Annotated in this window: 93 protein-coding genes, 1 tRNA gene and 18 pseudogenes (2 of these 112 running past the window's edge); 57 read left to right on the forward strand and 55 right to left on the reverse strand. The window is 64.1% G+C overall.

All coding sequences use genetic code 11. The features are described 5' to 3' along the window. The 5 genes in view from ACVWYI_RS35030 to ACVWYI_RS35050 are tightly spaced (at most 60 nt apart) and all read right to left on the reverse strand, a layout consistent with a single transcriptional unit that may run on beyond the window. On the reverse strand, positions 1–544 hold the 5' end (the start) of the coding sequence (locus ACVWYI_RS35030) for a 3-deoxy-D-manno-octulosonic acid transferase (RefSeq protein WP_247343587.1). Its footprint begins 803 nt before the window's first position; 544 of the gene's 1,347 nt are visible here — the first part of the coding sequence; it begins with the start codon at positions 542–544; its stop codon lies off the left edge, out of view. Beyond that, complete coding sequence (locus ACVWYI_RS35035) at positions 507–1,220, reverse strand: lysophospholipid acyltransferase family protein (RefSeq protein WP_247343590.1); 714 nt, start codon at positions 1,218–1,220, stop codon at positions 507–509. Before ACVWYI_RS35035 ends, ACVWYI_RS35030 begins: the two co-directional genes overlap by 38 nt. Continuing rightward, positions 1,217–1,459, reverse strand: a complete 243-nt coding sequence (locus ACVWYI_RS35040) for a DUF4170 domain-containing protein (protein ID WP_247343592.1) — start codon at positions 1,457–1,459, stop codon at positions 1,217–1,219. Before ACVWYI_RS35040 ends, ACVWYI_RS35035 begins: the two co-directional genes overlap by 4 nt. Positions 1,460–1,519: 60 nt before the next feature. Beyond that, entirely contained in the window at positions 1,520–2,338 is an 819-nt protein-coding gene (locus ACVWYI_RS35045; protein ID WP_247343595.1) for a 3'(2'),5'-bisphosphate nucleotidase CysQ, read from the reverse strand. Continuing rightward, positions 2,325–3,728: a TldD/PmbA family protein gene (locus ACVWYI_RS35050; RefSeq protein ID WP_247442238.1), complete on the reverse strand. Its 1,404-nt coding sequence runs from the start codon at positions 3,726–3,728 to the stop codon at positions 2,325–2,327. The genes ACVWYI_RS35045 and ACVWYI_RS35050 overlap by 14 nt, the downstream gene beginning before the upstream one ends. A 264-nt stretch (positions 3,729–3,992) precedes the next feature. Between ACVWYI_RS35050 and ACVWYI_RS35055 the strand changes: the two genes are divergently transcribed. After that, positions 3,993–4,511 carry a DUF6101 family protein gene (locus ACVWYI_RS35055; protein ID WP_247343600.1) on the forward strand — a complete coding sequence of 173 codons (519 nt, stop codon included), beginning with the start codon at positions 3,993–3,995 and terminating at the stop codon, positions 4,509–4,511. Here ACVWYI_RS35055 and ubiA read toward each other — a convergent pair. After that, positions 4,508–5,441 (reverse strand): annotated as a pseudogene (gene ubiA / locus ACVWYI_RS35060) (4-hydroxybenzoate octaprenyltransferase). The gene ACVWYI_RS35055 and the pseudogene ubiA sit on opposite strands and share 4 nt — an antisense overlap. Continuing rightward, the gene (locus ACVWYI_RS35065) at positions 5,438–6,103 is read right to left on the reverse strand and encodes a hypothetical protein (protein ID WP_247442234.1); all 666 of its coding nucleotides are present in this window, start codon (positions 6,101–6,103) and stop codon (positions 5,438–5,440) included. The pseudogene ubiA and the gene ACVWYI_RS35065 overlap by 4 nt, the downstream one beginning before the upstream one ends. Positions 6,104–6,313: 210 nt before the next feature. On the opposite strand from ACVWYI_RS35065, the gene ACVWYI_RS35070 reads away from it, so the two are divergent. The 6 genes and pseudogenes from ACVWYI_RS35070 (at position 6,314) to ACVWYI_RS35095 (ending at position 12,297) form a co-directional block, all read left to right on the forward strand. Beyond that, on the forward strand, positions 6,314–7,084 hold the full coding sequence (locus ACVWYI_RS35070; RefSeq protein WP_247343610.1) for a 16S rRNA (uracil(1498)-N(3))-methyltransferase: 771 nt from the start codon (positions 6,314–6,316) through the stop codon (positions 7,082–7,084). Between the two features lie 132 nt (positions 7,085–7,216). Then, on the forward strand, positions 7,217–8,368 hold the full coding sequence (locus ACVWYI_RS35075; RefSeq protein ID WP_456664336.1) for an ATP phosphoribosyltransferase regulatory subunit: 1,152 nt from the start codon (positions 7,217–7,219) through the stop codon (positions 8,366–8,368). A gap of 3 nt (positions 8,369–8,371) precedes the next feature. Next, positions 8,372–9,349 (forward strand): ATP phosphoribosyltransferase, encoded by a 978-nt coding sequence (gene hisG, locus ACVWYI_RS35080; protein ID WP_247343616.1) that lies wholly within the window; start codon positions 8,372–8,374, stop codon positions 9,347–9,349. A gap of 87 nt (positions 9,350–9,436) precedes the next feature. After that, positions 9,437–10,483 carry a glycosyltransferase family 2 protein gene (locus ACVWYI_RS35085; protein ID WP_247343619.1) on the forward strand — a complete coding sequence of 349 codons (1,047 nt, stop codon included), beginning with the start codon at positions 9,437–9,439 and terminating at the stop codon, positions 10,481–10,483. After that, positions 10,480–11,326 (forward strand): annotated as a pseudogene (locus ACVWYI_RS35090) (ChbG/HpnK family deacetylase). The gene ACVWYI_RS35085 and the pseudogene ACVWYI_RS35090 overlap by 4 nt, the downstream one beginning before the upstream one ends. A 128-nt stretch (positions 11,327–11,454) precedes the next feature. Then, on the forward strand, positions 11,455–12,297 hold the full coding sequence (locus ACVWYI_RS35095; RefSeq protein WP_247343624.1) for a DUF2076 domain-containing protein: 843 nt from the start codon (positions 11,455–11,457) through the stop codon (positions 12,295–12,297). A gap of 100 nt (positions 12,298–12,397) precedes the next feature. Here the strand turns inward: ACVWYI_RS35095 and ACVWYI_RS35100 are convergent, their stop codons facing one another. The 3 genes and pseudogenes from ACVWYI_RS35100 to ACVWYI_RS35110 form a co-directional block, all read right to left on the reverse strand. After that, positions 12,398–12,868, reverse strand: a complete 471-nt coding sequence (locus ACVWYI_RS35100) for a group II intron maturase-specific domain-containing protein (RefSeq protein ID WP_247343680.1) — start codon at positions 12,866–12,868, stop codon at positions 12,398–12,400. A gap of 4 nt (positions 12,869–12,872) precedes the next feature. Next, positions 12,873–13,775, reverse strand: a pseudogene (gene ltrA, locus ACVWYI_RS35105) (group II intron reverse transcriptase/maturase); the annotation flags it as partial. Between the two features lie 471 nt (positions 13,776–14,246). After that, positions 14,247–15,047 carry a L,D-transpeptidase gene (locus ACVWYI_RS35110; protein ID WP_247343628.1) on the reverse strand — a complete coding sequence of 267 codons (801 nt, stop codon included), beginning with the start codon at positions 15,045–15,047 and terminating at the stop codon, positions 14,247–14,249. Between the two features lie 313 nt (positions 15,048–15,360). Here ACVWYI_RS35110 and ACVWYI_RS35115 point away from each other — a divergent pair, with 313 nt between their 5' ends. After that, positions 15,361–16,143 carry a protein phosphatase CheZ gene (locus ACVWYI_RS35115; protein WP_247343631.1) on the forward strand — a complete coding sequence of 261 codons (783 nt, stop codon included), beginning with the start codon at positions 15,361–15,363 and terminating at the stop codon, positions 16,141–16,143. Positions 16,144–16,303: 160 nt separating this feature from the next. Here the strand turns inward: ACVWYI_RS35115 and ACVWYI_RS35120 are convergent. Next, a pseudogene (locus ACVWYI_RS35120) lies at positions 16,304–16,827 on the reverse strand (hypothetical protein). Positions 16,828–17,158: 331 nt separating this feature from the next. On the opposite strand from ACVWYI_RS35120, the gene ACVWYI_RS35125 reads away from it, so the two are divergent. The 3 genes from ACVWYI_RS35125 to ACVWYI_RS35135 all read left to right on the forward strand — a co-directional run bounded on the left by ACVWYI_RS35125 (position 17,159) and on the right by ACVWYI_RS35135 (position 20,645). Beyond that, positions 17,159–17,455, forward strand: a complete 297-nt coding sequence (locus ACVWYI_RS35125; RefSeq protein ID WP_247343636.1) for a co-chaperone GroES — start codon at positions 17,159–17,161, stop codon at positions 17,453–17,455. Between the two features lie 150 nt (positions 17,456–17,605). Continuing rightward, positions 17,606–19,231, forward strand: coding sequence for a chaperonin GroEL (gene groL, locus ACVWYI_RS35130; RefSeq protein WP_247343639.1), 1,626 nt, complete (start codon positions 17,606–17,608; stop codon positions 19,229–19,231). 202 nt (positions 19,232–19,433) lie between these two features. Next, the gene (locus tag ACVWYI_RS35135; protein WP_247343642.1) at positions 19,434–20,645 is read left to right on the forward strand and encodes a hypothetical protein; all 1,212 of its coding nucleotides are present in this window, start codon (positions 19,434–19,436) and stop codon (positions 20,643–20,645) included. Between the two features lie 58 nt (positions 20,646–20,703). On the opposite strand, the pseudogene ACVWYI_RS35140 reads toward ACVWYI_RS35135, so the two are convergent. Together ACVWYI_RS35140 and ACVWYI_RS35145 are read right to left on the reverse strand one after the other, a co-directional pair. Continuing rightward, a pseudogene (locus ACVWYI_RS35140) lies at positions 20,704–21,103 on the reverse strand (META domain-containing protein). A gap of 131 nt (positions 21,104–21,234) precedes the next feature. Then, positions 21,235–22,900, reverse strand: a pseudogene (locus ACVWYI_RS35145) (L-lactate permease). 316 nt (positions 22,901–23,216) lie between these two features. On the opposite strand from ACVWYI_RS35145, the gene ACVWYI_RS35150 reads away from it, so the two are divergent. Continuing rightward, positions 23,217–24,980 carry an ABC transporter ATP-binding protein/permease gene (locus ACVWYI_RS35150; RefSeq protein ID WP_247343652.1) on the forward strand — a complete coding sequence of 588 codons (1,764 nt, stop codon included), beginning with the start codon at positions 23,217–23,219 and terminating at the stop codon, positions 24,978–24,980. 264 nt (positions 24,981–25,244) lie between these two features. Here the strand turns inward: ACVWYI_RS35150 and ACVWYI_RS35155 are convergent, their stop codons facing one another. From ACVWYI_RS35155 to ACVWYI_RS35175, 5 genes are all read right to left on the reverse strand, one after another. After that, positions 25,245–26,249 carry a TorF family putative porin gene (locus tag ACVWYI_RS35155; protein ID WP_247343657.1) on the reverse strand — a complete coding sequence of 335 codons (1,005 nt, stop codon included), beginning with the start codon at positions 26,247–26,249 and terminating at the stop codon, positions 25,245–25,247. A gap of 403 nt (positions 26,250–26,652) precedes the next feature. Beyond that, the gene (locus ACVWYI_RS35160) at positions 26,653–27,024 is read right to left on the reverse strand and encodes a histone (protein ID WP_456664337.1); all 372 of its coding nucleotides are present in this window, start codon (positions 27,022–27,024) and stop codon (positions 26,653–26,655) included. An 85-nt stretch (positions 27,025–27,109) separates the two neighbouring features. Beyond that, entirely contained in the window at positions 27,110–28,432 is a 1,323-nt protein-coding gene (gene glcF, locus ACVWYI_RS35165; protein WP_456664338.1) for a glycolate oxidase subunit GlcF, read from the reverse strand. Continuing rightward, entirely contained in the window at positions 28,429–29,667 is a 1,239-nt protein-coding gene (locus tag ACVWYI_RS35170) for an FAD-binding protein (protein WP_456664339.1), read from the reverse strand. Before ACVWYI_RS35170 ends, glcF begins: the two co-directional genes overlap by 4 nt. A 62-nt stretch (positions 29,668–29,729) precedes the next feature. Then, positions 29,730–31,223, reverse strand: coding sequence for an FAD-linked oxidase C-terminal domain-containing protein (locus ACVWYI_RS35175; protein WP_354052235.1), 1,494 nt, complete (start codon positions 31,221–31,223; stop codon positions 29,730–29,732). A 274-nt stretch (positions 31,224–31,497) separates the two neighbouring features. Between ACVWYI_RS35175 and cycA the strand changes: the two genes are divergently transcribed. Next, positions 31,498–31,893 carry a cytochrome c-550 CycA gene (gene cycA / locus ACVWYI_RS35180; protein ID WP_247343671.1) on the forward strand — a complete coding sequence of 132 codons (396 nt, stop codon included), beginning with the start codon at positions 31,498–31,500 and terminating at the stop codon, positions 31,891–31,893. Between the two features lie 118 nt (positions 31,894–32,011). Here cycA and ACVWYI_RS35185 read toward each other — a convergent pair whose 3' ends face one another. Next, positions 32,012–32,968 (reverse strand): alpha/beta fold hydrolase, encoded by a 957-nt coding sequence (locus ACVWYI_RS35185; RefSeq protein ID WP_456664340.1) that lies wholly within the window; start codon positions 32,966–32,968, stop codon positions 32,012–32,014. 326 nt (positions 32,969–33,294) lie between these two features. On the opposite strand from ACVWYI_RS35185, the gene ACVWYI_RS35190 reads away from it, so the two are divergent. Continuing rightward, positions 33,295–33,477 (forward strand): hypothetical protein, encoded by a 183-nt coding sequence (locus ACVWYI_RS35190; RefSeq protein ID WP_247343677.1) that lies wholly within the window; start codon positions 33,295–33,297, stop codon positions 33,475–33,477. Positions 33,478–33,548: 71 nt separating this feature from the next. Further along, positions 33,549–34,296 (forward strand): annotated as a pseudogene (locus tag ACVWYI_RS35195) (IS5 family transposase). Between the two features lie 13 nt (positions 34,297–34,309). On the opposite strand, the gene ACVWYI_RS35200 reads toward ACVWYI_RS35195, so the two are convergent. The 3 genes from ACVWYI_RS35200 to ykgO form a co-directional block, all read right to left on the reverse strand. Next, positions 34,310–34,570, reverse strand: coding sequence for a hypothetical protein (locus ACVWYI_RS35200; RefSeq protein WP_247339810.1), 261 nt, complete (start codon positions 34,568–34,570; stop codon positions 34,310–34,312). 124 nt (positions 34,571–34,694) lie between these two features. Further along, positions 34,695–35,336, reverse strand: a complete 642-nt coding sequence (locus ACVWYI_RS35205; RefSeq protein ID WP_247339809.1) for a tetratricopeptide repeat protein — start codon at positions 35,334–35,336, stop codon at positions 34,695–34,697. A 122-nt stretch (positions 35,337–35,458) separates the two neighbouring features. Further along, a complete protein-coding gene (gene ykgO / locus ACVWYI_RS35210) occupies positions 35,459–35,584 on the reverse strand; it encodes a type B 50S ribosomal protein L36 (protein WP_006611362.1) in 126 nt (41 codons plus the stop codon). 310 nt (positions 35,585–35,894) lie between these two features. Here ykgO and ACVWYI_RS35215 point away from each other — a divergent pair, with 310 nt between their 5' ends. From ACVWYI_RS35215 to ACVWYI_RS35230, 4 genes and pseudogenes are all read left to right on the forward strand, one after another. Continuing rightward, complete coding sequence (locus ACVWYI_RS35215) at positions 35,895–36,779, forward strand: amidohydrolase family protein (RefSeq protein WP_247339808.1); 885 nt, start codon at positions 35,895–35,897, stop codon at positions 36,777–36,779. Positions 36,780–37,082: 303 nt separating this feature from the next. Continuing rightward, positions 37,083–37,808: pseudogene (locus ACVWYI_RS35220) on the forward strand (haloacid dehalogenase type II); the annotation flags it as partial. Positions 37,809–37,853: 45 nt separating this feature from the next. Continuing rightward, on the forward strand, positions 37,854–38,321 hold the full coding sequence (locus ACVWYI_RS35225) for a YbaK/EbsC family protein (protein WP_247339806.1): 468 nt from the start codon (positions 37,854–37,856) through the stop codon (positions 38,319–38,321). Between the two features lie 56 nt (positions 38,322–38,377). After that, positions 38,378–39,216, forward strand: a pseudogene (locus ACVWYI_RS35230) (adenylate/guanylate cyclase domain-containing protein). Between the two features lie 57 nt (positions 39,217–39,273). Here the strand turns inward: ACVWYI_RS35230 and ACVWYI_RS35235 are convergent. Beyond that, a pseudogene (locus tag ACVWYI_RS35235) lies at positions 39,274–39,640 on the reverse strand (hypothetical protein). 292 nt (positions 39,641–39,932) lie between these two features. Between ACVWYI_RS35235 and ACVWYI_RS35240 the strand changes: the two are divergent. Then, entirely contained in the window at positions 39,933–40,190 is a 258-nt protein-coding gene (locus ACVWYI_RS35240; RefSeq protein WP_247339802.1) for a hypothetical protein, read from the forward strand. Positions 40,191–40,314: 124 nt separating this feature from the next. Here ACVWYI_RS35240 and ACVWYI_RS35245 read toward each other — a convergent pair whose 3' ends face one another. Beyond that, positions 40,315–41,253: a LysR family transcriptional regulator gene (locus tag ACVWYI_RS35245; RefSeq protein WP_456664341.1), complete on the reverse strand. Its 939-nt coding sequence runs from the start codon at positions 41,251–41,253 to the stop codon at positions 40,315–40,317. Between the two features lie 116 nt (positions 41,254–41,369). Here ACVWYI_RS35245 and ACVWYI_RS35250 point away from each other — a divergent pair, with 116 nt between their 5' ends. Genes ACVWYI_RS35250 through wrbA form a run of 3 tightly spaced genes read left to right on the forward strand, consistent with a single transcriptional unit; the run spans position 41,370 to position 43,503 of the window. Further along, positions 41,370–42,122 carry an SDR family NAD(P)-dependent oxidoreductase gene (locus tag ACVWYI_RS35250; protein ID WP_247339799.1) on the forward strand — a complete coding sequence of 251 codons (753 nt, stop codon included), beginning with the start codon at positions 41,370–41,372 and terminating at the stop codon, positions 42,120–42,122. Positions 42,123–42,156: 34 nt separating this feature from the next. After that, positions 42,157–42,855: a pirin family protein gene (locus ACVWYI_RS35255; protein ID WP_456664342.1), complete on the forward strand. Its 699-nt coding sequence runs from the start codon at positions 42,157–42,159 to the stop codon at positions 42,853–42,855. 48 nt (positions 42,856–42,903) lie between these two features. Continuing rightward, positions 42,904–43,503 (forward strand): NAD(P)H:quinone oxidoreductase, encoded by a 600-nt coding sequence (gene wrbA, locus ACVWYI_RS35260; protein WP_247339793.1) that lies wholly within the window; start codon positions 42,904–42,906, stop codon positions 43,501–43,503. Between the two features lie 28 nt (positions 43,504–43,531). Here wrbA and ACVWYI_RS35265 read toward each other — a convergent pair. The 4 genes and pseudogenes from ACVWYI_RS35265 to ACVWYI_RS35280 form a co-directional block, all read right to left on the reverse strand. Next, positions 43,532–44,678, reverse strand: a pseudogene (locus tag ACVWYI_RS35265) (GNAT family N-acetyltransferase). Between the two features lie 117 nt (positions 44,679–44,795). Next, positions 44,796–46,148 (reverse strand): O-antigen ligase family protein, encoded by a 1,353-nt coding sequence (locus ACVWYI_RS35270; RefSeq protein WP_456664343.1) that lies wholly within the window; start codon positions 46,146–46,148, stop codon positions 44,796–44,798. Between the two features lie 39 nt (positions 46,149–46,187). Further along, complete coding sequence (locus tag ACVWYI_RS35275; RefSeq protein ID WP_456664344.1) at positions 46,188–47,255, reverse strand: glycosyltransferase; 1,068 nt, start codon at positions 47,253–47,255, stop codon at positions 46,188–46,190. A 159-nt stretch (positions 47,256–47,414) separates the two neighbouring features. Further along, positions 47,415–47,609, reverse strand: coding sequence for a hypothetical protein (locus ACVWYI_RS35280; RefSeq protein ID WP_456664345.1), 195 nt, complete (start codon positions 47,607–47,609; stop codon positions 47,415–47,417). On the opposite strand from ACVWYI_RS35280, the gene ACVWYI_RS35285 reads away from it, so the two are divergent. After that, positions 47,596–48,489, forward strand: a complete 894-nt coding sequence (locus tag ACVWYI_RS35285) for a glycosyltransferase (protein ID WP_456664346.1) — start codon at positions 47,596–47,598, stop codon at positions 48,487–48,489. The genes ACVWYI_RS35280 and ACVWYI_RS35285 overlap by 14 nt on opposite strands. Before the next feature lie 15 nt (positions 48,490–48,504). Here the strand turns inward: ACVWYI_RS35285 and ACVWYI_RS35290 are convergent, their stop codons facing one another. Continuing rightward, positions 48,505–49,533: a glycosyltransferase family 2 protein gene (locus ACVWYI_RS35290; protein WP_456664347.1), complete on the reverse strand. Its 1,029-nt coding sequence runs from the start codon at positions 49,531–49,533 to the stop codon at positions 48,505–48,507. Positions 49,534–49,931: 398 nt separating this feature from the next. Here ACVWYI_RS35290 and ACVWYI_RS35295 point away from each other — a divergent pair, with 398 nt between their 5' ends. The 4 genes from ACVWYI_RS35295 to ACVWYI_RS35310 all read left to right on the forward strand — a co-directional run bounded on the left by ACVWYI_RS35295 (position 49,932) and on the right by ACVWYI_RS35310 (position 54,615). Then, on the forward strand, positions 49,932–50,732 hold the full coding sequence (locus tag ACVWYI_RS35295) for a class I SAM-dependent methyltransferase (RefSeq protein WP_247446226.1): 801 nt from the start codon (positions 49,932–49,934) through the stop codon (positions 50,730–50,732). A 291-nt stretch (positions 50,733–51,023) separates the two neighbouring features. Continuing rightward, positions 51,024–53,399 (forward strand): exopolysaccharide transport family protein, encoded by a 2,376-nt coding sequence (locus ACVWYI_RS35300; RefSeq protein ID WP_456664348.1) that lies wholly within the window; start codon positions 51,024–51,026, stop codon positions 53,397–53,399. Beyond that, positions 53,392–54,198, forward strand: coding sequence for a WecB/TagA/CpsF family glycosyltransferase (locus ACVWYI_RS35305; RefSeq protein ID WP_247339774.1), 807 nt, complete (start codon positions 53,392–53,394; stop codon positions 54,196–54,198). Before ACVWYI_RS35300 ends, ACVWYI_RS35305 begins: the two co-directional genes overlap by 8 nt. 75 nt (positions 54,199–54,273) lie before the next feature. Further along, positions 54,274–54,615 (forward strand): hypothetical protein, encoded by a 342-nt coding sequence (locus tag ACVWYI_RS35310; protein WP_456664349.1) that lies wholly within the window; start codon positions 54,274–54,276, stop codon positions 54,613–54,615. Here the strand turns inward: ACVWYI_RS35310 and ACVWYI_RS35315 are convergent. Then, positions 54,589–58,703, reverse strand: a pseudogene (locus ACVWYI_RS35315) (bifunctional diguanylate cyclase/phosphodiesterase). The gene ACVWYI_RS35310 and the pseudogene ACVWYI_RS35315 sit on opposite strands and share 27 nt — an antisense overlap. A gap of 295 nt (positions 58,704–58,998) precedes the next feature. On the opposite strand from ACVWYI_RS35315, the pseudogene ACVWYI_RS35320 reads away from it, so the two are divergent. The 4 genes and pseudogenes from ACVWYI_RS35320 to ACVWYI_RS35335 form a co-directional block, all read left to right on the forward strand. Next, positions 58,999–59,289: pseudogene (locus ACVWYI_RS35320) on the forward strand (Ldh family oxidoreductase); the annotation flags it as partial. 58 nt (positions 59,290–59,347) lie between these two features. Further along, positions 59,348–60,052 carry an Ldh family oxidoreductase gene (locus tag ACVWYI_RS35325; protein ID WP_456664350.1) on the forward strand — a complete coding sequence of 235 codons (705 nt, stop codon included), beginning with the start codon at positions 59,348–59,350 and terminating at the stop codon, positions 60,050–60,052. Between the two features lie 22 nt (positions 60,053–60,074). After that, positions 60,075–61,444 (forward strand): annotated as a pseudogene (locus ACVWYI_RS35330) (LLM class flavin-dependent oxidoreductase). A 15-nt stretch (positions 61,445–61,459) separates the two neighbouring features. Then, a complete protein-coding gene (locus ACVWYI_RS35335) occupies positions 61,460–62,245 on the forward strand; it encodes a fumarylacetoacetate hydrolase family protein (protein ID WP_247446233.1) in 786 nt (261 codons plus the stop codon). Positions 62,246–62,342: 97 nt separating this feature from the next. Here the strand turns inward: ACVWYI_RS35335 and ACVWYI_RS35340 are convergent, their stop codons facing one another. Further along, complete coding sequence (locus tag ACVWYI_RS35340; RefSeq protein ID WP_247339766.1) at positions 62,343–63,263, reverse strand: LysR family transcriptional regulator; 921 nt, start codon at positions 63,261–63,263, stop codon at positions 62,343–62,345. A gap of 129 nt (positions 63,264–63,392) precedes the next feature. On the opposite strand from ACVWYI_RS35340, the gene ACVWYI_RS35345 reads away from it, so the two are divergent. From ACVWYI_RS35345 to ACVWYI_RS35360, 4 genes are all read left to right on the forward strand, one after another. After that, the gene (locus tag ACVWYI_RS35345; RefSeq protein WP_456664351.1) at positions 63,393–63,791 is read left to right on the forward strand and encodes a hypothetical protein; all 399 of its coding nucleotides are present in this window, start codon (positions 63,393–63,395) and stop codon (positions 63,789–63,791) included. Between the two features lie 76 nt (positions 63,792–63,867). Next, a complete protein-coding gene (locus tag ACVWYI_RS35350) occupies positions 63,868–64,395 on the forward strand; it encodes a hypothetical protein (RefSeq protein WP_456664352.1) in 528 nt (175 codons plus the stop codon). Beyond that, entirely contained in the window at positions 64,392–65,036 is a 645-nt protein-coding gene (locus tag ACVWYI_RS35355; protein ID WP_456664353.1) for a hypothetical protein, read from the forward strand. Before ACVWYI_RS35350 ends, ACVWYI_RS35355 begins: the two co-directional genes overlap by 4 nt. Continuing rightward, positions 65,008–65,214, forward strand: coding sequence for a hypothetical protein (locus ACVWYI_RS35360; RefSeq protein WP_456664354.1), 207 nt, complete (start codon positions 65,008–65,010; stop codon positions 65,212–65,214). Before ACVWYI_RS35355 ends, ACVWYI_RS35360 begins: the two co-directional genes overlap by 29 nt. 7 nt (positions 65,215–65,221) lie before the next feature. On the opposite strand, the gene ACVWYI_RS35365 is transcribed toward ACVWYI_RS35360, so the two are convergent. After that, complete coding sequence (locus tag ACVWYI_RS35365) at positions 65,222–65,677, reverse strand: Lrp/AsnC family transcriptional regulator (protein ID WP_247339761.1); 456 nt, start codon at positions 65,675–65,677, stop codon at positions 65,222–65,224. A 153-nt stretch (positions 65,678–65,830) separates the two neighbouring features. Here ACVWYI_RS35365 and ACVWYI_RS35370 point away from each other — a divergent pair, with 153 nt between their 5' ends. Continuing rightward, complete coding sequence (locus ACVWYI_RS35370) at positions 65,831–69,280, forward strand: indolepyruvate ferredoxin oxidoreductase family protein (RefSeq protein ID WP_456664355.1); 3,450 nt, start codon at positions 65,831–65,833, stop codon at positions 69,278–69,280. A 75-nt stretch (positions 69,281–69,355) separates the two neighbouring features. Next, a complete protein-coding gene (iaaH, locus tag ACVWYI_RS35375) occupies positions 69,356–70,777 on the forward strand; it encodes an indoleacetamide hydrolase (protein ID WP_456664356.1) in 1,422 nt (473 codons plus the stop codon). Here the strand turns inward: iaaH and ACVWYI_RS35380 are convergent. Further along, a complete protein-coding gene (locus tag ACVWYI_RS35380; RefSeq protein ID WP_247339755.1) occupies positions 70,772–71,683 on the reverse strand; it encodes a LysR family transcriptional regulator in 912 nt (303 codons plus the stop codon). The two genes, iaaH and ACVWYI_RS35380, sit on opposite strands and share 6 nt — an antisense overlap. Before the next feature lie 270 nt (positions 71,684–71,953). On the opposite strand from ACVWYI_RS35380, the gene ACVWYI_RS35385 reads away from it, so the two are divergent. The 3 genes from ACVWYI_RS35385 (at position 71,954) to ACVWYI_RS35395 (ending at position 75,358) form a co-directional block, all read left to right on the forward strand. Then, positions 71,954–73,135, forward strand: coding sequence for an HlyD family secretion protein (locus ACVWYI_RS35385; protein ID WP_456664357.1), 1,182 nt, complete (start codon positions 71,954–71,956; stop codon positions 73,133–73,135). A gap of 115 nt (positions 73,136–73,250) precedes the next feature. Next, positions 73,251–74,867, forward strand: coding sequence for an MDR family MFS transporter (locus tag ACVWYI_RS35390; RefSeq protein ID WP_247339751.1), 1,617 nt, complete (start codon positions 73,251–73,253; stop codon positions 74,865–74,867). Between the two features lie 29 nt (positions 74,868–74,896). After that, complete coding sequence (locus tag ACVWYI_RS35395; protein ID WP_247339750.1) at positions 74,897–75,358, forward strand: carboxymuconolactone decarboxylase family protein; 462 nt, start codon at positions 74,897–74,899, stop codon at positions 75,356–75,358. Positions 75,359–75,476: 118 nt separating this feature from the next. Here the strand turns inward: ACVWYI_RS35395 and ACVWYI_RS35400 are convergent, their stop codons facing one another. From ACVWYI_RS35400 to ACVWYI_RS35425, 6 genes and pseudogenes are all read right to left on the reverse strand, one after another. Continuing rightward, positions 75,477–76,337, reverse strand: a complete 861-nt coding sequence (locus tag ACVWYI_RS35400) for a D-amino-acid transaminase (protein ID WP_247339747.1) — start codon at positions 76,335–76,337, stop codon at positions 75,477–75,479. 86 nt (positions 76,338–76,423) lie between these two features. Further along, positions 76,424–77,155 (reverse strand): amino acid ABC transporter ATP-binding protein, encoded by a 732-nt coding sequence (locus tag ACVWYI_RS35405; RefSeq protein WP_247339745.1) that lies wholly within the window; start codon positions 77,153–77,155, stop codon positions 76,424–76,426. A 12-nt stretch (positions 77,156–77,167) separates the two neighbouring features. After that, entirely contained in the window at positions 77,168–77,860 is a 693-nt protein-coding gene (locus ACVWYI_RS35410) for an amino acid ABC transporter permease (protein ID WP_247339744.1), read from the reverse strand. Positions 77,861–77,864: 4 nt separating this feature from the next. Beyond that, positions 77,865–78,596 carry an amino acid ABC transporter permease gene (locus tag ACVWYI_RS35415; protein WP_247339743.1) on the reverse strand — a complete coding sequence of 244 codons (732 nt, stop codon included), beginning with the start codon at positions 78,594–78,596 and terminating at the stop codon, positions 77,865–77,867. A gap of 129 nt (positions 78,597–78,725) precedes the next feature. Beyond that, positions 78,726–79,637 carry an amino acid ABC transporter substrate-binding protein gene (locus ACVWYI_RS35420; RefSeq protein WP_247339742.1) on the reverse strand — a complete coding sequence of 304 codons (912 nt, stop codon included), beginning with the start codon at positions 79,635–79,637 and terminating at the stop codon, positions 78,726–78,728. Positions 79,638–79,735: 98 nt separating this feature from the next. After that, positions 79,736–81,146, reverse strand: a pseudogene (locus tag ACVWYI_RS35425) (M20 family metallopeptidase). A 241-nt stretch (positions 81,147–81,387) separates the two neighbouring features. On the opposite strand from ACVWYI_RS35425, the gene ACVWYI_RS35430 reads away from it, so the two are divergent. After that, on the forward strand, positions 81,388–82,767 hold the full coding sequence (locus ACVWYI_RS35430; RefSeq protein ID WP_247339740.1) for an LLM class flavin-dependent oxidoreductase: 1,380 nt from the start codon (positions 81,388–81,390) through the stop codon (positions 82,765–82,767). 116 nt (positions 82,768–82,883) lie between these two features. Here ACVWYI_RS35430 and ACVWYI_RS35435 read toward each other — a convergent pair whose 3' ends face one another. From ACVWYI_RS35435 to ACVWYI_RS35450, 4 genes are all read right to left on the reverse strand, one after another. Then, positions 82,884–84,545 (reverse strand): thiamine pyrophosphate-binding protein, encoded by a 1,662-nt coding sequence (locus tag ACVWYI_RS35435; RefSeq protein WP_247339739.1) that lies wholly within the window; start codon positions 84,543–84,545, stop codon positions 82,884–82,886. Between the two features lie 240 nt (positions 84,546–84,785). Beyond that, positions 84,786–85,289: a GFA family protein gene (locus ACVWYI_RS35440; RefSeq protein ID WP_247339737.1), complete on the reverse strand. Its 504-nt coding sequence runs from the start codon at positions 85,287–85,289 to the stop codon at positions 84,786–84,788. 955 nt (positions 85,290–86,244) lie between these two features. Beyond that, positions 86,245–87,372, reverse strand: coding sequence for an alkene reductase (locus ACVWYI_RS35445; protein ID WP_247339734.1), 1,128 nt, complete (start codon positions 87,370–87,372; stop codon positions 86,245–86,247). 118 nt (positions 87,373–87,490) lie between these two features. Then, positions 87,491–88,987, reverse strand: coding sequence for an aldehyde dehydrogenase family protein (locus ACVWYI_RS35450; protein ID WP_247339732.1), 1,497 nt, complete (start codon positions 88,985–88,987; stop codon positions 87,491–87,493). Positions 88,988–89,170: 183 nt separating this feature from the next. Between ACVWYI_RS35450 and ACVWYI_RS35455 the strand changes: the two genes are divergently transcribed. Beyond that, entirely contained in the window at positions 89,171–90,016 is an 846-nt protein-coding gene (locus ACVWYI_RS35455; RefSeq protein ID WP_247339730.1) for an SDR family NAD(P)-dependent oxidoreductase, read from the forward strand. 118 nt (positions 90,017–90,134) lie between these two features. Here the strand turns inward: ACVWYI_RS35455 and ACVWYI_RS35460 are convergent, their stop codons facing one another. From ACVWYI_RS35460 to ACVWYI_RS35480, 5 genes are all read right to left on the reverse strand, one after another. After that, complete coding sequence (locus ACVWYI_RS35460) at positions 90,135–90,341, reverse strand: zinc ribbon domain-containing protein (RefSeq protein WP_247339728.1); 207 nt, start codon at positions 90,339–90,341, stop codon at positions 90,135–90,137. A gap of 71 nt (positions 90,342–90,412) precedes the next feature. Continuing rightward, entirely contained in the window at positions 90,413–90,826 is a 414-nt protein-coding gene (locus ACVWYI_RS35465) for a Rieske (2Fe-2S) protein (RefSeq protein ID WP_247339726.1), read from the reverse strand. Positions 90,827–90,843: 17 nt separating this feature from the next. After that, the gene (locus ACVWYI_RS35470; protein ID WP_247339725.1) at positions 90,844–91,956 is read right to left on the reverse strand and encodes an amidohydrolase family protein; all 1,113 of its coding nucleotides are present in this window, start codon (positions 91,954–91,956) and stop codon (positions 90,844–90,846) included. Between the two features lie 14 nt (positions 91,957–91,970). Then, complete coding sequence (locus tag ACVWYI_RS35475) at positions 91,971–93,035, reverse strand: amidohydrolase family protein (RefSeq protein WP_247339724.1); 1,065 nt, start codon at positions 93,033–93,035, stop codon at positions 91,971–91,973. Positions 93,036–93,373: 338 nt separating this feature from the next. Further along, complete coding sequence (locus ACVWYI_RS35480) at positions 93,374–93,514, reverse strand: hypothetical protein (protein WP_164718835.1); 141 nt, start codon at positions 93,512–93,514, stop codon at positions 93,374–93,376. Between the two features lie 79 nt (positions 93,515–93,593). Here ACVWYI_RS35480 and ACVWYI_RS35485 point away from each other — a divergent pair, with 79 nt between their 5' ends. The 5 genes and pseudogenes from ACVWYI_RS35485 to ACVWYI_RS35505 all read left to right on the forward strand — a co-directional run bounded on the left by ACVWYI_RS35485 (position 93,594) and on the right by ACVWYI_RS35505 (position 98,535). Continuing rightward, entirely contained in the window at positions 93,594–94,163 is a 570-nt protein-coding gene (locus ACVWYI_RS35485; protein WP_247339723.1) for an alpha-ketoglutarate-dependent dioxygenase AlkB, read from the forward strand. Positions 94,164–94,395: 232 nt separating this feature from the next. After that, positions 94,396–94,891: pseudogene (locus ACVWYI_RS35490) on the forward strand (hypothetical protein). Between the two features lie 125 nt (positions 94,892–95,016). Next, a complete protein-coding gene (locus ACVWYI_RS35495) occupies positions 95,017–95,946 on the forward strand; it encodes an alpha/beta hydrolase (RefSeq protein WP_247339720.1) in 930 nt (309 codons plus the stop codon). 168 nt (positions 95,947–96,114) lie between these two features. Next, positions 96,115–97,339: pseudogene (locus ACVWYI_RS35500) on the forward strand (ABC transporter substrate-binding protein). A gap of 104 nt (positions 97,340–97,443) precedes the next feature. Beyond that, entirely contained in the window at positions 97,444–98,535 is a 1,092-nt protein-coding gene (locus ACVWYI_RS35505) for an enolase C-terminal domain-like protein (protein WP_456648163.1), read from the forward strand. A 220-nt stretch (positions 98,536–98,755) separates the two neighbouring features. On the opposite strand, the gene ACVWYI_RS35510 is transcribed toward ACVWYI_RS35505, so the two are convergent. Next, positions 98,756–100,183, reverse strand: a complete 1,428-nt coding sequence (locus ACVWYI_RS35510) for a sulfatase family protein (RefSeq protein WP_247339718.1) — start codon at positions 100,181–100,183, stop codon at positions 98,756–98,758. A gap of 168 nt (positions 100,184–100,351) precedes the next feature. Between ACVWYI_RS35510 and ACVWYI_RS35515 the strand changes: the two genes are divergently transcribed. From ACVWYI_RS35515 to ACVWYI_RS35530, 4 genes are read left to right on the forward strand one after another with little or no spacing between them, the layout of a single operon-like run. Next, positions 100,352–101,116, forward strand: coding sequence for a FadR/GntR family transcriptional regulator (locus tag ACVWYI_RS35515; protein WP_247339715.1), 765 nt, complete (start codon positions 100,352–100,354; stop codon positions 101,114–101,116). Positions 101,117–101,146: 30 nt separating this feature from the next. Then, the gene (locus tag ACVWYI_RS35520) at positions 101,147–103,393 is read left to right on the forward strand and encodes an extracellular solute-binding protein (RefSeq protein WP_456664358.1); all 2,247 of its coding nucleotides are present in this window, start codon (positions 101,147–101,149) and stop codon (positions 103,391–103,393) included. Continuing rightward, on the forward strand, positions 103,390–104,217 hold the full coding sequence (locus tag ACVWYI_RS35525) for a carbohydrate ABC transporter permease (RefSeq protein WP_247339693.1): 828 nt from the start codon (positions 103,390–103,392) through the stop codon (positions 104,215–104,217). The genes ACVWYI_RS35520 and ACVWYI_RS35525 overlap by 4 nt, the downstream gene beginning before the upstream one ends. Before the next feature lie 4 nt (positions 104,218–104,221). After that, the gene (locus ACVWYI_RS35530) at positions 104,222–105,034 is read left to right on the forward strand and encodes a shikimate dehydrogenase family protein (protein ID WP_456664359.1); all 813 of its coding nucleotides are present in this window, start codon (positions 104,222–104,224) and stop codon (positions 105,032–105,034) included. 35 nt (positions 105,035–105,069) lie between these two features. On the opposite strand, the gene ACVWYI_RS35535 is transcribed toward ACVWYI_RS35530, so the two are convergent. From ACVWYI_RS35535 to cpdR, 4 genes are all read right to left on the reverse strand, one after another. After that, positions 105,070–105,312, reverse strand: a complete 243-nt coding sequence (locus ACVWYI_RS35535) for a hypothetical protein (RefSeq protein WP_247339815.1) — start codon at positions 105,310–105,312, stop codon at positions 105,070–105,072. A 14-nt stretch (positions 105,313–105,326) separates the two neighbouring features. Then, positions 105,327–105,800: an L-2-amino-thiazoline-4-carboxylic acid hydrolase gene (locus tag ACVWYI_RS35540; protein WP_456664360.1), complete on the reverse strand. Its 474-nt coding sequence runs from the start codon at positions 105,798–105,800 to the stop codon at positions 105,327–105,329. 200 nt (positions 105,801–106,000) lie between these two features. Next, positions 106,001–106,075, reverse strand: a tRNA-Val gene (locus ACVWYI_RS35545). Between the two features lie 74 nt (positions 106,076–106,149). Next, on the reverse strand, positions 106,150–106,509 hold the full coding sequence (gene cpdR / locus ACVWYI_RS35550) for a cell cycle two-component system response regulator CpdR (protein ID WP_007597092.1): 360 nt from the start codon (positions 106,507–106,509) through the stop codon (positions 106,150–106,152). A 359-nt stretch (positions 106,510–106,868) separates the two neighbouring features. Between cpdR and ACVWYI_RS35555 the strand changes: the two genes are divergently transcribed. From ACVWYI_RS35555 to ACVWYI_RS35565, 3 genes and pseudogenes are all read left to right on the forward strand, one after another. Next, positions 106,869–107,759 (forward strand): N-formylglutamate amidohydrolase, encoded by an 891-nt coding sequence (locus tag ACVWYI_RS35555; protein ID WP_247339689.1) that lies wholly within the window; start codon positions 106,869–106,871, stop codon positions 107,757–107,759. Positions 107,760–108,297: 538 nt separating this feature from the next. Next, positions 108,298–109,080, forward strand: a complete 783-nt coding sequence (gene hisN, locus ACVWYI_RS35560) for a histidinol-phosphatase (RefSeq protein ID WP_247339684.1) — start codon at positions 108,298–108,300, stop codon at positions 109,078–109,080. A gap of 18 nt (positions 109,081–109,098) precedes the next feature. Further along, positions 109,099–110,065 (forward strand): annotated as a pseudogene (locus tag ACVWYI_RS35565) (Bug family tripartite tricarboxylate transporter substrate binding protein). Between the two features lie 8 nt (positions 110,066–110,073). On the opposite strand, the gene ACVWYI_RS35570 reads toward ACVWYI_RS35565, so the two are convergent. Next, entirely contained in the window at positions 110,074–110,967 is an 894-nt protein-coding gene (locus ACVWYI_RS35570) for a LysR substrate-binding domain-containing protein (protein WP_354050762.1), read from the reverse strand. Positions 110,968–111,060: 93 nt separating this feature from the next. Between ACVWYI_RS35570 and ACVWYI_RS35575 the strand changes: the two genes are divergently transcribed. After that, positions 111,061–111,813 (forward strand): sulfite exporter TauE/SafE family protein, encoded by a 753-nt coding sequence (locus ACVWYI_RS35575; protein WP_456664361.1) that lies wholly within the window; start codon positions 111,061–111,063, stop codon positions 111,811–111,813. 5 nt (positions 111,814–111,818) lie between these two features. On the opposite strand, the gene ACVWYI_RS35580 is transcribed toward ACVWYI_RS35575, so the two are convergent. Next, entirely contained in the window at positions 111,819–112,451 is a 633-nt protein-coding gene (locus ACVWYI_RS35580) for a LysE family translocator (protein ID WP_456664362.1), read from the reverse strand. Positions 112,452–112,695: 244 nt separating this feature from the next. Between ACVWYI_RS35580 and ACVWYI_RS35585 the strand changes: the two genes are divergently transcribed. Further along, positions 112,696–113,710 carry the 5' portion of an adenylate/guanylate cyclase domain-containing protein gene (locus tag ACVWYI_RS35585; RefSeq protein ID WP_456664363.1) on the forward strand. The gene runs 782 nt beyond the window's last position, so the window shows 1,015 of its 1,797 coding nt (coding positions 1–1,015); it begins with the start codon at positions 112,696–112,698; the stop codon falls past the right edge of the window.

Consider the following 113,710-nt stretch of genomic DNA (forward strand, 5'->3'; position numbering starts at 1 on the left):
AGCGCGGGAAGGAACGCGGCGACATCCGCCCGTTGATCAGCACCATCGGCACGCGTCGCGCAGCGCCCGCCAGGATCAGGTTCGGCCACAAATCGGATTCGATGAACAGCGCCAGCGACGGCTTCCAATGGTCGAGGAAGCGCGCGACATAACGCGGGGAATCATACGGCACGTATTGATGGATGACGTCCGGCGGAAAGCGTTTTGCCACCACCGCGGCCGAGGTGACGGTGCCGGAGGTGAGCAGAATGCGCAAATTGAGATCGCGCAAGCGCTCGATCAGCGCGGCAGCGGCCAGGACCTCGCCGACGCTGGCGCCGTGAATCCAGACCAGCGGGCCGTGCGGCCGCACGTCCCGGGACAGGCCCCGCCGCTCGCCGACGCGCGCGGGATCTTCCTTGCCCTGTTTCAGGCGCCGCTTGATCAGCGCAGGCGCGAGCGGCACCAGGCCGCGAGCCAGCCGCCGATACATCCGCAGCGTCATCGGCAGCGAGCCGGGCAGCGATTTAGGCATCTGCAGGTCCCGGGCGGCCGAGTTGCGCATAGGCGCGCCGGGTCGCCTCGTTCAAGGTCTCTTCCAGCTCGAGCCGCAGCGCTTCCATGGTGGCGGCGTCCGCATCCGGCGGAACGTGGATTTCCTTGATGCCGACCAATGCGCCCCGCCCGAACGGCAGGTTGATGGTGGTGCGGTCCCAGTTCTCGAGCCGGACGAAGCGGCTGGTCGCCATCGCAAAAGGCATGATCGGCCGCCCCGATTCCCGTGCGAGCATGATGATGCCGAGCCCGGCCACGCGCGAGCGTTTGGGGACATCGGCGGTCAGCGCGACATTACAACCGTCCTGGAGCGTCCGCACCATTTCCTTGAAGGCGCCGACCCCACCCTTGCGGTGAAACGCGCCGCCATGATCGCCGGACCCGCGGATGGTGCCGATGCCGAGCCGCTCGGCGGCGATCGCGTTGAACTCGCCGTCGCGGTGACGGGAGATCAGGACCCTGGCCTTGTACCAGTCCTTGTTCTTGATGAAGGGGGTGAGGAAATGCTGGCCGTGCCAGAACGCGAAGATCGCCGGGATCTGCGGCTCGACGCGGTCATAGACGTCAGGCGGATCGAACGTGAATGTGTTGGTCCGCCAGACCAGACGCAGATATTCGGCCGCCAGGATTCCCACGGCACGCTGAACGAAGCTGCTCCGTAGCGCATTGCGAAGCAGCTTTTTCAACGCGCCGGTTCTTGATTCGGGTCGAGCAGCCGATGGAGATGGACGATGAAATAGCGCATCTGCGCGTTGTCGACCGTGCTCTGCGCCTTGGCCCGCCAGGCGGCGTGGGCCGTCGCATAGTTCGGATAGAGGCCGACGACCTCGACCTCGTCGAGGTTCTTGAAGGTGTTGTGCTCGAGATCGACGAGCTCGCCGCCGACGACGAGGTGGAGCAGTTGTTGCGGGGCACTATCTGGCATCGGTTCTGTTCCTAACGGGCTGCCCGGCAAAGCAGTGTTCGACAAGCACGAGAAAGCGCTTCACGGCAAGGGGCGGTTTCGAAAATGCGCGACAATGTTCGCATGACGATCGCGACCCGCTGCCACCAGCACCCCGTGCGTGACTTCCCGGCGGTTATAGAGGATGGGATCTCCGAAGAGGTCGCTCATCCTACCATCCGCTTCCTGCACGATCAAATCGGCCGCCGCAAGGTCCCAATCATGACTGTTGCCGCCCGCAAAAGCCGCATCCAGCGCGCCATGGGCGACCCGGCAGAGCCGCAGCGCGAGCGAACCGATTCGCGGATGCAGCTTGATCTCGCCCAGTGACGGCTTCAGGCGCTCGACCAAGGGCTTCGGGCCCGCGACACGCGAGAAGTCGAGATCGGATCCGGACGTCGCCCGCACGGCCTTGCCGTTGAGCGTCGTGCCCTGCCCGCGCGCCGCGAAGAAGAACTCGTCGCTGGTCGGCGCGAACACCGCACCCAGCACCGGCAAGGCATCCTCGACCAGCGCGACGCTGACGCACCATTCGTCATGGCCGTTGAGGTAGTTGCGGGTGCCGTCGATGGGATCGACGATCCAGGTCAGCCGCCGCGACAGCCGCACCTCGTCGTCGGCGCTCTCCTCCGACAGCCAGCCATAGTCGGGCGTCGCTGCGCGCAGGCGCGCTTCCAGGAGATCGTTGACGGCAATGTCGGCCTCCGAGACCGGCGAGGACGCGCCCTTGGTCCACTTCTTCAGCTCGGTGCGGAACATCGACCGCGCGAGTGCGCCCGCCTCTCGCACCGTGTCTCTCAGCAGCGCGGCGTCGCGCGTCAGGACGGTTTCGCTTGTTGAGTTCGCGTCAGCGTCCGCCAAGCGTCAAACTTTCGATGCGCACCGTCGGCGCATTGACGCCGTAGCGGAACTCGAGATTGTTCGCCGGCTGCATCGACTTGAAGATCTCGAACAGATGGCCGGCGATCGTCACCTCGCTAACGGCATAGGTGAGCTCGCCGTTCTCGATCCAGAAGCCGGAGGCGCCGCGGCTGTAATCGCCGGTGACGCCGTTGACGCCCGAGCCGATCAAATCGGTGACGTAGAAGCCCTGCTTGATATCGGCGATCAGCTCGGCCGGCGTCGGCGTGCCGGGTTCGAGATGCAGATTGTACGGCCCGGGTGACGGCGAGGAGGACACGCCGCGATGGGCGTGGCCGGTGGTGGTGAGGCCGAGCTCGCGCGCGGTGGCGCAGTCGAGCAGCCAAGTCGTCAGCACGCCTTCGTCGATCAGCGCGATCTTCTTCACCGCAACGCCTTCGGCGTCAAACGTCTGCGAGCGCAGGCCGCGTTTGCGCAGGGGGTCGTCGATGATGCGGATGTTCCTGGCGAACAGCTGCTGGCCGAGCTTGTCCTTCAGAAAGCTGGTCTTGCGCGCGATCGAAGCGCCATTGATGGCACCGACGACGTGACCGACCAGCGAGCCCGAGACGCGCGGATCGAACACCACAGGCACCTTGCAGGTCTCGACCTTGCGCGGATTGGCGCGGGCCACGGTGCGCTCGCCCGCGGAACGGCCGATGATCTCCGGTGACAAGAGGTCCGCACCATGCGGCGCCGAGGTGAAATCGTAGTCGCGCTCCATGCCGGTGCCTTCGCCGACGATGGCGGTGGCGGAGATGCCCTGGCTGGAACGCAGATAAGAGCCGTGGAAGCCGGTGCTGGTGACGAGCACCATGCCGCCCATGCCGGCGGAGGCCGAGGCGCCGCCGGATTTGGCCACGCCCTTCACGCTGAGCGCCGCGGCTTCGGCTTCGAGCGCGCGGCGCTCCAGCTCCGAGGTTGCGGGTACGTCGGGGTCGAGCAGATCGAGATCGGGGAAGTCGCGCGCGAGCAGCGCGGGATCGGCAAGACCGACATATTTATCGTCTGGCGCAACGCGCGCCATCGCAACGGCGCGTTCGGCAAGCGTGGTCACGGCATCGCCGCTGGCGTCGTTGGTCGAGACCACCGCCTGGCGCCGGCCGACCAGCACGCGCAGGCCGACATCGTCGCCCTCGGACCGCTCGGATTCCTCGACGCGGCCGTCGCGCACCTCGACGCCTTGCGAGACGCCACGTACCGCGACCGCATCGGCCGCATCTGCGCCGGCGCGTTTGGCAGCCTCCACCAGCCGCTGCGCGAGATCGGAGAGCGCAGACTGGTCAAACAGGTCGCGGCCGGATGTGGACGAATCCTTGGGCGAAAGCGTCGAGCTTGGTGAAGGGTTCACAAACGAAATCCTGTTGGGGTGGGGTTCGGGACCGGAACCCACAGATGTGCCCTGATAGCGCGGACTTCAAGCATTTTCAGCCCGCCGAAAGTTCAGATTCGCACAGTTGGCGCAACGTCTCGTCAATCATGCGCGCCAAGGTCTTGTCAATCATGCTCGGCGGTGAGGTTGGATTAACCAGCCTTTTTAAGCGGTTTCGGAAACGCCCGCGCTAAGGTCCTCACATCGACCGGGAACATAATCCTGGCGGGGAGAACTAAAGCCGTGAGGCGTCAAACAGCAACAAGCGGGACCGCTCCCGCCGGGTCGAGCCGCTCCCTGCGGCTCGACCCCCTTTCCCTTCCGGTCCGCTTCGATGCGCATGATCCGCGCGCCGACGGATATGTCCGGCAGATCGAGCTTCATCGCGAACGCGTCGTGCTGCGCCGTGCCGTCCGCGGCATGCGGATGGCAATCAACGTCCGCGTCAGCGACTTCACCGGCGTCGCGCTACGCGGCAATGACGAGGCGCAGTCCCTCGTCCTCGTGCACCGCGATCCCTCGCTCTCCGTTCCGCTGCTGGTCAGCGCCGATGGCGACGAGCTCAGCGAAGCATGGGCGATCTGGAGCGAGCTGTTCGCGCTTCCGCAGCTCGACGAAGGCGCACGCAAGCCGTCACCGCGCCGTCGCCGCGCCAACGCGATCCGCGACCGCCGTCCGAAATTCTTGATGCGCCGGCGCACCGGTGTCGCACGGGAGTTGTCGGTGCATCGCGATGAGCGCGAGATTATCGCGCGGACTTAAGCCGCCCGCATCACCGCGTCGGCCAGCAAACCCGCAAACAGCAGAAGTCCCGCGTCGCGGTTCGAATAGAACAGGCGCTTGCAGAGTTCGCCGTCGCTGATATCCAGCCGCGCGATCTGCCACGACAGATGCATGGCGAAGGCCATCAGTCCGAGCCACGCCGGCCAGCGCGCATCGCCTGACGCCAGTGCCACGCCGATCAGCATCACCGCAAGGCCGTAGAACAAGATCAGCGCCTGGTGCGTATGGGCGCCGAACAGACGCGCGGTGGACTTGATGCCGATCAGCGCATCGTCCTCGGCGTCCTGGTGCGCGTAGATCGTGTCGTAGCCGATCACCCAGGGAAATCGCGCCGGCATAGAGCACGAGCGCGGTGACGTCGATGCGTCCGAAGGTGACGGCAAATCCCATCAGGGCGCCCCAGGAGAAGGCGAGCCCGAGCACGGTCTGCGGCCACCAGGTGATGCGCTTCATGAACGGGTAGATCGCGACGATCAGCAGCGAGGCAACGCCGGTCAGGATCGCGAAGCGGTTGAACTGCAGCAACACCACGAGCCCGATCAGCGCCTGCGCGACCATGAAGGCCAGCGCCTGTTTCGCGCTCACCTGGCCCGACGGCAGCGGCCGCGAGCGGGTGCGCTCGACCTTGTCGTCGAGATCGCGGTCGGTAATGTCGTTCCAGGTACAGCCGGCGCCCCGCATCACGAAGGCGCCGACGAAGAACAGGACGATGGTGAGCGGCAGGCGGCCGACGTCATGCGCCATGCCGGCGGCGAGCGCCGCCGACCACCAGCACGGCATCAACAGAAGCCAGGAGCCGATCGGACGATCGAAGCGGGACAAGCGCAGATAAGGCCGCGCCCATTGCGGCGCGCGCGTATCGACCCAGTTGCCGGTGGAATCGGCAACGCGGGCGGATGTATCGTTCATCGGGTGAGGACGTTGCCGTTGAGTGTGTCGAAGGTGCTGCCGCCCTTCTTGCCGGCATTGGCCTCGGGCGCCGAGGCCGACGAGCCCAGCACTTCGCTCAATGACGGGCCGGCCGGACCGCGCGGCTGGTTCTGCATCTGCTGCGCGACGTTGCAGACCTTCGCCTGCATGGCCTCAGTGTTCTTGTGGCCATCCTTCATCTGCCCGCCGACCTGCGGCGGGATCCCGCATTTGGCGGCGTTGGCCTCGATGTATTTGACCATCTTGGATTCGGCCTGGCTGAAGTTGCGGATCAGCTTGCAGGCCTCGTCCGGCGGCGCGTGACGGTCGCTTGCGACCTTGATCAGCTTGCCGCGCTTTTCGGCTTCCTCACGCAGAGGCATGAACGCCTTCATGCAATCCTCGGCGGGACCACCTTGTGTCGGCGGAGCCGCGCTGAAAGCGCCGGTGCCGCCACCGACGGGCGCAGCGCCGTTCACGGGGAAGGACGATTGCGGCGCGCCGCCGACGGAGGCGACGGGCGCGGAGCCATTCACGGGCGGGAACGCGGAACTGGTTGGGGCCTGACCGGGCAACGGCGCCGGGAAACCCTGCGCATAGGCACAAGCGGCACCCATCGTGACCATGGCGGCAGTGATTGGAACCATCAAATGACGGATCATCAAGGCAGTCTCTCCGGCAGGAGCTTGCGGGATTCGGCGTCTTCCCAATTGAAGCGCAACCAGCGCGCTCGCGATTTTACGATTCCCGCCGGCCCTTAACAACCCGCCGAATAGGGCAAGAGCGCGGCGCGCCGACGCACCAATTTGGCAATATTTACCCCGAAAGTACTGCTTTCGGTTAAGAACCGCCACAAATTGGACCTTTGAACGATGCCCTCCCACGATTTCCGCGGCCCCCGCCTATTCGTCGACGCCCCCCTTGCCCAGGACGGCAGGGTCGAGCTCGACCGAGATCAGGCCAATTATCTCGGCAATGTGCTGCGGCTTGCCGCCGGGGCCGAGGTCTTGGCGTTCAACGGCCGCGACGGCGAGTGGCAGGCCGCCATTGAAGGCCGCAAGCGACCGGACGGCCTCGTCATCCTCCAGCAGACCCGGCCCCAGGACCGGCTGCCCGACCTCACTTACGTCTTCGCCCCGCTCAAGCATGCCCGGCTCGACTACATGGTGCAGAAGGCCATCGAGATGGGCGCCGCCACGCTTCAGCCGGTCCTGACCCGGTTCACCCAGGCCTCCCGGGTCAATACCGAACGGATGCGCGCCAATGTCGTCGAGGCAGCCGAGCAATGCGGCATCCTCAGCATCGCCACTGTCGCCGAGCCGGCGCCGCTGGAGCGCTTCCTCAGCCAGCGCGCCGCCGGCAGGCTGCTGATCTTCTGCGACGAGGCGGCGGAGCTCGAAAACCCCATTCAGAGCCTGCAAGGCGCACGCGAGGCGGGACACGACCAAGGAAGAGTTGGCATCGACGTGCTGATCGGCCCCGAGGGCGGCTTTGCCGAAGAAGAGCGGGCGCTGCTGCTGCGGCAGCCGAAAATCCTGCGGCTGGCGCTGGGACCCCGGATCATGCGGGCCGACACGGCCGCGGTGGCGGCGCTGGCGCTGGTGCAGGCGGTGCTGGGCGATTGGGGCGGTGGGACTGCCTGATCCCGGCATTGGCCGACCGTTAAGCGATTGATCCTTTGGAGGTCGAAACCGCTTTCGGGCCATGCTAAGGCCTGCCGCAATTCGCTTCCCTTGCTTGCCCTGCCCGGTTCCACCGGAACGATGGACCCCGAGATGACCGCGACTGCCACCTCAAATGTTGCCGGCTCCGCCGCCTGGGCGGACACGCTGCTGTTGTCATTCGCACAGGCCGGCTATGTCAGGGCCGAGCCCGCGATCCTGCAGCCGGCCGAACCGTTCCTGGACCTCTCCGGCGAAGACATCCGCAAAAGCCTGTACCTGACCACGGACCTGTCCGGTGAGGAGCTCTGCCTGCGCCCGGACCTGACCATTCCGGTGGCGCGCGATTACCTCGCCTCCAGCTGCGCCGGCCAGCCGGCCGGGTTCAGCTATCTCGGTCCGGTGTTCCGCTACCGCAGCGGCCAGGCCAGTGAATTCCTGCAGGCGGGCATCGAATCGTTCGGCCGCCAGGACCGTGCCGCCGCCGATGCCGAGATGCTGGCGTTGGCGCTGGAGGCAACCGCGGCCTTCGGCGTCCGCGACGTCGAGATCCGCACCGGCGACGTGGCGCTGTTCAACGCGCTGCTCGACGCGCTCGATCTCTATCCGGTCTGGCGCCGCCGCCTGGTCAAGGATTTCAACCGCAAGATCAGCCTGGAGCAGGATCTGGAGCGGCTGGCGGCCGCAACCCCTGCGACCCGCAGCGAATATGAGGGCGTGCTGGCAGCCCTGGCCGGCTCCGACCGCAAGGCCGCGCTGGCCTTCGTCACCGATCTGATGTCGATCGCCGGCACCACCAATGTCGGCGGCCGCACCACGGCCGAGATCGCCGACCGCTTCCTGGAGCAGTCGACGCTGAAGGGCGGCGCGCTGCCGCGCGAGGCCATCGCCGTGCTCAAGCGCTTCCTCGGAATCACCGGTAATCCCGACGACGCTGTCGCCGAACTGCGCGCGCTCACCACTGACGCGAAGCTGGACCTCGCTGCCGCTATCGACCAGTTCGAAAGCCGGGTCGGCTTCATGGCGGCGCGCGGTATCGACGTGAAGCAGACCCGCTTCTCGACTGCGTTCGGACGCGGTCTCGACTATTACACCGGCTTCGAATTCGAGCTGCATCACCGCGGCAACGGCGCCGAGCCGCTGGTTGCCGGCGGCCGCTACGACGGGCTCATGACCCAACTCGGTTCAATCGAGCCGATCCCTGCGGTCGGCTTCTCGGTCTGGGTGGACGCGCTGACCAGGATCGGCCGCAAGGTGGGAGCTTAAGTCATGAGCGCGCCATTCGTTCTGGCCGTTCCCTCCAAGGGCCGCCTTCAGGAAAACACCGAAGCCTTCTTCGCCCGTGCAGGGCTCAAGCTGTCGAAGGCCGGCGGCGCACGCGATTATCGCGGCACGATTGCGGGCCTCGACCATGTCGAGGTCGCCTACCTCTCGGCGAGTGAGATCGCCTCACAATTGTCCCGCGGCGTGGCGCATCTCGGCGTTACCGGGGAAGATCTGGTGCGCGAGAACATTGCGGACGCCGACGAGCGCGTCGCACTGATCGAGGGGCTCGGCTTCGGTTATGCCGACGTCGTCGTGGCGGTGCCGCAGGCGTGGATCGATGTCCGCACCATGGCCGACCTCGACGACGTCACCACCGGCTTTCGTGAGCAGCATCACATGCGGATGCGGGTCGCGACCAAGTTCATCAATCTCACCCGCACCTACTTCCAGAGCCAGGGCATCACGGATTACCGCATCGTCGAAAGCACCGGCGCGACCGAGGGCGCGCCCGCGGCCGGCAGCGCCGAGCTGATCGTCGACATCACCACGACCGGCGCGACACTGGCCGCGAACGGGCTCAGGGTGCTCGACGACGGCATCATCCTGCGCAGCCAGGCCAATCTGGTGGCGTCGAAAGATGCCGACTGGTCACCGCAGGCGCGGGAGACCGCGCGCGTCATCCTGGATCACATCGCGGCGCGGGCGCGGGCCAACAAATACCGCGAGGTCCGCACCCGCTTCCGGCAGTGCGACGCCGCCATGCTCACCGAGGCCCACGAGCGCTTCGGCGTCGAAGCCCCTTTCGGCGGGCCGACCTCGTCAGGCATGCTCACGCTGCACTGCCCGCCGGGCCAACTCTATGCACTCGCGAGCTTCCTGCGCGCGCATGGCGCCGAGACCGTCTCGGTGGTTTCGCTGGATTACGTGTTCGACCGGGAGAACCCGCTGTTCGCCAAGCTCGAGGCATTCCTGCGGCAGTGAGCCTCAGGTCCGTTCAGCGTAGCGACAGCAAACGGCAGCTACCATATGCTGTTGAGATGACCTTGAACGCCTCTGGAACCTTGATCGATGACGCTGGGCTCTGACGTTTCCGGCATGACGACCACCGCGGCGAGCGCCGCCGCGAAGGGACTGTCGATTGTCGTCCCCCTCTACAACGAGGCGGCCGGCCTCGCCGCCTTGCACCAGCGCATCTGCGAACTCGCCAAGACCCTGCGGCAACGCTATCGGCTCGGCTGCGAAATCGTCTATGTCGACGACGGCAGCGCGGATGCGACGCTGGCGATCGCCCACTCGCTGCCTGCCGACGCGGTCGACGTCCAGGTGGTCTCGCTGTCGCGCAATTTCGGCAAGGAGGCGGCGCTGATGGCCGGCCTCGACCATGCCCGCCTCGGCGCGGTGCTGTTCATGGATGGCGACGGCCAGCATCCGCCGGCGCTGGTCGAGCAGCTGGTGCGGCACTGGATCGAGGACGGCTATGACGTTGTCTATACCGCCAAGGCGCATCGCGACAACGAGCCCTTCCTGCGGCGGCTCGCCGGGCGCGGCTTCTACGCGCTGATCAATTGGGGTGCCCGCCAAAAGATCCCGGAGGACGCCGGGGACTTCCGCTTGCTGTCGCCGCGGGCGGTCGCGGCTCTCAGGCAGCTGCCGGAACGCAACCGCTTCTTCAAGGGTCTCGCGAGCTGGATCGGCTTCCGCCAGATCCGCGTCGATTACGAGCCCGCGCCGCGCACCCATGGCGTGACGACCTTCAGCGCCGCGCACCTGCTGGGTCTTTCGATCGAAGGGGTGACCTCGTTCTCGGTGGCGCCGCTGCGCTTTGCCAGCCTGCTCGGCGTGATCCTCGCCGGCGGCGCCTTCCTGTTCGGCATCTCGATCCTTTGGGAGGTCTTGACCACCGGCAAGCAGGTGCCCGGCTATCCCTCGCTCGTGATCGGCCTGATGACAATCGGCGGCGTGCAGCTCATCATGATCGGCATCGTCGGCGAATATATCGGCAAGATCCTGTCCGAGCTGAAGGCGCGCCCGATCTACTTCGTTGCCGAGCACAGCGAAAAGCATTTCGAGACCGACAAGGCCGACGACGCCTCGAAGAGGACGGCGGCCGAATGAGCGCGGCCGCGAGTCCGCGGCGGATCTGGCTCTGCGCCGACGATTACGGCATCAGCCCGGGCGTCAATCGCGCCATCCGCGACCTGATCGAGCGCGGCCGTCTCAACGCCACGTCGGTGATGATGGTGGGACCTGCGATCGAACGCAGCGAGATCGAGGCGCTCCAGGCCGCGGCGAAGGCGAGCCCACGCTGCGCGATCGGATTGCACGTGACATTGTCCGCGCCGTTCCGGCCGCTCACCATGCATTTCCGCCCGCTCGACGGCGACATGTTTCTGCCGTTTCCAAAGCTGCTGCGCGCGGGCCTTGCGCGAAGGCTCGACCGTGAATTCTTTCGCAACGAGGTCAAGGCGCAGCTGGCAGCCTTCGCGAAAAGCGTTCGGGCGCGCGCCTGACTTCGTCGACGGCCATCAGCATGTGCAGCTCTATCCGCAGGTGCGCGACGGCTTTGTCGACGCGGTCGCCGAAGCCGCGCCAAAAGCCTGGGTGCGCCAGGGCGGCCGGGACCTGCCGCTTATGCAGCGGCTGGCTTCACCAAAAGCCATGGTGCTCGATATCCTCAGCGCGCAATTCCGCCGCCGCGCCGGCAGTGCGGGCCTCAGCTTCAATCCCGGCTTCGCCGGCGCCTATGATTTCACGCAGGCGGCCGATTTCGGTGCATTGATGCGGCAATTTCTCGAAGGCCTGCCCGATGGCGGCCTCATCATGTGTCATCCCGGCTTCGTCGACGAAGTCCTTACCGGCCTCGACCCGATGACGGATGTCCGCGAGCGCGAACACGGTTATCTCGCCAGTGAAGCCTTTGCGCGCCTGCTAACGGACAGCGGCGTCACGCTGGGATGAAATCGGCGAAAAGGCCGACCCCGCGAGGCAGCTTGTCGCATACCGAAATTTAATCCGGCCGGCACTGTTGGGGCCACAATGGAACCCTACATCTGCCTCGTGCTTGTTTTGCGCGAGGGAGACTGACCATGACGCCGCAGGAACGCCAGCTCGTCGACGAGCTTTTTGACCGGCTTTCGAAACTGGAAAACGCACCGCGCGACCCCGACGCGATCGCCGCAATCTCCGACGGCCTGCGCAAGGCCCCCGGCGCCATCTATGCGCTGGTGCAGACCGTGCTGTTGCAGGACGAAGCCCTGAAGCGGGCCCATGCCCGCATCCAGGAACTGGAGGCGGGGCAGGCGCCCGAGCAGGCGCAGTCCGGCGGCTTCCTGGATACCATGCGCGACACGCTGTTCGGCGGGGGCCCGTCGCGCGGCTCGGTTCCGAACGTGCCGCAGCGCGACTCGCGCCCTGTCTGGAACAGCGGCCAGGCGACGCAGCCGGGTCAACCGGGATATGGCCAGCCGCCTTATGGGCAGGCTTCTGGCCAAGGTCCAGGTCAACAAGGTCCGGGTCAAGGTCAGGGCTATGGTGCCCCACCAGTCGGCGGTGGCGGCGGCTCGTTTCTCGGCACGGCGGCGGCAGCCGCAGCCGGCGTCGTCGGCGGCTCGCTGCTGCTCTCCAGCATTCGCGGCATGATGGGCGGATCGCACCAGCAGGCCTTCGGCGACACCAATGTCACGGGCGACCGCAGCCCCTGGAGCGGTAGCGACCAGTCCGGCGGCTCGCTCGCGCGCGACGCCGGTCTCAACGACATCGGCTCGGGCAATCGCGAGGATTCGCGTCAAAACTTCGCAGATCAGGCGTCGAATAACGATCACAACGACAACGATCAGAATAACGATCAGAATTACGACGACGACAATGTGGACGTTGCCGACGACAGCGACTTTGGCGACGGAGACGACGGCGGCAGCGATTACGCCTGACACTGTTCTGCCCGGCCTCAATCGGGATAGGGGGACGCCTCGCGGCGTCGCCCCTCCCACACCACCGTACGTACGGGTCCGTATACGGCGGTTCGGTGGATTATGCGGGTCTCGGAGCCGCGATGGAAGCCAGGCCGAGTGACCTGAAGAAGACAGTTTGCAAGGCAATGTTAAGCGCAGGGCTCGCCGCCAACCGCCAAGGGCCATGTGGGCTGCCGGCAGTTTGAGCCGCCAGATCCCGGCCGACACCACGGCGCCGCAGTTCGGCAAAGCGAGTGCGACCACGCTTCCACTGCTTCCAGGCGATGGCGCGCAACCGCCGCCTGATCCACTGATCGAGTGCGCTCAACACCGACGGGGTTTGGCAGAAGCCGAAGTATCCGCGCCAGCCGACAAGGTAAGTGGACAGCTCCTTGGCGATCTGTTCGAGGCTTCGTCCGCACGTGCGTCGCGTCAGCTCCCGGACTCTCGCTTTGAAGCGGGGTAATCGCCTGCGGTGCGATACGCCGCCGCGGCTCCTTCCCGCCTGTGAAGCTGAAGCCCAGGAACTTGCGGACGCTCGGCTTGGCAACCGCGCTCTTGGCCTTGTTGACCTTCAGCTTGAGGCGCTTTTCGAGGAACTTCTCGATGCCGGCCATCACCCGCTCGCCGGCCTTTCGACTGCGCACATAGATGTTGCAGTCATCGGCGTAGCGCACGAAGCGGTGGCCGCGCTTCTCCAGCTCCTTGTCCAGCACATCCAGCATCAGGTTCGACAACAGCGGCGAGAGCGGGCCGCCTTGCGGCGTACCTTCCTCCGTCGCGCTGACCAGTCCCCCTTCCAGCACGCCCGCGGTCAGAAAGCCGCGGATCAGCTTCAGGAGGCGCTTGTCAGCAACCCGCTTGGCAACCAGCCCCATCAGGATGTCGTGGTTGACCCGGTCGAAGAACTTCTCCAGGTCGATGTCCACGACAAAGCCGTGCCCGGACGCGATGTACGCCTGCGCCTGTTCCACAGCCTGATGCGCCGAGTGCTTCGGCCGGAAGCCGAAGCTCGTTCCGGAGAACGTTCCGTCCCAATCCGCCTGCAGCACCTGCAGTACCGCCTGTTGGATGAAGCGATCGAGCACCGTGGGGATGCCGAGCGGCCGAGTGCCGCCCGATGCCTTCGGTATCTCGACGCGTCGTACCGGTTGCGGCTTGTAGGTGCCCTCCAGCAACTGGGCTCGGATCGTGGGCCAGTGCTCCTTCAGGTAGGTCGGCAGCTCATCAACGGACATGCCGTCGATGCCTGCCGCACCTTTATTGCGCTTCACTCGCGCCAACGCTTCCTTCAGATTCTCACGCTCGACCACTGCTTCCATCAACGGCCCTGCGACCGCCGGGCGTTCGAGACTGGCTTTCGCCGCACGTGCTTCGGCCTCTTGGGCGGCGGCCTTCGGGGCTTCACCCCTCGCTCCGGTGCCCAAGTTCAGTTCGATCTGTTTCTTCTGCCGCATGGCTCGCACGAGATTACCGCTCTACTGGCCTCTTCCACCGTTCAGGCCTTCGGCAGCGCGCCGCCGCCTACTATGCCCTCGGCTGACTTCTGCACTGCGGTCAGGCCGCCTTGCGACGGCCTCAGTCCCGTTGCCGGGACACAGCACAGACCTCCCGAGGTAAGACCGACCGCCTTCACCGCACCCCCGCCGGATTTACCACCCCGGTCCTTGATGACTGCGGACTTCGCGATCAGTTGCTCGCTCGTCCGGCCGGGTAGGCCTCGTTATCCGGTGCTTGTCCATCGGGCCGCGGCTTTGCTCCACGCTGTCTTCAGACCCCACCTCACGATGACGCCCTTGCGCTTCGCTAATCCTTCGCCGCCATCAGGCTGGATAGAGGACTTCCACCTCCAAGCTGTCGTTCATACTCGGCACACAACAGAAACGGCCGCCCACGAGGCGGCCGTTTTAGTTTCGAGCGCGATGCGCCTACATCACCACGACCCGGGTGCCGACATTGACGCGGCCGTAGAGGTCGATGACGTCCTCGTTGCGCATGCGGATGCAGCCGGAAGAGACGTTGGTGCCGATGGTCCAGGGCTCGTTGGAGCCGTGGATACGGTAGAGCGTGGAGCCGAGATACATCGCGCGGGCGCCGAGTGGATTTTCCGGGCCGCCTTCCATGTGCCTGGGCAGGTCGGGGCGACGAGCGATCATTTCCGCCGGCGGCGTCCAGGCCGGCCATTCGCGCTTGGCCGTGATCGACTTCACACCGGACCAGGTGAAGCCGGGACGTCCGACGCCAATGCCGTAGCGCATGGCCTTGCCGTTGCCCTCGACGAGATAGAGGAACTTGTTCGGCGTATCGACCACCAGGGTGCCGACACTTTCGTTGCCGCTATAGTCAACAAGTTGCTTCTCGAATCTCGGATCGAACTGACGCTGCCGCGGGTCGACTGCCTCCGGCTGCACGCCTGCGCCTTGCATCTGCGGCTCGCCCATCGGCGGCAGGCGGCGCTGGTCGTAATAGCCCGGCTGCTGCTGATACATCGGCTGCTGCGGAGCATAGGCCGGACCGCGGCCGGGCCCGTCACCGAACATGAACTCGATGAAGCCGCCGCCCATGTTCGCGTTGGAGGCGACGCGCACCGGCGCCGGCGGCACCTGCGGCTGGTAAAATACCGCCGGCGGATCGTTCGGCACGCTATTATCGAAGGCGCTGGCGCTGTTGGCGCCGGCCATGAAGGTGCAAGCGCTGCCGAGCAGCGCGACAGACATTTTTTTGAACATCGACGTACTCTGTACTGTTTCGTCTAGTTACATTCGCCGTCGAACGCATCTGGCTGATCCGCGCCCTCGACGTGGTCAATAAAGAGCAAAAGCCGTTTCGTTTGGTAAACGGAGCCGGCGTTTCGATTCACCACGTCGCGAGCGGCGGGGCAATTTGGCGATCAGCGTTTATTTTCGGTGAACGGCGCGCACGGATGGTTAATTGCAGGTTTTCACGCCGTCGCACGCGACCGCACGACAGTTCCGGCTGTGAACTTCGTGTTAAATCGCTTCTGCCTAAAACGACGCGTGAGTGAGGTGGGGGGAGTTCTTGATGGCTATTCACCGCAAACGTTTTCGTGTCGAAGAGGCTGTTGTCGGCGAGATGCCAAGCCCCGAAATGATTGAGGAGGCTCCGCCGATGCATAGCGAGATCATGTCCGAGTTGCGTGCGATCCGTGCACAGATGGCGAAGGGCACTCCGCCCTTGTCCGGCAGCGCGGCCATGGCGGCGATCGACGCCTCCACCGCTCACGAGCTCTCCGAAGCTCGTACCATGCTCGATACTTACCGGGCGCAGATCGAGCAGTGCGAGAAGCTGAAGGTCGAGCTCGACCTCATCCACGACGCCATCGACCGTACCAAACGCGAGATCGCGACGCTGCACGGCAAGAGCTTCGACGGCGGCGAAATGGCCAAGGTCAATGGCGAGCTCGGCGCGGTCGTCGGCGGCACCGAACAGGCGACCCAGCAGATCCTCGAAGCCGCCGAGTCGATCGACCAAGCGGCCAGCGCGATGTCCAAGGTGCAATCGGCCGATCAGCAGAAGCGGCTCGCCGACGATATCCAGGAACGCGTCATCTCGATCTTCGAAGCCTGTAACTTCCAGGACCTGACCGGCCAGCGCATCAGCAAGGTCATGAGCACGATGAAGTTCATCGAGCAGCACATCAACTCCATGATGGAGATCTGGGGCGGCGTCGACGCGATCAAGTCCCACGTGCCCGCGCCGGCCGCCGACACCCGCAGCGAGGACGAAAAACTCCTCAACGGCCCGAAGCTCGCCGGCGATGTCGGCCACGCCTCGCAGGACGACATCGACGCGCTGTTCGACTGAGCAGACGCGACACTCTGAAAAACAAAACGCCGGCGCAAGCCGGCGTTTTTTTCGTCATTGCGAGCGAAGCGAAGCGATCCAGACTGTGTCCGCGGAAGGAGCCTGGATTGCTTCGTCGCTTCGCTCCTCGCAATGACGAGTGGCTAGGCCGGCGCCCCGATCACGCCCTTGGCGCGCAGCGGACGTAGACCATGTTGCCGTAGCGGGTGGCGGGGCATCCTTGTCGATGAAGCGGGTGATGAGGACGCGGCCGTCGAAGGAGACGATCTCGCGGTCCTGCTCGCCCGGTGTCGGACCCGCCGGCCCGATATAGTTCTTGCCGCTGGGCGAGCCCTTCAGCCGCAGCTCCTGCGGCGTCGCCTGGTCGGCGAGATGCATGATGACGCCGCCGGAGGAGCCGGCGGTGATCACGTAAGGATTTTTGCACTGGGCCCGGGCGGCAGCCTCGGTGCGGGCGCGGTCGGCCGGGTTCTGGAACGAGGCGAGACCCCAGCGGCCGACGATCTCGTCGGCGCGGATCGACGCCGGCATTTCCGGGCCGGCCCCGGGCTCGGCCTCAGGCGGCGGTGAGGACGACGAGAACGACGGCAGGCTCATGCCGCCGCCGCAGGCGCCAAGCAGCAGCGCCAGGCAAGAGGCGGCCGCCAGATTGGCAACCGTGCGTGCGTGAGCTGAACTGATCATGACATTCCCCCGAGCAAACTGCCCCCCAAACAAGACGTCGACCGCATCCCGCCTGCAGCCAAGCGCAAAACCGCTGTCGGAGCAATGACGTCCTTTATACGCCAGCGCGACCAATAGGTTTCTGTAGACACAATCCTATATCCGCCTCACCAATCGCTTAACCACCTTTGCTTGACAGGATCGCGGCCAAGCCATATTTCCGGGCGCACTATTAGCACTCGGAAAGCCCGATTGCTAAGCGCACCGTCCGATCCTCGGCAAGAGGGTGGACGGGAAGCGCCGCCCCATCCACTTCCGCTACATCCGAAGCGAGCCTCCAAAGGGAAACGTCATGGCTAAATCCAAATTTCGTCCGCTGCATGACCGTGTCGTGGTCAAACGTATCGACGCCGAGGAAAAGACCAAGGGCGGCATCATCATTCCGGACAGCGCCAAGGAAAAGCCGTCCCAGGGCGAAATCGTCGCCGTCGGCCCCGGCGGCCGCGACGAGGCCGGCAAGCTGACCCCGATCGACCTCAAGGTCGGCGACCTCGTGCTGTTCGGCAAGTGGTCGGGCACCGAGGTCAAGATCGACAACGAAGATCTCCTGATCATGAAGGAATCGGACATCATGGGCGTCATGGCCTAAGGCCATCAGCCTGAACAGCCGCTGAATGTCATGCCCGGGTCCCTGAGATCCGGGCATCCATCATTCCGCCGGGTTCGATTCCGGACTCCGGACTCCGGACTTGCGACGCCGAGCGGCAGACACATCACGAAACAAGAGGGATTACAGACCATGGCTGCCAAAGACGTCAAGTTTTCCGGAGACGCGCGCGATCGCATGCTGCGCGGCGTCGACATTCTCGCCAACGCCGTCAAGGTGACGCTCGGCCCGAAGGGCCGCAACGTCCTCATCGAGAAGTCGTTCGGCGCGCCCCGCATCACCAAGGACGGCGTCACCGTCGCCAAGGAGATCGAGCTCGAGGACAAGTTCGAGAACATGGGCGCCCAGATGGTCCGTGAGGTTGCCTCCAAGACCAACGATCTCGCCGGTGACGGCACCACCACCGCGACCGTGCTGGCCCAGGCCATCGTGCGCGAAGGCGCCAAGTCGGTTGCTGCCGGCATGAACCCGATGGATCTCAAGCGCGGCATCGACATCGCGGTTGCCGCTGTCGTCAAGGACATCCAGAAGCGCGCCAAGCCGGTCGCAGCCTCCTCCGAGGTCGCCCAGGTCGGCACCATCTCGTCCAATGGCGACACCGCCATCGGCAAGATGATCGCCCAGGCGATGCAGAAGGTCGGCAACGAGGGTGTCATCACCGTCGAGGAAAACAAGTCGATCGAGACCGAAGTCGAGATCGTCGAGGGCATGAAGTTCGACCGCGGCTATCTGTCGCCCTACTTCGTCACCAACCCCGAGAAAATGACCGCCGAGCTCGAGGACGCCTACATCCTCCTGCACGAGAAGAAGCTGTCCGGCCTGCAGGCCATGCTGCCGGTGCTGGAAGCTGTGATGCAGTCGGGCAAGCCGCTCGTCATCATCGCCGAGGACGTCGAGGGCGAGGCGCTGGCCACCCTGGTCGTCAACCGCCTCCGTGGCGGCCTGAAGGTCGCCGCCGTCAAGGCGCCGGGCTTCGGTGATCGCCGCAAGGCCATGCTGGAGGACCTCGCGATCCTCACCGGCGGTCAGCTCATCTCCGAAGACCTCGGCATCAAGCTCGAGAACGTCACGGTGAAGATGCTGGGTCGGGCAGGCAAGGTGGTGATCGACAAGGAGAACACCACCATCGTCAAGGGCGGCGGCAAGAAGCCCGAGATCGAGGCCCGCGTCGGCCAGATCAAGGCCCAGATCGAGGAGACCACCTCGGACTACGACCGTGAGAAGCTCCAGGAGCGCCTCGCCAAGCTCGCCGGCGGCGTCGCGGTGATCCGCGTCGGCGGCGCCACCGAGATCGAGGTCAAGGAGAAGAAGGACCGCGTCGAGGACGCGCTCAACGCCACCCGCGCCGCGGTGCAGGAAGGCATCGTCCCCGGCGGCGGCGTCGCGCTGCTCCGTGCCAAGAAAGCCGTCGGCCGTCTCACCAACGCCAATGCGGACGTGCAGGCCGGCATCAACATCGTGTTGAAGGCGCTGGAAGCTCCGCTTCGCCAGATCGCCGAGAACGCGGGCGTGGAAGGCTCGATCGTCGTCGGCAAGATCCTGGAGAACAAGTCCGAGACCTTCGGCTTCGACGCCCAGAACGAGGACTATGTCGACATGGTCGACAAGGGCATCATCGATCCCGCCAAGGTGGTCCGCACCGCGCTCCAGGACGCCGCCTCGATCGCCGGCCTGCTGGTGACCACCGAGGCCATGGTCGCCGAGTCACCGAAGAAGGAAGCGCCCGCCATGCCGGGCGGCGGCATGGGCGGCTTCTAAGGCCGATCCTCGCCTGACAGTGTTGCGAAGGCCGCCTCCGGGCGGCCTTCTTTTTTGCCGATCATGGCCTGTGCTTTCCAATTCAACCGGCGCCCAAAACCCACTACGGTAACGCCCGATTCGAATTGTTTGGGCATGATCTGATCGGAAAAACCGCTTCACACTTTTCCGGATCATGCCCCATTGCCCGGGGATTTCGTCGATGCGCGCGCTTCTGGTTTGCCCGACAGTTTTATTGGCGGCTCTGCTTGCAGTTTCGCCTGAGGTCGCATCCGCCCAGATGAAGCTGTCGCCGAAGGCCACGGCGCCCGGCGGCGCGGAGACGCGCTATTTCACCTCGATCGACGGGCTGATGGACGGCAATGCCGACGTGATCCTGAAGGAGACACGCCAGGGCAAGACCGTCACCGCAGCCGTGCTCGACGTCTGTTATCCGGTCGCGAAGAATTCCGACCGCAAGGACCGCTTCGTCGTCAATCTCCAGGTCGCCGGCCAGAACCTGACGGGTACGACGCAGAGCCTCGGCGCGAAAGCGCCCGTCACCGTCAAACTGCTGCGCAAACAGGCTGGAGACACGTTCGAATTCCGCGGCCAGATCAGCATTGGCCAGGCCGTGACCGAGGTCACCTCTCCCGACAATTCCGATCTCAGCGAGAAGGAATTCCTGGACAACCAGACCTCCGACGACGGCATCACGCCGCAGCCGAAGGATTTCACCGACGTCTCGCCGGAAGCGATTGCGGTCAAGGTCAAGCTGGATGCCGCGACGGAGTTCCTGAAGAGCCTGAAGGGCCAGGACGTCGAGGTGACGCTGGCGAGTCTCACCGTCGGCTGCGACGCGCTGCGCGCAGGTGAGCAGACCATCAACATGTCGGTCGATCCGGAGCGCGCAGGCGCCCTGTTGGAGAAATTCAAGGCGATGCCCGGCGTCATCACCGCGGGCTGGACCGCGGGCATGACCGAAATGGACCGCACCATCCGCATCCCCGCCGCCGACTGGCGCGACGGCGACAAGCTCAACCGCGACAAGCTCGCGGCCGCGGTGGCTGGCGTGCTGAGCAGGACGCTCGCGGCAAAGCCGGTCTCGCAAAGCTTCAACCCGGCCACCGGCAAGCTCAAGCTGGTGTTCAAGCGGCCGAACCAGGATTTTCCCGCGCTCGAGCTCACCGACACCATCGAGGTCGCGGGTCTCGTCTCGCCCGACAAGCCCGGCACGACCGACAAGCTCATGCTCTGGATCGGGAGTCCCGCGACCACGACCACCGATGAGAGCAGCGGCGCCAAGCTCAATCTCTCGGACGAAGCGACGGCCGACGAGGAAGGCGATCAGCCCGACGACAACGGTTCGGTCGAGGCGCTCACCAAGGAGCTGAAAGGCCAGCGCTGGGACGCCGACAAGTCGGTGTGGAAGTAGTGCGAGGCAGGGTGCCCCGGACGCAGCGCGAAAGCGCTGCAGGGCCGGGACACGAAAGCTAGTTCCCGTTGACGCGGAAACGCAGCGGCTTGGGGCCGACGAGCGTCAGCACGTCGCCCTGGCGCTTCCAGGTCTCGGCGCTGCCGAGCGCCGCGACGAGATCGTCATCGGCCTGGGCCCTGGCCGGCGGACAGGAGCGGTCCTGGATCTGGGCCGGGGACGAAGATCACGGTGTTGCCGGCGACCGAGAACTGGCCCTTGCCGCCCTTGCACCAGAGCTCCAGCAAGACTTCGCCATTGTCGCCGATTTCAATGTTCGGAATCCGCTTCGAGCCCGGCTGCGGCAACGCCTCCAGCGTCATCTCGGTGCCGAACGGGAAACCGTCATCGGCACGCGCGACAGTGGCCATCGCGAGCGTTGCAACCGCCGCACACACAATCTGCTTGAGCGAAACCATGACACCTCTCGACCGACCTGATTTGCCGATCTTCTATAAGACGGCAGCTGCAATGAGAAGCTTCGCCCGCATGCAAAAATCCCCGCGGAGAGATCTCCGCGGGGATTTGCATCGACGCCGGGCGTGACCTGCTACTTCAGCACCATCGCCGTGAACGGCCAGACATAGGCCTGCAACGTCACGAACACGCCGACCAACGAGGCCAGCACGATCGAGTGCCAGAACACGAAGCGCAGGATCGTGCCTTCGTGGCCGTACCAATTCGTCGCAGTGGACGCGACCACGATCGACTGGGCGTCGATCATCTTGCCCATCACGCCGCCGGACGAGTTCGCCGCGGCCATCAGGATCGGCGACAGGCCAAGCTGCTCGGAGGTGATCTTCTGAAGATTTCCGAACAGAACGTTGGAAGCGGTATCCGATCCCGTCAGCGCCACGCCCAACCAGCCGAGCAGCGTGCCGAAGAAGGGATAGAGCACGCCGGTTGCAGCAAAGGCGAGGCCGAGCGTCGCATCCACGCCGGAGAGCCGCGTCAGCGTGCCGATCGCGAGCATCGCCGAGATCGTGATCAGCGAGATCGCGCACAGCCGGATGGTGCGGCCGTATTCCGTCAAGAGCCGGCCAGGACCGACGCCCATCAGGAAGCCTGAGATGATCGCCGCGATCAGCATGCCCGTGCCGGTGAAGGACAGGTAGGTGAAGCCGAACACCGCACTCTCTTTCGTCGGCCCCGGTGCGACCGGCGGCATCTTGTTGATCATCTGATGCAGCTCGGGAACGGGGTAGTTCCAGGTGAAGATCGAGTTCGCCCAGGTCTTGAAGGCACCGTTGCCCCAGATCAGCATCACGATACAGACGATGATCCAAGGCAGCAGCGCGCTGAACATCTCGCTCTGGGTGAGCGGCGTCTTGTCGAGGGGTTTTGCGGCCGCCATGGTGGAGGTCGATTCATCACGGCTGCGCAGCGCCGGCGACAGCCAGAGCTGCCTGGGCTGCCACACCTTCAGGAACAGGATCAGCGCGCCCATCGAGATCAGCGACGCGCCGATGTCGACGATCCAGGGGTTGACGAAGTTCGAGATCACGAATTGCGGGACTGCGAACGACACGCCGGTGACGAGAACCGCCGGCCACACGTCCTTCATGCCCCTCCAGCCCGCGAACGCCCACACCACCCAGAACGGCACGATCAGTGAGAAGATCGGCAACTGCCGTCCGACCATCGCGCCGAGGATGTAGGGATCGAGCCCGGTGGACCGAAGCGAGGCCCTGGATCGGCGTGCCCAGCGCGCCAAAGGCGACCGGTGCTGTGTTGGCGATCAGCGACAGGCCGGAGGCCGCGAGCGGCGAGAAGCCGAGGCCGATCAGCACGGCACCGGTGATCGCGACCGGGGTACCGAAGCCCGAAGCACCCTCGAAGAAGGCGCCGAACGAGAACGCGATCAGCAGCAATTGCAGCCGCCGATCCTCGGTGACCCCGCCGACCGCGCGCTTGAGCAATTCGAAGCGTCCGGTGGTCACCGTCACCCGGTAAAGGAAGATGACGTTGAGAACGATCCAGCCGATCGGAAAGAAACCGGTGACGATGCCCAGCACCGAAGCGCGGATCGACATGTTGGCCGGCATGGTGAAGACGAAGATCGCGATCAGATTGGCCACGATCACGGCGATGATCGCCGCAATATGAGCCTGGACGCGCCCGCTCGCGATCAGGACCAATAGTGTGACGACAGGGACTGCCGCCGCGATCGTCGACAGCACAGGGCTGTGCAACGGGTCATAGACTTGATTCCACATGGTCTTCCTCCCCCACGCATGTGTGCGGCAGGCGGCCCGCGTGGACAGCCGATCCTGCTCGACGCTGAAGCGATAACCCCCGAGTTGGACGCGAATTCCTCACGAATGCAGCGGTTCCCCTCCCGCTCACAAGCCCGCGAAATCCCGAAGCACCCCACCCCGCGCCGTTGAGGCCCATGCTAGGGTTGCAAGCTGCGACAAGCCAACGCAAATTGCAGAACCTGCGACTTTAGTCTAAGCGCGCCCATTTCCGCCGTCGCGCCCCAAATCTTTGGCCCCGGGCAGTTGTGCACATCCCCTCAGGAGACCCAGCTCTGTGAAGAACATCCGCGCCACGCTCGCGATCGTCTGGCGAATCGCCGCCCCTTATTTCCGATCGGAGGACAAATGGGCCGGCCGCGGCCTGCTCGCCGCTGTCATCGCGATGGAGCTGGCGCTGGTCGCGATCGACGTCCTGGTAAACCAATGGCAGAACCGGTTCTACAGTGCGCTCCAGAATAGCGACTGGGATGCCTTCGTCACGCAGATCTGGATCTTCGTCGGCCTCGCCTCCGCCTTCATCGCGCTGGCGGTCTACAAGCTGTACCTGAACCAGTGGCTCCAGATCCGCTGGCGGCAATGGCTGACCCGGCACTATCTGGGCGAATGGCTGCAAGGCGCCACCCATTACCGCATGCAGCTCAAGGGCGATGCAGCCGACAACCCGGACCAGCGCATCACCGAGGACGTCAAGAACTTCGTCGAGCAGACCCTGACCATCGGGCTCGGCCTACTCTCGTCGATCGTGACGCTGTTCTCCTTCGTGATCATCCTCTGGGGCCTGTCCAACGCTGCGCCGCTGCACCTGTTCGGCGCCGACCTCGTGATCCCCGGCTATCTGTGCTGGGGCGCGCTGGTTTACGCGATCTTCGGCACCGCGCTGACGCACTGGATCGGGGCGCCGCTGGTCAATCTCAATTTCGAACAGCAGCGCTATGAGGCCGACTTCCGCTTCAACCTCGTCCGCGTCCGCGAGAACTCCGAGCAGATCGCGCTGCTCAAGGGTGAAGGCGCCGAGCGCGGCCGCCTGCTGGAGCGCTTCGGCTTCGTGATCGGCAATTGGTACGCCATCATGAGCCGGACCAAGCGCCTCACCGCGTTCACCGCGAGCTATCAGCAGGCCGCCGTGATCTTTCCCTACGTGCTGGTGGCGCCGGCCTTTTTCGCCAAGAAGATTCAGCTTGGCGACATGATGCAGACCGCCTCCGCCTTCTCAAGCGTGCAGGGCGCACTGTCGTTCTTCGTCACGGCGTACCGGTCGCTGGCGGAATGGCGCTCGATCGTCGCGCGCCTCGACGGCTTCGAGATGTCGGTCGATGCGGCCGCGAACCTGCCGCCGCACGAGCCGGCGATTGCCATCGAGCCCGCCGGCGTCAATCGCACTATCGCACTCGAACAGCTCTGCGTGAACCTGCCGAGCGGCACGCCGCTGGTCGCCGCCGACGCCTTCTCCATCCAGACGCCGGAGCGCGTGCTGGTGACCGGACCGTCAGGCTCCGGCAAGTCGACGCTGTTCCGGGCCATCGCCGGCATCTGGCCGTTCGGCACAGGCACCATCTTCGTCCCGGAAAAGGCGAAGCTGATGATGCTCCCCCAGCGCCCGTATTTCCCGGTCGGCGTGCTGCGCGACGCCGTGGTCTATCCGGCCGCGCCGGGCGCATTCGAAACCGCACGCGTCAGGGACACGCTGATCGCGGTCGGGCTGCCCGACCTCGCCGAGCGACTCGAGGAGGAAGGCCACTGGAATCGGATGCTGTCGCTGGGCGAGCAGCAGCGCCTCGGGCTCGCCCGCGCGCTTCTGCACGCGCCGGACTACCTGTTCCTGGACGAGGCCACGGCCTCGCTGGACGAACCGTCCGAGGCCCGGCTGTACCGGCTGCTGACGGAGAAGCTGCCACAGGCTACCCTCGTCTCCATCGGCCACCGCTCGACGCTCGACGCCTTCCATACCCGCAAGGTGACGATGGTGAAGCACGGCGCGATCCACGTTCTCGGTGACAGTGGCGTGCCGGTCGAGAAGGAGCCGAGCGCGGCGCGCTGAGGCGCAACGGCGATGGCCCGCGGGCTATCGCTTTCAAAGGACCGATGGGCGGCTTCCGTGCGGCCCATCCTTCGAGACGCCCGCCTCTGGCGGGCCCTCAGGATGAGGTCCTGCCCCGCGGCGAAATCCCAACCCTCATGGTGAGGAGCGCCGCCTTACGGCGCGTCTCGAACCATGAAGGCCACGCCCTTTCGCAGACCCCAACCCAAAGCAAAGGGCGGCAGGTTGCCCTGCCGCCCTTATCTAGTCGCTTCGGGAAGAAGCTTACTTCAGGTTGCTCATCGCCGTCAGGTCGAACGACAGCTTGGCAATGCCGGCCGCGCCGCACCAGTTGGAGCCGGCGCCGCCCGGATTGATCGCGGTGACGTTGGTGGTGCCGGTGGCGTTGAAGGCGCTGGTGAAGGCGTTGCAGTCACCCTTGTTCAGGTCGGTGTCGGAGTAACGCAAGTCCAGCGTGAACACCTTGTAGGTGAAGCCGATGCCGATATTCCAGGTGTTGTAGTCCTTGTAGGGGATACCGTTGGCGAAAACGGTGCCGACACCGGTGCCGTAGAAGGCGTCCGAGGTACCGAACCACTGCCGGCCGAATTCACCCGACACGTACATGCCCATACCGGAGGCGCCGAAGGCTGTGCTGGGCGCCGTGTACTTGGCGGTCAACGAAGCGTAGTTGCCCCAGGCACCCGAGTTCAGGAAGTTCGGCGAGTAATACTCGGTCGCGCCGACCGTGAAGCTGTCGTTGATGGTGTAGTTCACCTTGCCGTAGACTTCGAGGAAGCTGACGTCCTTCTTCATGACGTTGCCGTCGGCGAGGAAGATCGTGGTCGTGCTGACAGCGCAGACGTTGCCGCCGGGAATGCCGCCAGTGAGGAAGTTGTCGGCGCAGCTGCCGCCCGGATACAGGTAGCCCCAGATACCGATGTCGAAGGCGAAGGCGCCGAAGGTCGGGCGGATACCGCCGTAGATGTCGACTTCAGCAGCAGCGCGATTGGCGAAGGAGATGCTCTCGGCGGACACGCCGACGTAGAGCTGGAGGTCCTTGTTGACGTTGTAGCGCGGCTCGAAATAGGCCGCGACTGACGGCTTGTGGTTCGACTGCGTGACGCCGCGGAAGATGTAGTCGCTCATGATGGCGCCGCCGAAGGCGATATCCCAGGGGTCAAACGCAACCACCGGCGGGGCCTTCTTGGCCTTCACCGCCATGTCTGCCGCGAAAGCCGAACCCGTCACCATTGCCAGCGCCGTTGCCAACAAAGCCACTTTTTTCATTTCGATCCCCATCACCAGTTCTAAGACCCTAGTCGGATCCCGGAAGCCCCCCGGAACGCACGACCTGATTGCAAATTTCGTAACCGCGGCAATTTGGATGGGGTGACGTGAACCGTGAAGCAAATATCGCAGGCATCTGCTGACTTTTTGGGCGTTCTGACGATTCCACGAAAGGTTGTCAGCCTGTGTGTCTTCCCGATCACATCATTTGCATTGCAAAGCGCACAGACATGCCCGGGTTAGTACGGGACCCGCGGTACCGTGCTGTCCGCGCGACGAATCAGGCTGCTCCCGGACAAGACAATCTCCGCGCGCCGTCGCGCCGATGCAAAAAGGCCGCAGCATCACCGCTGCGGCCTTCCTGTTGTCGATCATGGTCGTCGGATTGGATCCAGCCTTTGGCCTAACCTTGTCCCTCGGCCGGCGTCGCTTCCGCAGAAGACGAAGGCATCGCCCAGCTTGTCTCGGCGGCAGGCTCGGGAGCCGGAGTTGCTGGCGCTGACGGCTTCGGCGCGGGAGCTGCCTTCGCCTTCTTCGGTGCCGCTTTCTTGGCAGCCTTCTTGGCGGCCTTCTTAGGCGCAGCCGGCTTAGCTGCCTTCTTGGCCGACTTCTTTGCGGCCTTCTTCGACGCGGCCTTCTTCGCTGATTTCTTGGTGGCTTTCTTGGCAGACTTCTTCGCGGACTTCTTGGCTGCCTTCTTTGCGGTCTTCTTCGCCGCTACAGCCTTCCTGGCCTTTTTGGCCTTCTTGCTTTTCTTCTTCTTCGCTTTCGCCATCGTGGTCCTCCTGTTGCCGCCGAACAATGGTCGATCGGGCGTCTTCAGCCGTCACCTCCGGACGAAAGCTCAGGCCTTTGAAAGCTCAAACTTGCGCGTTCAATGCCGGCCGCGATCCGCCCGTAGCCCAATCGAGAAGCTCAATCGTGTGTACGACCGGAACTGACGTGCCACTGGCAATCTGCACCATGCAGCCGATATTGCCTGTGGCAATCATGTCCGGCTTGACGCTCGCGATGTTGGCGACCTTGCGATCGCGCAACCGGCCCGCAAGCTCGGGCTGGAGAATGTTGTAGGTCCCCGCCGAACCGCAACACAAATGGCTCTCCGGCACATCTTTCACCACGAATCCATTCTTGGAAAGCAATTCTTTCGGAAGGCCCGTGATTTTCTGCCCGTGCTGCAGCGAACACGCTGAGTGATAGGCGACGACGATGTTGTCCTGTCGCGCGGTGGCCGCGAGTCCGAGGCCGGCGACGTATTCGGTGATGTCCTTGGCGAGTGCGGAGACCTTCGCCGCGTCGGCGGCAAACGCAGCGTCCTCTCGCAGAAGATAGCCGTAGTCCTTGATCACGGTGCCGCATCCGGACGCCGTCACCAGGATGGCGTCGAGCCCCTCGCCGGCCGCTTCCGCACGCCACGCCGCGATATTGGCGCGAGCCCGGGCCAGTGCGTCCTGGTCGTTACCAAGGTGATGGGTCAGCGCGCCGCAGCACTGCTCGTCCCTGACAAGGACGACCTCGATGCCGTGGCGCGTGAGGAGACTGATGGCGGCCTGATTGATGCGCGGCGCCAGCACCTGCTGGGCGCAGCCCTGGAGCAGCGCGACCCGGCCACGCTTCTTGCCGAGCGCTGCGAACACACTGCCGGCGGCGGGCCCCGGCGGCGGCAGCCGGTTCGGCGCCAGTGCCAGCATCGCCTTGAGGCGTTGGATCAGGCCGGGCGTGGCCGATGGCCGGGGCGTCGGCAGGAGCACCGCCAGCGGGCGGGCTAGCCGCGCCAGCACCATGCTCACGCGGAAACGCCGCGGGTCCGGCAGGACGAAGGCCAGCAACCGGCGCAGCAGCCGCTCCGTCAGCGGCCGCTCATAACGCTGCTCGATCCTGACCCGGGCCTGGTCGACAAGGTGCATGTAATTGACCCCCGAGGGGCAGGTCGTCATGCAGGACAGGCACGACAGGCAGCGGTCGACATGCTTGACCACTTCAGCCGTCGGCGTCAGGTCCTTCTCTAGCATCTCCTTGATCAGATAGATGCGGCCGCGCGGGCTATCGAGCTCGTCGCCAAGCAGCACATAGGTCGGACAGGTCGCGGTGCAGAAGCCGCAATGGACGCAGGCGCGCAGGATCTTGTCGGCTTCCGCGATGTCGGGGTCGGCGAGCTGCGCGAGTGAGAATTCGGTCTTCATGCCGTAGCGCCCCGCGTCAGCCGGCCCCGGTTGAGGATGGTCTTCGGATCGAAACTCGCGCGGACTCGTTCGCTCAACGCGACGATGCCAACGGCTTGCGGATGGAACACGTCGACACCGCGCCTGATGTCCTCAGCCGCCCGGATCAGCGTGGCGTGCCCGCCGACCGCATTCGTATGTTCGCGCACGGCCGGGGCGTGGGCGTCCGACTTCGGTGGCAACGCCGCCCAGATCAGTCCGCCGCCCCAATCGTAGATCACGTCGCCGCCGGTCTCGCGTGCCAGCAGCGTCCCCAGCGCTGCGCCCGACGCCGGCGGACAGACGATCCGCCAGACCTGCCAGGCCCCCAGCGCGCCACTGGCAGCGAACGGCAGGACGTCGCGGATCGTGGCCCACAGCGCCGCGGACGCGACGTCCTCGACCGGCGTCGCGGTTCCGAACGGGGCCAGCAATTCGCGCAGCGAGCCAGCTCGGTGGGCGGCGGAGGCAGTAATGCCTTCGAGCCGCAGCACGGTCAGCGCCTCGCCCTGGCCCGCGATATCGCCGAGACCTTCGGTCCTGGTCCGGAACGCCGATTTTGGCAGGTGCGCGGCACCGGAAACGTCAAAGGGCGAGCCGAGCGCCGCGGTCATCGCCTTGTTGGCGGCGGCATCGTCGAGCCCGCGCAGCAGCAGCGTCCGCTCGGCCTCCGGCTTCGGCATCACCTTCAGCGTGACCTCGGTCATGACCGACAGCGTGCCCCAGGAACCGGCGAGAAGCTTGCAGAGGTCGTAGCCGGTGACGTTCTTCACCACCTTGCCGCCGGTCTTGAAGCTGTCGCCGAAACCGGAGACGGCATGCGCCCCGAGCAGATGGTCGCGCGCCCCGCCCGCCCTGATCCGGCGCGGACCGGCCAGGCCAGCCGCGATCATGCCACCAATGGTGCCGAGCGCGGGCGTGCCGAGCAGCGGCGCCGTGTTCATCGGCTCGAAGGCGAATTGCTGGTTCTTGGCATCGATCAGCGACAGCACGTCGGCCAGCGGCGCCCCGGCCTGGAGCGTGACAATGAGTTCGTTGGGTTCGTAGGCGGTGATGGCATTCAGCGCGGAGACGTCGAGCACGGCGTTGGTCGCCATCGCATGACCGATGCTGCGCTTGCTGCCATGACCGATGATCTCGAGCGGCTGCTCATTGGCAATCGCCGCGCGCACCACCTCTTCGACGTCTTTGGCGTCTCTAACCCTGAGCGTATCCACGACTGAGCCGGTATCCAAGTTTGCAGCGGAAATCAAATTTGGCGCGCTGCTGCGGGGCGACGCTAGAACCGCGGGATGTCCGGAAACGCCAGCTTGCCGGCGTGGACATGCATGCGGCCGAGCTCGGCGCAGCGGTGCAGGGTCGGAAACACCTTTCCGGGATTGAGCAGGCCCTGCGCGTCGAAGGCGCATTTCAGGCGCTGCTGCTGGTTGAGATCGATCTCGCTGAACATCTCCGGCATCAGATCGCGCTTCTCGATGCCGACGCCGTGCTCGCCGGTGAGCACGCCGCCGAACTCGACGCAGGCGCGCAGGATGTCGGCGCCGAAGGCTTCGGCGCGCTCGATCTCGCCGGGCTTGTTGGCGTCATAGAGGATCAGCGGATGCAGATTGCCGTCACCGGCATGGAACACATTGGCGCAGCCAAGCTGGTATTTTTCCGATAGCTCGCGGATGCGCGCCAGCGCCTTCGGCAGCGCACCGCGCGGGATGGTGCCGTCCATGCAGAGATAGTCCGGGGAGATGCGGCCGACGGCGGGGAACGCAGCTTTCCGGCCGGCCCAGAACAGATTGCGCTCGGCCTCCGAGGTCGATATCTGGCAGGTGGTCGAGCCGCAAGCATTCGCAATCGTCTCGACGCGCGTGATCAGCTCGTCGACCTCGATCCTGGGACCGTCGAGCTCGATGATGAGGAGCGCCTCGACATCGAGCGGATAGCCGGCATGGACGAAGGCCTCCGCGGCGTGGATCGCAGGCTTGTCCATCATCTCCATGCCGCCGGGAATGATGCCCGCGCCGATGATGCGCGCCACGCATTCGCCGGCCGCCTCGACTTGCGCGAATCCGACCATCAGCGCGCGCGCCGTCTCCGGCTTTTGCAGGATGCGCACCGTGATCTCGGTGATGACCCCGAGCAGCCCTTCGGAGCCGGTGATGACGCCCATCAAGTCATAGCCGGTGTTCTCCGCCGACTTGCCGCCGATGCGCAGGATCTCGCCGCTCATCAGCACGATCTCGCAGCCGAGCACGTTGTTGGTGGTCATGCCGTATTTCAGGCAGTGCACGCCGCCGGAATTCTCCGCGACATTGCCGCCGATCGAGCAGGCGATCTGCGAGGACGGATCCGGCGCGTAGTAGAACCCGGCATGGGCGACGGCCTGGCTGATCGCGAGGTTGGTGACGCCGGGTTCGGTGACGACGGCGCGGTTGTCGAAATCGATCTCGCGGATGCGCTTGAACTTGCCGAGGCCCAAGAGCACGCCGTCTTCCAGCGGCAGCGCGCCGCCGGACAGTGAGGTGCCGGAACCGCGCGGCACCACCTTGATGCCCTGCCCTGCACAATATTTCAGGACGAGCGAAACCTGCTCGGTCGTGTCGGGCAGCACCACGACCATCGGCGGCTGCCGATAGGCCGTCAGCCCGTCGGATTCATAGGCCCGCATCTCGGCGGCGCTGTCGATCACGCCTTCGCCTGGGACGATTGCGCGCAATGCAGCCACGATCTCAGCGCGGCGCGCGAGCACGGCCTGGTCGCTCGCAGGCATCATGATGGCCATATCACATCCTTCATGGCGTATCCTTCCCGCTGACGCCGCACGATCGATTTGTCGCGACAAATCAACCACGTCCGCGGTGGTTTGGGTAGGCCATCCGAAAGTCGGATCGACGATCTTGCGCGAGTTCGCTCTGGGACAAGTAGGAAATCGTGAAACCTGTCATGGTTTGGCGGCTTGTCCAAGCCGGGCAGGCCTGCCAAAACCGGCAGGTCCGACGATTGCCGATCAGGCAAGTAACTGACCAGACCCCCAGGGAAGAGACGAAGAGCACCCGATGACAAAACTGATTTTTGGCGCACTGACCATCCTCACCGCGATTGCCACCGCACCTGCCGCGATGGCGCAGGATGCCGCGGCCGGCAAGTCGTCGTTCAACAAATGCCTGGCCTGCCACGCGATCGGCGAAGGCGCCAAGAACAAGGTCGGCCCCGAGCTCAACGGCCTCGACGGCCGCAAGTCCGGTACCGCGCCGGACTACAATTACTCCGACGCGAACAAGAATTCGGGCATTACCTGGAACGAGGCCCAGTTCAAGGAATACATCAAGGACCCCAAGGCCAAGATCCCAGGTACCAAGATGGCGTTCGCCGGCATCAAGAACCAGACCGAGATCAACAATCTCTGGACCTATGTGTCGCAGTTCGACAAGGACGGGAAGATCAAGCAGTAAGCCCGTGAACGGCGGTCGCTGGAGCTTCGGTTCTGATTGAATCAGAACCGAAGCTCCACCGTCTTGTTTTGACGCGTTTTCTTCACGCGAACCAGTATCCACTTCGCTCGAAAACGCTCTAATCGGCGACCGCCGGCGCCGGGACGATTTTTCCGATCATCGTCTCGATCTCGGTCTTCACGAGATCCGGCACCGCGTTCTGCACCATGTGGCCAAGATCAGGCAGCACGATCAGCTTCGCATTCTGGACAGTCGCGGCGAACGGGCGCGCGTGGATGTTGGTCTTCACCGTCTTGTCGGGTTCGCCGGCGATGATCGTGACCGGCGCCGATATCTCGGCGTAGCGGGCGACTTGCGCGGCGACCGCTTCCTTCAGCGTCACCAGATCATAGGCATTGGCGATGAACTCGCGCGGGCGCAGCAGCAGTGGCGTCGCGGAGTCATGCACGAAACCATCCGGCATCGTCTGTGGCAGGAAGACGCTGCGCGCGCCGGCCTCGGCAACGAAATACCCCAGCGGCAGCGTGACGGTGTAGGCGAGCAGCGGGCCGATCACGGGCGTTGCGATGATCTCGTTGTAGCGCCCGACGCCGCCGCGCCAGGGATGGGTGACGGGCGCGAGCATCACGAGGCCCGCAACGCGGGCGGGATGATCGAGCGCCAACCGCGCGCCGAGCGCGCCGCTCCAGGAATGCACCACGAAGACCGCGCGATCGATCCCGAGCTTGCCGAGCGCCTCATCGATCATCCGCGCCTGGACTTCCGGCGTCGAATCCTGCCGCCGCGCGCGGGTGCTCCAGCCATGGCCGGGACGGTCGATCAGGATGACGCGATGGTTCTGGGCGAGGAGATCGCCGAGCGGCCGCCGCATCACTTCCAGGTTGGAGCTCGCGCCGTGCAACATCACGATCGGCAGGCCCGAATCGCGCGGACCGATATCGACGGCGTGAAGCACAGCACCATCGACCTCGATCATCCGGCCTTGCGGTGGGAAGGCGCGTTGCACGACGAGGACGCCGGCCTGCGTGACCAGCGCCAGCAGAACCAGCGCGGTCACGACTGACATCACGATCATGGAGAGAATCCGGGCGATCGAGGGCACAGGGCAATTACGGGGCTTCGGGGCGGCAGTTTCGCCCAGGGAGACCCGGCGCTCCACTTGAAATGCCGGGGCTGTGGATATGTGCATAATTCCAGCGGGAAAAACGCAACGAAATCAATGCTACTTCCCGCAGCACGCAAGCTTCGAAACAGCTTCATGCACTCGTCATCGCGGCTTCCATATAATCGCCACGGTCGGTTCCGCCATTTGGACGCGGGTGGGCGCCGATCCTGCTCGCAACCCCAGGGGATGCGGGAAAGACCGGCAGGATTTGTCCTGATTTGAACCGGAGAATTTCGATGAGCTTGAGATCCAAAGACACTCCGATCGACGAGATCGTGGCAAGCTGCAACGGCGACCTGCGCGGTGCCGTGCGCGCGCTGCTGCTGATCAACGAGCACCTCGAGACGGAGCTTGCAAAGGCCTACGCCGCAGCGGTCGATCACGGCCTCGCCGAGCGCGAAGGCAGCGTTTTGCACTAGGTCGCTTGTCGACCTAGGGTCTGTTGGGATTCAGGATTCTCATCGGGGCTTGGTTGTGATTCAAGCTTGGGATGGACCGATACGTTTTGACTGACGCCCAATGGGCGAAGATGGAGCCGCATTGTCTTGGCAAGCCGGGAGATCCGGGCCGCAGCGGCAAGGACAACCGACTGTTTGTCGAGGCCGTTCTGTGGATCGCCCGAACCGGCAGTCCCTGGCGGGATCTGCCGGCGATGTTCGGCCACTGGAATAGCACATTCACGCGCTTTCGCGACTGGGTGAAGGCGGATGTCTGGAAGCGGCTGTTCGAGGCCATCTCCGACGATCCCGACATGGAATACGCCATGGTCGACGCCACCATCGTCAAGGTCCACCGCCACGGTCAGGGCGCAAAAGGGGGACGCAAAGCCAGGCGATCGGCCGCTCGAAAGGCGGCATGACCACCAAAATTCTGGCGCTCACCGATGCGCTCGGCAATCTCGCTTCGTGCTCCTGCCGGGACAGCGTTTCGATACGGTGGGCGTGCCGCCGCTCATCGAGGGATTGGCCTTCAACGCGCTGATCGCTGATAAGGCCTTCGATAGCAACGCCATCATCGCCGAACTCGAAGCGCGTGGCGCCAAAGTCGTCATCTCCCAGCATCCGCGCCGTGCACAGCCTCTCGCCATCGACAAGGAGATGTACAAATGGCGGCATCTCATCGAGAACTTCTTCGGCAAGCTCAAGGAATTCAAGCGCATCGCAATGCGCGCCGACAAGACCGACCAGAGCTTCACTTCAATGATCTATCTGGCCGCGGCCGCGATAAACTCCAGATGAATCCCAACAGACCCTAGTTCGTGCTGTCCTCGTCCTTTTGCTCGTCTAATGTGAGCGCGGGACAAGCGCGGATCGTCGAACGGGCAAGCTTGGCATCGGCCTTGGACTTGTAGGGGCCGTCACCGAACCAGACGTCGCCGATGATCACGGGATTACTGGTGACGATGCTGCATTTTCCGGTGGCGTTGTTGCCGACCACCCAGAACAGCCCGTCGGCGAGGCTCATCGTCCCCGACGCCAGCAGCAATATACCTGCAAAGATCAAACGCTTCATGGCTGTGCTCCGGCCGTGAAGGTAGGCCTGCGGCGGTGTCACCCATACCCCTCGTAACGCGGCGCGTGTCATCGTGGTTAATCCGCCTGCGCCGAATTCGCTCGAGCAATGATCGACTTGTCCGCTAAATATCGCGGCCTTCGACCTTCTCGGTTAGCGCCTTGACCTGATCGGGGATCTTCTCGAGATGCGGATTGACGGCGAGCGCCTTGCGGTAGGCCTCGAGCGCGCGCTTCTCGTCGCCGACCTCCTGCATGATCATGCCGAGGCCTGCGAGCGCGCCGAAATGGCGGGGCTCGCGGATCAGTACCTCGCGGATGTCGGCGAGCGAGCGGCCATAGTCGTTCTGCATGTAATAGAGCGTCGCGCGCCGGTTCCAGGCCTCGATGTAGTCGGGCCTGAGCTTGACGACCGAATCCAGCAGCTTGATCGCGACCTCGATCTTCTTTGCGTCGACCGCGGTCTTGGCCCGCGCCATCAGCAGCGCCGCGGTGTCGCTCGGGGTCTGGATCCAGATCGCCCAGATCCGTGCCTCGACATGCTTGGCGCTGGCATCGTCGGGCGCAGCTTTCAGCGCGCCGAACAGGAAATCGAGATTCTTGGTGCGGTCGACCTTGGGCAGCTTGGCCGGCGCTTCCGGAAGCTTTTTCTGCTTGCCGGGCGGAGGCGGCGGATCAATCTGCTGCGCCAGCGCCGGAGCGAGGCCGGCGGCTCCCAGCACAAGAGCCAGACAAAGGGTGCGCGCGAAGAGGAATCTCACTGCCATGATCGAAGTGTAAACGCGCAAGGCCGCCCTTGCATAGCAGGGGCGGCGTCAAACTCGTGTGAGGCCGTGGTCTTGCGGGGCGCGCGCTCGGGCGTCCGGCAGGGCAATATCAGCCGCCCAAATCAGCCTTGGCGAGCCTTGAAGCGGCGCTGCACCTTGTTGATCACATAGACCCGGCCCTTGCGGCGGACCAGGCGGTTGGCGCGATGGCGACCGCGCAGTGATTTCAGCGAGTTACGGACCTTCATGGCAGAATCCTGAACGTTCGAAAGGCCGTGTTCGGCACTACCGTTTCGGCACGCGCGAATGTGGCAAAATGAGATCTTTCCCGCTGGCGGACGACCGCCCGGGACGGGGCGGTTTCTAAGGCATCGCGGGACTGGATGTCAATGTTAACTGCCATGTTCCGAACCAGCAAATTCTGGAAAACAACCCCATGCAAAGCAGAAACGGCCGGATCGGCCTCAATCTAGTCGCTTGCCGGCCTCGCTTTCCACGATGCCTTGCCAATTTCGTTATATCATATAATCAATTTGGCAACCCGTCGGGAGGAAACCAATGCCGAAGCTGAAGCTGCCGAACATCGACGACGTCGTCGCCATCGACATCCACACCCATGCCGAGGAGCCCTGCGGCACCCATCCCGACGACGGCTATGACGATTTTCAGGCTCAGATGGCGGATTACTTCAAGTCGCCGCACAAGCATCCGCCGACCGTGCCGGAGACCGCGGCGTATTACCGCTCGAAGAACATCGCGGCCGTAATCTTCCCGGTCGACGCCGAGCGCGAGACCGGCTTCCGCCGCTACAAGAATGAGGAGATGCTGGAGATCGCCTCCGACCATCTCGACGTCCTGATCCCCTTCGTCTCGATTGATCCGCACAAGGGCAAGCTCGGCGTCCGCGAGGCGCGCAAGCTGATCGAGGAATACGGGGTGCGCGGCTTCAAATTCCACCCGACCATGCAGGGCTTCTACGCCAACGACCGCATGGCCTATCCGCTCTACGAAGAGATCAACAATGGCGGCGCGATCGCGCTGTTCCACACCGGCCAGACCGGCGTCGGATCGGGCATGCCCGGCGGCATGGGCATGCGGCTGAAATTTTCCAACCCGATGTACATGGACGACGTCGCGGCTGACTTCCCGGACCTCAAGATCATCCTCGCCCACCCATCCTTCCCCTGGCAGGAAGAAGCGCTGTCGGTCGCGACCCACAAGCCGAACGTCTATATCGACCTGTCCGGCTGGTCGCCGAAATATTTTCCGCCGATCCTGGTCCGCTACATCAACTCGATCCTGCAGGACAAGATGCTGTTCGGCTCGGACTGGCCAGTGATCACGCCGGACCGCTGGCTGTCGGACTTCGCCAAGATCGACATCCGCGACGACATCCGGCCGAAGGTGTTGAAGGCCAACGCGCGCAAGCTGCTAGGGATCTAGGCGCGTATTCGTCAGCGCATTGATGGCTTCGACGCTGCTATCGAATCCCTCACGCTCAGGCCCTCAAGGCCTCAGACGGCGGATGGCGGCCTTGGCGCGGTGAATCCGATGGCCGCGTTGCGTGCGATCCATTCACGCGACGAGGTCCCCGAAGCATATGCCCACCTCCGGACCGGCTCACACTTCGGCAAGATCGTTGTAAAGCTTTAGAAGCCGAGGCCCCGATTCGCGTTTCCCCCTTGGATCGATACAGCTGCGCCGAGTATAGTCCATGCGCCCGCAGCGATCCGGAGGACCGGTCAATTGAGCCTGAAAGCCGTTATCTTCGACGCCTACGGAACGCTTTACGACATCCAGTCGGTCGCGGAGACCACCGAGGATGCGTTTCCGGGCTACGGCGAGATCATCACGCAGATCTGGCGCATCAAGCAGCTCGAATACACCTGGTTGCGCTCGCTGATGCGGCGCTACCAGGATTTTAACGCCGTCACGCGCGACTCGCTTGCCTATACGCTGCGCGTGCTCGGGCTCGCCTATGAAAGCGATGCGTTCGAGCGGGTGATCGAGAAATACCTGCATCTCGATCTCTATCCGGATGCGGCAGCCACGCTCGCGGCGTTGAAACCGCGAAAACTCGCGATCCTCTCCAATGGCAGTCCGAACATGCTGGGTGCGCTCGTGCGCAATTCCGGGCTCGACGCCCTGCTTGATGCCACGATCAGCGTCGATGCGAAGAAGATCTTCAAGCCGAGCCCGGAAGCTTACGTGCTGATCGGCGAGGTACTCGGCACCGCGCCCGACGAGGTGCTGTTCGTCTCGTCCAACCCCTGGGACGTCGCGGGCGCGAAGGCGTTCGGGCTGAACGTCGCCTGGATCGAACGGGTGACGCCCGAGGCGATGGCGCTGGCTTGCGTCGAGAATGAACTCGTGGCACCGCTGACGATGTTGAAGGCGATCCGCACCCAGATGGATGAGCTCGGCTTCGCGCCGGACCACCGCGTCCGTTCGCTCTCCGAGCTGCCAAGGATCGCCGAAGGATCGCCCAAGGATCGCCGCCCGCCCGTGAGACCTGAATTGAGCCTTCAATCCGTTCGCGATTTCTTCGCTGAAAAAGCCCCCGACATCACCGTCATCGAATCCCCGATCAGCTCCGCGACTGTGCCGCTGGCCGCCGAGGCCTATGGCGTCGAGCCTGGAATGATCGCCAAGACGCTGTCGTTGCGGATCGGCGAGCGCGTGCTCCTGATCGTCGCGGCCGGCACCTCACGCATGGACAACAAGAAGGTGAAGGCGGCGTTCGGCGGCAAGCCGAAGATGCTCGGTCTGGAAGAGGTCGCCGAGATCACCGGGCACGAGGTCGGCGGCGTCTGTCCGTTCGGGCTGAAGTCGCCGCTGCCGATTTACTGCGATGTGTCCTTAAAGGCGTTCGACATGGTGGTGCCGGCCGCAGGCTCGACCCATAGCGCGGTGCGCATCACGCCGGACCGCATGGCCGAGCTGACGGCGGCCGAATGGGTCGATGTCTGCGAGGTCAGGCCGTAAGGCAGCTGCGGGATGCCTGATGCATTTGCCAGTCCAAGGAGGCTAATGTATGAACCATGCCCGACGATAAGGTAAAACGACGGCTGACCACCGTGCTGTGCGCTGATGTGCACGGCTATTCTCGCCTCATGGAAGCCGACGAGGCGGGAACGCTGGAGACACTCCGCCGCTACCGCACGGCCATTGCGGGATTGGTGGAGCGCCATGACGGGCGGATCGTGAATACCTGGGGTGATGCTGTCATCGCCGAATTCGCCAGCGTCGTCGAGGCCGTGCAATGTGCGGTTGAGATTCAGCAGGAAATTTCCAACCAGGATTCGGACCCACCTCCCCCGATGCGTTTTCGCATCGGCATCAATCTCGGCGATGTGATGGTGGATGGTTCCGATCTTTATGGAGACGGGGTCAATATCGCGGCGCGTCTGCAAGAGCTTGCCGAACCCGGGGGATCGTGATCTCCAGCTCCACCTATGATCAGGTGCACAACAAATTGTCTGTTGGCTTCGACTGCCTCGGCCAGCGTCCAATGAAAAACATTGCTCCCGTGACCAGTTATCGTGTGACCATGAGCGGCCAAACCGCTCAAGCACGGAGCCTTCCGCCTGGCGAACGCCTGACTTCTCAGGACGCAATTGCGGGCTCGCAAACTGACGCCGTACACCGCGACCGATACGAGTCGTCCACGTGGATGGGCTTCGTTTCAGATGGGCTAGCGAAGCTTCCCCGCCCGGTTGCAGCGGCCCTCACGGTGTCGGCCTTTCTGATTCTGATCAATATTTTCACCGGCATGCACAGGATCTGGTTCCATTGGCCGGTCGCGGCTTTGCTCTTCGGCGCCATCCTGCGGACGGCGCTCCGACATCGACCTGAGTCGGACAGCAAGGGGGAGCGCTGAACGAGGCGGCACCGGCAGCATCTTTGCGCCTAGCGCCAACCGCGCTCCGATCGTGCGCTAATCATTGTCATCATCATAAGGATCATAAGGCCGCGGCTGCGCTTGCGGAGGTGGTGGCGGCGCATTGTTATAGCGCGGCGGGCGCTGCCGCTCGATTGCTCGGGACCCGCTGCTGCGGCTGCATCTGGTTGTTGGACTGGAACACCGCACGGCAGCCGCTGGAAAGCTGTGGTGTGTTCTGCCGCAAGCAGGCCGTGATGCGGCTCACGTCCGGGATCTGGTCGCTGCACAGCCGCCACACATCCGGCGTACAGGCCATCTGCTGTTCCATGGTTCCGCGATATTCTTCGGCGGACGCGGCACTATGTGCGACGATGCCGCCGATCGCGAGCGCTACACCCAGCACAATCCGCTCTGTCCGCATGTCCCGATCCTTCTCGAGTTTCTTGAATTGTCTTCAATCAATGAGACGCGGGGAGGTTCTGGACCAACAAAAAAACGTGAAAGCGCGATTGGAACTTACTCCACCTTGCCGATCTTCTTCACCGCCGCGATCAGCCGCATGCTGTCGGTGGCGACGAACTCGGCAAACGCCGGCGCGTCCGTGACCGCCCGCAAGAACAAGCCGTGCGGCGGGATTTACGAAGCATTATCCATGTTTCGCCCGGTCAGGAACGCCCCCCTGGACCCACCGTTGCCTCCCAGGGAGTCGAGCGATGAACAGACTTCGAACCATCGACGTGGCGTTGGACGAGATGCTGGTGAATCTCGCCGCTATCGTGTTGCGGCTTTCAAAGCCCGAAATGACGCGAACGCCGCAGGCACGGCGCGCATTGGCGCAATCGGTGCATCAATACGCGGTCTGCGCGAAGCGCTCGAGCGATCCGCATGTTCATGAATTGAAGTCGCGGCTGGAACAAACGTTGAAGCCGAGCTTGCGAATTATCGCGAAGGATGGCGTGAAGGTGTCGTAGCTCAGACTCCGTCATTGCGAGGGCAGCGAAGCAATCCAGAGTGTCACCGCGGAGGGAGTCTGGATTGCTTCGCTGCGCTCGCAATGACGAGGGTGTTGAAGCCGCTCGCTCTACGACGACTTTGCTACGACGGCTTTGCCTTTCCGCGCGCCGGCCGCTTGCACGTCCCCCCCGGCAGCTTCGCCGCGAGAAAATCGCCGAGCGCTTCGACACGTGCGGGGCGGGGGCCGCCGGGTGGCGTGACCAGATGCACGGCGCCTTCGGCCTGCTTCCAGTCTTTCAGAATGACTTCGACCTCGCCGGAGGCGATGGCCTCGCCGACGATGAACTCCGGCAGTTCGGCGATGCCGAGACCCGCGATCAGCGCCGGCATCACGGCTTCGCCATTGTTGACGCGAAGCTGTCCGCCCGGACGTACACTGGCCTGTTCGCCGGCCGAATTGGTGTAGTGCCAGACATTCGGCGTCGAGAGGTAGGCGTAGCTGAAGCACTTGTGCTCGGCGAGATGCATGGGATGCGTCGGCCGTCCCTGGCGTTTGAGATAGGCCGGCGCCGCCACCGTGAAGCGCGGCATGGTGAACAGCCGTCGCGCGATCAGTGAGGAATCCGGCAACCGCGCGATCCGCACTGCCATGTCGAAACCTTCGCCGATCAAATCGACGGTCGCATCACTCAGATGCAGATCGACGGAGACTTCCGGATAGACTTCGAAGAACTCCGGTAGCAACGGCGCCACCGCCTTGATCCCGAACGTCATGGGCACGGCGAGCCGCACCAGCCCGCGGGGCGCTACCGATTGCGCCAGCGCCTCGTTCTCCGCCGCCTCACCGTCGGACAAAAGGCGCGTCGCACGCTCGGCGAGCTTATGCCCGGCATCGGTCAGCGCGAGCCGGCGCGAGGTGCGGTTGAATAGCCGGGCGCCGAGCCGCTCTTCGAGGCGCGTGACCGCCTTGGACACCGTCGCCTTGGACATCGCGAGCTCGCCCGCGGCACCCGCAAACGACCGTAATTCCACGACTTTTGCGAAAATCGCGAGCGCCTCGAAATCGGGGAGTTTTGCCATGGAACCGGTCCGATTGGGTGATTAATGGAAACAATGTGTTTCAACAGTTTCTATTTCTATACCACAAGCGGAGGCTTATCCAAGGGTCATCAGAAATTCAGGAATGGAGAAATCCAATGACCAAGAAGCTCTCAGGCAAGATTGCGCTCGTCACCGGTGGCTCGCGCGGTATCGGCGCGGCCTCTGCTCGCGCACTCGCCGATGAAGGTGCGGACGTCGCCATCAGCTATGTCGCGTCACCCGAAAAGGCCGAAGCGGTCGTCACTGAACTGAAGGCAAAGGGCGTCAGGGCCCGCGCCTTCAGGGCGGACCAGGCCTCGGCCAAGGACGTGACGCAGCTCGTCAACGACGTGGCGAAGGAGTTTGGCCATCTCGACATTCTCGTCAACAATGCTGGCGTTGCGAGCGGCGGTGCGATCGACGATGCGAATGCCGACACCGAGGCGCTGGCCCGCCAGGATGCGATCAACGTGCATGGCGTGATCGCGGCGATCCGCGCCGCCTCGCAGTTGATGGGTGAAGGCGGCCGCATCGTCACTGTTGGTTCGATGCTTGCCGACCGCGCCTCGTTCCCGGGCCTTGCCGACTACGTAGCCACCAAGGCGGCCGTCGTCGGCTACACCAAGGGCGCGGCGCGCGACCTCGGCCCGCGCGGCATCACCGTGAATGTGGTGCAGCCCGGCTCGATCGACACCGATATGAATCCGAAGGACGGCGGCGAGTTCGCCGAGACCCAGCGCAAGCAGCACGCGCTGCAGCGCTTCGGCCGCCCCGAGGAGGTGGCGGCCGGCGTCGTCTTCCTCGCAAGCCCGGAAGCCTCCTTCGTCACCGGCACCGTCCTCAACGTCGACGGCGGTTTCGGCGCCTAGGCGCCCCAATATCCCAATACAAGGAACTACGCAGATGATCGAACTCAGACCCTTCGCAAAGCTCGGCGGCGCCGATCACGGCTGGCTCAACGCCAAGCACCATTTCTCCTTCGCGAGTCACTACGACCCCAACAACATGGGTCACGGCGCCTTGCGGGTGTGGAACGACGACGAGATCGCGCCGAACACGGGCTTTCCCGCCCATCCCCACGCCAACATGGAAATCATCACCTATGTGCGCGAGGGCGCGATCACCCATCAGGACAGCCTCGGCAACGAGGGCCGCACTGAAGCGGGCGACGTGCAGGTGATGAGCGCCGGCAGCGGCATCCGACACTCCGAGTACAATCTCGAGCCGACCAAGACACGGATCTTCCAGATCTGGATCGAGCCGACCGCGCGCGGCGGACAACCGACCTGGGGCTCGAAGCCGTTTCCGAAAGGAGACCGCTCGGGCAACCTCGTCACGATCGCGAGCGGCTTCGAGGGTGACACGGACGCGCTGCCGATCCGCGCCGATGCGCGGGTGCTCGCCACCACGCTGAAAGCCGGCGAGAGCGCGGAATACGAACCGCAAAAGTCGCGGCACCTCTATCTTGTGCCCGCGGCGGGTTCAGTCGAGGTCAACGGCGTCCGCGTCAATGCTCGCGACGGCGCCGCGATCCGCGACGAGGACAGATTGAAGATCACGGCTCTGGAAGACACCGAGCTCGTGCTCGTCGACGCGGCGTAAGCGCCACTCACACGGAACACCTCAAATCACCTTTCAACGGAGACCATCATGACCAAAGTTCTCGTCCTCTATTACTCCGCCTATGGCCACATCGAAACAATGGCCAACGCCGTTGCCGAAGGCGCGCGCGAAGCCGGCGTCACTGTCGACATCAAGCGCGTGCCCGAACTCGTGCCGGCCGAGGTCGCCAAAGCGTCCTATTACAAGGTCGACCAGGCTGCACCCGTCGCCAAAATCGAAGACCTCGCCAATTACGACGCGATCATCGTCGGCACCGGCACCCGCTTCGGTCGCATGGCCTCGCAGATGGCGAACTTCCTCGACCAGGCCGGCGGGCTCTGGGCCAAGGGCGCGTTGCACGGCAAGGTCGGGGGCGCCTTCACGTCGAGCGCGACCCAGCACGGCGGCCAGGAGACGACGCTGTTCTCGATCATCACCAACCTCCTCCATTTCGGCATGGTCGTGGTCGGCATGAACTACGGCTTCGCCGGCCAGATGAAGCTCGACGAGGTCACCGGCGGCGCGCCCTACGGCGCCACCACGATCACCGGCGGCGACGGCAGCCGCCAGCCCAGCGCCAACGAACTCGCCGGCGCACGCTATCAGGGACGCCAGATCGCGGAGACCGCCAAGAAGCTACATGGCTAGGCTTCACGGCTGATGCGAGGGGGCGGCGTCAGCGCCTCCCCTTGCCCATGGCCCGCGCTGCAAGGGCGGCGAGCCTGGGGTGACGGCGCAGGCCCTGCGCGGCATGATCGCGCAACGCGAAGGGCTTGCCGCGCCAGGACAGCGCGACGCTGACATCGGTCAGCGGCACCGGCTCGGCGCCGAAGCGGCGCTTGTAGTCCTGGTTGCCGATGCTGAGGTCGAAACGGCGCACGCCTTCTGCATGCAGCGCTGCCATGGTGCGCTCGGTTACCAGCAGCCCCGGCGAGCAGCTCGACCATGAATTGCTGGCGTGGCTGATGCGCAGGAGAAAATAGGTCGCACCAAACCTGACGCCGAAGCGTGGTGGCGACGATGGCCTCGTCGCACACCAGCGCCGAGATGACGGCGTAACCGTCCGCGACACCCTGGCGGGCGATTTCGCGATAGAACTGCGCATGGGTTTCGTCGTTGAGGACGAAGCGCGAGCCGAGCTTTTGCATGCGCGCCTGCTGCTGGACATCCATCACGTCCAGTAGCTCGCGCGCACGCGCGACATCGGTGGCGACCTCGAATCGCGCGCCGCCATGACGGCTGAAGACGCGCCAGCAGCGCGGCATCTGCATGCGCTTGATCGAAGCCTGGTAGTCTTCATAATCGTCGCCGGTCAGCACGAGGTTGCCGTTGAGCGAGCAGGACCCGATCCGGCCAAGCGACGCCAGCGGATTCGGGTTGCCGCCGACATGGGCTGGCATCTTCTTCAGGCGCAGCAGATCGAATCGATCGGGCAATGCGCGCAATGCGTCGATCAGCGCCTTGCCGATCGCATCCGTTGCCGCCGCGTCCAACGCGGCATCGAGCGCCAGGATCGGCGCGTTGTTGTCGGAGACGCCGAAATCCGCGAATTCGACGATGCGGATGCCGCGCCTGAGGTGGCTGATCATCGGCACCACCGCAATGTCCCTGCCGGTCGCGGCATCGGAGATCAATGCAATCAGCGGTGCGAGGTCGTGGAACGCTTTGTACCAGGCGCCGAGCCAATAACCATGCTGAAACGCAGTGCGATGACCAGCGTTCAGGCGCGATGCGGCGTGCCGCCAGTCACGGACGAAATCGACCGCGATTCCCGACGTGCTGGACACAAGACCATTTGGTTGCTCGACGCTGAGGAACGTCATCCGCGGTGCTTACGATTACTGAATGTTTCCAGATAGATTGTGTTTTGTCGCAGACCACAAGCGACGTCACTGCTTATCGTTAAGCCAATGCCACTGCCGCGCCGGTGCGACAAGCTGTCAGGTTTCAGGTTCCTTTTGCGTCACACATTGGAACCTGGCCAGGAAGTGCAGGCCGGCCGCAGCAACAGCGAACATGAACCAGATCGGATTCTGCCGTTCGAGCAGGAAGGTCTCGGTCGCTCCGTAGTACAGGCCGAACAGCCACACGGTCAGGAACAGCTTTGCCAGCGCGCGACTACGATTGTGTGTCCGGGCCGACTGGAAATTGCCGAGCGGCGCGAGCACGAAGACGAGGATCACGAGCACGAGACCCGGCAGGCCGATGGTGACCGCGAGGTCGAGATAGCTGTTGTGACTGTGCGCCGCGGTCGTCGCCCATTCGGCGCCCTGGGCGGTCTGCCGTGCGGTGACGTCGTCCCAGAAGGCCGCATAGCCGTGGCCGGTGATCGGCTTTTCGGCGACGGCTGCGAGCGCGAACTCCCAGATGGCGGAGCGGCCGGTGAAGGTGGGGTCGAGCGGAAGCAGCCGCGTCATCGCCCCGAGCGTCGGGCTCAAAACACTGCCGACCGTCAGCAAATTCATCACGATCAGCGGCACGAAACAGATGATCCGCTTCAGCCACAAGCTTGGCGTGACGCAGACCAGCGACGCGAGCGCGTAGATCGCAAGGCATAGCACGGAGGACGTCTTGCCGCCGGTGAAGATCAGGAAGATTCCGGCCAGCGCGGCGATCGCCGGGCCCATCACGAACGATCCGACGGCGGACAGGTAAATGCCGACATAAACCAGGATGGTCATCACCGGCGAGGCGATGTTCTTGTGGCCAAAGCTGCCGCGCCAGTCGCCGGCCAGCTGCGGCTCCGTGACGTCGAGTGCGGTGTGGATCGAATATTGCGGCGCGAGGAAGACGCCGAGATAGCAGAGTGCGAGCAGGACGAGCGCGGCGCCACCGAGACACAGGTTGAAGCTGCGCTGCGTCGGCGGCAGCAACGGCAACAGCACGGCAAGCGACATCACGCTGGCCGCAAGCACGAAGCGCTGAATCGAAACGCCGCGGCTCTCGGAAAAGACGATGTTGATCAACAGCCAGCCGACCAGGCAGAGATGCAGCGGTGTCACCAGGGTCTTCAGCGCGGGCGCATCCGTTGCGGCGACGAACAGCACCGCGACCGCAGCCAACAGGCCCCAGGAGACATAGGTGAGCGCCATCCGTCCGCCGACGACGGTGATGACATCCTCGCTGCGCAGATCCGGAAACGGATCGAGCGTTACCAGCACAAGGAGCAGCGCCGCGACTGCGACGAGGCAACGCCCCGCCCGCACGGCGTTGACCCCCGCAAGCCCGTCGCGCAGGACGTAGCCGAACGATCGGGCCTCGACGTCAGTCATGTCAGCGACGCTGCGATCCATGGCTCAAGGCTGCTCGGGAGACTGGGGAAGCTCCAAGTCTTAGCCGATCCCTGTTAAGCATCCGTCAACCAGTACACCGGAGCTCTGCGGCACAGCCTGCTGCCGCATGATGCTCCGCGCGATCTCGTAATATTGCAGCGCGCGCTGTTCCAACGTGAGATTGTCGAGCACGAAGCCGCGCGGATCGAACGTATCAGCGGCGCACCCGGCCCAGAAATCGTCCCAACCCGCCTCGAACCCCGCGGCGTCGACGAACTTGGCGCCGCAACGATCGTCCCAATACGGCACCGACGACACAGGCGCGAACTGGACACGATGCGGATAATAATCGGCGTCCCGCCAGGGGCCACCGGGATCCCAGGCGAGCACCGGCACGCCGCAGGACAACGCCTGCTGATAAGCGATGCCCTGGCTCTCGTTCTGGCACAGGAAGATCATCGCACGCGAGCGCGCGAGCGCGGCCTGATAGTCCTCCTCCTTGTAACTGCCGTAACGCAGTTCCGTGAACGAGCGGCCCTCTCTGGTGAGCCGGGCGCGAACCGGCTCGATCAGCTCCGGAGCATAGCGCTCGCGGTCCCAGTGGACCTTGTCGTAGATCAGGACGTCGACGGTCTTTTGCGACGTCAGCGACGGCGCCCAGAGGTCCGTGTCGATACCGACCGGCCAGGCCTCCGTCTCGGGCCAATGCGGCCGGTACATGTCGGCGTACCACGGGCCGGGCACCACGACCTTCTTGACCGGCAGGCGCTTGAACAGGTCGGGATCGTCGAGCGGATGATTATGGGCGGCGACGCCGAGCAGGATCGGATTCTTCCACGCAAACTTGTCGAGCAGGAAGGTGCGACCGATGATGCAGGCGAGTTCGCCCGGATGCCGCGCGATGTAGCCATAATCGTTGACGCGATAGCGGATGCCGAGCCGATCGAGCCCCGCACGGAGATTGAGGAACACGCGGAGCTGCCCGCTCATACGCGGCTCGCCGAGCAGCATGCGGCGCGCCATGCGCCGCAGATGCCGGTCGCCGGAAAACCAGCGATCGTCCTTGTCCTCGTAGAAGAGGTTGAGAACCATGTCGTCGGGATCGTAGTCGAATGTCTTTGCGGGCACTGGGTCCATCCGCGGGAAGTTCGGTGCGCATTCTCGCATGGGACCGGCTGTCGCACTCTTCCAAATTTGCCACAGGCTTAATGCCGCCGGCTTAACGCTATTCTACAAAACCAGCGCCGCGCCGGCCTTCGCGGCAACGATTTCACCGGAATGCGAGTATCATTTGCGGCGCCCAAGGTTGCGATCAATCGCATTGCCAATGCGCAGACGCACCCTGGTTAACAGACCCTTAAAGGCGAGCCGTAGCTTGATTACCGCCGAAGAAATTCTCGAACTACCGGCCACATCACGCGTCGCTCCGGCGGCGCGCTTGCCGCTGCAAATCAGCTCCACTACATCGGTGTCCGTCGTCATTCCGGCCAAGAACGTCGCGGCCTATGTCGGCGAAACCCTCGCCAGCGCACTGGCGCAAGCCGAAATCACCGAAGTGATCGTCGTGGACGACGGTTCGACCGACGACACCACGGCCATCGTCCGTGCCATCCGTGACCCGCGGCTGCGCCTGTTGACCAACGACGCCGCCGGCGTATCGGCGGCGCGCAATCTCGGCGCGCGGCATGCGAGCGGCCAATGGCTGCTCTTCCTCGATGCCGACGATCGCCTGCGGCCCGGCGCGGTCGCCGCGCTGCTGGCGGCCGCGCGTGGTGCTCCGCGCGCGGTTCTCGTTTACGGTGACTACAACACGATCGACAGCGACGGACGGCAGATCGGTCGACGGGATCTGCTGAAAGGACGCCGCAAACCGTCCGGTGATGTGCTGGCGCGGCTCGCGGCCGGCAACTTCATCGTCAATGGCGGCATCGCGCTCGCGCGTGCGGAGGCGTTTCGCGCCATCGGCGGCTTCGACGTCTCACTCAGATATTGCGAGGACTGGCACTGCTGGTGCCGTCTTGCCGCGATCGGTGAATTCGAGTTTGCGCCAAACCTTCTGCTCGACTACCGCCTGCACACGGCCAACACCATGAATGCGGCGGCGCGGACGCCGCAGGATTTCTTCCCGGCCATCGCGCGGGTGTTCGACGACGGGCTGATCATGGCGCGACTGCCCGCGAGCATGGCAGCCGGGCTGCGCCAGGCCGCCGAGGTTCATCTCGTCACATATTCGGCGATGCAAGCGGTCCGCTTCGGCAGATATCGCCAGGCCTTCGCCTATCTCGGGATGGTCGGCCGCCGCTCGCTCAAATCGCTGCCACGCGCCGCGGTCAGGGTCGCCCTCGCCTGCTTCGGCATCTAATCCCTCGCTCCGGCGTCAGGATACGATCTTCGAGGCTTCATAGGGCTTCGGCTCGATGCCGAACGCTGCAAGCATGGAGCCGAGCGCGACCAGCGCGGGATGCATCGCGACGACGGGCTTTGATGTCACGAGCAGGCGAGCGGATCGGACCAGCGACAGCGGCAACCTCCCGAGCATCTGCGCAAACACCCGCGCCCGCGCTCCCGCGCCCTGCGCGGCGTTCGACTGCACACGATAATTGATTGCACCGATACGCAGACCACGCTTGGCGATCCAGCCGAGGCTGGTGCGGTTTTGCGGCACCGTCTCGGTGATGACTGCCTCCGCAGTCCAGTGGAACGTCATGCCGGCATCGCGGCATCGCACGAAGAAATCGCAATCGCCGCCGCCGAGGAAGTTGAAGCGCAGGTCGAAGGCGGGACGGTCGAACCGCTCGAACGCCGCGCGCGTGATCAGGCAATTGCCGCAGCCATAGATCAGCGGCACCGCGCCGCTGTAATCATAGGCGGGGCAGAAGGCGGGATGGCGCGAAAGCCAGGGCTTGCTGTCGTCTTCGAAGACCGGCAGCACCGGCCCGCCGACAACATCGGCGCCGGTCGCATCCGCGGTGCGAACCATCAGCTCGAGCCAGTCGGGCGAAGCGATCTCGTCGTCGTCGATCATCAGGAAGCGGGTCGCGGCGGGAAACAGCGCCTGCGCCGTCTCGAACGCGGCGTTGATCGCCTGGACGTTGCCTTGCCGTTTTTCGACCAGGCAGACGCCCTGGAGCCTTCCGCCGGCGAGATACTCCGCGGCCACCGGTGCGCTTTCGCGCCGTACCGCGTCGTTCTCGACCATGACGACGGCGAAGGAGCGCGGGGTACGCTGGCTGACGAGCGAGTCCAGCGTCAGCCGCAGATGCTGCGGACGGCGGAAGCAGGGGATGCAGACGACGATGCCGACCGACAGGTCGATAATTCGGGAGCTCGCCGCGATCTCCCGGTTGGGATCGCGCACGGCATCCGGGATACGCGCGGCGGACAAGTCTGTCGGGATCAATGTCATGACGTTCTAGATGTCCGATATAGATTGAAAAAGCCCTGCTTCGATCCCGCGGATCGGCGCCGTTTCGCAACGGCACAGCGCCGCGGCACAGATCCGCCCCAGAATGAACGGCTGGCGTGGGGCTCGCGACGGCGCAAATCTCCGGCCGTCACGGTGCAATACCATTCGCTTAACCGCCATCGCGTGTTTCTGCTGCAGAACCTTGCGCACGTGATAGTGCAATTCGCGGTCCATCGCGCGGGCGGCGGCCCGACATGGATGATGCCGTAGTTAACGCCCGTGCGCGTTAACTCGACCGTAAGCACCAAGACCGGTGAAGCTGCGCGGCATCAGATTTGCTCTTCGGGCATGCGAGATTTTTCCTGTAAATTTAAGTCGAACAAGCGCGGTCAGAAAATATGAACAAGCCAGCCACGATCGATTTCGCGACAGCCACGGCGGTCCAAATTCCCGCGGCCATTGCACCCCCTCAGGCGCTGCACGATCTCGTCCCCGGAGAAGCGCGCGACAGCCTGCTCGCCGTCCACGATGTACTGCGCCGCATATTGCCGCAGGGCCAGCTCGCCACCTACGAAGCCGGCGGCGGCTCGTGCAGCGTTCTGCCACCGGAATTGCTGAGCCGCAGCAAAGTCACCGTCGTCGACATTGACGAGGACCAGGTCCGCAACAACAGCTACGCGGACGAAGCGATCCTCGGCGACGTCCAGACCTACCGCTTCGGGCGCGAAACCTTCGATCTGGTGATCTGCTACAACGTGATCGAGCATCTGCCCCATGTCGATGCCGCGCTCCTTAATTTCCGCGATGCGCTCAAGCGCGGTGGGATGATCCTGATCGGCGCGCCCAATCCGCGCTCGCTGTCCGGCGTCGTCACCAAATACTCGCCGCACTGGTTCCACGTCTGGTTCTACCGGCACATCCGCGGCATCAAGGATGCCGGCCTGCCGGGCGAGCCGCCGTTCCCGACTTTCTTCCATCCCCTGGTGACGCTGCCGAGGCTCGAAGCGTTCGCGGTCGCCAATGGCCTTGAGATGGTCTACCGCCGTGAGGTCGAGAGCCCGCGCTATCCCGAGATGCGCCGGAGCAAGCCGCTGTTCGCAACCCTGGTGGACGCCGGCGCCGCCGTGCTGAACGCCGTGCTTCCGCGCGGGACCGACGTCCGCCGCGGCGACTATCACGTCATCCTGCGGAAAAATTGACGGCCATGGTGAGCGCGCGGCCGATCGCACGACGAGCGAAGCCTCGTGGCCACGCCGCACGCGGTAACGAACCGTTAATCTCTGAAGGACCCCGCCGTCGCACGCGTAGCAGCGACTCGTCGAAGAGTGGCATGCGTTTAAACGCTTTGTTTGCCATTTCGGTGAATAGTCCCTCAATGAGTATGGTTAATTTTTCCTGTTGCGTTGATTGGGCACCTATATCTCAGGTGCGTTGCGTAGAGCGAAGAGTAACCCCTCAGCACGCGACAGTTGGAATGAAAGCTGGGGATCATGCTTGACTATAACCAGCCGATAGACCCGGCCAGACCAGAGGTCCCGCAACAGCGGCCTCAGGCCGGCTTCAACGTGCTGGAGCTTGTCAATTTACTCTGGCGGCGGAAGATCGCGATTGCTGCTGCAGCCCTGCTCGGCGCGACCCTTGCCGTCACCGTGGGCAAGAGCCTGACGCCCCGCTACACCGCCACCGCCCAGCTCTATGTCGACCCGCGCGAGCTCCAGCTCGTCGATCGTGAGCTCACGCCCCGCGCGCAGGACGTCTCCGGCATGGCGATGGTGATCGAGAGCCAGGCGCGCCTGATCACCTCCAACAGCGTGCTGCTGAAAGTCATCCAGCAGACCGATCTGGACAAGGACCCCGAATTCGGCGGCGGCGGTGACGGCAAGAGCCTGATCTCGTCGCTGCTCGGCCTGATCGGCCTTCAGCCCGGCGCGCCCTCGACCGCGGAGAAGAAGGAAGTGCAGCTAGCGGCCCTCGAGGCGCTGAACCGGCACATCACGATCCGCAAGACCGAGAAGAGTTTCATCGTCGACATCGAGGTCTGGTCGATCGATCCGGCGAAAGCAGCGATGCTCGCCAACGCGCTGACCAGCACCTACCTGACGGAATCCCGCAACTCGCAGGCTTCGGCAGCGCGGCGCGCCACCAACGATCTCTCCGGCCGCCTGAAGGAGTTGCGCGAGCGGCTGCGCAACGCCGAGACCGGGCTTGCGACTTACAAGGCCCAGAACAATTTCGTCGGCACCCAGGACGCCCTGATCAGCGACCAGCAGCTCTCCGCCAGCAACCAGCGGCTTTCCGCCGCCCGCGCAGCGACGATGGATGCGCAGGCGCGTCTCGACCAGATCGAGGCGAGCCGGCGCACGACAGCGGATGCGGGGGCGAATTCCGAGGCGCTGCAATCGCCGACCATCGCGAACCTGCGCGCACAATACGCCGACGCGCGCAAGAAATATGCGGAGCAGACCGGCGAGCTCGGCCCCCGTCATCCGGCGCTGCGCCAGACCGAGAAGCAGGTCGAGGATCTCAAGCGCACCATCAACGAAGAGATCGACCGCTTCGCCCAGTCCGCCAAGAACGATTTGACGCGCGCCCGCGACTTTGAAGCCTCGCTCAGCCGGGCGCTGGAGGCGCAGAAGCGGCAGAGCGTCCAGCTCAGCCAGGCCGCCGTGCGTTTGCGCGAGCTCGAGCGCGAAGTCGATGCCAGCCGCGACGTCTATCAATCCTTCCTCAAGCGCTCGCGCGAGACCGAGGAGCAGGAGACGCTGAACACTTCGGCGGCCCGCGTCATCGGCGAAGCGACGGTGCCGCAGCGGCGCTCGTTCCCACCGGCGATGAGCCTGTTCGCCATGATCGGCTTCGTCTTCGGCGCGATCGCTGCATCGAGCTGGTTCGTCGCGGCCGAACTGTTGCTCGCCGGTGCGTCCGTGCCGGCACCCGCGCCGGCCCGTCCCCATCGTGCTCCGGTGCCGCAAGCTCCCCGAGTTCCAGAGCCTTTGCGGGCTCAGGAGACTGCACGACCTCAGCAGGTTTCGCGGACCCCGGAAGTCGCGCAGGCTCTCCCGGAGCTTGCCGCACCACCGCTGCAACCATCGATGGCTGAAAAGCCCTTGATCGAAAAGCCGCTGATCGCCCGCCTCCAGGAGGCCGACGTCATCCACACGCTCGGCGCCATTCTCGCCACCGGCAGCGGCGTCGACCTCACCCGTCTGGGCTGGCCGACGCTGCGCCCGGGTTTTCCGCTTACGACGCTGCTCAACGCCTGGCGCGACATGCGCGCCGCGGTAGCACGCCGTACGGACGGCAAGGCGATGCCGGTCATCGCGCTCGTCGGTGCCAGTGAGACCACCGGGCGCAGCGTAACCGCGCTGAACTTCGCGCTCGCGGCGGCGCGCGACGGCGCTCGCGTGCTGATGATCGATGCCGACCATCAGGCACACTCGCTCTCGAACAAGGTCAACCGTGCCGGCAAGAGCGAGCCGAGCAAGCTCGGCTGGCTTTCGATCGGCAGCAAGGCCGCCCGCGAGATCAAGACACTCAACGGCATCTCGGTATTGCCGGCCGCCGAAAGCGACGCCGGCAAGGCCACTGACGCCATCCGCAAGGCCATCGAGCAGGCGCGCTCCGCCGGCGGCTATGACCTCGTGATCCTCGACGGCCCCGCGGCGCCACTCACGGCCGCCAGCCGCAAACTGCTCGATGATGCCGACGCGCTGGTGGCGGTGCTGCCGACCAGCCTCGACATCAACGATGGCCTCGAAGAGATCTTGAACACGCTCGGCCGCGCGGAGCGCAAGCTCGTCGGCGTCGTGCTCGACGAGCTCACCCCTGCAACCCAAGCGCGCCAGCAAGGCAGACAATATGCTTGAGCGTCGCATCAATCTGGAGGGCCGGGCCGCAACCGCCGACGTGCCGCGGATCACGGTCGGCGGCCTTCGCATGGCCGCACTCGACCTGGAAGCGACCGCCGATTTCATGATCGAGGCAACCGATCCGCGTCATCGCATCGGCCGCCCGCTGTTCCTGACTTCGGCCAATGGCGAGGTGCTGGCGCGGTGTTCGACAGAGCCGCAGACCGAGCGCCTGTTCCGTGCCGCCGACCTGATCAACGCCGACGGCCAGCCGCTGGTGGCGGCCTCAAAACTGCAATCCTGGTTTCCGCTGCCCGAGCGCGTCGCGACCACCGACCTGTTCCACGTCGTCGCGCGCAAGGCGGAAGCGCTGGGCCGCACCTTCTACATGTTCGGTGCCAGCGAGGCCGAGAACGCCGCAGCGGTCGAGAATGTTCGTCGCCTGTATCCGGACCTCAAGATCGTCGGACACAGCCACGGCTATCTCCGGGGCGAGGCGCTGCGCGCGAAGGTCGAGGAGATCAACGCGCTCGCGCCGGACTATCTGTGGGTCGCGTTCGGCGTACCCAACGAGCAGGCATTCGTTGAGGAATTCACCCCGCATCTCACCAATGTCGGCGTCATCAAGACATCCGGCGGCTTGTTCAACTTCTTGTCGGGCAGCCGGTCGCGCGCCCCGCAATGGATGCAGAAGATCGGACTCGAATGGGTCTGGCGCACCTTGCTGGAGCCGCGACGCCTGTTCTGGCGCTATTTGACCACCAATCCCCGCGCGATCTATCTTCTCTTCAGCCGCAAACGGCCCTTCAATCGCTGAGAAACGTCGAGATGGCCGAGCGACGGACTGTCCGTCGGCCTGCTTTCAGGCGCGACCCGAGGGAGCACGGAACGAATGCATCAGGCCGCAAGCCTGCAATTCGAGCGCGTGATGGATGAACTCGTCCTCTGGCATGCCGTGCCGGAGGACGAACGATCGCCGGCGCCGGCCTGGTGGTGGGGTCCGGCAATGGCGTTGTTCGACGCGCACGAGCCGATGCCACACGCGTGGTGTTCTGAACTCGGTCTGAGCCACAACTCGAGCTTTGCCGAAGGCGCCCATGCCCTGCTCGCCCTGTTCGCCAAACAGACCTCGCTGACCTGGCCGGATGATTTTCCGCGCAAGGCGGAAATCAAGGAAGACGACGTCCGCGAGCTGCACCCGCAGCCGTTAGACGACAGCTCGTTTCAACCGTAGCGCAGCGGCTTCGGTGGCGGCCTGGTCCGGCTCCGGCTGGAGCGGCGGTGCGACAGCCAGCTCAATCGGTCGCAGCAACTCCGCCATCTGGCGCGCCGGCAACGGCTTGGCGATCAGGAAGCCCTGCATTTCGTCGCAGCCATGGGCGCGCAAGAAAGCTTCCTGTTCGACGTTCTCGACGCCTTCCGCGACGACGGTCATGCCGAGCGCCTTGCCCATGCTGATGATCGCCTGTGCGATCGCCTGGTCTTCCGAATCCTGCGGCAGGTCCCGCACGAAGGAGCGGTCGATCTTGATGGTGTCGATCGGAAAATGCTTCATCAGCGACATCGACGAATAGCCGGTGCCGAAATCGTCGATGGCGAGGCGAATGCCGCGACTCTGGATGGCGTCGAGCACCTTCAGCGCGCGCCCGACATTACGCATCATCATGCTCTCGGTGACTTCCAACTGGAGCAGCACCGGCGACATGCCGCTGGCGGCCAGCGCCTCGTCGACGTCCTGCAACAGATGTTCGTCGACAAACTGACGCGGCGACAGGTTGACTGCCATAGACACCGGCAACAACCCGCGGCGCTGCCAAGCCATGGCCTGCGCGCAGGCCTCCCTTACCACCCAGCGGCCGATCGGCACGATCAGCCCGGTCTCTTCCGCAAGCGGAATGAACTGCGCCGGCGAGATGCTGCCGAGATCAGGATGTGTCCAGCGCAGCAGCGCTTCCACGCCGGTGATCTGGCCGGGTCTCCATGTCCACCTTGGGCTGGTAGTTCAGCGAAAACTGTTCGCGCTCCAGCGCGCGGCGCAACGCGCTTTCCAGCGACAGCCGTTCTATCGACTGGGTCTTCACTTCCTTGGAGAAGAAGCGGTAGCCGTTCTTGCCGTCTTCCTTGGCGAGATACATCGCCATATCGGCGTTCTTGGTCAGCGTCTGCACGTCGGCGCCATTGGCCGGATACATCGCGATGCCGATCGAGGCCGTGGTGTGGCACTCGTGCCCGGCCAACTCCATGGGCTCGGCGAGCGCCTTCAGCAGCCCGGCCGCGATGCGCTGGACGTCGTCGATCTCACCGCACTGGTCGAGAATCACCACGAACTCGTCGCCGCCGAGCCGCGCCACGACGTCGCTTGCCCGCAGCGCACCGCGCAGCCGGTTCGCCACTTCGAGCAGGAGCAGGTCGCCGGCCTCGTGTCCCAGTGAATCGTTGATGACCTTGAAGCGGTCGAGGTCGATGAAAAGCACCGCGAAGCGGTGATCGTGGCGCTGCGCCGCGTCGATTGCCTCCCGCAGCAGCCCGTTGAACGTCTCGCGGTTCGGCAGGTCGGTCAGGCTGTCGTGAGAGGCGAGGTACTCGATCCGCTCGTCCGCCTCGTCCTTCTCGTCCGCGCGATCGAAATTCTCCATCGCGAAGGAAACGTTGTCGGCGAGGCGCTGCAACAGCTCGACGAACTCGACCGTGAAGGTACCCGGTTCGGTCGACATGTAGATCATGACACCGACGGCCTGATCGTGCACGACGAGCGGAAACGCCGCGCCAGACCGCGCGCCATCGTTGCGGACGATAGCGTGGAAGACGCGGACGCGGTCGTCGTTCAGATAGTCGTTGCTGATGCAGGGCTGGCGGGTGCGGAACGCCGTGCCGCTCATTCCGCGCCCCTCGGGTCGCTCGGGGTCGACGGAGAGACGGACGTTGCGCGTGGTGTCGGCGGACGGCCCGGCCGCCGACACGATCTCGAGCTGGTCGCTGCCTGCCCTGGCCAGCGCAATCGTGGTCGAGGTGAACTTGGCGCCGTTCGACGCTGCCAGGCAAACGAGGTCGAACAGCTCGGCCCGCGACTTCGCCCGCATGATCGCTTCGTTAGTCGCGCTCAGCGCCGCGAACATGCGCGTCAGGCGCTCCTTCTGCGCCTCGGTGCGGGCCTTTTCCTCGGCGCGCTCGAAATTGTCGAGCGCAAACGACACGTTCTCGGCAAGCCGTCCCAGCAGCTGGATGAGATCCGGCGTGAACGTGCCTTCGTCCGGCGAGAGGAACAGCAGCACGCCGATCGCCGTACAGCCATTGCTGAGCAACGGGAAGCAGGCGCCCGATCGTGCCCTGGATGCGAGCGATCTGATGCCAATGGGCCGTGCGGATGTCGGTAAGAAGCTCGTTGGCGACGCAAGGGGCGCGCGTGCGAAACGTCGTGCCGGCCAGCCCCCGGCCTTCCGGATCGCCAGCCGACGTCGAGAACCGCCATTGCTTGACCTGATAGCAGCTCTCGCCCTTGGTCATGGCAATGTCGAGGTAGTGCCCGGTGTCGTCCACGAGTGCGATGGTCGCGGAGGAGAAGGTGCCGCCGAGCACCGCCGCCTCGCAGACCACCTCGAACAGTTCGGCGCGGGTCTTCACCCGCATGATCGCTTCGTTGGTCGCGGTCAGCGCCTCGAGCATGCCGCGCAGACGGTTGCGCTGCATATCGGCCTTGGCCTTCTCGTCGGCCCGGTCGAAATTCTCCAGCGCGAAGGCGACATTGGCCTGGAGCTTGCGCAGCAGCTCGATGAATTCGCCCGTGAAGGTGTCGCGCTCGGGAGAGTTGAACAGGAACACGCCTTCGACCTGGTCGCCGTTGAAGAGCGGCAACGCCGCGGAGGACGCGATCCCGTTGCGGCGGGCGCTGGCCTGCCACGGCGCAATGCGGTCGTCGGCGAGCACGTCGTTGCTGACGGCGGGCTGGCGCGTGCGGAATGAGGTGCCGGTCAGCCCGCGGCCTTCGGGCACATCGTCGCAGGTCGAGAATTTGAAGTTGCGAACCTGATCCGCGTTCGGTCCGTAGCAGGAGACGACACGCAGCAGTTCGGCGTGACGATCGGCGAGCGCAATGGTGACCGAAGTGAACTTGGCTCCCTTCGCCGTCGCCTCGCAGACAAGGTCGAACAGCTCGGAGCGCGACCGCGCGCGCAAGATCGCCTCGTTGGTGGCGCTGAGCGCCGCATACATGCGTGCCAGGCGCTCTTCTTCTCTGGCGATCTTGGCTTTTTCAGCCTCGCGCCCGAAATTCTCGAGCGCGAACGAGACGTTCTCAGCCATCCGCAAGAGGAGCGCGACGATCTCGTCGTCCTTGGCCGAGGATCGGCTGATGAAGAACAAGAGCACGCCGACACTTTCACCGTGCCTGATCAGCGGCGCGACCACGCAGGCAGCAACGCCGGTGTTGACGTTGGCGCGCTCCCACGAGTGCCCCTGGTGCGGCGAGCGAGATCGTCCTCGACGATCGGCTTTTGCGTCCGGAACACCTCGCCGGATATGCCCTTGCCGTAGGGATTTTCCGGAGCGATCGAATAGCGTGCCTGGGTGACCAGCTCGAGGTTCTGCCCAGTGGAGGCGACCGGCTTCATCCAGTGAGAATCCGGCTCGCGAAGCAACACGATAGTCGCCAGCGATTCGCCGCTGTGCACGGAGGCGTCGCACACGAGCTGATACAGCTCCTGCTCGCTCTTGGCGCGCAGGATGGCCTCGTTGGTTGCGCTGATCGCGCCGTACATGCGGTTGAGCCGGCGCATCGCCCGCACGCCGGTCTGCCGTGCAGTCTCGCGCGCGAAATTGTCCAGAGCATAGGAAATGTTGGCCGACATGCGCTCGAACAGCGATACCATCTGATCGCTTAGCGAACCGGCCTCACTGCGGGTCACGAGCAGCACGCCGACGCTCTTGCCGCTGCACAGAAGCGGCAACGCCGCCGCGGCGCCGACATGCGCGTTAAAACGCGCCCTCGCGCCACGCGAGCGAGCGCGGGTCGTTCAGAAAATCGTTGCTGATGCAGAGCTTCCGGCTGCGGAAGGCCTCCCCGCTGACGCCCGATCCCTCGGCACTTCCGGCTTCCGTGGTGATCTCGATTGCGCTCAACCGCGCGACGTCGTCGCCGCGACCGGCGGCAAAGCGCAGCAGACGGCCGTCCGAATCCACGAGGAACACGGCGACCGCCATGAAGTCCCCGCTCGAAAACCCGGCGTCGCAGACCTTCTGGTACAGCTCGTCCGGCGATTTCGCGTAGAGGATCGCTTCATTTATGGCGCTCAACGCCGCAAAGGTGCGCGCGAGTGTCGTCGTCACGATCTCAACTCCCCGGGCATTTCTGCCTTTTTTTCCCGGGTGACGTTATGACCGGCGATCGCCTAAGTGGTCGTTATTGCGCGCAGCAAACCCTCGATCAAAGTGAACGAGCTGCGAACAACCGGCGGAAAACTGTCGAAAATGCCGCCGCACGGGACGAATCTTCAACCAAAGGCGCGTGCTCTCTACGAATTTGCAGCCCTGTATTGGTTTACGGGAGATTGATATCGCTCGCGCGCTTTGAGACGATGGCTCTCAGCAACCGCCCACCAAGGGCGATGACCGAGGAAACGCGATGCCCATCGTCAAGGCCGACCGCCTCACGCGCGTCAGCGCCGCGCTGCTTCGTGCCGCCGGAGCTTCCGAGGAAGAGGCTGACGCGGTCGCGATCGGCTGCGTCAACGCCAATCTCGCCGGCCATGATTCCCACGGCGTGATCGCTGTTCCCACCTACATCGACCGTATCAAGGCTGGCCACATCGTGCCCGGCGCCAAATGGAGCATCGTCCGGGAATCGCCGACGACGACCGTGATCGACGGCCATTGGGGTTTCGGCTTCCACGTCAACGCCAAGGCGATGGCCCTGACGATCGAGAAGGCGAAGACGGCGAATGTCGCCGCTTGCACCGTGTTCCGGCAAAGCCATGTCGGGCCGCCTCGCCGCCTATCCGCTGATGGCGATGCGCGAAGGCATGATCGGGATCGCAACGGCAGATTCCGGCCGCTCGCCGAAACACGTGGCGCCGTTCGGCGGCAAGGAGGCACGGCTTGGCACCAATCCGATCTCGATCGCGGTGCCGTCCGATCTCGATGCGCCCTTCTACCTGGACATGGCGACCTCTGCGGTCGCGGCCGGCAAGATCCAGCTCGCGGTCGCCCGCGGCGAGGAGATTCCGACGGGATGGATCATCGATGCCGAAGGACGACACACCACCGATCCGACCCAATACCGCAAGGGCGGCGCCCTGCTGCCGCTCGGCGGCACCGAGGGCTACAAGGGCAGCGGCCTCGCCGCCATGGTCGAGGTCCTTTGTGGCCTGCTCACCGGCCTCGGCTTCGGCGTCGAGCCGACGGGACGGCACAATGACGGCTGCTTCATGGCGGTGTTCAACGTCGCAGCGTTCCGCCCGCTGAAGGCGTTCAAACGTGAGGTCGCGGATTTCGCGCGATACCTGAAATCGACTCCGCCGTTCGAGGGCAGCAAGGGCGTCTACTATCCCGGTGAGATCGAAGGCGTGCGCGAGCAGCAGCGCCTGCGCGACGGCATCGAGATCGAGGATGCGACCTGGGAAAAACTGCGGGCGCTGGCGCGCGAATACAGACTCGATACGGTCCTCGATCTGGCCTGACGGTATTTTGGAGAACAGCAGCATGACGCGGCAGATGGTACTGGTCGGCTTCCTCCAGGCGCAAAACTGCACGAATCTGCCGAGCTCGTGGCGACATCCGGACTCGCGCGACGATTCGATGTCGGCGGACTATTATCAAGAGATCGCCAGGGTCCTCGAAGCCGGCAAGTTCCACATGGCGTTCTTCGACGATCGCCTGGCGATGCCGGACCGCTACGGCAACGATCACGCCCACACCGTCGAATACGGCATCCGCTGCGTGAAGATGGACCCGCTGATCGTGCTGACCACGATGGGTTTGGTTACAGAGAAGCTCGGCTTGGGGGCGACCGGCTCGACGACTTATTTCGAACCTTTCGACATCGCCCGCCGCTTCGCAACGCTCGACCTGATGTCCGGTGGACGCGCCGGCTGGAACGTCGTCACCTCGCTCAACGACGGCGAGGCACACAATATGGGGCGCGCCTCTCATCCCGAACATGATTCGCGGTACGACAAGGCCGACGAGTTCATGGAGGTGGTGCTCGGCCATTGGGATACCTGGGAAGACGGCGCGCTCATCATGGACAAAAAGAGCGGCCGCTTTGCCGATCCGGCCAAAGTAAAGCGGCTCGATCACAGGGGACCGGCGTTCAAGTCCCGCGGTCCGTTCACCGTGCCACGTTCGGACCAGGGCCATCCCGTGATCATCCAGGCCGGCGCGTCCGGCCGCGGCCAGCGCTTTGCAGGACGATGGGGTGAGGTGATCTTCACCGCCGCGCGCAACCTCACCGCTGCCAAGGAAGGCTATGCGGCGGTGCGCGTAACGAGGCCGCGAAAGCCGGCCGCGATCCGGAAGCGATGTTCCTCTGCAACCTGACGACGCCGGTCTGCGCCGCGACCAAAGCCGAGGCCGAAGACAAGATGGCGCTGATCAACAAGCTGCCGCTGCAGATCGACGCGCTGTCGCTGCTGGCCGAAGCGCTCAACTACGATTTCGCCTCCAAGGATTTCGACGATCCGCTGACGACGGAAGAGCTGAAAAGCATGCAGGGCATTCTGGGCATCCGCGACGGCGTGCTCAAGAACTCTGGAAAGAGCAATCCGAGCGCGCGCGACTTCGTCACCTTTTCCGGCCGCGGTCAGGTCCAGGATGCGATGGTCGGCGGTCCCAAGGAGATCGCGGACAAGCTCGAAGAGATGTTCGTCGAGCGCGGCTGCGACGGGTTTGTCATCGCCGCCACCTATGTGCCCGGGTCCTATGCCGACTTCGTGCAACATATCGTACCGGAATTGCAGCGGCGCGGCTTATTCCAGAAGGAGTATCGCGGCAAGACGCTGCGGGAAAATCTCGGGCTCAAGCGGCAGGCTGCCGGCGCCTGGAAAATGCAGCCGCGCCATGCCGCGGAATAGCAACGGAGACACGGCATGCGCTGGCTGAAATTCACCGCCTCGGACAAGGCTTCATGGGGAATCGTCGAGGGCGACCAGGTGATCGCGGTCACCGGCGATCCCTTTGGCGAATGGCAGCGCACCTCGCGCACGCATCCGCTGTCGCAGGTCAAGATCGAGCTGCCGCTGATCCCGCGCACGTTTTACTGCGTCGGCCTGAACTACCTGAAACACCTGAAAGAGGCCGCCGACAAGCGCGGCGAGGTGCCGGCCGTGCCTGATCGGCCCGAGATCGGCTATCGCGCACAGAACGCGCTGATCGCCCATGACGAGGAGGTCGTGATCCCGTCTTTTGCGACGGACAAGATCCACTATGAAGGCGAGCTCGTCGTCGTCATCGGCAAGAAGGTGAAGCATCTCACCAAACAGAACGCGATGGATTGCGTGTTCGGCTATACCATCGGCAACGACGTCAGCGAGCGGAGCTGGCAGAAGGCCGACCGCAGCCTGTGGCGGTCGAAGAACGCCGACACGTTCAAGCCGATGGGCCCATGGATCGAAACCGAGGCCGATCTTGCGAAAATGGAAACCGTCGTCCGGGTCAATGGCAAGGAGACCAACCGCTTCCACACCAACGACATGATCTTCGGCGTGGTGGCGTTCCTGGTGGAGCTGACGAAATACTTCACACTGTGGCCCGGCGATGTGATCTGGATGGGTACCGACGGTGCGTCGCCGGACATCAAGCACGGCGATGTCGTGGAGATCGACATCACCGGTGTCGGGACGCTGCGGAACAGGTTCGTGCGGGAGGAGCGGTAGGCTGCTTGCGTGGTGGGGCACGGCGCAGGAACACTTTTGCGCACCCTACGCAGCTCGATCAAAACAGCAGCGTCAGTTCGTTAAATCCGGACTCGGATCAGCTCGTGGCTCCTGAGCGGCCCTTCACATGATCGATAAAGGCCCGCAACTTCGGCATGATTTGTCGATGGCCGGGATAGTAGAGGAACACCCCCGGCGTCATCGGCGCGAATTGCTCCAGCACGTGGACGAGTTTTCCCGTCGTCATGGCACCGGCGGCGAGCGGTGCGGGCACTTGCGCAAGACCTACACCCTCGACGGCAGCGCCGAGCATCGTGGGAAAGTCGTTGGCGATGAAGGGTCCCGAAACGGCGATCTCGATCGAACGCCCGTTGTCGTTGAGCGACCATGATGCAAGCGCACCGTTCGATCGTCGCAATCTCAGGCACGCGTGCTCACGCAGATTGTCCGGGCGCTCGGGCCAGCCGCGGCGGTCGAGGTAAGCTGGGCTGCCCACGATGATGAGCGGCAGCGGCTTCGTCAGCCGCACCGCGATCATGTCAGGGGTGATGAACTGGCCCATCCTGATGCCGGCGTCAAAACCTCCGGCAGCGAGGTCGACCAGCTCTTCGCTCGCAGCAAGCTCCACCTCAATCTCGGGAAACGCCCGGCAGAACGACGCGACCACCGGCTCCAGCAGGATCGGCACGACCGAGCGCGGTACGGTGAGACGCAGGAGACCGGCTGGCCGCTGTCCGAGCTCACGCGCCGCCCCGCTTGCTGCGATGAGCTCTTCGAAGGCTGGTCTTGCGCGAGCAAAGAACCTTTCGCCGGCTTCGGTCAGACCGACGCTGCGGGTCGTGCGGATGAAGAGCGCCGCGCCCACGCGCGCCTCGAGCGCTCGTACCGCCTGACTGATGGCCGATGGCGTGACCCCGAGTTCAGCGGCCGCCCGGCGGAAACTGCGGTGCTGGGCGACACTCAGGAACGCCTCCACGCCGTCGAGTGCACCGTGCCTGACTGTGAAGTTCTGCTTCATAACCCGTCAACATTATCGCGAATAGTCGCCGGTGCAAAGCAGACTTACATCCAGCCTGCAAGCAGCACCGCTGCATGCGCTGACACTCGCGACACCACGGCGACCGCCGTGATCGGAGAAATGAGACCAATGAAAGCAATCCGTCACGCCGTCTTGGCATTCACCCTCACATTGATAGGTGCGACTTCCATGGCCGATACATCCCCTGCCCAAGCGCAAGCCGCATCGCCCACAACCGGGGTCATGGTCATCCTGTCCGTCAAGCCAGGCGTCACACGCGAACAGGTCATAGCCGTCATGCCCGATGAAATCAGGCAGACCGTACAGCTCTATCTCAATGGAAAGGTTCGTGAATGGTATTCGCGGTCCGACGGGCGCGGAGCCGTCTTCCTGCTGGATGTCAAGGATGTCATCGAAGGGCACGCCATCATGGACGGCCTGCCGCTCGCCAAGCAGGATCTCATCGATCACGAATACATTGCAGTCGGTCCGCTGATGCCGCTCCGCCTGCTCATGACCAAACCCTGAGCGCGCGTCGACGCCGGATCGAAACGACCGGCTTCGACTCACTCGACCGGACGGACAATCACAAGGACATCCGAACGTGCCACCGAGCTTTAACCTTCCGTTCGTTCTCAGCGTCGCCGGGGCTTTCCTGACAAGCTCGGTGGTGGCCGCCATCTATGTTTGGCCGGCGCTCCGCGCCATGACGCGCCATGACGCCCTGAGACTTCTCGCTGCGTTCCATGCGTTCAGGTTCTTGGGGATGAACTTCATGGTTGCCGGATTCGTCTCTTCGGAGTTGAGCCCGGATTTCGCCAGCGAGGTCGGATGGGGAGATCTCATCGCCGCCACGCTCGCGCTCATGTCGATGGCAGCGCTGTCCTGGCGATGGTCGATCGCCGTTCCGATGGTCTGGATATTTAACGTCTGGGGCACGCTGGACCTTTTAAATGCGTACTACATGGGCGTAACCAAAATCCAGAATCCGGGCCTGTTCGGCGCCGGGATTTATATCCCGGCCCTCTACGTGCCGCTGCTGCTCGTCAGCCATGTTCTCGTCTTCATGCTTCTCTTGAGGGCCGGATCAGCGGAAGAAAGCACCGTGACGCAGCGGGAGGAACGCCGATGAACGCCGATGCTGTTTCCGCTGGCGTGATGGCCCCGCGGCCCGCCTGGCTCACCCTGACGTGGATCGTTGCATTCACGACGCTGTGGACCTGGTTGATCTACGCGCTACCCGCGCTTCCGGAGAGCGGCTTTCCGGCCCTTGGCGTTCGGCTGATGGTCCATGGGTTCATCGCGCTTGGATTGTGGCTCGGCCTCGAAGGCACCGCGTTGATACCAAGACAACGCCAGGCGACCTGGCTAGCCGTCATGGTCCCTTTCACGCTTTGGGCCGCCGTCGCCTGGACGGCAGCCATCAACGGCGCGTTCCGCGCGGGCGCTTCCTCCTTGCCGCTGCTTCCAGCGGCGATCCTGCTGCCGGTGATCGTCGGGACTCCGGTACTGCTGTTGTCGAAGCGGGTGGGCCAGTTGCTCGATGCAATGCCGATGACGTGGCTCATCGCCCTGCAGGTTTACCGCGTCCTTTGGCAGCCAATGGCTCGTTTACTGGCTGTGGGGGGTGATGCCGGGCCTATGGGCGCTGCCGGCAGGAACTGGCGATGTGCTGACCGGCCTGTTCGCGGTACCGGCGGCGATTGCCGTGGCGACCGGAACGGCCGAGGGTCGAAAAGCGGCGATGCTTTGGAACATCTTCGGCCTCGCTGATTTGGCCGTCGCGATCACCTTGGGGATGATCATGTCGCCCGGCCCGTTCCAGCTCATCATTCCAGAGGGCCCGGCCATGGCTGTAGACACCTTTCCGAATGTGCTGACCCCTGCCTTCGTGGTGCCGAGCTCGATCCTGTTGCATATGCTGTCGCTGCGCCAACTGCGGCGCGGATGAAGTTGCCTCAAAACGGCAGTGCGACGCTGGTCTTGATTTCCTTCAGCACCACGTTGCTGCGGACGTAGCGAATGCCGGGGATGCGGAACATGAACTCGTCGAGGAATCTGTTGTAGGCCGCCATGTCCTGCACCACGACACGCAAATGATAATCGGCATCGCCCGTGGTCGCAAAGCACTCCAGCACCTCACGCCGCGTGGTCACCCGCGCGACGAACTCGTCGACGAATTTTGCGTCGTGTCGTTCCAGCGAGACGTGGAGGATCGCGGACATCGCAAAGCCCGCCTGCTCGCGCGCGACCAGGGCCGCATAGCCCTGGATGGCTCCGCTCTCCTCCAGCGCACGCACCCGGCGCCAGCACGCCGAGGTCGACATGCCGACCGCGTCGGCGAGCTGCTGGTTGGTGGCGCGGCCGTCCCTCTGAAGGTAGGCGAGAATCCGCGCGTCCTGGTCCTCGATCATGCAAACCACTAAGATGGATTATCCAACCACCTTATAGACCGTACCGGATAATTCTACCAGAACAGGCCCGTCATCGGGAAAATCAGGTAAGACCTACCAGTCACCCAAGCCTACTCTTCTCCCATTCGGCAAAGATGCCGCGGGAGATCCGCCATGGACGCCATTCCGTCACTCGACGCCTACGAGCTCTCCGACCGCTACGATCGCGACGAGGGACGCGTCTTCCTCACGGGCACGCAGGCCATCGTCCGCATTGCGCTGGACCAGGTCAGGCGTGACCGTGCCGCGGGGCTGAACACGGCCGGCTTCATCTCAGGCTATCGCGGCTCGCCGCTCGGCGGCGTCGATCTGGAACTGTGGCGCATCCAGGAGCGGCTGAAGCGCGACCGCATCGAATTCCTCCCCGCAGTGAACGAAGATCTTGCCGCGACCGCGGTGCTGGGCTCGCAGCAGGTCGAGACGCAAGCCGACCGCGAGGTCGATGGCGTGTTCGGGCTCTGGTATGGCAAGGGTCCCGGCGTCGACCGCTCCGGCGATGCGCTCAAGCACGGCAACGCCTACGGCTCCTCGCCGCATGGCGGCGTTCTGGTGGTCGCCGGCGACGACCATGGCTGCGTCTCATCCTCGATGCCGCACCAGTCCGACGTCGCCTTCATGAGCTGGTTCATGCCGACGTTGCACCCCGCCAGCGTCGCCGAATATCTCGAGTTCGGCGCATATGGCTATGCGCTGAGCCGCTTCTCCGGCATGTGGGTGGGCTTCAAGGCAATCTCGGAGATCGTGGAATCCGGCGCGTCTGTTGCGCTGCGCCCGCCGCGCGCCTTCCACACGCCGGACTTCGCGCCGCCACCGGGCGGGCTGCACTATCGTTGGCCGGATCTGCCGGGGCCGCAGATCGAGGAGCGGCTGGAGGCGAAGAAGCACGCGGTCTACGCCTTCGCAAAGGCCAACCCGATCGACCGTCACATCTACGACATCTCGGGCGCCACCTACGGCATCGTCACCACGGGCAAGGCGCATCTCGATTTGATGGAAGCGATGCGGCTGATGGGCCTGGACGAAGCGGCCTGCCGCGGCATCGGCATCGACATCTACAAGGTCGGCATGGTCTGGCCGCTGGCGCTGCATGACGCGATGGCGTTCGTGAAAGGCAAGCGCGAGATCCTCGTGGTCGAGGAGAAGCGCGGCATCATCGAGAGCCAGTTCAAGGAATATTTTTACGACTATCCCGGCGCAAAGCCCGAGCGCATGGTCGGAAAGCATGACGAGACCGGCGCGCGGCTGATCTCCTGGATCGGCGAATTGTCACCGCGTGCGCTCGCCGGGGTGCTCGCACGCCGGCTCGATCCGATGTTCCCAGGCCTCAATCTCGCCGCGCGGGCAGCGACCCTGTTGCCGGAAGCCGCCCGCACGATCAACGTCTCTGGTGCGACGCGCACGCCGTATTTCTGCTCCGGATGCCCGCACAACATTTCGACAAAAGTGCCGGAGGGGTCGAAGGCGCTGGCCGGCATCGGCTGCCATTTCATGGCGAGCTGGATGGACCGAGAGACATCGTCGCTGATCCAGATGGGCGGCGAAGGCGTGAACTGGGCGGCCTCGTCACGCTTCACCGGAAAAAAGCATGTCTTCCAGAATCTCGGCGAAGGCACCTATTATCATTCGGGCTCGATGGCGATCCGGCAGGCGATCGCGGCTCAGGCCAACATCACCTACAAGATCCTGTTCAACGATGCGGTCGCGATGACCGGCGGCCAACCTGTTGACGGCCCGGTCAGCGTCCGCGCCATCGCGCACAGCGTCCGCGCCGAGGGCGTTGCGCGCATCGCGCTGGTGTCGGACGATCCCACCCAATTTTCGCCAGGGGATCTGCCGGTCGACGTGTCCATCCATCCGCGCGACGAGATGGACGGCGTGCAGCGCGAGCTGCGCGAAATCTCCGGCGTCTCGGTGCTGATCTATCAGCAGACCTGCGCGACAGAGAAGCGGCGCAGGCGCAAGCGTGGCGAGATGGCCGACCCCAAACGCTTTGCCTATATCAACGACCTCGTCTGCGAAGGCTGCGGCGACTGCTCGATCGAATCCAACTGTCTCAGCGTCGAGCCCAAAGAGACGCCGTTCGGCCGGAAGCGCCAGATCAACCTCTCATCCTGCAACAAGGACTTCTCCTGCCTCAACGGGTTCTGCCCGAGCTTCGTCACCGTTGAGGGTGCGACGCGCCGAAAGAAGAGCGCGAGCCAGATCGACGCGGTCGGCCACGCGGCGACGCTTCCCCTGCCCGCGCCCGCAACGCTCGACCGTCCCTATGATCTGCTCATCACGGGCGTCGGCGGCACTGGCGTGATCACGGTCGGCGCGCTGATCGGCATGGCGGCGCATCTCGAACGAAGCGGCGTCTCGGTACTGGATTTTACCGGCTTTGCACAGAAATTCGGGCCGGTGCTGAGCTATATCCGGCTTGCGCCAACTCCCGAGGCGCTGCATCAGGTGCGTATCGACCAGGGCGCGGCCGATGCGCTGATCGGCTGCGACCTCGTCGTCAGTTCGTCGCCAAAGGCGTCCGGCACCTATCGGAAAGGCACGCGCGCCGCGGTCAACACCGCGGAGATGCCGACCGGTGACGTCGTCCGTTTCCGCGACGCCGATCTCGCTTCACCCGCTCGCCTGCGCGCGATCGGCCAGGTGATCGGCGACGGCAATCTCGACACTATCAACGCCAACGCGCTTGCCGAGCGCCTGCTCGGCGATGCCGTCTATGCCAACATCATCATGCTGGGCTTTGCCTGGCAGCGCGGGCTGCTGCCGGTCTCGCTGTCGGCGCTGTTGCGCGCGATCGAGCTCAACGGCGTCGCGGTCCAGCGCAACAAGCAGGCCTTTGCCTGGGGCCGGATCGCGACCGCCGATCCGGACTTTCTGCCGAAGACGGACGAGGCGTCCAAGGCCGAGACGCTCGACCAGTTGATCAACCGCCGCGCCGATTTCCTCACCGCTTATCAGGACCGCGCCTACGCGACGCATTATCGGACACTCGTTGCAAACGTTCGCAATGCCGAAGCCAATTTGAACAGCGAGGCGTTGACCGAGGCCGTCGCGCGCGCCCTGTTCAAGCTGATGGCCTACAAGGACGAGTACGAGGTGGCGCGGCTGCATATGCAGGGTGGTTTCCTCGACGCGTTGAAAGGCGAGTTCGAAGGCAACTTCAGCATCCAATATCACCTCGCCCCGCCGTTCCTGCCGTCGAGGCGCGACGCCCGCGGACGTCCGCGCAAACGCGCCTTCGGGCAATGGATCCAGACACCGCTTGCCATGCTCGCGCGGATGAAGGGATTGCGCGGGACGCCGTTCGATCCGTTCGGCTACACGGCGGAACGGCGCGCCGAACGGGAGCTGATCACCTGGTACGATCGCGTCATCAACCGGCTTCTCAGCGGGCTCGACGCAGCGCATCTGCCTGACCTCATCGCCATTGCAAAAGCCCCGATGGATATCCGCGGCTACGGGCCGGTTAAGGACGCCGCGATTGGAAAGGTGAAGGCCGAGGTCGAACGGCTCTTCGCCGAGCTCGATGCGCCGTCACCTGCAAAGATGCGCGCCTACGGTTGACGGGGCGCCGATGAGGCTTCAGCCTCTGAAGCTGAGGGGCGCCCTGATGGCGCTCCTGCAATCGGGTGACGCATCATGGATTTCGACCGGTTAACCCTGACCCAGGCCGTGGCCGACCTCCGCGCCGGAAAAATCACGAGCACCGCGCTCACGACGGAAGCTCTTGCCCACGCTAAGGCCAATGCCGATCTGAATGCCTTCGTCACCTTGGACGAGGTTGGTGCCTTGAAGGCCTCGGCCGCATTCGACGCGACGGGCGACAGCAAGCCCCTCGGCGGCGTGCCCATCGTGATCAAGGACAATATCGAGGTCGCGGAGCTTCCCTGTAGCGCAGGAACACCGGCGCTGAAGCAATACGTTCCGAAGGCTGACGCGCCTGTTGTCGCAAAGTTGCGCGCGGCGGGCGCGATCATCATCGGCAAGACCAACATGCACGAGCTCGCCTTCGGCATCTCCGGCTACAACACTGCGTTCAAGACCGGCACGGAGTTCGGCGTGCGCAACGCCTATGACCGTGCCCTGATCGCGGGCGGCTCCTCGTCTGGCACGGGTGCCGCGATCGGCGCGCGGATCGTTGCGGGCGGGCTCGGAACCGACACTGGCGGATCGGTCCGCGTGCCCGCCGCACTGAATGGATGTGCCTCGCTGCGCCCGACGGTCGGACGCTATCCGCAAGCTGGCATCGCGCCGATCTCGCACACCCGCGACACCGCGGGCCCGATGGCCGCGACCATGGCGGATGTCGAACTGCTCGACCGCGTCATTGCGGGCGGCGACGCCGTTCAACCGGCTGATCTGAAGCAGATACGAATCGGCATCGTGAGGTCGATGCTGATCAATCTTGATACCGACACCGATGCCGCCTTCCAGGCGGCGGTCGCGAAAGTGAAGACACAGGGCGTCACGGTCCTCGAGATCGAGATGCCGCAGTTGGCCGAACTCAACGGCCAGGTCGGCTTTCCCATCGCGCTGTACGAGGCCTATGACGACATGGTGGCCTATCTCGCAGGCACCGGCACCGGCATCACCATCGACGCACTGGCGCGGGAGATCGCGAGCCCCGACGTCAAGGATACCTATGATGGCCTCGTGATCCCGCGCAAACTGCCTGGTCCCGACAATACCCTGGTCGATGCCGGCCCGATCTATGAGGCCGCCATCAAGTCCGCGCGTCCCGCCCTGCAGGCGCTCTACGGCAGGACCTTTGCGGACAACCGGCTCGACGCCATCGCCTTCCCCACCACGCCGCGCGTTGCGATCGCTTCCAACCCCGACGCCAGCAGCCCCGAAAATTTTGGCCTGTTCATCCAGAACACCGATCCCGGCAGCAATGCCGGGCTTCCCGGAATCCAGATTCCGATTGCGCTCGGCGCGGTCAGCAAACTGCCGATCGGGCTCGAGCTGGATGGTCCCGCAGGCAGCGATCGCTGCCTGCTTGCGGTCGGCATGGCGCTCGAAAAAGTGTTCGGGCGGCTGCCGGCGCCGCCCCGGTCATGAGTAGGGATTGATCAGCTTCTGCTGCTCGGCGCTGTGATGCACGAGCATGTCGATGAAGGTCCTGACCTTCGCCGACAGATGATGCCGGTGCGGATAGACCGCGTTCATCGACATCTCGACGGGACGATATTCGGGCAGAAGGCGAACGAGGTGACCGGCTTCGAGATCGTCCTGGACGAGAAAACCCGCCATCAGGCAGACGGCAGCGCTTTCCAGCGCCACCTTTCGCAAGGCCTCACCGCTGTTGGTGATGAAGCTGCCCGAAATTCGCACCGATGCCGGCGTGCCCTTGCGATCGAAGAAGCGCCAATCGTCGCCGAACGGATAGTTCAAGTGACGGGCGCAATTGTGCGCGGTGAGCTCATCGAGCTTCTGCACGCGACCGTGCCTTTCGAGATAGTCGTGCGAGCAGCACAGCACGTGGCGCCAGGTGGCGAGGCTGCGGACGATCAGGCTCGAATCCGGCGGTGAGGTCATGCGCAGGGCAACGTCATAACCTTCTTCGATGAGGTCGATGTCGGCTTCGCCCATGCGCAGATCAATCCTGAGCTCTGGATAGGTCGACAGGAGCTTCGCCACCACGGGCGCGACGAACGGCACCATGTGCGTGGCGACGTGGATCCGTAGCGTGCCGCGAGGCACCGACTGCAACTCGCTCGCGATATCGTCGGCCTGTTCGATATCGGCGAGGATCTGGATGCAGCGGTCGTAATAGGCCCTGCCGATCTCGGTGAGGTTGACCTTGCGCGTGGTGCGCTGGAGCAGCCTCACGCCGAGCCGGTCTTCCAGCGCCTGAACGTGATTGCTCACCATGGTGGTCGACATGTTGAGCTTACGGGCCGCTGCAGAGAAACCGCCGGTCTCGACCACCCGGCTGAAGACTTCAAGGCTGGTCAATCGATCCATGCAGGCTGATTATCCGCTCTTGTTCGATAATCGCAAGGAATTTAGTCGGATTATCCGTCCGATCGTCCCACGGTTCGCGCATGCATTAGCAGCAATCGCGCGACAGACGCGGCAATCGCTCTGGGGCAGTCGCCCCCCTGGCTCGGTACACCCCACACCCAAGCGATGGCCCCAACTATCCACTCAAAATGGATAATCCTTCCGGCATTTTGCGGATTATCGCGCGAGTCAGGAAGACCGATACTCTCAGTCAGCCGATAGGAGATCGCGATGTCCGAGATGCCCCGCACCGAAAACTTCCAGCAAGCGACTGAAATCACTCATGATAACCCCAAGGTTCCGCTTCCGGTGCCTGCGCGGAATATCGTCCGGCGCGCGGCATTGGTGCTCGCCCTTCTCGCGGGCATGGCAGCGATTGTCCATTACGGACACGATTACTGGACCACCGGGCGCTACCTCGAGACAACCGACGATGCCTATGTGAAGGCCGACTCCACGATCGTCGCGCCAAAAGTCTCGGGCTACATCGCCAAGGTGCTGGTCAGCGATAACGAAGAGGTCAAAGCGGGCCAGGTGCTGGCAAAGATCGACGGCCGCGACTTCAAGGCGGCGCTCGACCAGGCCCGCGCCGATGTGGCTGCGGCGGAAGCGTCTGTGCGTAACCTCGATGCCCAACTCGAACTTCAGCAGCCTATCATCGAGCAGAGCACGGCCGATGTGACTGCCGCGGACGCGAATCTGAAATTCGCGCAGGAGGAGCGCGCCCGCTACGACGATTTGATGAAGTCGGGCTCCGGGACGATCCAGCGCGCCCAGCAGACTGACGCTGCGTTGCGCGCCAGCAACGCGCAACTGCAGCACGCGAAGTCGGGCCTCGTGGCCGCACAGCGCAAGGTCGACGTACTCACCACCCAGCGCGCGCAAGCCACAGCCCAGCTCGAACACGCGCGCGCGGTCGCCGAGCAGGCGGCGCTGAATCTCTCCTACACCGAGATTGCCGCGCCGGTCGACGGCACGGTCGGCGCCCGCTCACTGCGCGTGGGACAGTTCGTGCAGGCCGGCACGCAATTGATGGCGGTGGTGCCGCTCGATGCGGTCTATGTGGTCGCCAATTTCAAGGAGACCCAGCTCACCCATGTTCGCGCCGGCCAGCCGGTCGAACTGCATGTCGACAGTTTCCGCAACCAGACCCTGCGCGGCCATGTCGACAGCCTGTCGCCGGCGAGCGGCCTCGAATTCGCACTGCTGCCGCCCGACAACGCCACCGGGAATTTCACCAAGATCGTGCAGCGCGTGCCGGTGAAGATCGTGCTCGACGACCACCGCCTGACCGGGCTGCTGCGCCCCGGTATGTCGGCGGAGCCGACAGTCGACACCAAGGCGACCGTGCTGGCCGAACGCGAGACGGCCAAGCGCCTCGCCGACAATGCGACGCGACCCAACGGCGGCTAAAGGCCAACTCCGGCAGCATTATCAAGTCCTGCCGGACGATCCTTCCAACGCTTCCTCGATTATCGAAAACACTCGCCTGATGCATCCTGTCTCCATATCCGAGACGAGGCCTTCCATGAGCACACTCCAACCCGCGCTGAACGCCGCTTCCGCCGCCGGCATTCCCGCTCGAGCCGCACCCGCCACGCCGGCGGTTTCCACCAAGACCTGGATCGCCGTGATCGGCGCGACGCTCGGCGCCTTCATGGCGGTGCTGAACATCCAGATCGTCAATGCCTCGCTCGCCGACATCCAGGGCGCGATCGGCGCCGGCATCGACGACGGCGGCTGGATCTCGACCTCCTATCTGATCGCGGAGATCGTGGTGATCCCGCTGTCCGGCTGGCTCGCGCAGGTGTTTTCGATCCGCATCTATCTCCTCACCAACGCGGTCCTGTTCCTGATCCTGTCGGCCGCCTGTGCGCTGGCGCAGGACCTGCCGCAGATGATCGTGCTACGGGCGGTACAAGGTTTCACCGGCGGCGTGCTGATCCCGATGGCGTTCACGCTGATCATCACGTTGCTGCCGCGCGGAAAACAGCCGGTCGGGCTTGCGCTGTTTGCGCTGTCGGCGACGTTCGCGCCCGCGATCGGCCCAACCATCGGCGGTTATCTCACCGAGAATTTTGGCTGGCAGTACATCTTCTACGTCAATGTCGTCCCCGGCGCGATCATGGTCGGCATGCTCTGGTACGCGCTGGACGCAAAGCTGATGAAGCTGTCGTTGCTGGGCGAGGGCGACTGGGCCGGCATCATCACCATGGCGATCGGACTGTCCGCGCTGCAAACCGTCCTGGAGGAAGGCAACAAGGACGACTGGTTCGGCTCGCCCTTCATCGTCAAGCTCTCCGTCATCGCGGCCGTCGCGCTGACCGCCTTCCTGATCATCGAGCTCACGGTGAAGAAGCCGCTCCTGAACCTGCGTCTGCTCGTTCGCCGCAATTTCGGTTTCGGCATGCTCGCGAACTTCCTACTGGGAATCGCGCTCTACGGCTCGGTGTTCATCCTGCCGCAATATCTGGCCCGCATCCAGGGCTACAATGCCGAGCAGATCGGCATGGTACTGGCATGGACCGGCCTGCCGCAGCTCCTGCTGATCCCGCTGGTGCCACGCCTTATGCAGAAGCTCGATGCGCGGCTCATCATCGGCGTCGGCTTCGTCCTGTTTGCGGCCTCCAACTTCATGAATATTTACATGACCGGCAACTATGCCGCCGATCAATTGCTCTGGCCCAATGTGGTTCGTGCGATCGGGCAGGCGCTGGTGATGGCGCCGCTGTCTGCGGTGGCGACGTCAGGCATCGAACCGGAGAACGCGGGCTCGGCCTCCGGCTTGTTCAACATGATGCGCAATCTCGGTGGCGCCGTCGGCATCGCGCTGCTGCAGACCCTGCTGACCAAGCGCGAGCAGTATCACTCCAACGTGCTGATGCAGTCGGTCTCGCTGTTCGAGCAGGCGACGCGGACGCGGATGGAACAGCTCACGCAATACTTCGTCAATCACGGCATCCTCGACCGTGCGGACGCGTCGCATCGCGCCTATGTCGCGATCGGCCATATCGTGCAGAAGCAGGCCTATATCCTCGCCTTCAGCGACACCTTCTATCTGCTCGGCGTGGCACTGATCGTCGCGTTGATCGCTACCCTCTTCCTGAAGAAGGCCGGCCATGCCTCGGCCGGTGGCGCCCACTGACACCAACCCAGCAAGCAAGGAGAACGACCATGAAACCCCGCATGAATTTCTACCAGGCCGCACCCGACACGATGAAGGCGCTGATGGCGCTGGAAGAGCAGATCCAGTCGACGGGACTGGAGAAATCGCTGATCGAGCTCGTCAAGATCCGCGCGTCGCAGATCAACGGATGTGCCTTCTGCATCAACATGCACACCGAGGACGCCCGCAAGCGCGGCGAGACCGAGCAGCGCATCTATCTGCTCAACGCCTGGCCCGAATCCCCGCTCTATACTGACCGCGAGCGCGCCGCGCTGGCATGGACCGAGTCGGTGACGCTGATCTCCGAGACGCACGCGCCTGATGACGTCTACGAGCAGGTCCGCGCACAATTCTCCGATGCGGAGACGGTCAACCTGACGATGCTGATCGGGGCCATCAATGCCTGGAACAGGTTGGCGATCGCGTTCCGGGCGATTCACCCGGTGAAAGTGAAGGCGTCGGTGGCGTGAGCTGCGGCGCGCTAATACAAGGGTGGGCAAAGCGAAGCGTGCCCACCGTCTTTCAGCGAACGCGAGAGAACAGGTGGGCACGGCGCAAGCGCGCCTTTGCCCACCTACGGCAGCTTCGTCAGACCGCCGTCGCCTTGGCGAACTCCACATAAATCTCGCGCAGCCTTGTTGCCATCGGGCCGGGCTTGCCGTCGCCGATCTTCTTGCCGTCGATCGCAACCACCGGCTGGACAAACAGCGACGCCGAGGTGGCAAAGGCCTCCTTGGCGGCGAGCGCTTCGGCGACCGTGAAGGAACGCTCCTCGACCCGGAGCTGGCGCTCTTCGGCAAGAGCCACCACCGCCTTGCGGGTGCAACCCGGCAGGATCGCGTTGGAATTCTTGCGGGTCACGATGACGTCGTCCTGCGTCAGGATGAACGCCGAGGACGAGCCGCCCTCGGTGACGTAGCCGTCCTCCAGCATCCAGGCCTCGCCCGCACCGGCTTCGGCCGCGGCCTGTTTCGCAAGCACCTGCGCCAGCAGCGCGACGCTCTTGATGTCGCGCCGCTCCCAGCGGATGTCCGGCACGGTGATGACGTTGATGCCGGTCTTGGCCGATGCCGCGTTGATGATGTCCTTCTCCGAGGTGAACATCACCAGGCTCGACTTGACGTCGCCCTTGGGGAAGGCGAAGTCGCGGCCCTTGTCGGCCCCACGCGTGACCTGGAGATAGACGAGGCCGTTCTCGACCCTGTTGCGCGCGATCAGCTCCTTCTGGATCTCGGTGATGCGCTCGACCGTCTCGGGGAGCTTTAGCTTAATTTCGCCGACCGAGCGCTCCAGCCGCGTCAGATGCGAGGCGTTGTCGATCAGCTTGCCGTCAAGCACCGCCGAGACCTCGTAGATGCCGTCGGCGAACAGGAAACCGCGATCGAGGACCGAGATTTTAGCGTCCGAGAGCGGGACGAATGAGCCGTTGACGTAGGCGATCGAGTCCAAGGCAGGTCTCCTGGCGGGAATAAACGGAACTTCCGCTGCTATACGAAATTCGCAGGCACCGATAAACCCTATTTGGCGTCAGACGACTAATGCGACAAAATCTTCGACAAGAACTTCTGCGCGCGGTCGCTGCGGGGCTTGCCGAAGAAATCCTCCTTCGGGGCGTCCTCGACGATCTCGCCGCGATCCATGAAGATCACGCGGTTGGCGACCTTGCGGGCAAAGCCCATCTCGTGGGTGACGACCATCATGGTCATGCCCTCATGGGCGAGGTCCACCATGACGTCGAGCACCTCGCTCACCATTTCGGGGTCGAGCGCCGAGGTCGGCTCGTCGAACAGCATGACAATGGGATCCATCGCGAGCGCGCGGGCGATCGCCACGCGCTGCTGCTGGCCGCCGGACAGTTGCGCGGGAAACTTCTGCGCCTGTTCCTTCAGACCGACGCGCTCCAGCAGCTGCATGCCTTTCGCCACCGCCTTGTCGCGCGACCGGTCGAGCACTTTCTGCTGTGCGAGGCAGAGATTGTCGATGATCTTCAGATGCGGAAACAGCTCGAAGTGCTGGAACACCATGCCGACCCGCGAGCGCAGCTTCGGCAAATTGGTCTTGGGATCGTTGACCTTGGTTCCATCGACGCTGATGTCGCCTTTCTGGAACGGCTCCAGCGCGTTGACGCATTTGATCAGCGTCGACTTGCCCGAGCCCGAGGGACCGCAGACCACCACGACCTCGCCCTTGGTGACGCTGGTGGTGCAGTCGGTCAGCACCTGGAAGGTCGGGCTATACCATTTGTCGACGTGGCTGATTTCGATCATGACCGATACGCTCTAACGGATGATGGCGATGCGCGCCTGGAGGCGGCGGACGCCGTAGGATGCGACACAGGAGATGGTGAAGTAGACGATTGCGGCGAACAGATACATTTCGACCAAACGACCGTCGCGCTGCGCGACCTTGCTCGCAGCTCCCAGAAAGTCGGTAATCGACAGCACGTAGACCAGCGAGGTGTCCTGGAACAGCACGATGGTCTGCGTGATCAGAACCGGCAGCATGTTGCGGAACGCCTGCGGCAGCACGATGTAGCGCATGGTCTGGGCGTAGGTCAGCCCCAGCGCGTTGGCCGCGGCAGGCTGGCCGCGCGAGATCGACTGGATGCCGGCACGCATGATCTCGGAGAAGTACGCGGCCTCGAACATGATGAAGGTGATGAGCGAGGACGCGAACGCGCCGACGCTGATGGGGCGCGACGAGCCGGTCAGCCACTGCCCGATATAGGGCACCAGGAAGTAGAACCAGAAGATCACCAGCACCAGCGGCAGCGAACGCATGAAGTCGACATAGACGCCGGCGACGTATCCGAGCGTCTTGTAGCCGGACAACCGCATCAGCGCGATCGCCGTGCCGAAGACCAGGCCGCCGAGTGCCGCGAGCCCCGTCAGCATCAGCGTGAACGTCATGCCTTCGTAGAACAGATAGGGCAGTGCGCGGCGGATGACGTCGAAATCGAGATTGCTGAACATGGCGCTATTTCCCCGTGATGTAGCCGGGGATCGCGACCCAGCGCTCGAGGAAGCGCATCGCAGTCACGACGACGACGTTGACGAGGAGATAAAGCAGGGTCGCGGCGGTAAAGGCCTCGAACACCTGGAACGAGAATTCCTGCATCGAGCGCGCCTGTCCGGTGAGCTCGAGCAGGCCGATGGTGATGGCCACGGCCGTGTTCTTGATGGTGTTGAGGAATTCGGAGGTCAGCGGCGGCAGGATAATGCGGAACGCCATCGGCAGCAGCACGTAGCGGTAGCCCTGCACAGTGGTCAGGCCCAGCGCAGTCGCGGCCATCCTCTGCCCGCGCGGTAATGAGCCGACGCCGGCCTGCAATTGCACGGCGACGCGCGCCGACATGAAGAAGCCGATGCCGATCGCCGCCGTCCAGAACGGTGCGTTCGGCATTTGCTTCAGCCAAGTGCCGGCCGATTTCGGCAGCAATTCCGGCAGCACGAAGAACCACAGAAACAGCTGCACCAGCAGCGGCATGTTACGGAAGAATTCGACCCAGCAAAAGCCGATCCAGGACGCGGTCTTTGACGGCAAAGTGCGCAGCACGCCGACGATCGTGCCGAAAATCAGCGCGATGATCCAGGCGAGCACGCCCGTCTTCAGGGTCAGCACCAGCCCCGACAGCAGCATGTCAAGATAGGTGCCGGTCCCCATCGGGTTGGGCTCGAAGAAAATTCCCCAGTTCCAGTGGTAGTTCACGTGTCCCCCGCGCGAACGCGCCAATCACAGATGTCCCGGGCGCCTATGCAAATGTCCGGCCACCCTGGTGTCAAGAGTGGCCGGACATCATTTTGATCCCGAAGTCCTGATTCCAGGACGGATCGGAGCTTACTTATAGTCGTCCGGATTCGGCGAGTCGCTCGGCTTGGCGAACTCGTGCTTCAGCTCGGGCGAGATCGGGGTGTTGAGGTTGAGACCCTTCGGCGGGATCTTGGCCGTGAACCATTTGTCGTAGATTTTCTGGCCCTCGCCGGAGGTGTAGACCGCAGCGGTCGCCGCATCGACCACCTTCTTGAACGGCGCGTCGTCCTTGCGCAGCATGATGGCGTAGGGCTCAGGCTTGGAGAACGCATCCTTGGAGATAACGTAGTCGTCCGGCGACTTCGAGCCGGCAACGAGGCTCGCGAGCAGGATGTCGTCCATCACGAAGGCGACCGCGCGGTCGGTCTCGACCATCAGGAAGGATTCGGCGTGATCCTTGGCCGGAATGATGTTGGCGCCGAGGCTTTTCGCCACATTGGCTTCGGTGAGCTGCTTGATGTTGGTGGTGCCGGCAGTCGAGACTACCGTCTTGCCCTTGAGGTCGTCGATCGACTTCAGGCCGCTTGATTTTTTGAAGACGTAGCGGCTGGCGGTCAGGAAGTGGGTATTGGTGAAGGCGACCTGCTTCTGGCGTTCGACATTGTTGGTGGTCGAGCCGCATTCGAGGTCGATGGTGCCGTTGGCCATCAGCGGGATGCGGGTCGCCGAGGTCACCGGGTTGAGCTTCACCTCGAGCTTGTCGAGCTTGAGCTCTTTCTTCACGGCGTCGACGATCTTGTAGCAGATGTCCATCGCGAATCCGATGGGCTTCTGGTTGTCGTCGAGATAGGAGAACGGAATCGAGGAGTCGCGGAAGCCCAACGTGATGGCGCCGGTGTCCTTGATGTTCTTCAGCGTACCGGTCAGCTCCTCGGCCCCAGCCTGGCTGACGGCGAAGGTCGCGGCGAGCGCGAGGCCGATGCTACGGAAGTGTTTCACTTTTTGGTCCCCTTTCAGGATGATGCCGGCGGGATGCAAGCACAAAACAAGCCGGAATAGAATGTGACTTTCGACTGGATGGCGGCTCAGGTTAACGCTCAGGTTAGCGGGCGTGTTAGCGGACGTGTTAGCGGTCCTGGCAATTCCCCGAGATCCCAGAACAGGCCGGCCATCACCGTCAAGGCCTCTTCGGTCAATGGCAGCAGGATGTGCTCATTGGGCGCATGCTGGGAGCAGCCGGGATAGGAGTGCGGCACCCAGATCGTCGGCAGGCCCAGGATTTCGGAAAACACGTCGTTGGGCAGCGAGCCGCCGAAGTTCGGCAGCACCGCCGGCACCTTGCCGGTGGTCTCCTGCACCGAATCCGCCGCCCACTTGATCCAGGGGCTGTCGAAATCGGTGCGCGAGGCGGCAAAGCTCTGCGCCGCCCGCACCTCGACCATCGGAAAACCCTTCTGGACCAGATGTGCGCGGACGGCGTCGATCAGGCCGTCGATTTTGGTGCCGACCACGAAACGCAGTTGCAGCACGGCATTGGCGTGGCCGGGAATGGCGTTGGCTGGCTTCTCGATATTGCCGGACGACATCGCCAGCACTTCAAGCGTGTTCCAGGCATAGAGCCGCTCGGCCGCCGACAGCCCTTCTTCGCCCCAGCTCTCAGCGAGCGCCGGCTCGTCCTCGGTCGGCACCACCTGCACGTCGGCAAGATAGCTGCGGATCTGGTTGGTGAGCCGGGGCGGCTTCAGCGCTTCGAGCTGAAGGCGGCCGTGGCCGTCGACCAGCGTCGAGATCGCGTTGACCAACACGGTCGCAGGGTTGGCAAGCACGCCGCCCCAATTACCGGAATGATGTCCGCCGTCACGAAGGTTCACATCGAGATGAATGCGTATGCCGCCGCGGCAGCCGAGGAACAGTGTGGGGCGGTCGGCGGACAGGCGTGGCCCGTCCGAGGCCATGAACAGATCGGCCCTGAGCGCATCGCGATTGAGATCGCAGACCTTGCCGAGATCGGGCGAGCCGGTCTCCTCGCCCATCTCGACGATGAACTTGGCGTTGAAGCCGAGCTTGCCGCCGCGGGCGTCGCGCACCGCGCGGAGTGCCGCCATGTTGATGCTGTGCTGGCCCTTGTTGTCGGCGGTGCCGCGGCCATAGAGGCGCGTACCCGCAACCGTCGTGCGCCAGGGATCGCGGCCGTCGCGCCACTCGCCCTCCATGGCCGTCGACGACGTCGCCATGACCGTAGATCAGCACGGTCGGCGCCGTCTCGCTCTCGTGGTGCTCGGCGAACAGAAACGGCGCCTTGCCGTTGGGAGATTCGACCATGCGGCTTTCGAAGTCGAGCGCGGCGAAAGCGGGCACCATCTCCTGTTCCAGATAGGCGCGCAGCTCGACGCTCCGGTTCGGATTCTGGCTCTCGGTCCGGTAGGCGACGCGGCGGTCGAGTTCGGTGAGGAACGCGCCGAATTTGAAATCGTCACGGGCGCGGGCGATGGCATCGGCTCTGGTCATTATTTTCTTTTTTAGGTTGCGAGACGAAAGAGCATACCCGAGACGGGTGGGCCTCCGAAAGTGGCGGGGACTTCGATAGTCTTGGGATTTCGTTCTTGCTCTCTTGAGATTGGCTTGCCAAGCGCAGCAGCACCGCTGATTTTGGCCTTGCCAAGGTCGAGTTATATGCAAGAACTTCGCCAAGTTCGGGCGCAGCTCTATCATTCGAAGAGCGCCCGGTACAGGGCGCCGGGGGACCATCATGGCCAAGCAGATCAGGCTCAACGCTTTTGCGATGAATTGCGTCGCGCACCAGTCACCGGGCCTGTGGACCCATCCGCGCGACCGCACGGCCGAATATAACCGCCTGCCCTACTGGATCGATCTCGCCAAAACGCTGGAGCGCGGCCGCTTCGATGGCCTGTTCCTGGCTGACGTGCTCGGGGTCTACGACGTCTATGGCAACAGCCCTGACGCAGCCTTGCGCAATGCAGCGCAGACGCCGTCGAACGAACCGCTGCTGCTGCTGTCGGCGATGGCGGCGGTGACGCAGAATCTCGGCTTCGGCGTCACCAGCAATCTTTCCTTCGAGCCGCCCTATCCGTTCGCGCGGCGGATGTCGACGCTGGATCATCTCACCGAGGGACGGATCGGCTGGAACGTCGTCACCGGTTATCTCGACAGCGCCGCGCGCGGGGCCGGCAAGGACAAGCAGACCGGGCATGACGACCGCTACGAGATCGCAGACGAATATATGGAGGTCGTCTACAAGCTCTGGGAAGGGAGCTGGGAGGACGACGCCGTGCTGCGCGACCGCAAGCGCGGCATCTTCACCGATCCCACAAAAATCCATCGCGTCAACCACGAGGGCGCGAACTACCGCATCAACAACACCATTCACCTCAGCGAGCCGTCGCCGCAGCGGACGCCCGTGCTGTATCAGGCCGGCACCTCGCCGCGCGGACGGCAGTTCGCGGCGAAGCATGCCGAATGCGTGTTCATGTCCGGGCCGTCGGCCAAGGTGATCGCGCCGCGCGTGTCGGCGATCCGTCAGGAGGCCGCCGCGTTCGGCCGCAATCCGGCGGAGATCCTGATGTTCTCGATGATGACGATCATCCTCGGCAACACGGAAGCCGAGGCGGCGGCCAAATATGCCGACTACCGGTCGCATATCAGCCCGGAAGGCGCGTTGGCCCTCATGTCGGGATGGACCGGCATCGACTTCTCCGGCTACGAACTCGATCAGCAGGTGCGTCATGTCCAGAACGATGCCGGCCGCAGCGCACTCGATAACGTCACCCGCGCCGATCCCGACCGCGTCTGGACCGTGCGCGACGTCATCGAGCATGTCGGCGTCGGCGGGGCCGGTCCTGTCGTGGTCGGCACGCCGGAGATGGTCGCAGACAAGATCGAGGCGTGGTTCGAGGCGACCGATGTCGACGGCCTCAATGTCGCCTTCGCGATCTCGCCCGGTGATTTCGAGGATATCGCCGACATGCTGGTGCCGGAGCTGACGCGGCGTGGAAGATACAAGAAAGAGTATGCGCAGGGCACGCTGCGGGAGAAGCTGTTTGGCGAGGGGCGCGCGCGGCTAGGTGCGCCGCATCCGGCGGCGGGGTTCAGGGTGGGGAAGACGGGGTAGGCCCGCTGCCGCCTCCTCGTCATTGCGAGCGAAGCGAAGCAATCCAGGATCCCTCCGCGGAAACAATCTGGATTGCTTCGTCGCTTCGCTCCTCGCAATGACAGCGGTTGATGTGCCTACACCTTCCCGTCCACCATCACCTCGATCAGCTTCGTCCCCGGACGGTTGAACGCTGACGCCAGCGTCGCCTTCAGCTCCCGCGGATCGCTGACCTTGATCGCCTCGCATCCCAGCGCCTTCGCGATCCCGGCGAAGTCCACTGGCGGATCGACAAAATCCATGCCGACGTAATTGTCGTCGCCATGGAATGCGAGCAAGCGCTGCTTGATGATGCGGTAGCCGCCATTGTTGGCGATGACGACATTGAGCGGCAGCTTGTGATGCGCCGCGGTCCACAGCGATTGGATCGAATACATCGCGCTGCCGTCGCCGGAGAAACAGACGACGGGCCGATCCGGATTGGCAATGCTGGCGCCGACCGAGGCCGGTAGGCCCCAGCCAATGCCGCCGGAGGCGAGACCGTGATAGCCGAAGCGGTCGCGGTGCGCACGCAACGCCGTGATCTGGCGGCTGGAGGTAAGGCCTTCGTCGACCAGGATGGCGTTTTCGGGCATGGCCTCCACCATTTGCAACACCAGCCAGTCCGGATCGATGGGGCTACGGTCCGCGGCCTTGCCGATCTGCTCCACCAGCGCGCCGCGCCGCGCGGTCCAGTTCTGCGGTGCGAGTTCGGCGAGACGTTGTTTCGCGCGGCTCGCCAGGGCAACGCCGCCCATCTCCTTCAGCACCGGAATCAGCGCGCGCAACGTCTCCTTCAGATCCGCCTTCAGCGCGATCTCGGCGCCGTAGTTCTTGGCAATCTCCCAATCGGCGAGGCCGACCTGCACGACCCCGAGACCATCCGGTAGCGCATCGACCTCGCTATAGACCGACATCCGCAGGGGATCGCCGCCGAGCGCGATCAGAAGATCGTAGGGTGCGAGCGTGTCGCGCGCGACCTTCTGCACGCGCGCCAGCGTGCCGACGAAGCTCGGGCTCTCGGAGAGAAAGTGCGAACCGTAGGGCGTCGAGGACTGATAGGCGGCCGCCCCCATCAGCTCGGCGAGCTCGGCGGCCTCATTCAGCGCGTCACTCTTGACCACCTCGTCCATAGTAACGATTACGGGGCGCTCGGCCTTGAGCAGGCGCGCGGCAAAAGCCTTCAGCGCCTCGTCCGACGGCCTTGTGCGGGCGTCGATGCGGGTGGAGCGGCCGAGATCGATGCCGGCCTCGCTGTTGAGGATATCGCCGGGCAGCGAGATGAACACCGGCCCGGTCGGCGGCGTCATCGCAACCTTGGCGGCGCGGCGAACGATGCGCGGCAAATCCTCCAGCCGCGTCACCTCGACGGCCCATTTCACCAGCGGCTCGGCCATGCGCACCAGCGGGCCATACAGCACCGGCTCCATCAAGCCGTGTCCCTGCTCCTGCTGGCCCGCGGTGAGGATCATCGGCGTGCCTGTGAACTGGGCGTTGTAGAGCGAGCCCATCGCGTTGCCGAGGCCGGGTGCGACATGGACGTTGCAGGCGACAAGCTTGCCGGAGGCGCGGCTATATCCATCCGCGATCGCCACCACCAGGCTCTCCTGCATCGCCATCACATAGGTGAGGTCGGGATGGTCCTTCAGCGCATGCATGATCGGCAGCTCGGTGGTGCCGGGATTGCCGAACAGATGCGTGATGCCCTCGTCCTTGAGCAGCGCGAGAAAGGCGGAGCGGCCGGTGATCTTGTTCTTCATGTTTCCTCCAGGCCCGCGGGCGTTGCCGCGAGGAGAGGCGCATGATGGCCGAAATCGCGGGACGCGCGCAAGGAAGTGCGATCATGGCTGCGTTGCGCGGGACGGTCTCATGTCCCGGACGCGGCGCAACGTGCAACGTTGCGACGCAGAGCCGGGACCCAGATTTGCGCCGAGTTCGCTGAGGCATGGGCCCCGGCTCAGCAGCGCTGCACTGCGTCCGGGGCACGAGAGTGGAGTGCGCTACATCTCCGCGCGCCCCAGATCGAACGGATCTTCGCCGCTGGCTCGCTTTTTCTTTTTCGAGCGCTGCCAGACCACGCCCGGAAAACCCGTCAGCGGCACCAGCGGCTCGCCGGTATAGGCCCATTCCTGAAGCTCTTCGATTGCGATGTGATAGAGCGGCTGGCGGCCGGTGCGCTCCTTGAACAGCGCGCGGGGAATGTTGACCATGTGCGGCCCGCGCGGGCGCTCGTATGTGATCGGCGTGCCGCAATGCGCGCAGAAGCTGCGCGCGGTCTTGGTCGCCTTGTCCTCGTAGCGGCTGAGCGCGGTTTTCCCCGAAATGATGCGAAACCGCTTCTTCCAGCTGCCGACATAGGTCGCATAGGCAGCGCCGTGGGCGCGACGGCTGGCGGCGGAATGATCGTGCCAGGCCCAGCGTGCGGGGACGTCGATCTCGAAGGTGACCTTGCCGCAGAGGCATTGGCCGGTGGCAATACCTGCGGCGACTGCGGCTTTGGCCATGGTGCTTCCCTCATCGTCTTTGCGAGCGCAGCGAAGCAATCCAGACTGTCTCTGCGGAAAGATCCTTGATTGCTTCGCGGCGCTCGCAATGACGAGATTGGGGCAACTGCATCGCTCTTTCAATGGGCCTTCCAGACAGCTGACACGCCTTCGCGTTCTCGCGGCGCGTTTCGCCCGAGCTTTAAGGTTTCGTTCGCGCGCTCTGAAGCCAAAGGGCGCAGGGAAGGCCGGGCGCCGGCGGCACCCGTTGGTCCGTGCGCGACAAGAGTGCACACGGGGTGGACCGATGGGGTGGCCGATCGCCCGGCCTTCCCTGCGCGGATGGTTTTAACGGTGTCCTTCGTGCTCTCCCCGGGGAGCGATGCACTATTGCCCCCGTCGTCCCGCCGATGACTGATGCGCACGCCCGGTCGGGCCGCCACATCACCGCTGGGACTTGACGCACAGACCCCGGGCGTCAGGACCACACGACTTCTCCGTCCGCGGACGGACCCGCCTGATCATCAGGGGCTCGCGTGTGCTCACCCCTGACAACCGACCAGCCCGCTCTCCAGCGCCGTGTCGTACCGCGTCGCGTGAGGACTCACGGTTGCCCGCCCTGTCATCACGCTGCCCGCGCCGTCGCTGCCGCGTCCACCGCCACCCGGCCCGCATGTCGTGACGATCGCGAACGCCCCTTTGGCAGGGCCAGGATGACCGTCGTATGCCATAAATCCGAAATTCGGAAAAGTGAAATCTTTTTGAAGTGAGGGCTTGACGGGGTGTTTTGCCCGACGCCTCGCGGGTGCAGGCCGCGCGCGGCGAGAGGGCTTGGGCAGCCCGCAGCTACACCGTCATTGCGAGCGCAGCGAAGCAATCCAGACTGTCTCTGCGGAAAAGATTCTGGATCGCTTCGCTCGCAATGACGGAAATTATGCTGGCGGTCGGAGCATCACTATCCGGGCCACGGAAAAGTCTACGCCGGCGTCAGCTCGTCATACACCGGATAATCCGTATACCCCTTCTCCTCGCCGCCATAGAACGTCGCACGGTTATACGGCGTGACCGGGTAATCGTGCTGCAGGCGGCGCGGCAGATCGGGGTTGGAGATGAAGATGCGGCCGAAGGCGATGATGTCGGCATGTCCCTCCGCGATCGCGGCGTTCGCCGTCTCGCCTGTGAAGCCGCCGGCGGTCATCAGCACACCGCGGTAGAGCGGGCGGAACAGCAGCATCGCCGACGGCACGTTCTGCCAGTTGACTTCCGCTCGCCCCGAGCCGCTGGAGCGCGGTTCGATGAAATGCAGATAGGCGAGACCGAGTTTGTCGATCGCCTTCACCACATGCGTGTAGAGCGGCATCGGATCGGGCTCGCCGGAATCATTGGCGATGCCGTGGGGCGACAGCCGCACGCCGACGCGGCCCGCGCCCCAGACGTCGATCGCGGCCTGCGTCACTTCGAGCAGAAGCCGCGCGCGGTTCTCGATCGAACCGCCGTACTGATCGGTGCGCTGGTTGCTGCGCGACTGCAAGAACTGTTCGAGCAGATAGCCGTTGGCGCCGTGGATCTCGACGCCGTCGAAGCCGGCGGCCAGCGCGTTCTTCGCGCCCTGCCTGAAGGCCTCGACGATGCCCTTGACCTCTTCGGTCTCCAGCGCGCGCGGCGTCTCGTAGTCGGAGATCTTGCCGTCGGCGGTCATCGCCTTCACGCCTTCGGCCTTGATCGGGATCGCCGAGGCCGAGACCGGCAGCTCACCACCGTGGAAAGAGGAATGAGAGACGCGGCCGACATGCCAGAGCTGGAGAAAGATGATGCCCCCCGTAGCATGCACGGCGTCGACCACCTTGCGCCAGCCGGCGATCTGCGTCTCCGAATAGATGCCGGGCGTCGCCGGGTTACCGCGGCCATGCGAGAGCACGGGCGAGGCCTCGGCGATGAGCAGGCCGCCTTGGGTGGCGCGCTGACCGTAATATTCGGCGTTGAGCGGCCGCGGCGAAAAGCTCTCGCGCTCGGCCCGCATGCGCGTCAACGGCGCCATCGCGACGCGATGCGCGAGCTTGTACGGACCGACCTGCAACGGTTTGAACAACGCCTCGAATTTCATGTGGGCCCCAATGGCTAAGAAAGGATGCGGATCATATAGCGAGGGGCGGCCACCGGAAAAGGCGCCGCCCCTACAAAAGCAGATATTCCCTCCCGCGGAACGCGGGAGAGAACAGGCCTTACGCCGTCTTGATCCAGACGGCCTTCACGTTGAGATATTCCTCGACATGCTGCTTGCCAGACTCGCGGCCGTAACCGCTCATCTTGTAGCCGCCGAAGGGCACTGCCGGGTCCATCGCCTGGTAGCAATTCACCCACACCGAGCCGGCGCGGAGCCTCTTCGCAACCGCATGTGCCTTGCTGACGTCGCGCGTCCACAGGCCCGAGCCCAGGCCGAACGTGGTGGTGTTGGCGCGCTTGACCAGTTCGTCCATGTCCTTGAACGCGATGGCGGAGATGACGGGGCCAAAGATCTCCTCCTGCGCGATCCGCATGTTGTCCTGGACGCCCGCGAACACGGTGGGTGAAACGAAGAAGCCTTTCGACAGCGCGCCTTCGGTGACCCGGCCGCCGCCGGCGAGCGCCTTGGCGCCTTCCTTCTGGCCGATGTCGAGATAGCTGGTGACGCGTTCGAGCTGCTGCTCGGAGACCAGCGGCCCGATCTGGGTGTTGGGATCGAGGCCGTTGCCCACTTGCAACTTCTTGCCGAACTCGGCGACACGTCCGACGAATTCCTCGTAGATCGACTGCTCGACGAACAGCCGCGTGCCCGCGCTGCAGATCTGCCCCGAATTGGCGAACACCGCCATCGCCGCACCAGGCACGGCCGCATCGAGATCGGCATCCGCGAACACGATGTCCGGCGACTTGCCGCCGAGTTCCAGCGAGACACGCTTGAGGTTGCCGGCCGAGGCACGGATGATCGACTGGCCCGTGACATGCGAGCCGGTGAAGGCGACCTTGTCGACGTCGTGGTGCGAGGCAAGCGCGGCACCCGCGGTCTCGCCATAGCCAGGCACGACGTTGATGACGCCGGGCGGCACGCCCGCTTCCATCGCGAGCTCGGCGATGCGCAGCGAGGTCAGCGGCGCTTCTTCGGCGGGCTTGAGCACGACGGTGCAGCCGGTCGCGATCGCCGGACCGATCTTCCAGATCGTTGCGGTCAGCGGGCCGTTCCAGGGAATGATGGCGCCGACGACGCCGATCGGCTCCTTCAGCGTGTAGGAGAATATCTCGCCGGGCAGCGAGTTCTCGATGGTTTCGCCGTGGATCGCGGTGGTCTGGCCGGCATAGTAGCGCAGCATGCCGACGGCGCGCAGGCGATAGGCGCGGGTACGGCTGAGCGGGGCGCCCATGTCGAGCGTGTCGAGCTGCGACAATTCGTCGAAATTCTTCTCGACGAGGTCGGCGAGCTTCAGGAGCAGGTTCTGCCGCTCGAACGGCTTGACCTTGCTCCAGGCCCCTTCGAAGGCGCGGCGGGCGGCAGCAACTGCACGGTCGATATCTTCCTTGTCGCCCTCGGCGACCGTTGCGAGCAGTTCGCCGGTGGCGGGGTTGTGGGTCTCGAAGCGCTTGCCGGAGGCAGCATCGACCCACTTCCCGTCGATCAGCATCTGCTTGTAGGACCCGTTGGCGAATGGATGGCGCGTGATCGGAATTGCCTGCGACACAGCCATGGCTGAACTCCCTGTCAAATGATTGATTGGTTCGATCTGGGCGGGATCGTTAGGTCGATAGAATACTGCGATGCCGGATAGGCGTAAAGTCGGTGCGGAACGAAGACCTCCCATGCCGACTTGTGCAGGGTCGCGCGAGCGCCATGTTATAGCCCGACCGAGCCCCTCTCCCGGAGACGATCCATGCCGCACCCCGCCATCGTCAAAGACAATGTTGCCGTGATCACCGGCGGAGCGTCCGGCATCGGATTCGCCGCCGCCGCAGCGTTCGCGCGCGGCGGCATGAAGGTGTGTATCGCCGATGTGGATCAGGCGCGGCTGGCGGAGGCCGCCGCAAAACTGTCATCCATCACTTCTGCCACACATGTGATGACCTTCGCGGTCGATGTCAGCAAGGCCGAGAGCGTGACGCAACTGGAGCGCGCCGTGCACGAGCGCTTCGGCGGCACCGACATTCTCATGAACAACGCGGGCATCCAGCCCGGCAGCACGCTGTTCGGCGAACCCGACAACTGGCAGCGCGTCATCGGCGTCAACATGTGGGGCATCATCAACGGCTCGCGCATCTTCGCGCCCAACATGATCGCGCGCGGCAGGGCCGGCCTCATCATCAACACCGGCTCGAAGCAGGGCATCACCACGCCGCCTGGCGATCCCGCCTACAACGTCTCCAAGGCCGGGGTGAAGGCTTTTACGGAAGCGCTCCAGCACGAACTGCGCAGCACCAGGGATTGCCGCATCACCGCGCATCTGCTGATTCCGGGCTTCGTCTTTACGGGCCTCACCGCGAAGGGCCGCACTGAAAAGCCGGCGGGCGCCTGGACGGCCGAGCAGACCGTGGATTTCATGCTGGCGCGGCTGGAGGCCGGCGATTTCTACATCCTGTGCCCGGACAACGACGTCCCGCGCGTGCTCGACGAAAAGCGCATGCTGTGGGCCGCCGGCGACATCGTGGAGAACCGCCCGCCGCTGTCACGCTGGCACCCGGATTATGCGGATGCGTTCAAGAGATTTGTCGAGGGGGATTAGATGAGCCGTGAGCCCCTCATGGTGAGGAGCGCGGAACGCGCGTCTCGAACCATGCAGGCCCAGCTGGGGCCTCGATCCCTCGAGACGCCCGCTTCCAGCGGGCTCCTCATGATGAGGGTTAGAGCGTCTCTTGCTGATGCCCGCAATTCTTGCAGACGAATTTGATGCGGGACTGGCCCTTTGGCGCCTGCACCCGGTTCGGGGCGCCGCATTTGCCGCAGACGGCCTCGATGCGGGTATCGCCCTGCTTGACGACGACGGTCTTCTTTTCCATCGATTCGCGGATCAGGCGCTCGGCCTCCTCACGCAGGGACTGTTTGGACAAAGCTCGTCTCCGCCATAAATGCGGGCGAGGCTTATCCCACCTGCGGCGAAATCACAATCCGAAACGGCTGCTCAGACTTCGACAATCACGTAGCTGTCCTCGACATGCACCGCAAACGTCTCGGCAACATACGGGCCCTTCTGGAGTTCCTCGCCTCGCTCCACCGCGACGGGATATGACCTTATCTTGACGCGCTTCGGGTCGAACCACGACTGGCCGTTGCGCATGTCGAACTCCCAGCCATGCCAGGGACAGCGCAGCATCTCGCCGACGCGCGAGCGCTGATAGATGCCAGGCTCGGGCGAGGTCAGCCGCGCCACGCACGCCGCTTTCTCCAGCGGCGCGCCTTCGTGCGGGCAGCGGTTCAGCAGCGCGAAGAACTCGCCATTGACGTGGAACACGACGATGTCGCGGCCCTCGACGTCGACGACCTTGTTGCCGCCGGGCGGGATCTCCGAGGTGGACGCAACGATGTGACGGGCCATATTCGCTCACACCGCTCTCAGAATTTATAGACCGCGCGGGCATTGGTGCTGAAGATCTTTGTCCGCTCGGCTTCTGTCAGCGGCGTCTTGAAAGCGAAGCGCGGATCGTCAAAGTCCCAGTGCGGATAGTCCGATGAGAACAATAGACGGTCGATGCCGACCCATTCGATCAGCGAGCGCAGATGCCGGGCTTCGTCAGGCTCGTCGATCGGTTGCGTCGTGAACCAGAAATGCTCGCGCACATATTCCGACGGCTTGCGCTTGAGATGCGGCACCTCGCTGCGGAAGCGCGCAAAGTGCTGGTCCATCCGCCACACCGCAGATGGGATCCAGCCGAAGCCGCCCTCGATGAAGACGAACTTCAATCTTGGAAAGCGCTCCGGCACGCCCTCGATCACGAGACTGGCAAGCTGCGCCGCAATGGTGTGTGCGTTGGACTGGTGCTCCTCGACATAATAGGACGGCCAGCCGCCGCCGGTCGGCGCATGCCCGCCATAGCCGCCGACATGGATGCCGAGCGGCAGATCCAGTTCTTGGGCACGTTCGTAGATCGGCCAGTAGCGGCGGCGGCCCAGCGGCTCGTTGGCGCGCGGCGAGACGTTGATCTGGATGTATTCGCCGATTTTCGCGCAACGTTCGATTTCGGCAATCGCAAGGTCGACGCCATCCTGGCCGACCAGAATCGAAGCCTTCAGGCGCGGGTCGCGATGCGACCAGAACGCCAGTTGCCAGTCGTTGATGGCACGCTGAATCGCGGCGCCAAATTCGAGGTTCTGCTGCGAGAAGATGAAGAGATCGAGCACCTGCAAAATCCCGAACTCGACATCGAGCGGATCGAGATGCTGCTTCTGCATGAAGGCGAGATCAGAGCCGGGTGGCCCCCCGGTCGGCGGCCAGGCGTCGCGCCGGGCGATCAAAGGCGAGGAGCGCGGATATGGCGTGGTGAACAGATAGGGCGTGCGCAGATGGCTGCCATATTCCTTCAGATGCTGCTGCCAGCGCTTGGGCAGGAACTCGTTGAGATCGTCGAACGAATGCAGGCTCGGATGCACGTCGCAATCGACGATGCGCAGCCGGGTCGCCATCGGCTTCTCGTCTTCACGCAGCGGACGGTCGATGACTTCACTCATGCGAACCTCCAAAGTCAGTTGGCGAGCGACAGCCGCGGAAACGTCTCCAGCGGGTTGTCGACGCACATCTTCGAGATGATGCTCTTCGGTAGGTTCGGCGGGATCGGATCGTCGCCGTCGAACTGCCAGTGCGGATAGTCGGACGCGAACAGGAACATCTTTTCGGAGCCGATCTGGTCGATGATCTCCTCGACGCTTTTGGCGTCGGCCGGCGCGTCGAACGGCTGCATGGTGACGCGAAAATTGTCGCGGATGATCGCAGCCGGCTCGCGCTCGACCCAGGGCACCTCGACGCGCACCCCGCGCCAGGTCTTGTTGGCGCGCCACATGAAGGTCGGCAGCCAGCTCACACCGGATTCCATCAGCACGACCTTGAGGTTCGGAAACTTGCCGAACACGCCCTCATAGATCAGGCTCAAGATCTGCGCCTGAAACGCCTGCGCCTCGACGAAGTAATATTCGTAGCGGTGCGACGGCCAGCCGGCTGAGCTCGGCGCCTGCCGATATTGCGTGCCGGCGTGGATCGCGAGCGGCAGCTTGTATTTCTCCGCGAGCCGATAGACCGGCCAAAAATGCCGCCGCCCCAGCAGCGTCTCGCCCTGAGCCAGCACCAGGATGGAGACGAAGCGATTGTCGCCGGCGCGGCGCTCGATCTCCTCGATCGCCAGATCCGGATCCTGCATCGGCACTACGATCGAAGCCCGCAGGCGCGGATCGCGCGACAGCCACTCAGTGGCGATCCAGTCGTTGATCGCCTTGCAGAAATCGGCCGCCATGTAGGGGTCGAACACGGCCTGCGCGCCATAGAGCACGTTGAGGATCGCGTGGCTGGCACCGAGCTGCTCGAACGCGCCCTTCTGCACCATCGCGAGATCGGAACCAGGCTTCGTGCCATTGGCCGGCCGCCAGTCGGTACGGCCAGTGAGCGGCATGCTCGGTGGATAGGAGGTGAGATCGAGTCCGTCGATGGCGCGGCTCACGACCTGCTCTTTCCAGTGATCGCTGAGATAGGGCAGCAGCGTCGTGCGCGTGCCACCAACCGCCGGGTGGACGTCGCAGTCGATCCGCGTCACCGCCATGAGCTTCCTCGCCGAGATCTTGTAAGCACATCTTATTGGCGGCGTTCTTGTGCGCCGCCCGCGAAGACTGCCCCTGCCCGTACGTTTGCGCAAGGTCGCGCGACCGCGCGATCCGTCATGGCTCGGTTGCATTTCCCAAGCGCGATATGAAGTTTGGCGGAATGTGCTCCGCCGCCGAAGCAGCGGAGCGCATTGGTCCGCCGCCTTCTTGCGTATTGTCTATGCCCATCAAGCCTCGATCAAGGTCGGCCCGAAGCGATGGCGCAGCGGCTGCGCGGCTCGATCAGGCTGAAGCCGACCGACGAGGGCGCGGCCTTCGAGCTGCCGTTTCCAATAGCCTAGATCGCGAACACCCAGGCGGCGACGATGGTGCCGATGGTGACCAGACCGGCGATGGTCCAGCCGGCGGCGTATTCCAGCTCAGGATGACCGGTCGCCCGCATGATCTCTGCCGGATCGGCGGTATGCTTCTGTGCCATGACAGCCTCGCACATTACTTCCTGCGTCATATGTAAGTCGCATCAGCAGCCATTAGGTTCCATCACGGAAATGCGAGGAATGACGCAGCTTGGTTTGTTCGTCGATCCGCAAGAAGGCCCCGACGGCCTTCGCTACACCGACAATTTTATCGAGGACGCCGCCGAGCAGGCGCTGATCGGCCGCATCGCGGCATTGCCGCTCCAGCGCTTCCAGTTCGGCGCCTTCGAGGGCAACCGCCGGGTGGCGTCCTTCGGCTATCGCTATGACTACGCCCTGCAGCGGCTCGCGAAGGCCGAGCCGATCCCGGACTGGGTGCTGCCCCTCGCGCATCAGGTCGAGACATGGGCGGGCCTCGTTGGCGGCAGCGTCCAGCAGGTGCTCTGCACCGAATACGACGCCGGCGTCGGCATCGGCTGGCATCGCGACAAGCCGCATTTCAAAGAGATCCTCGGCCTGTCGCTTGGCTCGTCCTGCAAATTCCGCTTCCGCCGCCGTAGCGGCGACAAATGGGAGCGCGACACGCTCGAAGCCCTGCCGCGCTCGCTTTACATGATGGACGGCGAGGCGCGGTCGCAATGGGAGCACAGCATCCCGCCGGTCGAGGCGCGCCGCTACTCCATCACCTTCCGGACGATGAAGCAGGCCTGACGGGGCGGCCAAAACAAAAAACGCGAAAACAACCCCATGCACAGTAGAACGGCGTTCTCGGCGCGAGGCTCGGCCCTGCGGCGTAACCGTTTGACACCTCGATGCAAAACAGCCGCGCCGCGCAAAGGCGCAAGGCCTGGCGAACTTGCCTTCCAATTCGCGTTTACATGCTAAACTGGTTCCACGCGCCGCCCAGGAGGGAAGCCGCGATTGCAGGTCCAGGGAGCCACGGATGAAACCCGTTCGATTGATCCTCGCCTGCGCCCTCGTTGTCGCAACCGCCTCCGGCGTCGCCGGTGCCTCCGGCGCGGCGCCGGCAAAGGTCTCCGGCTCGACGGCGCTGGCGCTCGCGGGGGTGATCGCGCCGGTGTCACCGGTTCTGTCCGGCGCCGAGAAGAAGGCAATGGCGATGCTGTTCGCCGCCAACAGCGACATTCCCTACAAGAAGCCGATCGTGGTGACCGCCGATAGAATCGTCTGTCGCACCGGCAACGTCGACATCACCGTGCGGAACTGCGAGGTCGCCTTCGGCAAGAAGACCAGGACGGTGAACGGCTCCACGGCCAACGAGATATTCGCCACCGAAGCACTGGCCGGCATTCCGCCCGACGGCGCGGCGGGATCGAATTTCGAGAGCCTGACGAACCTGAGCTGCACGATCGACCCCAATACCATCAGGCGGAAGGACGGGCGGCGGGGCGGATTGCACGTTCCAGCCGGGGAATTGAACCGGGCCGGGAGGACGAAACCGGGGTGCCGTGAAATCGCCTCAAGACCAACTAACTAATAAGGCGAATTGAAAAGACAGGCCAAACGCGCGAGCCCATATCGGGCACGCGGGGCCGACACCGACATGAAGAATTATCTCGCATTTTTTCTAATTCTGGGGGTGACGGCAGCCTCCGCGCACGCTCCGTTGCCGATGCTGCCGGCCGCGCCGTCCGATCTCGTCCGGGTGGGCCTCACCGACAACGACACGAGCGCCGGTGGCACCGCGCGGCTGTGCGAGCAGGTCACCTTCTCGCGCGGCCTGCGCTACGGCGAGAGCGAAGCCAATGTGCTCGATATCGCCACCAGCACGGCCAAAGCGGATACCCCGCGGCCGGTGCTGCTGTTCGTGGCCGGCGACACCTTCACCGGCGACCACGCCGCGCCGGAGCTGTCGCGCCAGATCCAGGACCAGGCCATGTGCTTTGCCGCGCGTAACGACATGATCGGCGTGCGCGTCAGCTACCGGCTGGCGCCCTCGGCGACCTGGCCCACCGGGGCGACCGATGTGGCGGCGGCGCTGTCCTGGATCCACGGCAATATCGACCTGTTCAATGGCGATGCCCGCGAGATCGTCGCGGTGGGCTACGGCGCCGGCGCCTTCCATGTCGCCACCCTGCTGGCCCATCCCGAGTTCCAGACCGACCGCGCCGATGTCGCGGCGGTCGTGCTGGTGTCCGGGGTCTATCGCGCGGGCAAGGACGCGAGCGACAGTGAGAAGGCTTATCTTGGCAGCGACGCCAGCCAATACAACAAGCGCTCGGTCTTCCCCGGCATCCTCAATGTCGAGGTGCCGATCGTGCTGGCCTGGGCCGCGGACGATTCCGCCGGGCTCGTGGCACAGGGCGAGACCCTGAAGAAGACGCTCTGCGGCGCCGGCCATTGTCCGCGGGCCACACTGCTGCGCAGCCGCGACGGCATCGCGAGCGCCTTCGGCCTCGATGGCTCCGGCGACAGCCTCGCCGAGCCGACGCTGCTGCTGGTGCATCAACTCGAGGCGCGCGGGTTGCCGTAGCGGCACCCCGCTATCAGCGTCAGCGAGGCTGCCGTGTGGCTCCGAGCGCGCCGCGCACGGTCGAACGGAGCCATCAGGCCACACGATCGACAAACGCTTGACCTAGATCAAGCGGCCCTGGTGCAAATTGAGCCGACCTCGATCAGGGCCAACGTCAAGGTATCGAGCATGCGCGTCTCCGGCAGGATGCTGTTCGTGTTGATGGTTGCCCTGGCATCGCTCGGGGCGATGTCCCAAGAGCGCGCCGATCAATCCACCGTCGATAACGAAATCCGCATCGGCAACGTCATGCCGTATTCAGGACCGCTCTCCGAATTCGGCGCCATCGGCCAGGCGGAAGCCGCCTATTTCGACATGGTCAACGCGCGTGGCGGCATCAACGGCCGCAAGATCCGCTTCATCACCCGCGACGACAATTCCGATCCGGCGACCGCGCTGGAGCTGACCCGCAATCTGGTCGAGACGGACGACGTGCACCTGATGTTCGGCTCGTTCGGCACGCCCGGCAATCTCGCCACGCGCTGGTATCTCAACGAGAAGAAGATCCCGCAGCTGTTCGTCGCGTCCGGCGACGAGGAGCTGAGCCAGGCCAAGGCGTTTCCCTGGACCATGGGCTGGCAGCCGCCGTTCCGGTCGGAGGGGCGCATCTATGCCAACTACATCCAAGCCTATTATCCGCGGAAGAAGATCGTAGTGCTCTGGCAGAACGACCAGTTCGGGCGTTCGCTCCTCAAGGGCATCGAGGAAGGTCTTGGCGATCTGAACCGTCTCATCCTCGTCGACATCGCCTTCGACATTGCCGACGAGCATCTCGACGGACACGTCTCGATCCTCAAACGCGCCGGCGCCGATGTTTTCGTCTTTCTCGGCGTGCCGTCGACGGCGTCCAAGGTGATCAAGCTGGCGGGCGTCACTGAAATGGCGCCCGGTCTTCATCGTCAACGACGCCTCCGCCTCGATCGCCAACGCGATGGCGCCCGCGGGCCTGGAGAATTCGGCCGGCGTGATCTCGGCGGCCTTTCTGAAAGATCCAAGCGATCCCGCGTGGAAAGACGATCCTGCCATGAAGGACTGGTTCGCCTTTATGGACAAGTACCATCACGTCGAAAGCACCAACAACAGCGCGGCGCTCTATGGCTACGCCGCGGCCGAGACACTGACGCAGGTGCTGAAGCAATGCGGCGACGACTTCTCGCGCGAGAACATCATGCGTCAGGCAGCTTCGCTCAAGAGTTATCAGCCTTCCGTCGCGCTGCCCAACATCAGGATGAACACCTCGCCGAACAGCTATCTGCCGATCAGGCAGATGCGGCTGGTCCAGTTCGACGGCCGGTCCTGGCAACCGTTCGGCGAGGTGATCGAAACCGCATTCACGGAAGGTGCGGCGCGGTAGGCGCAACGTCAGTCTATTGTGGTCGCAGCAAGCGCCTTTTCGTTTCATGGCGAATGTTTAAGATCGGCATTGACCTGCATTCACTCCGCCCGGAGATCCTCCAAATGACCGAGACCATCCGCATCAAGCGCTTCAATGCGCGCCCCGTGATCGTGCCGATGAACCTGCCGCTCAAGACCTCGACCGGGGCTGTCGCAAAGGCGCCGCTGGTGCTGATCGACTGCGAGACCGACCAGGGCGTGCGCGGGCACGCCTATCTGTTCTCGATCACGCCCTCGGCCTTGAAGCCGCTGACGGCGATGGTCACGGAAATGTCGGACCTCGTCGCCGGCGACGAGCTGCTGCCGTTCGAGATCGAGCGCAAGCTGACCCAGCGTTTCACGCTGCTGGGGCTCGCCGGCCTGCAGCGGATGGCACAATCCGGCATCGACATGGCCGCATGGGACGCGCTGGCGCGCGCACGCAGCCTGCCGCTGGCGCGGCTGCTCGGCGGGGCGCCGAAACCGGTCAGAGCCTACAATTCGAAGGGCCTCGGCATCATGCCGGCGGGTGCCGCGGTGGAGGAAGCTCACAAGCTGCTGGCCGAGGGCTTTCAGGCCGCAAAGATCCGCGTCGGCCGCCCCGATGCGCGGGAAGACCTGAAGGTGGTGCGCGCCGTGCGCGAGGCGGTCGGCGACGACGTGACGCTGATGTGCGACTACAATCAGGCGCTGACGGTCACCGAGGCCATCCGCCGCGGCGAGATGCTCGACGATGAGGGGCTGACCTGGATCGAGGAGCCGATCCGTCACGACGACTATTCCGGCTGCGCCCGTATCGCGGATGCGCTGCGCACCCCGGTCCAGATCGGCGAGAATTTTGACAGCGCGTTCGCGATGCAGTCCGCGCTGTCGGCGGAAGCCTGCGACTACGTGATGCCCGACGTGCAGCGCATCGGCGGCGTCACGGGCTGGCTGCGCGCCGCGGCGCTCGCGCATGCCGCCGGCAGCGAGATGTCGACGCATCTGTTCTCGGAAGTCAGCGCGCATTTGCTTTGCGTGACGCCGACCGCGCATTGGCTGGAATATGTCGACTGGGCCGACGCGGTGCTGGCGACGCGGTTGCAGATCAAGGACGGCTTTGCGCTGCCGAGCGAGGAGTCCGGCAACGGCATTGCGTGGGACGAGGCGGCGGTGAGGAAGTATCTGATTGATTAATCGACACGGTTCCTTGTGGCCATCCTTCGAGACGCCCGCTTTTAGCGGGCTCCTCAGGATGAGGTCCTGTTGCGCGGCGAGACCGTAGACCCTCCGGCAAGGCTGTAGACCCTCATGGTGAGGAGCGCCGCTTACGGCGCGTCTCGAACCATGAAGGCCGAGCACTCTCGCAGCCTCGCCATATACGTTAGGCCTGCCGGGACCGGGCGAGGGAGTGCCGTCAACGCACCGCCGCGTTCAAATCCATCGTCTCCAGCAGGCTGTTCTGGCGCCAGTCGATAAAGGCATCCTTGAGACGGCTGATGATTCCGGCATGCTCAGGCATACCCCAGAGATTGCGCTGTTCAAGCGGATCGCGCTCGAGATCGAACAACTGCCCGTCCTCGGCGCCGTGGATGAACACGACCTTCCAGCGGTCATCGCGCACCATCGTGATCAGCCGCGCGCCGGTCATGGCGACGTCGCCGGCTTGCTCGCTGAACACGAACTCGCGGCCACTCCATTCCTCGCCCTTCAGCGCCGGCAGCAAGCTGCGGGCCTGGAACGGCTTTGGATGCTGCGCGCCGGCAAGATCGAGGATGGTCGGGCCCAGATCGAACAGCTGGCACTTTTCCTGAATCCGTCGCCCGTCGGAAGGAAGGCTGGGTGACCAGAACAGCAGCGGGACGCGGGTGACGGGCTCGTACATCGACCATTTCTGGCTGAGACCGTGTTCGCCGAGATTGTCACCGTGGTCCGACATGAAGACAACGACGCAATTGTCAAGGTAGCCCTTGTTTTCCAGCACCTCGATCAGGCGGCCGATCTGCTCGTCGATCATGGTGACGTTGGCATAGTAATGCGCGCGCAGGCGCCGCATCTCTTCGTGCGTCGGCGCCAGCTTCCATGACACCGCGTCGTGGTCGACCTCGGTGTCATGGCGCCGCTTCTCCTTCAGATACGCCGGAAGCCCCTCGATCTCGGCCTCGGTCGGCTGCGGCACTGGAAGGTCGTTGCGCGCGAGATAATGCTCCAGATATTCCGGCAAGGGGTCATAGGGCGGGTGCGGTCCGGGCAGGCCGATCTGCATGAACAGCGCTTCCGGCTTGGGGCGGGTCTCCAGCCACCACATCGCGGTCTCGGCGACAAAAATGTCCGGATGCAGCGACTTCGGCATCTCCCAGGTGAACGCGCCCATCCGGTCGCCATAATCCGGCAGGCTGCGATAGCCGGCGCGCGACGGCTTTGTCAGCTTGTGCGTGGCGAAGGCCTTGTCGAGCTCGTCGGCGAACCAGCGTCCCTCCAAAAAGCGATCCTTGTTCTCGACCACGAAGCGTTCGTGAAAGCCGGCCTTGGCGTCATAGGGGATCGTGTGCATCTTGCCGACATTGACGCAGTGATAGCCGGCTTCCGCCAGATTGCTGACCCAGGTCTTCTGCCAGTGTTGCCCGTTCTTCAGGACGCCCGAGGCGTGCGGATAGAGACCGGAGAACAATGCCGCGCGCGAGGGAACGCAGCTCGGCGCATTGATGAAGCAATTATCGAAATAGATACCTTCACGCACCAGACGATCGAGATTCGGCGTCTTCATGTAGGGATGGCCCGTCGCCGCGATCGTGTCGAAGCGTTGCTGGTCGGTCATGACCAGGACGATGTGGGGCTTTGTCACGATTGTTTTGTCCTACGCGGCATTGGGAGAGGAGAAAATATGTCTGACATAATAATTCTTGTCAAACTGCCCTCGGCTGGATTATCCTTCAGAACGGCCGCATTTATGCCGGTCATTTCTTCGCAGCCGCAATATATCAGACATTAAACCCAGCAGAGCCGGATCAACGTGGCAAAGGCCGACAGCAAGGACAGTCAGCAATCAAGCGGTCACGTCGCCCGCGAGGTGGCGCGGCTGATCCTCACCGGCGTGTGGCGCGAAGGCGCGACCCTGCCGCGCGAGATCGAGCTTGCGTCGCGCTTCGGCGTCAGCCGCGCATCGATGCGCGAATCGCTTTCGCTCCTGAAGGCGAAGGGGCTGATCGCCTCGAAGCAGAAGGCCGGCACGCATGTGCGCACGCGCTTCGACTGGAACATGCTCGACGCGGAACTGCTGAACTGGACCTTGACGGCGTTGCCGACGCAGGAGTTTGCCAAGCAGATCATGGAGATCCGCAGGATCGTCGAGCCCGAGGCCTGCGCGATTTGCGCGACGCGCGGCACGGACGAAGACTTTGCCAGGATCGAGCGGGCCTATCGCGGCATGGACGCTGCCGGAATGGACCGCGTCGCCTATGCCGAGCCCGACTTGCAGTTTCACCGCGGCATTCTCATCGCCACGGGCAATGACTTTCTGATTGCCTTTGGCGCCACGGTCGCAGCCGCACTGCGGATGTCGTTCAACTTGTCGAGCACCAATCCGGGCGCGCCGCGCAAGAGCCTGCCCTATCATCGCGCGGTGCTTGAGGAAATCTGGGCGCGCAATCCCGACGGCGCGCGTCAGGCCATGCACAAGCTGATGGATCTCACCGAACAGAACATCGTCTCGGCCATGTCGCGCCAGAAGAAAAAGGACACCGAGGACGAGAAGGCCCGCACCAGACGGGCGCGTTGAAACCGGCATACAATATTGAGGGAGATCAAGATGAAGAACGCATCGCGCGCGAGTTCGCTCACCCGCCGTAAACTGCTCAAGGCCAGTGCCGCGACCGCGGCGCTAGCCGCGTTCCCCGCGCCGCTGATCGCGCAGACAAAACCGTTTGCCGGCGTGACGCTGCACGGCGCCTCGTTCCAGCACCGCTTCTTCACGCTGCTGCAAAAATACATCCCCGAATTCGAGGAGCAGACCGGCATGAAGGTCGACCTGCAGCTCTCGGCCTTCCCGGTCTACAACCAGCAGGCCAATCTCGAACTGTCCTCGGGCGGCTCGGCCTACGACTTCGTCAACGTCACCTTCATCCTCGCTGCGCGCTGGGTCGCTGCGGGGCTGCTCGCCGATCTCAACGAATTCACCGGCGATCCCAATTTGACGCCCGCCGAGTGGAATCCCAAGGACTTCGTCGAAGGCGCGCAGGTGCCCTATCGCGACGCCAGGGGCGGCACCTATGGCTATTCCTGGGAAGGCGGCGCGATGCTGATGGGGCTGTCGCGCATGGACCTGATGGAAAAGAAGGGACTGAAGATCCCCAAGACGTTCGCCGAGCTCCAGCAGGTCTGCGCCGAGATCAACGGCACCGATGGCGTCAGCGGCATCACATCCTTCCAGCTTCATCACTGGAACCTGCCGCCCTACATCCAGGGCTTTGGCGGCGACATCTTCCGCAAGCCGCCGGGCGACATCATGCCGGCGCTGAACACGCCGGAGACCATTCAAGGCATCGAGTTCTACGCGAACCTGTTGAAGAACGCGCCGAAAGGCGTGCTCACCTATACCGAGGACCAGGCGCGGCAGTCGCTGCTCACGGGACGTTCCAACATCTTCATCCATTCCAGCTCCTGGGTGACGCCGATCCTGCTCTCCGACGAGAGCAAGGTGAAGGAGACTTCGCGCGTGGTGCGCTCGCCCGCCGGTCCCGTGCATGATTATCCGGCGTCGAATAGCCAGGGGCTCGGCATTCCCAAGAACGCCAAGAACAAGAAGGCCGCGTGGGAATTCATCAAATGGGCGCTCTCGCCCGACATCTCGATGCGGCTGGTGAAGGAGCACGGTCATTCCTCGGTGTGCCGGCGCTCGATCATCACCAGCGAGGCCTATCGCAAGCTCAACACGGTGAACGGCCAGGACCTCGGCGCGCTCTATCTCGAAGTGCTGGAGCTGCCGGCCAAGGGCGAGAACTACATGGCCTATCGCAACCGTGAAGGAATTCCCGATCGTGGGCGACGTCCTCAACAAGGCGTTCGAGCAGGTCGCGACCGGCCAGCTGCCGGCAAAGGACGCGATGAACGCGGCGCAGGACCAGGCTATCGCCGCACTGCGCCGTTCCGGGACGCAGCTTTGAGCGAGAGTGGAATTGACGGAGAGCGCCGCAGGTTCATCGCCTTCGCGCTCACGCCGAGCCTGATCGTGCTGTTCGCGATCGCCGTGCTGCCGGCGATCTATCTCGTCGTGACGAGCCTCACGCCGTTCCAGCTGACGATGCCGGGCTCGGCCACCGATTTCAGCGCGCCGCTCCGCAACTACGGCCTGCTACCCGGCGACCCCCGTTTCGTCAATTCGCTGTGGGTGCAGGCCAAGCTGTCTTGCTGGGGCGTGCTGTTCCAGGTGTTGTTCGGCATGCTGCTCGCGCTGCTGCTGAACGTGCCGTCGCGCCTTGTCGAGTTCGCCCGCACCTTCTTCCTGATTCCGATGGTGCTGCCGCCGATCGTGGTCGCGGTGATCTGGAAGCTGATCTACACGCCCGACATCAGCCCGCTCTATTACGCGGCACAAGCCCTGCATTTCACCATGCCGGCACTGACATCGAGCGTCGATTTCGCGCTGACCGCGATCATCATCGCCGACACCTGGGAATGGCTGCCCTTCACCTTCCTGATGGTTCTCGCGGCGCTGCAGACCATCCCGGATGAATATTCGGAAGCAGCCCTGGTCGACGGCGCCAGTACGCTGCAGATTTTCTGGTACGTCACGCTGCCCTTCATCATGCCGATCCTGGTCATATCGGGCATGTTCCGGCTGATCGACAGCGTGAAGGCGTTTCCGCTGATCTTTTTGCTGACCAGCGGCGGCCCCGGCACAGTCACTGAAGTCACCAATTACTATGCATATCTGCTCGCCTTCGACACTAACGAGATCGGCTATTCCAGCGCGGTCACGGTCGTGATGCTGCTGCTGGTCGCCGGCGTCAGCCTTGGCCTGGTCTGGATGGGACGGCGCCGGGAGGCGATGGCATGAACGCGCCCACCTCACGCAAGGCGACGCCCGGCCGGCTGGCCGCGATCATGGTGACCCTGCTCATCCTGCTCTCGCCGTTCCTCTGGTTGTTGCAGATGAGCTTCAAATCGAACGACCAGATCCTGCAATTCCCGCCACCGCTGATCTTCACGCCGACACTGGAGCACTACAGCGCGCTCTGGCACAGCGCGTTCTCAGCTTCCTTCGTCAACAGTCTGCTCAGCGCCTCGTTTTCGACCGCACTCGCGCTGCTGCTCGGCGTACCCGCCGCCTACGCGTTGTCGCGCTGGGCCGGACGCGGCAAGCACGCGCTCTCCTTTGCGATCCTGGTCACGCGCATGGCGCCCCCGATTGCGTTCACGATCCCGTTCTTCCTGTTCTACCGCTGGATCGGCCTGCTCGACACTATCACCGGCCTGGTGCTGGTTTATACCAGCTTCAACCTGCCGCTGGTCATCTGGATGATGCAGCCGTTCTTCGACACCATCCCGGTCTCTCTGGAGGAAGCAGCGCTCGTCGATGGCGCAAGGACCCGGACGATTTTCACCAAGATCGTGCTGCCGATGGTGACGCCGGGGATCGCGGCGACCGCGATCCTGTGCTTCCTCTACGCTTGGAACGATTTCTTCTTCGCGCTGATCCTGACCCGGACCAATGCGCGCACGGCCCCCGTCGCCGTCGTCAACTTCATGAACTACGAAGGCTGGGAATGGGGCAAGATCGCCGCCGGCGGCTCGCTGGTGATGGCGCCGGTGCTGATCTTCTCGCTTGCCGTGCGCCGCTATCTCGTCAGCGGGCTCACGGCCGGCGCGGTCAAGGGATGAGGTCATGAAGCTTCCGACCGGCGCATCGCGCACCGTCTTCATCTTCGCCCATCCCGCCGGTCATGTTGGCGCGCCGCGCCATTACACGCCCTATTTCGAGCAGCAGGGCCTCGACTGGCATATGATGCCGATGGACGTCGAGCCGAAGCATCTCGCCGAGACGATCCGCGCGCTGGCAAAGTCGCCGAGCACCGCCGGCTTCAATTTGACCATGCCGCACAAGCCGGCCGCGTTCGAGCTCTGCGACGAGGTCGGGCCTGCCGCGACATTCGAGGGCGTGGTCAATACGATCCGGATCGAAGCCGATGGAAAACTCGTCGGAGAATCCTTCGACGGCGGCGGATTTCTGAACGCCGCGCGCGAGGCCGGCATCTTCGATCCCGACCGCGGCACCGTCGTGATCGATGCCGGCGGCGCCGGCCGCGCGATCTGCCATGCCCTCGCGGCGGCAGGTGTGAGGCGCCTGCGCATCCTCAACGAGGTGCCCGGCCCGGTCGAGACGCTGGCGGCAAAGCTGCGCGGACAATTCCCTGATCTCGACATCAGTCTCGAGGAGCGCTTCGACGATTTAGGCCTGTGCGTCAATGCCACCTCGCTCGGTCTGCACGCGACCGACGCGTTGCCGATGGATCCGGCCAAGCTGCCGAAGGATTGTGCCGTGTTCGACATCATCGCCGCCCGCCGCACTGGATTCATGGAAGCCTGCGCGGCCCGTGGCCTCAAGGTCATCGACGGTGTCGCCATGATCCGGCATCAGTTGCCGCTGCAAACGGCGTTCTGGCGGGGAGCAACTGCTCCTTCCGCTCCGACATCCTGAGGCGCAAGCAGCGGGTAGTGCACCTGCAGATGCCTCTACCAAACCTCCGCGCCGGGGATTTTCTTGCGCACCGCCATGCGCTGGATCCAGATGCAGCGACGGACCGATCTATTGGAGCGGCCGACCGCGGATATTCCTTCGCCGGCCTGCAGCAGTGGCGCCACGTTTTCACGCAGCGCGCGGCAGCGCTGGAGCTCGGCCTGCCAGTCGATGATTGCTGCGTCGGCCCGCGACGCAATCAGCGACAGTACCGCCACGGCAAGACAGCTCGCTCGCATGGTCCGCATTCCCTTCACCGAGGTCCGGCCGGATGGCGCCGGTAGCGGAAATCGCAATGAGGCGCGCCTTGCATGATGGTCTGCGTCCGCGTCAGCGCGACGTCGGGACCGAACCCTTCTGCGGTCGCAAAATCGGCGGTGCAGACCAGGAGAAAGCCGAGCTCCGGCTCGTCCAGCGCCTTGTAGAACTCGGCATAGGCGCACCGCGTCACGTCGAACGCGAAGACGTCCTCGGTCTGCTCGATGACGTCATAGGCGAGCGCGTCGTCACGGGCATAGGCCCTGAACGCCGATGATACGGCCTTGCCGAGATCGGTCTCGTTCCTGGCTTTCCAGAATTCCTCGCCGTAGCCGCGATAGAGATTGCCGAGCGTGGTGCGCACCAGCGCGTTGGCGCGCGCCTCGCCGAGTTTGGCCTGGAGCGCCTTCACCAGCGGCACCAGGACTTGCGCCTGAATCTTTGCCTGTTCGATGACGGAAACGCTCATGGGCGGCCTCGTATCTGAGGCCACATCGTAGCCCGGATCGGACGAAGCGTAATCGGGGTTTCGTGCCGGATGACGAGATTTCCGGATCTCGTGAAGCGTAGTCCGGGCTGCGCGGGCCGCACACGTTCGGTTGTTTGGACTTGGCCGATGCCCGCTGGGCTTCGGCAAGGCATCCTTCACTCGGTACCGCGAGCGAAGGATGGTGGGCGCGACAGGGATCGAACCTGTGACCCCTACCATGTCAAGGTAGTGCTCTCCCGCTGAGCTACGCGCCCTAGATGTCGTCTAGATCGGGTCGGGACCCTATAACGGCTCAGGAGAGCCGGTGCAAGGACGGAAGGGGGCCGATTTAGGCCGCCAGCATCTTGTTCACTTCGCTGACCAATTCGCGCAAATGCACGGGCTTGGACAGCACCTTCGCGTTCTTGGGGGCGTCCGAATCCGAGTTCAGGGCGACCGCGGCGAAGCCAGTGATGAACATGATCTTGATGTCGGGGTCGAGTTCCGAAGCCCGGCGGGCGAGCTCGATGCCGTCCATCTCCGGCATCACGATGTCGGTGAGCAGCATTTCGAACGGCTCTTCCCGGAGCCGCTGATAGGCGGCCATGCCGTTGTCGTGGGACGAGACCTGAAAACCGGCGTTTTCCAGCGCCTTGACCAGGAAACGGCGCATGTCGTTGTCGTCTTCGGCGAGCAGGATTTTTGGCATGGCTGGAACGTCGAATCCCCAAGACAATTACAAGGCATCAGCAGAGGTCACTAAGCCCGACAGAGGGTAAATTTCGGGTGAAAATCTTTACCCTAGCCCGACCGCGCGGCCCCCTTGTGAACCCGAATGCGGCTCGAAGCAATCAAGTCGCGTTGGTCGATCCCCATCTCGATGCCCGCAGGGTTAAGACATGTTCCAGCGCAGATGACATCTTTTCGCTTGGCAGGATGGTTGCGATTCCGGACAATGACGACACATAACAGCCGCTCGATCGGCCGAATCAATTCGATCTGGCCCCTTTTCCGGATCCTGCGGCGCCAAGGGACGAAGCCTGAGAACAAGGGACGAAGCCTAAGAAGATGACCCGGTTTGACGGCGACATGTCGCCAGCGTTCGAGATCGTGGAGCCCGCGCAATGGCGCGCGCCTGTCATCTTCAACTCGCCCCATTCCGGCTCGACCTATCCGGACGAATTCCTCGCGGCATCGCGGATCGACCTGCCGCAGCTGCGGCGGTCCGAAGACTCTTTCATGGACGAGCTGATCGCCCAACTGAGCGAGCGCGGCTTTCCGACCGTGCGGGTCAACTTTCCGCGCTCCTATGTCGACGTCAATCGCGAGCCCTATGAGCTTGATCCCCGGATGTTCACCGGGCGCCTGCCGAGCTTCGCCAATACCCGCTCGATGCGGGTTGCCGGAGGGCTCGGCACCATTCCGCGCGTGGTCGGCGACGGCCAGGAGATCTATCGCGACCGCATCCTGGTTGAAGATGCGCTGGCGCGGATCGAGACTCTCTACAAGCCCTACCATCGCGCGCTGCGCCGGCTGATCAACAAGGTGCACCAGATGTTCGGCACCGTGGTGCTGGTCGACTGCCACTCGATGCCCTCGGTCGGCGTCTCCCGCGACGAGCCACGGCGGCCCGACATCGTGATCGGCGACCGCTACGGCACGAGCTGCACGCCGCTCCTGCCCGACAGGGTCGAGGAGACCATGACCGGACTCGGCTATTCGATCGGCCGCAACAAGCCCTATGCGGGCGGCTTCATCACCGAGCATTACGGCAACCCGGCCAGCGGCCTGCACGCCGTGCAGCTCGAACTCAACCGCGCGATCTACATGGACGAGCGGCGGCGCGAGCGCAGTCCGCGTTTTGCGCAAGTGGCGACGGACTTCGGCGTGCTCGCCGACGTGCTGGCGACCACGATCCCGTTCGGCGATCTCGGCCCGTTCCAGGCCGCGGCCGAATAGGCGCGACGTTTTCTTCGAACGATTGTGTTGGGTGCGATCAAGCGCGAACGCGTTTCGCGGCGCGCATTGAAATGAAAGCCAAGGGCTGAAAGAAATTAGAGGCTGAAAGAAAAAAGGGCCGCTTCTGATGAAGAAGCGGCCCAAGTCTAGGGAGGAAACGCCCAAGGAGGGCAGCAGTAACGCGAGAAGCGCTACCGCACCGCAACAATATGCGGCCGCGACGCACAAAGTGCAAGGGCTTTCGAGCGGTTTCCCATGCAATGAGGACATAGCTCGGTTGCTTCTAGAGAAACCCAGATTCAGTTCCTTTGATAAGGAAATTCAATGGGTTGATAGTCATTTGCATACGAACGAGGCAGATCCGGAACTAAGGTTTCAACTCAATGATCGATATTTGCCCAGTGAGTGGTCTTTGCCGAGGCGAACGCTTCCGGCATCCAAAATACCAGGGTGCGAAAGCAAGACAGCGCTGCACGATCCCTCCGATTTGAGCTAGGCAGGAGTGAGCTTCACCCGACTTTCGTTTTGAGGATGCGCCGTGACGGTGATCGACTTCTCCGCCTTCATCGAACGGCTCGCCACCGTCTCCGGCGAAACCATCCTGCCGTTCTTCCGCACTTCCCTATCGATCGACGACAAGAGCAAGACCAAGGATTTCGACCCCGTGACAGAGGCCGACCGCGCCGCGGAGGCGGTGATGCGGCGGCTGATCAAGGCCAGCTTCCCCCAGCACGGCATCGTCGGCGAGGAGTTCGGCAACGAGCGCGAGGACTCCGACTATGTCTGGGTGCTCGACCCTATCGACGGCACCAAATCCTTCATTGGCGGCTTTCCGATCTGGGGCACGCTGATCGCGTTGCTGCACAAGGGCACGCCGGTCTACGGCATGATGCACCAGCCCTTCATCGGCGAACGCTTTTCCGGCGACAGCGGCTCGGCTCATTATAAGGGCCCCTCCGGCGAGCGCCGGCTCCAGGTCCGGCGATGTGCTTCGCTGTCGGAAGCGACGACCTACACCACCAGCCCGCTGCTGATGAACGAGCGCGACCGCGCCATCTTCGGCCGCATCGAGAAGGGCGCACGTCTCTCGCGCTATGGCGGCGACTGCTACTCCTATTGCATGCTGGCCGCAGGTCACGTCGATCTCGTGGTCGAAACCGAGTTGAAGCCTTACGATATCGCGGCCCTGATCCCGATCGTGACCGGCGCCGGCGGCGTCGTCACCACCTGGGAAGGCAAGCCCGCGCAGGGCGGCGGCCGCATCATCGCGGCCGGTGACGCCAGGGTTCACGAAGAAGCACTGAAACTGCTCAACGGATAGGCCGCACAAGGAGCCTGCATGACGAACCGGCGTACGCTCCTTCTCGCAACCCTGCTTCTGTTTCCGACGCTCGTCTCCGCGCAGAATTACCCGGCCAAGCCGGTCAAGCTGATCGTGCCGTTCCCGGCCGGCGGCCCCAACGACATCATCGCGCGGGTGATCGGCCAGCGCATGTCGGAGCTGTCGGGCCAGCCGGTGCTGATCGACAATCGCGGCGGCCAGGGCGGCGTGCTCGGCACCGACGCCGTCTCCAAGGCTGCGCCTGACGGTTACACCATCGCGATCTCCAGCGCCGGCGCGCTGGCGATTAGCCCGAGCATGGAGCGGGTCGCCTACGATACGCTCAACGACCTCACGCCGGTGACGTTGGTCGCAACCGTTCCGGAAATGCTCGTGGTCGCCACCAATGTAGAGGCCAAAAACATCGGCGAGCTGATCGCGCTCGCCAAGGCGCAGCCCGGAAAGCTCAACTTCGCCTCCTCCGGCCCCGGCAGCCTGCCGCATCTGGCCGGTGAATTGTTCAAGCTGACGGCCAGGATCGACATCGTGCACGTGCCTTATCGCGGCGCGGCGCCCGCCGTGAACGATCTGCTCGGACAGCAGGTGCAGATGACGTTCCTGGATCTCCCCGTGCTGCTGCCGCAGGTCAAGGCCGGCGCCCTGCGGCCGATCGCGGTCGGCTCGGCCGAGCGCTCCGCCACCGCGCCTGACGTCCCGACCACCGCGGAAGCGGGCTTTGCGGACCTGCGTATCGAGAACTGGTACGGCATGGTCCGCACCGAAGGGCACGCCGAAGGAGATCGTCGCAGCACTGCATGGCTTAGCGACAAAGGCGATGGCAGATCCCGCGGTGAAGGAGAAGCTCGCTGCCCAAGGGGCAACGCTGGTCGGCGACGAGCCGGAGCATTTTCGGCAGTTCATCGCGGACGAGACGAAGAAATGGGCGAAGGTGATCAAGGACGCCGGGGTGGAGACGGCAAAGTAGCGCAGAGTTCAGACCGCCGCCGTCGCCCTCAAATGCTCCACCAGCATCTTCGCCGGCCGTGACAATGTCTTGAAGCTGCGCGCGCAGATCACGAGCCTTCGGTTGGCGAAGGCGTCGCGCAGGCGGACCATGGCGAGCGGCATCAGTTTTGCGCAGCGGCGGGCGGCGGCTTCGGGCATCAGCGCGACGCCGACATCGGCGGCGACCATCTGGCAGATTGCGTCGAAATCGCGCAGCCGCGCGCGGAAATGCGGACGCATGCCGAGCCGCGCAGCGTGCTTCGAAATATGCACTTGAAGCGCAGTGGCGCCGGTTAGCCCGACGAACTCGCAATCCCCTGCCTCATGAAAATCGATCTGGCGGCGGCCAGCGAACGGGCCGCGCTTGGAAGTCACCAGCATCAGGCGGTCCTCGCTGAAGACGAAGCGCTCGATATGGTCGGGCAGCGCATGCTCGGCGGCGAAGCCGAGATCGGCAGCACCGGCGGTGATCGCAGCCGCAATGTCGGTGCTCTCGCGCTCCTCGATGTCGATGGCGACGTCGCGATGCTCGCGCAGGAAGCCGGCGAGAGCCTTGGGCAGATGCTCCGACAGACCCGAGGTGTTGGCGAGGAAATGCACGCTCGCCCGCGCGCCGCTGGCAAAGCCGGCGAGATCGCCGCGCATGGCGTCGATCTGGTGCATGACGAGCCTCGCATGATCGAGCAGGCTCTCGCCCGCCGCGGTCAACTCGACACCGCGGCGCCCGCGCTTGAGCAGCGCGACGCCGAGCGCGTCCTCGAGCCTCTTGATGCGCGCGCTGGCCGAGGCCAGCGCCAAATGCGACCGCTCGGCGCCACGGGTGATGCTGCGCTCGTCGGCGACCGCGATGAACAGCTGGAGGTCGATGAGGTCGAAGCGCATGGCAGGTTTCTCCCCTCAGCCTTCGTCATGAACGAAGGCAATCTCCGTAACCTCCAGATTGTGCCCGGGCGCGGCTTCGGTCAATGTGCAGATATGATCGACCCGCTCCTCATTCTCATCGCCGCCGTCTTCCTGATCGCCGGATTCGTCAAGGGCGTGGTCGGGCTCGGACTGCCGACCGTGTCCATGGGCCTGCTCGCCGTGAGCATGGCGCCGAGCCGCGCGATCGCCATCGTGATCGTGCCCGCGATCGTCACCAACATCTGGCAGACCTTCGTCGGCCCCCATCTGCGTGACATCCTGAGGCGGCTGTGGCCGCTGATGATCGGCACCGTGATCGGCTGCTGGCTCAATGCCGGCGCGCTGACCGGTCCCCATGCGCGCTACGGCACGATCGTGCTCGGTGTCCTCCTGGTCATCTACGCGACCATCGGGCTGAACAAACTCCAGTTCCGGGTCGCACCGAAGAACGAGAAATGGGTCGGCGGCGTGGTCGGGGTGATCACCGGCGTGATCTCGGCCTCGACGGGGGTGCAGGTGATCCCCTCGATGCCGTTCATGCAGGCGATCGGCATGGAGAAGGACGAGCTGGTGCAGGCGCTCGGCGTGTTCTTCACGACAGCCACTCTGGCGCTCGCCTTCAACCTCACGGCCGGAGGATTGCTGACGCCGGCCAATGCCGTGCCGGGCGCCGTGGGCATGGCCATGGCCTTCGCCGGCATGTACATCGGCCAGTCGGTGCGGGCGCGGATGCCGGCCGAAGCGTTTCGCCGCTGGTTCCTGATCGCGATGATCCTGCTCGGCCTATATCTCACCGGCAGCGCGCTGCTGAAAGAGTTCGGGTAGAAAAGTTACCGCGTTTCCAGCATGGCGACGCGGATGCCGAAATAGATGAAGAGGCCCCCGAGCGCACGGTTGACCCAGGCGATCGCGCCTTCGGAGGTCCGCAAGCGGTGGGCGGCCTTGGCCGCGAACGCCGCCAGTACCAGACACCACAGCGTTCCCGTGCAGATGAAGATCAGGCCGAGCGTCAGGAAGGCGAGCGGCTTGTGCGGCGCGTCGGCTGCGACGAATTGCGGCAGGAAGGCCAGGAAAAACAGCGCGACCTTGGGATTGAGCGCGTTGGTGAAGACGCCCTGGAAGAAAACCCGCCGCAGCGAACTCCGCACCGGCTCGTCGATGGCCGATGCCAGTACCGGGCGCGACCACAGCATCTGGAGCCCCGTCACGACGAGATAGGCCGCACCAACGAGCTTCAGGATCGAGAACGCGGTCGACGAGGCCATCAGCAGGGCCGAAAGGCCGATCGCCGCGCCCGCGACATGGAAAAAGCAGCCGCAGCTGATGCCGAGCGCGGCAGCGGCACCGCCTCGCCAGCCCATCTGCATGCTGCGGCCGATCACATAGACCGTATCAGGCCCCGGCGTGATGTTGAGCAGCACGCCCGACAGGACGAAAAGCCAGATTTCGTGAATGCCCAGCATCTGTGAGGTGCCTCCGCCGCCGAGCCGTCGCCTCAGGGGCCGGCTTAGTCGGTTCGCTCGTCCCCGTCCACCGCCGGGATTGCGGAGCATTTAGCTCGAATTTGCAATGCGGATCGTACTTTCGCTCGGCCTCATCTGCTCTATAAAGGCAGGTTCTTGAATGCGGGATTCGAGGCGACTGCCACGGCGTGGCCAGTCCTCGATCTCTTCCAAGTCTCTTGCAAGTCTCTTGGAGCTCCGGAATATGGAAAGACGTCTGGCCGCCATCATCTGCGCCGATGTCGCCGGCTATTCGCGAATGATGGGCAGCGACGAGGCCGGCACCCATGCCGCCTTCAAGGCCCATCGCAGCGCGATCCATCCCATCATCCTCAATCACGGCGGCCGCGTCGTGAAGAACACCGGCGACGGCTTCCTGCTGGAGTTCCCGAGCATCGTCGGGGCCACCGAAGCCGCAATCGCGATGCAGACGCTGATGGCGGAGCGTAACCATCATCTGCCAGCCGATCGTGCGATGCAGTTCCGGCTCGGCATCCATATGGGCGATGTCATCGCCGACGAGGACGAGGTCTTCGGTGACGATGTCAACATTGCCGTCCGCCTCGAATCCGTGGCCAGCCCCGGCGGCTTCGCGATATCGGCCAAGGCCTACAAGGAGGCAGGCAAGCATCTCGCCGTGCCGATGGCCGATGCCGGCAACCACCGCTTCAAGAACATCAGGGATCCGGTCGGCGTCTGGACCTGGACGCACGAGGGCGCATCGGCGCTTGCGCCCGCGCTGAAGGAGACATCCGCCCTCTCGCAGCAGGACCGGACCGCCATCGTCGGCGTGCTGCCCTTCGCCAATCTCAGCGACGCCCAGGACGAATATTTCTCCGACGGCCTGACCGAGGACTTGATCCACGCGCTGTCGCTGCAATCCTTCTATCGCGTGCTGAGCCGTAACTCGACCTTTGCCTTCAAGGGTAACAATGTCAGCACTCGCCTGATCGCGCGGGAGATCGACGCGACCTATTTGATCCAGGGTTCGGTGCGGCGCGCCGGAGCCAAGATCCGCGTCACCGCGGAGTTGATCGCGCCGGAGACCGGCGAGCAGCTCTGGACCGGCCGCTACGACCGCGACATCGGCGATCTCTTCGCGATGCAGGACGAGATTACGACGAACCTGTCCGCCGCCATCGCCACCGAGATCGTCCGGGCCGAAGCCTCGGCGCCGGCACGGCTCTCTACCGACGTGACCGCCTGGGACCGCTTCCTCA

This window comes from Bradyrhizobium sp. LB13.1 (genome assembly GCF_054056815.1).

Bases quoted from the DNA above. Each gene is read 5' to 3' on its own strand.
- ACVWYI_RS35215 (WP_247339808.1), top strand. From the start codon at position 35,895: ATGCCGAAGCTGAAGCTGCCGAACATCGACGACGTCGTCGCCATCGAC.
- ACVWYI_RS35095 (WP_247343624.1), top strand. From the start codon at position 11,455: ATGACGCCGCAGGAACGCCAGCTCGTCGACGAGCTTTTTGACCGGCTT.
- ACVWYI_RS35340 (WP_247339766.1), bottom strand. From the start codon at position 63,263: ATGAAGCAGAACTTCACAGTCAGGCACGGTGCACTCGACGGCGTGGAG.
- ACVWYI_RS35410 (WP_247339744.1), bottom strand. From the start codon at position 77,860: ATGTTCAGCAATCTCGATTTCGACGTCATCCGCCGCGCACTGCCCTAT.
- ACVWYI_RS35430 (WP_247339740.1), top strand. From the start codon at position 81,388: ATGGCCAAGCAGATCAGGCTCAACGCTTTTGCGATGAATTGCGTCGCG.
- ACVWYI_RS35040 (WP_247343592.1), bottom strand. From the start codon at position 1,459: ATGCCAGATAGTGCCCCGCAACAACTGCTCCACCTCGTCGTCGGCGGC.
- ACVWYI_RS35395 (WP_247339750.1), top strand. From the start codon at position 74,897: ATGAAACCCCGCATGAATTTCTACCAGGCCGCACCCGACACGATGAAG.
- ACVWYI_RS35475 (WP_247339724.1), bottom strand. From the start codon at position 93,035: ATGGCGGTGACGCGGATCGACTGCGACGTCCACCCGGCGGTTGGTGGC.
- ACVWYI_RS35110 (WP_247343628.1), bottom strand. From the start codon at position 15,047: ATGTTCAAAAAAATGTCTGTCGCGCTGCTCGGCAGCGCTTGCACCTTC.
- ACVWYI_RS35370 (WP_456664355.1), top strand. From the start codon at position 65,831: ATGGACGCCATTCCGTCACTCGACGCCTACGAGCTCTCCGACCGCTAC.
- ACVWYI_RS35335 (WP_247446233.1), top strand. From the start codon at position 61,460: ATGCGCTGGCTGAAATTCACCGCCTCGGACAAGGCTTCATGGGGAATC.
- ACVWYI_RS35385 (WP_456664357.1), top strand. From the start codon at position 71,954: ATGTCCGAGATGCCCCGCACCGAAAACTTCCAGCAAGCGACTGAAATC.
- ACVWYI_RS35115 (WP_247343631.1), top strand. From the start codon at position 15,361: ATGGCTATTCACCGCAAACGTTTTCGTGTCGAAGAGGCTGTTGTCGGC.
- ACVWYI_RS35175 (WP_354052235.1), bottom strand. From the start codon at position 31,223: ATGGCCATCATGATGCCTGCGAGCGACCAGGCCGTGCTCGCGCGCCGC.
- ACVWYI_RS35380 (WP_247339755.1), bottom strand. From the start codon at position 71,683: ATGGATCGATTGACCAGCCTTGAAGTCTTCAGCCGGGTGGTCGAGACC.
- ACVWYI_RS35480 (WP_164718835.1), bottom strand. From the start codon at position 93,514: ATGGCACAGAAGCATACCGCCGATCCGGCAGAGATCATGCGGGCGACC.
- ACVWYI_RS35365 (WP_247339761.1), bottom strand. From the start codon at position 65,677: ATGATCGAGGACCAGGACGCGCGGATTCTCGCCTACCTTCAGAGGGAC.
- ACVWYI_RS35240 (WP_247339802.1), top strand. From the start codon at position 39,933: ATGAACAGACTTCGAACCATCGACGTGGCGTTGGACGAGATGCTGGTG.
- ACVWYI_RS35295 (WP_247446226.1), top strand. From the start codon at position 49,932: ATGAACAAGCCAGCCACGATCGATTTCGCGACAGCCACGGCGGTCCAA.
- ACVWYI_RS35570 (WP_354050762.1), bottom strand. From the start codon at position 110,967: ATGCGCTTCGACCTCATCGACCTCCAGCTGTTCATCGCGGTCGCCGAC.
- ACVWYI_RS35280 (WP_456664345.1), bottom strand. From the start codon at position 47,609: ATGACGACGGACACCGATGTAGTGGAGCTGATTTGCAGCGGCAAGCGC.
- ACVWYI_RS35525 (WP_247339693.1), top strand. From the start codon at position 103,390: ATGAACGCGCCCACCTCACGCAAGGCGACGCCCGGCCGGCTGGCCGCG.
- ACVWYI_RS35185 (WP_456664340.1), bottom strand. From the start codon at position 32,968: ATGATCGTGATGTCAGTCGTGACCGCGCTGGTTCTGCTGGCGCTGGTC.
- ACVWYI_RS35450 (WP_247339732.1), bottom strand. From the start codon at position 88,987: ATGGCTGTGTCGCAGGCAATTCCGATCACGCGCCATCCATTCGCCAAC.
- ACVWYI_RS35535 (WP_247339815.1), bottom strand. From the start codon at position 105,312: ATGCGAGCGAGCTGTCTTGCCGTGGCGGTACTGTCGCTGATTGCGTCG.
- groL (WP_247343639.1), top strand. From the start codon at position 17,606: ATGGCTGCCAAAGACGTCAAGTTTTCCGGAGACGCGCGCGATCGCATG.
- ACVWYI_RS35440 (WP_247339737.1), bottom strand. From the start codon at position 85,289: ATGGCCAAAGCCGCAGTCGCCGCAGGTATTGCCACCGGCCAATGCCTC.
- ACVWYI_RS35405 (WP_247339745.1), bottom strand. From the start codon at position 77,155: ATGATCGAAATCAGCCACGTCGACAAATGGTATAGCCCGACCTTCCAG.
- ACVWYI_RS35540 (WP_456664360.1), bottom strand. From the start codon at position 105,800: ATGAGCGTTTCCGTCATCGAACAGGCAAAGATTCAGGCGCAAGTCCTG.
- ACVWYI_RS35310 (WP_456664349.1), top strand. From the start codon at position 54,274: ATGCATCAGGCCGCAAGCCTGCAATTCGAGCGCGTGATGGATGAACTC.
- ACVWYI_RS35155 (WP_247343657.1), bottom strand. From the start codon at position 26,249: ATGAAAAAAGTGGCTTTGTTGGCAACGGCGCTGGCAATGGTGACGGGT.
- ACVWYI_RS35580 (WP_456664362.1), bottom strand. From the start codon at position 112,451: ATGCTGGGCATTCACGAAATCTGGCTTTTCGTCCTGTCGGGCGTGCTG.
- ACVWYI_RS35255 (WP_456664342.1), top strand. From the start codon at position 42,157: ATGATCGAACTCAGACCCTTCGCAAAGCTCGGCGGCGCCGATCACGGC.
- ACVWYI_RS35290 (WP_456664347.1), bottom strand. From the start codon at position 49,533: ATGACATTGATCCCGACAGACTTGTCCGCCGCGCGTATCCCGGATGCC.
- ACVWYI_RS35075 (WP_456664336.1), top strand. From the start codon at position 7,217: ATGACCGCGACTGCCACCTCAAATGTTGCCGGCTCCGCCGCCTGGGCG.
- ykgO (WP_006611362.1), bottom strand. From the start codon at position 35,584: ATGAAGGTCCGTAACTCGCTGAAATCACTGCGCGGTCGCCATCGCGCC.
- ACVWYI_RS35205 (WP_247339809.1), bottom strand. From the start codon at position 35,336: ATGGCAGTGAGATTCCTCTTCGCGCGCACCCTTTGTCTGGCTCTTGTG.
- ACVWYI_RS35270 (WP_456664343.1), bottom strand. From the start codon at position 46,148: ATGGATCGCAGCGTCGCTGACATGACTGACGTCGAGGCCCGATCGTTC.
- ACVWYI_RS35495 (WP_247339720.1), top strand. From the start codon at position 95,017: ATGAAGAATTATCTCGCATTTTTTCTAATTCTGGGGGTGACGGCAGCC.
- ACVWYI_RS35465 (WP_247339726.1), bottom strand. From the start codon at position 90,826: ATGGCCCGTCACATCGTTGCGTCCACCTCGGAGATCCCGCCCGGCGGC.
- ACVWYI_RS35485 (WP_247339723.1), top strand. From the start codon at position 93,594: ATGACGCAGCTTGGTTTGTTCGTCGATCCGCAAGAAGGCCCCGACGGC.
- ACVWYI_RS35085 (WP_247343619.1), top strand. From the start codon at position 9,437: ATGACGCTGGGCTCTGACGTTTCCGGCATGACGACCACCGCGGCGAGC.
- ACVWYI_RS35125 (WP_247343636.1), top strand. From the start codon at position 17,159: ATGGCTAAATCCAAATTTCGTCCGCTGCATGACCGTGTCGTGGTCAAA.
- ACVWYI_RS35355 (WP_456664353.1), top strand. From the start codon at position 64,392: ATGAACGCCGATGCTGTTTCCGCTGGCGTGATGGCCCCGCGGCCCGCC.
- ACVWYI_RS35455 (WP_247339730.1), top strand. From the start codon at position 89,171: ATGCCGCACCCCGCCATCGTCAAAGACAATGTTGCCGTGATCACCGGC.
- ACVWYI_RS35530 (WP_456664359.1), top strand. From the start codon at position 104,222: ATGAAGCTTCCGACCGGCGCATCGCGCACCGTCTTCATCTTCGCCCAT.
- ACVWYI_RS35160 (WP_456664337.1), bottom strand. From the start codon at position 27,024: ATGGCGAAAGCGAAGAAGAAGAAAAGCAAGAAGGCCAAAAAGGCCAGG.
- ACVWYI_RS35470 (WP_247339725.1), bottom strand. From the start codon at position 91,956: ATGAGTGAAGTCATCGACCGTCCGCTGCGTGAAGACGAGAAGCCGATG.
- ACVWYI_RS35435 (WP_247339739.1), bottom strand. From the start codon at position 84,545: ATGAAGAACAAGATCACCGGCCGCTCCGCCTTTCTCGCGCTGCTCAAG.
- hisG (WP_247343616.1), top strand. From the start codon at position 8,372: ATGAGCGCGCCATTCGTTCTGGCCGTTCCCTCCAAGGGCCGCCTTCAG.
- ACVWYI_RS35070 (WP_247343610.1), top strand. From the start codon at position 6,314: ATGCCCTCCCACGATTTCCGCGGCCCCCGCCTATTCGTCGACGCCCCC.
- wrbA (WP_247339793.1), top strand. From the start codon at position 42,904: ATGACCAAAGTTCTCGTCCTCTATTACTCCGCCTATGGCCACATCGAA.
- ACVWYI_RS35345 (WP_456664351.1), top strand. From the start codon at position 63,393: ATGAAAGCAATCCGTCACGCCGTCTTGGCATTCACCCTCACATTGATA.
- ACVWYI_RS35325 (WP_456664350.1), top strand. From the start codon at position 59,348: ATGTCGGGCCGCCTCGCCGCCTATCCGCTGATGGCGATGCGCGAAGGC.
- ACVWYI_RS35305 (WP_247339774.1), top strand. From the start codon at position 53,392: ATGCTTGAGCGTCGCATCAATCTGGAGGGCCGGGCCGCAACCGCCGAC.
- ACVWYI_RS35135 (WP_247343642.1), top strand. From the start codon at position 19,434: ATGCGCGCGCTTCTGGTTTGCCCGACAGTTTTATTGGCGGCTCTGCTT.
- glcF (WP_456664338.1), bottom strand. From the start codon at position 28,432: ATGAAGACCGAATTCTCACTCGCGCAGCTCGCCGACCCCGACATCGCG.
- ACVWYI_RS35505 (WP_456648163.1), top strand. From the start codon at position 97,444: ATGACCGAGACCATCCGCATCAAGCGCTTCAATGCGCGCCCCGTGATC.
- ACVWYI_RS35390 (WP_247339751.1), top strand. From the start codon at position 73,251: ATGAGCACACTCCAACCCGCGCTGAACGCCGCTTCCGCCGCCGGCATT.
- cycA (WP_247343671.1), top strand. From the start codon at position 31,498: ATGACAAAACTGATTTTTGGCGCACTGACCATCCTCACCGCGATTGCC.
- ACVWYI_RS35250 (WP_247339799.1), top strand. From the start codon at position 41,370: ATGACCAAGAAGCTCTCAGGCAAGATTGCGCTCGTCACCGGTGGCTCG.
- ACVWYI_RS35300 (WP_456664348.1), top strand. From the start codon at position 51,024: ATGCTTGACTATAACCAGCCGATAGACCCGGCCAGACCAGAGGTCCCG.
- ACVWYI_RS35520 (WP_456664358.1), top strand. From the start codon at position 101,147: ATGAAGAACGCATCGCGCGCGAGTTCGCTCACCCGCCGTAAACTGCTC.
- ACVWYI_RS35245 (WP_456664341.1), bottom strand. From the start codon at position 41,253: ATGGCAAAACTCCCCGATTTCGAGGCGCTCGCGATTTTCGCAAAAGTC.
- cpdR (WP_007597092.1), bottom strand. From the start codon at position 106,509: ATGCCAAAAATCCTGCTCGCCGAAGACGACAACGACATGCGCCGTTTC.
- ACVWYI_RS35190 (WP_247343677.1), top strand. From the start codon at position 33,295: ATGAGCTTGAGATCCAAAGACACTCCGATCGACGAGATCGTGGCAAGC.
- ACVWYI_RS35200 (WP_247339810.1), bottom strand. From the start codon at position 34,570: ATGAAGCGTTTGATCTTTGCAGGTATATTGCTGCTGGCGTCGGGGACG.
- ACVWYI_RS35360 (WP_456664354.1), top strand. From the start codon at position 65,008: ATGCTTTGGAACATCTTCGGCCTCGCTGATTTGGCCGTCGCGATCACC.
- ACVWYI_RS35555 (WP_247339689.1), top strand. From the start codon at position 106,869: ATGACCCGGTTTGACGGCGACATGTCGCCAGCGTTCGAGATCGTGGAG.
- ACVWYI_RS35065 (WP_247442234.1), bottom strand. From the start codon at position 6,103: ATGATCCGTCATTTGATGGTTCCAATCACTGCCGCCATGGTCACGATG.
- iaaH (WP_456664356.1), top strand. From the start codon at position 69,356: ATGGATTTCGACCGGTTAACCCTGACCCAGGCCGTGGCCGACCTCCGC.
- ACVWYI_RS35575 (WP_456664361.1), top strand. From the start codon at position 111,061: ATGATCGACCCGCTCCTCATTCTCATCGCCGCCGTCTTCCTGATCGCC.
- ACVWYI_RS35445 (WP_247339734.1), bottom strand. From the start codon at position 87,372: ATGAAATTCGAGGCGTTGTTCAAACCGTTGCAGGTCGGTCCGTACAAG.